This window comes from Cryobacterium sp. MDB1-18-1, from assembly GCF_004402735.1.
In the GTDB taxonomy this organism is placed as follows: domain Bacteria; phylum Actinomycetota; class Actinomycetes; order Actinomycetales; family Microbacteriaceae; genus Cryobacterium; species Cryobacterium glucosi.
Genome location: NZ_SOFR01000053.1, coordinates 1 through 113,187, shown reverse-complemented (window position 1 = coordinate 113,187; position 113,187 = coordinate 1). Strand labels below are relative to the sequence as shown.

Annotated in this window: 113 protein-coding genes and 1 pseudogene (1 of these 114 only partly in view); 42 read left to right on the top strand and 72 right to left on the bottom strand. The window is 67.3% G+C overall.

Annotated features, from left to right (window positions below; genetic code table 11):
* From E3O50_RS13600 to E3O50_RS13585, 4 genes are all read right to left on the bottom strand, one after another.
* Window positions 1-794 carry the 5' portion of a YifB family Mg chelatase-like AAA ATPase gene (locus tag E3O50_RS13600; RefSeq protein WP_134560755.1) on the bottom strand. The gene continues 751 nt to the left of window position 1, outside the view, so 794 of the gene's 1,545 nt are visible here — the first part of the coding sequence; its start codon is at window positions 792-794; the stop codon falls past the left edge of the window.
* Window positions 795-835: 41 nt separating this feature from the next.
* Window positions 836-1,192 (bottom strand): YraN family protein, encoded by a 357-nt coding sequence (locus E3O50_RS13595; protein ID WP_134560756.1) that lies wholly within the window; start codon window positions 1,190-1,192, stop codon window positions 836-838.
* Between the two features lie 148 nt (window positions 1,193-1,340).
* A complete protein-coding gene (locus E3O50_RS13590) occupies window positions 1,341-2,033 on the bottom strand; it encodes an SGNH/GDSL hydrolase family protein (RefSeq protein ID WP_134560757.1) in 693 nt (230 codons plus the stop codon).
* 76 nt (window positions 2,034-2,109) lie between these two features.
* Window positions 2,110-3,234 (bottom strand): dipeptidase, encoded by a 1,125-nt coding sequence (locus tag E3O50_RS13585; RefSeq protein WP_134560758.1) that lies wholly within the window; start codon window positions 3,232-3,234, stop codon window positions 2,110-2,112.
* Between the two features lie 97 nt (window positions 3,235-3,331).
* Here E3O50_RS13585 and E3O50_RS13580 point away from each other — a divergent pair, with 97 nt between their 5' ends.
* Complete coding sequence (locus tag E3O50_RS13580; RefSeq protein WP_134447607.1) at window positions 3,332-3,772, top strand: nitroreductase family deazaflavin-dependent oxidoreductase; 441 nt, start codon at window positions 3,332-3,334, stop codon at window positions 3,770-3,772.
* A gap of 13 nt (window positions 3,773-3,785) precedes the next feature.
* On the opposite strand, the gene E3O50_RS13575 is transcribed toward E3O50_RS13580, so the two are convergent.
* The 10 genes from E3O50_RS13575 to rpsP form a co-directional block, all read right to left on the bottom strand.
* On the bottom strand, window positions 3,786-4,109 hold the full coding sequence (locus tag E3O50_RS13575) for a DUF2469 family protein (protein WP_134447605.1): 324 nt from the start codon (window positions 4,107-4,109) through the stop codon (window positions 3,786-3,788).
* A gap of 12 nt (window positions 4,110-4,121) precedes the next feature.
* A complete protein-coding gene (locus E3O50_RS13570; protein WP_134560759.1) occupies window positions 4,122-4,766 on the bottom strand; it encodes a ribonuclease HII in 645 nt (214 codons plus the stop codon).
* Complete coding sequence (gene lepB / locus E3O50_RS13565) at window positions 4,767-5,516, bottom strand: signal peptidase I (protein WP_134447601.1); 750 nt, start codon at window positions 5,514-5,516, stop codon at window positions 4,767-4,769.
* 86 nt (window positions 5,517-5,602) lie between these two features.
* The gene (rplS, locus tag E3O50_RS13560; protein WP_134447599.1) at window positions 5,603-5,947 is read right to left on the bottom strand and encodes a 50S ribosomal protein L19; all 345 of its coding nucleotides are present in this window, start codon (window positions 5,945-5,947) and stop codon (window positions 5,603-5,605) included.
* A 185-nt stretch (window positions 5,948-6,132) separates the two neighbouring features.
* On the bottom strand, window positions 6,133-6,648 hold the full coding sequence (locus E3O50_RS13555) for an MFS transporter (protein ID WP_134447597.1): 516 nt from the start codon (window positions 6,646-6,648) through the stop codon (window positions 6,133-6,135).
* Window positions 6,649-6,657: 9 nt separating this feature from the next.
* Window positions 6,658-7,434: a tRNA (guanosine(37)-N1)-methyltransferase TrmD gene (gene trmD / locus E3O50_RS13550; protein WP_134447595.1), complete on the bottom strand. Its 777-nt coding sequence runs from the start codon at window positions 7,432-7,434 to the stop codon at window positions 6,658-6,660.
* Between the two features lie 9 nt (window positions 7,435-7,443).
* Window positions 7,444-8,313 carry a formate/nitrite transporter family protein gene (locus E3O50_RS13545; protein WP_134447593.1) on the bottom strand — a complete coding sequence of 290 codons (870 nt, stop codon included), beginning with the start codon at window positions 8,311-8,313 and terminating at the stop codon, window positions 7,444-7,446.
* Between the two features lie 92 nt (window positions 8,314-8,405).
* Window positions 8,406-9,080 (bottom strand): ribosome maturation factor RimM, encoded by a 675-nt coding sequence (rimM, locus tag E3O50_RS13540; protein WP_241975527.1) that lies wholly within the window; start codon window positions 9,078-9,080, stop codon window positions 8,406-8,408.
* A 16-nt stretch (window positions 9,081-9,096) separates the two neighbouring features.
* The gene (locus E3O50_RS13535; protein WP_134447589.1) at window positions 9,097-9,333 is read right to left on the bottom strand and encodes an RNA-binding protein; all 237 of its coding nucleotides are present in this window, start codon (window positions 9,331-9,333) and stop codon (window positions 9,097-9,099) included.
* Between the two features lie 2 nt (window positions 9,334-9,335).
* The gene (rpsP, locus tag E3O50_RS13530) at window positions 9,336-9,755 is read right to left on the bottom strand and encodes a 30S ribosomal protein S16 (protein WP_134447587.1); all 420 of its coding nucleotides are present in this window, start codon (window positions 9,753-9,755) and stop codon (window positions 9,336-9,338) included.
* Between the two features lie 280 nt (window positions 9,756-10,035).
* Between rpsP and E3O50_RS13525 the strand changes: the two genes are divergently transcribed.
* A complete protein-coding gene (locus E3O50_RS13525) occupies window positions 10,036-11,175 on the top strand; it encodes a glutamate--cysteine ligase (protein ID WP_134447585.1) in 1,140 nt (379 codons plus the stop codon).
* Here the strand turns inward: E3O50_RS13525 and E3O50_RS13520 are convergent.
* The 4 genes from E3O50_RS13520 to ftsY form a co-directional block, all read right to left on the bottom strand.
* Window positions 11,172-11,963 (bottom strand): LLM class F420-dependent oxidoreductase, encoded by a 792-nt coding sequence (locus E3O50_RS13520; protein WP_134560760.1) that lies wholly within the window; start codon window positions 11,961-11,963, stop codon window positions 11,172-11,174. The genes E3O50_RS13525 and E3O50_RS13520 overlap by 4 nt on opposite strands.
* A gap of 94 nt (window positions 11,964-12,057) precedes the next feature.
* Complete coding sequence (ffh, locus tag E3O50_RS13515) at window positions 12,058-13,650, bottom strand: signal recognition particle protein (RefSeq protein WP_134560761.1); 1,593 nt, start codon at window positions 13,648-13,650, stop codon at window positions 12,058-12,060.
* Between the two features lie 40 nt (window positions 13,651-13,690).
* Window positions 13,691-14,194, bottom strand: coding sequence for a DUF2004 domain-containing protein (locus E3O50_RS13510; protein WP_134447581.1), 504 nt, complete (start codon window positions 14,192-14,194; stop codon window positions 13,691-13,693).
* Between the two features lie 7 nt (window positions 14,195-14,201).
* A complete protein-coding gene (gene ftsY, locus E3O50_RS13505) occupies window positions 14,202-15,077 on the bottom strand; it encodes a signal recognition particle-docking protein FtsY (RefSeq protein ID WP_134447580.1) in 876 nt (291 codons plus the stop codon).
* A gap of 146 nt (window positions 15,078-15,223) precedes the next feature.
* Between ftsY and E3O50_RS13500 the strand changes: the two genes are divergently transcribed.
* From E3O50_RS13500 to E3O50_RS13485, 4 genes are all read left to right on the top strand, one after another.
* The gene (locus E3O50_RS13500; RefSeq protein ID WP_166790987.1) at window positions 15,224-16,639 is read left to right on the top strand and encodes an FAD-binding oxidoreductase; all 1,416 of its coding nucleotides are present in this window, start codon (window positions 15,224-15,226) and stop codon (window positions 16,637-16,639) included.
* Window positions 16,640-16,747: 108 nt separating this feature from the next.
* Entirely contained in the window at window positions 16,748-17,515 is a 768-nt protein-coding gene (locus tag E3O50_RS13495) for a CbiX/SirB N-terminal domain-containing protein (RefSeq protein WP_241975528.1), read from the top strand.
* Window positions 17,516-17,604: 89 nt separating this feature from the next.
* On the top strand, window positions 17,605-18,186 hold the full coding sequence (locus E3O50_RS13490; RefSeq protein WP_134447575.1) for a helix-turn-helix domain-containing protein: 582 nt from the start codon (window positions 17,605-17,607) through the stop codon (window positions 18,184-18,186).
* Window positions 18,183-19,457 carry an MFS transporter gene (locus E3O50_RS13485; RefSeq protein WP_134560763.1) on the top strand — a complete coding sequence of 425 codons (1,275 nt, stop codon included), beginning with the start codon at window positions 18,183-18,185 and terminating at the stop codon, window positions 19,455-19,457. Before E3O50_RS13490 ends, E3O50_RS13485 begins: the two co-directional genes overlap by 4 nt.
* 68 nt (window positions 19,458-19,525) lie before the next feature.
* Here E3O50_RS13485 and E3O50_RS13480 read toward each other — a convergent pair whose 3' ends face one another.
* On the bottom strand, window positions 19,526-20,080 hold the full coding sequence (locus tag E3O50_RS13480) for a dihydrofolate reductase family protein (protein ID WP_134560764.1): 555 nt from the start codon (window positions 20,078-20,080) through the stop codon (window positions 19,526-19,528).
* A 248-nt stretch (window positions 20,081-20,328) separates the two neighbouring features.
* Between E3O50_RS13480 and E3O50_RS13475 the strand changes: the two genes are divergently transcribed.
* The 10 genes and pseudogenes from E3O50_RS13475 to E3O50_RS13435 all read left to right on the top strand — a co-directional run bounded on the left by E3O50_RS13475 (window position 20,329) and on the right by E3O50_RS13435 (window position 29,834).
* A complete protein-coding gene (locus E3O50_RS13475) occupies window positions 20,329-22,038 on the top strand; it encodes a nitrite/sulfite reductase (RefSeq protein ID WP_241975529.1) in 1,710 nt (569 codons plus the stop codon).
* The gene (locus tag E3O50_RS13470; protein ID WP_134560766.1) at window positions 22,035-22,790 is read left to right on the top strand and encodes a phosphoadenylyl-sulfate reductase; all 756 of its coding nucleotides are present in this window, start codon (window positions 22,035-22,037) and stop codon (window positions 22,788-22,790) included. Before E3O50_RS13475 ends, E3O50_RS13470 begins: the two co-directional genes overlap by 4 nt.
* Before the next feature lie 35 nt (window positions 22,791-22,825).
* Window positions 22,826-23,755 (top strand): sulfate adenylyltransferase subunit CysD, encoded by a 930-nt coding sequence (gene cysD, locus E3O50_RS13465; RefSeq protein WP_134448069.1) that lies wholly within the window; start codon window positions 22,826-22,828, stop codon window positions 23,753-23,755.
* The gene (locus E3O50_RS13460) at window positions 23,755-25,113 is read left to right on the top strand and encodes a GTP-binding protein (RefSeq protein ID WP_134560767.1); all 1,359 of its coding nucleotides are present in this window, start codon (window positions 23,755-23,757) and stop codon (window positions 25,111-25,113) included. Before cysD ends, E3O50_RS13460 begins: the two co-directional genes overlap by 1 nt.
* Before the next feature lie 119 nt (window positions 25,114-25,232).
* Window positions 25,233-25,961 (top strand): ABC transporter ATP-binding protein, encoded by a 729-nt coding sequence (locus E3O50_RS13455; protein ID WP_198413669.1) that lies wholly within the window; start codon window positions 25,233-25,235, stop codon window positions 25,959-25,961.
* The gene (locus tag E3O50_RS19700; RefSeq protein WP_134447563.1) at window positions 25,951-26,895 is read left to right on the top strand and encodes an ABC transporter permease; all 945 of its coding nucleotides are present in this window, start codon (window positions 25,951-25,953) and stop codon (window positions 26,893-26,895) included. Before E3O50_RS13455 ends, E3O50_RS19700 begins: the two co-directional genes overlap by 11 nt.
* 17 nt (window positions 26,896-26,912) lie before the next feature.
* A pseudogene (cobA, locus tag E3O50_RS19695) lies at window positions 26,913-27,698 on the top strand (uroporphyrinogen-III C-methyltransferase); the annotation flags it as partial.
* The gene (locus tag E3O50_RS13445) at window positions 27,695-29,098 is read left to right on the top strand and encodes an FAD-dependent oxidoreductase (protein WP_134560768.1); all 1,404 of its coding nucleotides are present in this window, start codon (window positions 27,695-27,697) and stop codon (window positions 29,096-29,098) included. The pseudogene cobA and the gene E3O50_RS13445, both read left to right, overlap by 4 nt.
* Complete coding sequence (gene fdxA / locus E3O50_RS13440; protein WP_134447557.1) at window positions 29,095-29,412, top strand: ferredoxin; 318 nt, start codon at window positions 29,095-29,097, stop codon at window positions 29,410-29,412. The genes E3O50_RS13445 and fdxA overlap by 4 nt, the downstream gene beginning before the upstream one ends.
* Window positions 29,413-29,444: 32 nt before the next feature.
* Entirely contained in the window at window positions 29,445-29,834 is a 390-nt protein-coding gene (locus E3O50_RS13435; RefSeq protein ID WP_134447555.1) for a four-helix bundle copper-binding protein, read from the top strand.
* A 43-nt stretch (window positions 29,835-29,877) separates the two neighbouring features.
* Here the strand turns inward: E3O50_RS13435 and smc are convergent, their stop codons facing one another.
* On the bottom strand, window positions 29,878-33,564 hold the full coding sequence (gene smc, locus E3O50_RS13430; protein WP_134560769.1) for a chromosome segregation protein SMC: 3,687 nt from the start codon (window positions 33,562-33,564) through the stop codon (window positions 29,878-29,880).
* A gap of 126 nt (window positions 33,565-33,690) precedes the next feature.
* On the opposite strand from smc, the gene E3O50_RS13425 reads away from it, so the two are divergent.
* The gene (locus E3O50_RS13425) at window positions 33,691-34,860 is read left to right on the top strand and encodes a GNAT family N-acetyltransferase (RefSeq protein WP_134560770.1); all 1,170 of its coding nucleotides are present in this window, start codon (window positions 33,691-33,693) and stop codon (window positions 34,858-34,860) included.
* A gap of 16 nt (window positions 34,861-34,876) precedes the next feature.
* Here E3O50_RS13425 and mutM read toward each other — a convergent pair whose 3' ends face one another.
* The 10 genes from mutM to E3O50_RS13375 form a co-directional block, all read right to left on the bottom strand.
* Window positions 34,877-35,782 carry a bifunctional DNA-formamidopyrimidine glycosylase/DNA-(apurinic or apyrimidinic site) lyase gene (gene mutM, locus E3O50_RS13420; RefSeq protein WP_134560771.1) on the bottom strand — a complete coding sequence of 302 codons (906 nt, stop codon included), beginning with the start codon at window positions 35,780-35,782 and terminating at the stop codon, window positions 34,877-34,879.
* A gap of 69 nt (window positions 35,783-35,851) precedes the next feature.
* The gene (rnc, locus tag E3O50_RS13415; RefSeq protein ID WP_134448065.1) at window positions 35,852-36,541 is read right to left on the bottom strand and encodes a ribonuclease III; all 690 of its coding nucleotides are present in this window, start codon (window positions 36,539-36,541) and stop codon (window positions 35,852-35,854) included.
* Between the two features lie 135 nt (window positions 36,542-36,676).
* A complete protein-coding gene (gene rpmF, locus E3O50_RS13410; RefSeq protein WP_134447547.1) occupies window positions 36,677-36,880 on the bottom strand; it encodes a 50S ribosomal protein L32 in 204 nt (67 codons plus the stop codon).
* Window positions 36,881-36,882: 2 nt separating this feature from the next.
* The gene (locus E3O50_RS13405; RefSeq protein ID WP_134447545.1) at window positions 36,883-37,458 is read right to left on the bottom strand and encodes a YceD family protein; all 576 of its coding nucleotides are present in this window, start codon (window positions 37,456-37,458) and stop codon (window positions 36,883-36,885) included.
* A gap of 11 nt (window positions 37,459-37,469) precedes the next feature.
* Complete coding sequence (locus tag E3O50_RS13400; protein WP_166790715.1) at window positions 37,470-39,869, bottom strand: DUF3488 and transglutaminase-like domain-containing protein; 2,400 nt, start codon at window positions 39,867-39,869, stop codon at window positions 37,470-37,472.
* Window positions 39,856-41,253 carry a DUF58 domain-containing protein gene (locus E3O50_RS13395; RefSeq protein ID WP_134564570.1) on the bottom strand — a complete coding sequence of 466 codons (1,398 nt, stop codon included), beginning with the start codon at window positions 41,251-41,253 and terminating at the stop codon, window positions 39,856-39,858. Before E3O50_RS13395 ends, E3O50_RS13400 begins: the two co-directional genes overlap by 14 nt.
* 98 nt (window positions 41,254-41,351) lie before the next feature.
* Window positions 41,352-42,311 carry an AAA family ATPase gene (locus tag E3O50_RS13390; RefSeq protein ID WP_241975540.1) on the bottom strand — a complete coding sequence of 320 codons (960 nt, stop codon included), beginning with the start codon at window positions 42,309-42,311 and terminating at the stop codon, window positions 41,352-41,354.
* A gap of 134 nt (window positions 42,312-42,445) precedes the next feature.
* Window positions 42,446-42,934 (bottom strand): pantetheine-phosphate adenylyltransferase, encoded by a 489-nt coding sequence (coaD, locus tag E3O50_RS13385; protein ID WP_134447540.1) that lies wholly within the window; start codon window positions 42,932-42,934, stop codon window positions 42,446-42,448.
* Between the two features lie 146 nt (window positions 42,935-43,080).
* A complete protein-coding gene (locus E3O50_RS13380; protein ID WP_241980942.1) occupies window positions 43,081-45,318 on the bottom strand; it encodes a cell wall-binding repeat-containing protein in 2,238 nt (745 codons plus the stop codon).
* A gap of 434 nt (window positions 45,319-45,752) precedes the next feature.
* Complete coding sequence (locus E3O50_RS13375) at window positions 45,753-47,993, bottom strand: ATP-dependent DNA helicase RecG (RefSeq protein WP_134560775.1); 2,241 nt, start codon at window positions 47,991-47,993, stop codon at window positions 45,753-45,755.
* A 55-nt stretch (window positions 47,994-48,048) separates the two neighbouring features.
* Here E3O50_RS13375 and rsmD point away from each other — a divergent pair, with 55 nt between their 5' ends.
* The gene (rsmD, locus tag E3O50_RS13370; protein ID WP_134447536.1) at window positions 48,049-48,627 is read left to right on the top strand and encodes a 16S rRNA (guanine(966)-N(2))-methyltransferase RsmD; all 579 of its coding nucleotides are present in this window, start codon (window positions 48,049-48,051) and stop codon (window positions 48,625-48,627) included.
* A gap of 15 nt (window positions 48,628-48,642) precedes the next feature.
* On the opposite strand, the gene thiL is transcribed toward rsmD, so the two are convergent.
* Window positions 48,643-49,635: a thiamine-phosphate kinase gene (gene thiL / locus E3O50_RS13365; RefSeq protein WP_241975542.1), complete on the bottom strand. Its 993-nt coding sequence runs from the start codon at window positions 49,633-49,635 to the stop codon at window positions 48,643-48,645.
* A 113-nt stretch (window positions 49,636-49,748) separates the two neighbouring features.
* Between thiL and E3O50_RS13360 the strand changes: the two genes are divergently transcribed.
* Window positions 49,749-50,261, top strand: a complete 513-nt coding sequence (locus E3O50_RS13360) for a DUF3515 family protein (protein WP_134447532.1) — start codon at window positions 49,749-49,751, stop codon at window positions 50,259-50,261.
* Window positions 50,262-50,281: 20 nt separating this feature from the next.
* Here E3O50_RS13360 and E3O50_RS13355 read toward each other — a convergent pair whose 3' ends face one another.
* From E3O50_RS13355 to E3O50_RS13320, 8 genes are all read right to left on the bottom strand, one after another.
* Window positions 50,282-51,412: a D-alanine--D-alanine ligase family protein gene (locus E3O50_RS13355; RefSeq protein WP_134447530.1), complete on the bottom strand. Its 1,131-nt coding sequence runs from the start codon at window positions 51,410-51,412 to the stop codon at window positions 50,282-50,284.
* A complete protein-coding gene (locus E3O50_RS13350) occupies window positions 51,315-52,454 on the bottom strand; it encodes an NAD(P)H-dependent glycerol-3-phosphate dehydrogenase (protein WP_241975530.1) in 1,140 nt (379 codons plus the stop codon). The genes E3O50_RS13355 and E3O50_RS13350 overlap by 98 nt, the downstream gene beginning before the upstream one ends.
* A complete protein-coding gene (locus E3O50_RS13345; protein WP_241975531.1) occupies window positions 52,444-53,184 on the bottom strand; it encodes a lysophospholipid acyltransferase family protein in 741 nt (246 codons plus the stop codon). Before E3O50_RS13345 ends, E3O50_RS13350 begins: the two co-directional genes overlap by 11 nt.
* A gap of 79 nt (window positions 53,185-53,263) precedes the next feature.
* Window positions 53,264-54,592 carry a UDP-N-acetylglucosamine 1-carboxyvinyltransferase gene (gene murA / locus E3O50_RS13340; RefSeq protein ID WP_134448059.1) on the bottom strand — a complete coding sequence of 443 codons (1,329 nt, stop codon included), beginning with the start codon at window positions 54,590-54,592 and terminating at the stop codon, window positions 53,264-53,266.
* A 104-nt stretch (window positions 54,593-54,696) separates the two neighbouring features.
* Entirely contained in the window at window positions 54,697-55,305 is a 609-nt protein-coding gene (gene leuD, locus E3O50_RS13335; protein ID WP_134560776.1) for a 3-isopropylmalate dehydratase small subunit, read from the bottom strand.
* A 2-nt stretch (window positions 55,306-55,307) separates the two neighbouring features.
* Window positions 55,308-56,801, bottom strand: a complete 1,494-nt coding sequence (gene leuC, locus E3O50_RS13330) for a 3-isopropylmalate dehydratase large subunit (RefSeq protein WP_134448057.1) — start codon at window positions 56,799-56,801, stop codon at window positions 55,308-55,310.
* A gap of 168 nt (window positions 56,802-56,969) precedes the next feature.
* Complete coding sequence (locus E3O50_RS13325; protein ID WP_241975532.1) at window positions 56,970-57,758, bottom strand: protein phosphatase 2C domain-containing protein; 789 nt, start codon at window positions 57,756-57,758, stop codon at window positions 56,970-56,972.
* Between the two features lie 126 nt (window positions 57,759-57,884).
* Window positions 57,885-58,910, bottom strand: a complete 1,026-nt coding sequence (locus E3O50_RS13320; RefSeq protein WP_134447524.1) for a TerC family protein — start codon at window positions 58,908-58,910, stop codon at window positions 57,885-57,887.
* Window positions 58,911-59,166: 256 nt separating this feature from the next.
* On the opposite strand from E3O50_RS13320, the gene E3O50_RS13315 reads away from it, so the two are divergent.
* Both E3O50_RS13315 and E3O50_RS13310 read left to right on the top strand, forming a co-directional pair.
* Complete coding sequence (locus E3O50_RS13315) at window positions 59,167-60,507, top strand: hypothetical protein (RefSeq protein ID WP_134447522.1); 1,341 nt, start codon at window positions 59,167-59,169, stop codon at window positions 60,505-60,507.
* Between the two features lie 126 nt (window positions 60,508-60,633).
* Window positions 60,634-61,806 (top strand): MFS transporter, encoded by a 1,173-nt coding sequence (locus E3O50_RS13310; protein WP_241975543.1) that lies wholly within the window; start codon window positions 60,634-60,636, stop codon window positions 61,804-61,806.
* A 41-nt stretch (window positions 61,807-61,847) separates the two neighbouring features.
* Here E3O50_RS13310 and E3O50_RS13305 read toward each other — a convergent pair whose 3' ends face one another.
* The gene (locus E3O50_RS13305; RefSeq protein WP_241975533.1) at window positions 61,848-64,337 is read right to left on the bottom strand and encodes a transglycosylase domain-containing protein; all 2,490 of its coding nucleotides are present in this window, start codon (window positions 64,335-64,337) and stop codon (window positions 61,848-61,850) included.
* Between the two features lie 209 nt (window positions 64,338-64,546).
* Here E3O50_RS13305 and E3O50_RS13300 point away from each other — a divergent pair, with 209 nt between their 5' ends.
* Entirely contained in the window at window positions 64,547-66,841 is a 2,295-nt protein-coding gene (locus tag E3O50_RS13300) for an EAL domain-containing protein (RefSeq protein ID WP_134560779.1), read from the top strand.
* A 13-nt stretch (window positions 66,842-66,854) separates the two neighbouring features.
* Here E3O50_RS13300 and E3O50_RS13295 read toward each other — a convergent pair whose 3' ends face one another.
* From E3O50_RS13295 to E3O50_RS13265, 7 genes are all read right to left on the bottom strand, one after another.
* On the bottom strand, window positions 66,855-67,760 hold the full coding sequence (locus E3O50_RS13295) for an amidohydrolase family protein (RefSeq protein ID WP_134447515.1): 906 nt from the start codon (window positions 67,758-67,760) through the stop codon (window positions 66,855-66,857).
* Window positions 67,753-68,697, bottom strand: a complete 945-nt coding sequence (locus E3O50_RS13290; protein WP_134447513.1) for an NAD(P)-dependent oxidoreductase — start codon at window positions 68,695-68,697, stop codon at window positions 67,753-67,755. The genes E3O50_RS13295 and E3O50_RS13290 overlap by 8 nt, the downstream gene beginning before the upstream one ends.
* Window positions 68,694-69,641, bottom strand: a complete 948-nt coding sequence (locus E3O50_RS13285; protein ID WP_166787309.1) for an NAD(P)-dependent oxidoreductase — start codon at window positions 69,639-69,641, stop codon at window positions 68,694-68,696. Before E3O50_RS13285 ends, E3O50_RS13290 begins: the two co-directional genes overlap by 4 nt.
* On the bottom strand, window positions 69,638-70,654 hold the full coding sequence (locus tag E3O50_RS13280) for an ABC transporter permease (protein WP_134447509.1): 1,017 nt from the start codon (window positions 70,652-70,654) through the stop codon (window positions 69,638-69,640). The genes E3O50_RS13285 and E3O50_RS13280 overlap by 4 nt, the downstream gene beginning before the upstream one ends.
* The gene (locus E3O50_RS13275; protein ID WP_134447508.1) at window positions 70,651-72,153 is read right to left on the bottom strand and encodes a sugar ABC transporter ATP-binding protein; all 1,503 of its coding nucleotides are present in this window, start codon (window positions 72,151-72,153) and stop codon (window positions 70,651-70,653) included. Before E3O50_RS13275 ends, E3O50_RS13280 begins: the two co-directional genes overlap by 4 nt.
* A gap of 36 nt (window positions 72,154-72,189) precedes the next feature.
* Window positions 72,190-73,251, bottom strand: a complete 1,062-nt coding sequence (locus tag E3O50_RS13270; RefSeq protein WP_134447506.1) for a substrate-binding domain-containing protein — start codon at window positions 73,249-73,251, stop codon at window positions 72,190-72,192.
* 107 nt (window positions 73,252-73,358) lie between these two features.
* Entirely contained in the window at window positions 73,359-74,696 is a 1,338-nt protein-coding gene (locus tag E3O50_RS13265) for a Gfo/Idh/MocA family oxidoreductase (protein ID WP_134560780.1), read from the bottom strand.
* A 191-nt stretch (window positions 74,697-74,887) separates the two neighbouring features.
* Here E3O50_RS13265 and E3O50_RS13260 point away from each other — a divergent pair, with 191 nt between their 5' ends.
* The 3 genes from E3O50_RS13260 to E3O50_RS13250 are packed head-to-tail and all read left to right on the top strand — an operon-like array spanning window position 74,888 to window position 76,765.
* Window positions 74,888-75,937 (top strand): LacI family DNA-binding transcriptional regulator, encoded by a 1,050-nt coding sequence (locus tag E3O50_RS13260; protein ID WP_134447502.1) that lies wholly within the window; start codon window positions 74,888-74,890, stop codon window positions 75,935-75,937.
* Window positions 75,930-76,247, top strand: a complete 318-nt coding sequence (locus E3O50_RS19400) for a putative quinol monooxygenase (RefSeq protein ID WP_134448053.1) — start codon at window positions 75,930-75,932, stop codon at window positions 76,245-76,247. The genes E3O50_RS13260 and E3O50_RS19400 overlap by 8 nt, the downstream gene beginning before the upstream one ends.
* Window positions 76,244-76,765, top strand: coding sequence for a gluconokinase (locus E3O50_RS13250; RefSeq protein ID WP_241975534.1), 522 nt, complete (start codon window positions 76,244-76,246; stop codon window positions 76,763-76,765). The genes E3O50_RS19400 and E3O50_RS13250 overlap by 4 nt, the downstream gene beginning before the upstream one ends.
* A 78-nt stretch (window positions 76,766-76,843) precedes the next feature.
* Here E3O50_RS13250 and E3O50_RS13245 read toward each other — a convergent pair whose 3' ends face one another.
* The 4 genes from E3O50_RS13245 to E3O50_RS13230 all read right to left on the bottom strand — a co-directional run bounded on the left by E3O50_RS13245 (window position 76,844) and on the right by E3O50_RS13230 (window position 80,778).
* Window positions 76,844-77,611, bottom strand: a complete 768-nt coding sequence (locus E3O50_RS13245) for a glycosyltransferase (protein WP_134560781.1) — start codon at window positions 77,609-77,611, stop codon at window positions 76,844-76,846.
* Complete coding sequence (locus E3O50_RS13240; protein WP_134447500.1) at window positions 77,608-79,032, bottom strand: bifunctional PIG-L family deacetylase/class I SAM-dependent methyltransferase; 1,425 nt, start codon at window positions 79,030-79,032, stop codon at window positions 77,608-77,610. The genes E3O50_RS13245 and E3O50_RS13240 overlap by 4 nt, the downstream gene beginning before the upstream one ends.
* Window positions 79,026-80,231: an acyl-CoA dehydrogenase gene (locus tag E3O50_RS13235; RefSeq protein WP_134542320.1), complete on the bottom strand. Its 1,206-nt coding sequence runs from the start codon at window positions 80,229-80,231 to the stop codon at window positions 79,026-79,028. Before E3O50_RS13235 ends, E3O50_RS13240 begins: the two co-directional genes overlap by 7 nt.
* A 73-nt stretch (window positions 80,232-80,304) precedes the next feature.
* The gene (locus E3O50_RS13230) at window positions 80,305-80,778 is read right to left on the bottom strand and encodes a MarR family transcriptional regulator (protein WP_134447496.1); all 474 of its coding nucleotides are present in this window, start codon (window positions 80,776-80,778) and stop codon (window positions 80,305-80,307) included.
* A 346-nt stretch (window positions 80,779-81,124) separates the two neighbouring features.
* Between E3O50_RS13230 and E3O50_RS13225 the strand changes: the two genes are divergently transcribed.
* Window positions 81,125-82,648: a chloride channel protein gene (locus E3O50_RS13225; RefSeq protein WP_241975535.1), complete on the top strand. Its 1,524-nt coding sequence runs from the start codon at window positions 81,125-81,127 to the stop codon at window positions 82,646-82,648.
* A gap of 72 nt (window positions 82,649-82,720) precedes the next feature.
* On the opposite strand, the gene E3O50_RS13220 is transcribed toward E3O50_RS13225, so the two are convergent.
* The 5 genes from E3O50_RS13220 to E3O50_RS13200 all read right to left on the bottom strand — a co-directional run bounded on the left by E3O50_RS13220 (window position 82,721) and on the right by E3O50_RS13200 (window position 87,955).
* A complete protein-coding gene (locus E3O50_RS13220) occupies window positions 82,721-83,614 on the bottom strand; it encodes a glycine betaine ABC transporter substrate-binding protein (RefSeq protein WP_134447492.1) in 894 nt (297 codons plus the stop codon).
* A gap of 180 nt (window positions 83,615-83,794) precedes the next feature.
* Window positions 83,795-84,742, bottom strand: a complete 948-nt coding sequence (locus tag E3O50_RS13215; RefSeq protein ID WP_134447490.1) for a proline/glycine betaine ABC transporter permease — start codon at window positions 84,740-84,742, stop codon at window positions 83,795-83,797.
* Window positions 84,739-86,010, bottom strand: a complete 1,272-nt coding sequence (locus E3O50_RS13210; RefSeq protein WP_134448049.1) for a glycine betaine/L-proline ABC transporter ATP-binding protein — start codon at window positions 86,008-86,010, stop codon at window positions 84,739-84,741. Before E3O50_RS13210 ends, E3O50_RS13215 begins: the two co-directional genes overlap by 4 nt.
* A gap of 591 nt (window positions 86,011-86,601) precedes the next feature.
* Entirely contained in the window at window positions 86,602-87,222 is a 621-nt protein-coding gene (locus tag E3O50_RS13205) for a class I SAM-dependent methyltransferase (protein ID WP_166787307.1), read from the bottom strand.
* A gap of 355 nt (window positions 87,223-87,577) precedes the next feature.
* Window positions 87,578-87,955 carry a metalloregulator ArsR/SmtB family transcription factor gene (locus E3O50_RS13200; RefSeq protein WP_134560783.1) on the bottom strand — a complete coding sequence of 126 codons (378 nt, stop codon included), beginning with the start codon at window positions 87,953-87,955 and terminating at the stop codon, window positions 87,578-87,580.
* 99 nt (window positions 87,956-88,054) lie between these two features.
* Between E3O50_RS13200 and E3O50_RS13195 the strand changes: the two genes are divergently transcribed.
* On the top strand, window positions 88,055-89,104 hold the full coding sequence (locus tag E3O50_RS13195; RefSeq protein WP_134447484.1) for a permease: 1,050 nt from the start codon (window positions 88,055-88,057) through the stop codon (window positions 89,102-89,104).
* Window positions 89,105-89,130: 26 nt separating this feature from the next.
* Window positions 89,131-89,373: a thioredoxin family protein gene (locus tag E3O50_RS13190; protein WP_134447483.1), complete on the top strand. Its 243-nt coding sequence runs from the start codon at window positions 89,131-89,133 to the stop codon at window positions 89,371-89,373.
* A gap of 27 nt (window positions 89,374-89,400) precedes the next feature.
* Here E3O50_RS13190 and E3O50_RS13185 read toward each other — a convergent pair whose 3' ends face one another.
* A complete protein-coding gene (locus E3O50_RS13185; RefSeq protein WP_166787306.1) occupies window positions 89,401-90,654 on the bottom strand; it encodes a chloride channel protein in 1,254 nt (417 codons plus the stop codon).
* 227 nt (window positions 90,655-90,881) lie between these two features.
* Here E3O50_RS13185 and lgt point away from each other — a divergent pair, with 227 nt between their 5' ends.
* Entirely contained in the window at window positions 90,882-91,838 is a 957-nt protein-coding gene (gene lgt / locus E3O50_RS13180; RefSeq protein ID WP_241975536.1) for a prolipoprotein diacylglyceryl transferase, read from the top strand.
* On the opposite strand, the gene E3O50_RS13175 is transcribed toward lgt, so the two are convergent.
* The 3 genes from E3O50_RS13175 to E3O50_RS13165 are packed head-to-tail and all read right to left on the bottom strand — an operon-like array spanning window position 91,767 to window position 93,207.
* Entirely contained in the window at window positions 91,767-92,168 is a 402-nt protein-coding gene (locus tag E3O50_RS13175; protein ID WP_166788258.1) for a DsrE family protein, read from the bottom strand. The two genes, lgt and E3O50_RS13175, sit on opposite strands and share 72 nt — an antisense overlap.
* A complete protein-coding gene (locus E3O50_RS13170) occupies window positions 92,165-92,677 on the bottom strand; it encodes a hypothetical protein (protein ID WP_134560784.1) in 513 nt (170 codons plus the stop codon). The genes E3O50_RS13175 and E3O50_RS13170 overlap by 4 nt, the downstream gene beginning before the upstream one ends.
* 11 nt (window positions 92,678-92,688) lie before the next feature.
* A complete protein-coding gene (locus tag E3O50_RS13165) occupies window positions 92,689-93,207 on the bottom strand; it encodes a hypothetical protein (RefSeq protein ID WP_174774662.1) in 519 nt (172 codons plus the stop codon).
* Between the two features lie 199 nt (window positions 93,208-93,406).
* Between E3O50_RS13165 and E3O50_RS13160 the strand changes: the two genes are divergently transcribed.
* The gene (locus E3O50_RS13160; RefSeq protein ID WP_134447475.1) at window positions 93,407-93,760 is read left to right on the top strand and encodes a metal-sensitive transcriptional regulator; all 354 of its coding nucleotides are present in this window, start codon (window positions 93,407-93,409) and stop codon (window positions 93,758-93,760) included.
* 21 nt (window positions 93,761-93,781) lie between these two features.
* Here the strand turns inward: E3O50_RS13160 and E3O50_RS13155 are convergent, their stop codons facing one another.
* From E3O50_RS13155 to E3O50_RS13140, 4 genes are all read right to left on the bottom strand, one after another.
* Window positions 93,782-94,546 carry a sulfite exporter TauE/SafE family protein gene (locus tag E3O50_RS13155; RefSeq protein WP_134447473.1) on the bottom strand — a complete coding sequence of 255 codons (765 nt, stop codon included), beginning with the start codon at window positions 94,544-94,546 and terminating at the stop codon, window positions 93,782-93,784.
* The gene (locus tag E3O50_RS13150) at window positions 94,543-94,680 is read right to left on the bottom strand and encodes a hypothetical protein (protein WP_174774663.1); all 138 of its coding nucleotides are present in this window, start codon (window positions 94,678-94,680) and stop codon (window positions 94,543-94,545) included. Before E3O50_RS13150 ends, E3O50_RS13155 begins: the two co-directional genes overlap by 4 nt.
* Window positions 94,680-95,141 (bottom strand): hypothetical protein, encoded by a 462-nt coding sequence (locus E3O50_RS13145; protein ID WP_134447471.1) that lies wholly within the window; start codon window positions 95,139-95,141, stop codon window positions 94,680-94,682. The genes E3O50_RS13150 and E3O50_RS13145 overlap by 1 nt, the downstream gene beginning before the upstream one ends.
* A gap of 71 nt (window positions 95,142-95,212) precedes the next feature.
* On the bottom strand, window positions 95,213-96,574 hold the full coding sequence (locus E3O50_RS13140; protein ID WP_134560785.1) for an MBL fold metallo-hydrolase: 1,362 nt from the start codon (window positions 96,572-96,574) through the stop codon (window positions 95,213-95,215).
* Between the two features lie 155 nt (window positions 96,575-96,729).
* Here E3O50_RS13140 and E3O50_RS13135 point away from each other — a divergent pair, with 155 nt between their 5' ends.
* The gene (locus tag E3O50_RS13135; protein ID WP_134560786.1) at window positions 96,730-97,098 is read left to right on the top strand and encodes a thioredoxin domain-containing protein; all 369 of its coding nucleotides are present in this window, start codon (window positions 96,730-96,732) and stop codon (window positions 97,096-97,098) included.
* 34 nt (window positions 97,099-97,132) lie between these two features.
* On the opposite strand, the gene E3O50_RS13130 is transcribed toward E3O50_RS13135, so the two are convergent.
* Entirely contained in the window at window positions 97,133-98,515 is a 1,383-nt protein-coding gene (locus tag E3O50_RS13130) for a HAMP domain-containing sensor histidine kinase (RefSeq protein ID WP_134447465.1), read from the bottom strand.
* Entirely contained in the window at window positions 98,512-99,201 is a 690-nt protein-coding gene (locus tag E3O50_RS13125; RefSeq protein ID WP_134447463.1) for a response regulator transcription factor, read from the bottom strand. Before E3O50_RS13125 ends, E3O50_RS13130 begins: the two co-directional genes overlap by 4 nt.
* 141 nt (window positions 99,202-99,342) lie before the next feature.
* On the opposite strand from E3O50_RS13125, the gene E3O50_RS13120 reads away from it, so the two are divergent.
* The 3 genes from E3O50_RS13120 to E3O50_RS19185 all read left to right on the top strand — a co-directional run bounded on the left by E3O50_RS13120 (window position 99,343) and on the right by E3O50_RS19185 (window position 101,870).
* Complete coding sequence (locus E3O50_RS13120; protein WP_134447461.1) at window positions 99,343-100,065, top strand: DUF2202 domain-containing protein; 723 nt, start codon at window positions 99,343-99,345, stop codon at window positions 100,063-100,065.
* Window positions 100,066-100,234: 169 nt separating this feature from the next.
* Window positions 100,235-101,698 carry an FAD/NAD(P)-binding oxidoreductase gene (locus E3O50_RS13115; RefSeq protein ID WP_134560787.1) on the top strand — a complete coding sequence of 488 codons (1,464 nt, stop codon included), beginning with the start codon at window positions 100,235-100,237 and terminating at the stop codon, window positions 101,696-101,698.
* Between the two features lie 28 nt (window positions 101,699-101,726).
* Window positions 101,727-101,870 (top strand): hypothetical protein, encoded by a 144-nt coding sequence (locus tag E3O50_RS19185; protein ID WP_166787303.1) that lies wholly within the window; start codon window positions 101,727-101,729, stop codon window positions 101,868-101,870.
* Window positions 101,871-101,926: 56 nt separating this feature from the next.
* Here E3O50_RS19185 and E3O50_RS13110 read toward each other — a convergent pair whose 3' ends face one another.
* The 4 genes from E3O50_RS13110 to E3O50_RS13095 form a co-directional block, all read right to left on the bottom strand.
* A complete protein-coding gene (locus tag E3O50_RS13110) occupies window positions 101,927-102,130 on the bottom strand; it encodes a hypothetical protein (RefSeq protein WP_134560788.1) in 204 nt (67 codons plus the stop codon).
* Between the two features lie 415 nt (window positions 102,131-102,545).
* Window positions 102,546-102,842, bottom strand: coding sequence for an SHOCT domain-containing protein (locus E3O50_RS13105; RefSeq protein ID WP_134447456.1), 297 nt, complete (start codon window positions 102,840-102,842; stop codon window positions 102,546-102,548).
* 58 nt (window positions 102,843-102,900) lie between these two features.
* Window positions 102,901-103,233, bottom strand: a complete 333-nt coding sequence (locus E3O50_RS19690; protein WP_241975538.1) for a sulfocyanin-like copper-binding protein — start codon at window positions 103,231-103,233, stop codon at window positions 102,901-102,903.
* 479 nt (window positions 103,234-103,712) lie between these two features.
* Entirely contained in the window at window positions 103,713-105,797 is a 2,085-nt protein-coding gene (locus E3O50_RS13095) for a copper-translocating P-type ATPase (protein WP_134560789.1), read from the bottom strand.
* An 850-nt stretch (window positions 105,798-106,647) separates the two neighbouring features.
* Between E3O50_RS13095 and E3O50_RS13090 the strand changes: the two genes are divergently transcribed.
* The 8 genes from E3O50_RS13090 to E3O50_RS13055 all read left to right on the top strand — a co-directional run bounded on the left by E3O50_RS13090 (window position 106,648) and on the right by E3O50_RS13055 (window position 111,501).
* A complete protein-coding gene (locus E3O50_RS13090) occupies window positions 106,648-107,241 on the top strand; it encodes a DUF305 domain-containing protein (protein ID WP_347233272.1) in 594 nt (197 codons plus the stop codon).
* 140 nt (window positions 107,242-107,381) lie between these two features.
* Entirely contained in the window at window positions 107,382-107,747 is a 366-nt protein-coding gene (locus E3O50_RS13085; RefSeq protein ID WP_134447452.1) for a BlaI/MecI/CopY family transcriptional regulator, read from the top strand.
* Window positions 107,744-108,817, top strand: coding sequence for a M56 family metallopeptidase (locus E3O50_RS13080; protein ID WP_134560790.1), 1,074 nt, complete (start codon window positions 107,744-107,746; stop codon window positions 108,815-108,817). The genes E3O50_RS13085 and E3O50_RS13080 overlap by 4 nt, the downstream gene beginning before the upstream one ends.
* Before the next feature lie 110 nt (window positions 108,818-108,927).
* The gene (locus tag E3O50_RS13075) at window positions 108,928-109,905 is read left to right on the top strand and encodes a cytochrome c biogenesis CcdA family protein (protein WP_134560791.1); all 978 of its coding nucleotides are present in this window, start codon (window positions 108,928-108,930) and stop codon (window positions 109,903-109,905) included.
* Window positions 109,902-110,573: a peroxiredoxin family protein gene (locus tag E3O50_RS13070; protein WP_134560792.1), complete on the top strand. Its 672-nt coding sequence runs from the start codon at window positions 109,902-109,904 to the stop codon at window positions 110,571-110,573. The genes E3O50_RS13075 and E3O50_RS13070 overlap by 4 nt, the downstream gene beginning before the upstream one ends.
* Complete coding sequence (locus E3O50_RS13065) at window positions 110,570-110,854, top strand: thioredoxin family protein (protein ID WP_134560793.1); 285 nt, start codon at window positions 110,570-110,572, stop codon at window positions 110,852-110,854. Before E3O50_RS13070 ends, E3O50_RS13065 begins: the two co-directional genes overlap by 4 nt.
* A gap of 1 nt (window position 110,855) precedes the next feature.
* Window positions 110,856-111,062 (top strand): hypothetical protein, encoded by a 207-nt coding sequence (locus E3O50_RS13060; RefSeq protein ID WP_134560794.1) that lies wholly within the window; start codon window positions 110,856-110,858, stop codon window positions 111,060-111,062.
* A 4-nt stretch (window positions 111,063-111,066) separates the two neighbouring features.
* Window positions 111,067-111,501 carry a DUF3105 domain-containing protein gene (locus E3O50_RS13055; RefSeq protein ID WP_166790718.1) on the top strand — a complete coding sequence of 145 codons (435 nt, stop codon included), beginning with the start codon at window positions 111,067-111,069 and terminating at the stop codon, window positions 111,499-111,501.
* 158 nt (window positions 111,502-111,659) lie between these two features.
* On the opposite strand, the gene E3O50_RS13050 is transcribed toward E3O50_RS13055, so the two are convergent.
* Together E3O50_RS13050 and E3O50_RS13045 are read right to left on the bottom strand one after the other, a co-directional pair.
* Complete coding sequence (locus E3O50_RS13050; protein WP_134447439.1) at window positions 111,660-112,373, bottom strand: GAF and ANTAR domain-containing protein; 714 nt, start codon at window positions 112,371-112,373, stop codon at window positions 111,660-111,662.
* Complete coding sequence (locus tag E3O50_RS13045; protein WP_134560796.1) at window positions 112,366-113,058, bottom strand: GAF and ANTAR domain-containing protein; 693 nt, start codon at window positions 113,056-113,058, stop codon at window positions 112,366-112,368. The genes E3O50_RS13050 and E3O50_RS13045 overlap by 8 nt, the downstream gene beginning before the upstream one ends.
* Window positions 113,059-113,187: the final 129 nt, after the last annotated feature.

Below are 113,187 nucleotides of genomic sequence, written 5' to 3'. Positions count from 1 at the left end.
CGCCCGGCGAGGGAGCGCAGCGAACTCGCCTCGAGGGAGGCGGCCGGGTCGAGGTCGGGCAGGAGTCCGGGCAGGCGGGCGGCGAGCATGGTCTTGCCGGAGCCTGGCGGGCCGAGCATGAAGAGATGGTGGCCGCCTGCTGCGGCGATCTGCAGGGCCAGGATGGCGTCCTCATTGCCGATGACGTCGGCAAGGTCCATCGAACCGGTTTCGACGACGTCGTTCCCGGCGGGTCCGGCTTCGGTGGGCCACTCGATGGTTTCGACCGGCACGGGCGTCAGCTCCGCCCCGTGCCAGATCGCCGCCTCGCGGAGGGAGGCGACCCCGATCACGGTGATGCCGGGCACGAGTTCCGCCTCCGCGGCGTTTCCGGCCGGAACCATGACGGTTCGGTGGCCGAGACGCGACGCCGCGATCACCGCCGGCAGCATGCCCGGGACTGGTCGAAGGCGCCCGTCGAGGGCGAGCTCGCCGATGTGCACGACCGAGCCGACCGAGCCGGCCGCGACCACCCCGTCCGCGGCGAGGCACGCGAGCGCGATCGCGAGGTCGAATCCCGAACCGTGCTTCGGGAGCGCCGCCGGCGACAGGTTGATCGTGAGCTTGTTGTGGGTCAGTGGGCAGCCGGAGTTCTTGGCCGCGGCCCTGACCCGCTCCGTCGCTTCGGAGAGCGCGGCGTCCGGCAGGCCGATCAGCACCATGCCGGGGAGCTGACCCGAGATGTCGGCCTCGACTTCGACGAGCGCGCCCGTCAGCCCGAGCAGGGCGACGGCGTGGGTACGGGCGAGACCCATCAGGCTGCGCCCATCAGACGGCACGCACTAGAACACGCTCACTAGAACACTCCGGGCAGGTGCTCGATCACCGGAACGGCGCCGGGGGCGAGGATCACCGCGATCGCGTCGATCCTGATTCGCTCCGGCCAGGCATCCGCCTGCTCGCACCACGCCGCCGCAAGCCGGCGGAGCCGGGCGAGCTTGACGACGGTGATCGCCTCGAACGGATGCCCGAAGCCGATCCCCGAGCGCGTCTTCACCTCTACGAAGGCGACTTCGCCGTCCTGCTCGACAATCAGGTCGATTTCGCCCTGCTCGCACCGCCAGTTGCGGGCGAGGAGCGTATACCCGGCGTCGGTGAGGAACCGCGCCGCGTGCTCCTCACCGAGCCTGCCCAGATCATCTTTGCGTGCCACGAGTGCCTCCCACGGACAGGATGCCGGGGGTGGGCGAGCATCCGCGGGGGCCATCGTCGACCGGTGGACAGCGGGCAGACGTCGACGCCTGGTGAGGAGAGTCGGGAATTCGCCTTCGGAAAGTCCGTACACCGTCGAGGGGCGACTCCTAGATGCCGAGGCTCCTGAGTGCCTCGTCCATGCGATCGGCGAGCACCCGATACCCCTCATCGTTCGGGTGCAGGCCGTCGCCGGCCTTCCATTCCGGGTGGCCGTCGAGCCAGTGCGAGGCGCCGGGAATGTAGACGGCGTCGATCGCCGCAGCGCCCGCGCTCACCCACTCGATGATCTGTTGAACCGAGCCGGGTCGATCGTCGGTGTACCAGAACGGCTCGACCACGATGACGCGTGCGACCGGCAGCGCTTCACTGATCCTGGTGAAGTCGGCCGTGATGGCGGAGCGGATGCGGTCGGCGCGAGCGGGCATCGAGAAGTTGTCGTTGAGACCCATCGTCACGATCACGATGTCGGGGCGGGCGGCGATGACCTGGTCGACGAGGTCCTCTGACACGTCTGCCCGGTGGTTCACGAAACCGAGACCGTTCACGCTCGGGTTCACCTCGGTCCAGCCGTGCTCGATGGAAAGGAGCGTCGACCACCGGTGTTCGGGGCTCGAAGCCCCTGTCCCGAGCGTGTACGAGTCCCCGTAGAACGCCACGACGGGACCGGTACCCGGAGACCCCGCAGGAGTCACCGGAATCGGTTCGGCCGGTACCGCACGTCCAACCGAACCGATCACGGCGACGAGTCCAACGACGACGGCCACGGACCCCACCCAGAGGGCCATGACGGTTCGGGTCATTCGTCGGGGTGCACTCACACCAGTCATTCGGAGCGGGATCCGTTCTGGTTTGCCCGGCAATGCGGGAAAGGACCGGTCACGACACCAGCAGCGGCGTGCCGTTCCCCGCTGCCGCGAACGCGGCATCCGTCGCCCGGAGCACGCGCAGTACGTTCGCCCCGGCGAGGGCGGCGAGCTCGACGGCGGTCCAGCCCCGCGCGGCGAGCTCGGTCAGGAGCGCCGGGTAGCCGTCGACGCCCTCGAGACCGACCGGGAATTCGTCTGTGCCGTCGAAGTCGCCGCCGAGCCCGATGTGCCGAATGCCCGCGACCCGGCGAGCGTGCTCGATGTGGGCGATGACCTCGTCGAGGGTCACCGTCGGCGCGGCGCTGTCCCTGGGCCCGTCGAACCAGGCGGCGAAGTCCGGGGAGAGGAACTGCGGCACGAAGGTGAGCATGAGCACGCCGTCGTTGTCGCGCAGGCGCTCGAGCACGTCGTCCGGTACGTTCCGCGGGTGGTCCGTGACGGCGGCGCACGAACTGTGGCTGAAGATCACCGGCGCCGTCGTCACGGAGAGCGCCGCGTGCGCGGTCGCCGGGGACACGTGGGACAGGTCGACGAGCATGCCGAGCCGGTTCATCTCCCGCACGTACTCGACGCCACGCGCGGACAGGCCGCCGTGCACGGGCTCGTCGGTGCCCGAGTCGGCCCAGGTCGTGTTGTGCACATGGGTGAGGGTGAGGTACCGCACGCCGAGCCGCGCGAACATCCGCAGCACGGCCGGGGAGTCGTTGAGGCTGTGCGCGCCCTCCGCGCCGAGGAGGGACGCGATCCGGCCGTGGGACCTGGCCGACTCGACGTCGGCGGCGCTGCGGGCGATCTGGAAGTCGTCCGGGTAGCGGGCGGCGAGGCGGTAGACCCAGTCGATCTGCTCGAGGGTGCCCTGAACGGCGTCGGCACCGAGGGATTCGTCGCTCACATAGACCGACCAGAACTGTGCGCCCACCCGGCCGGCCCGGAGGCGCTCGATGTCGGTGTCGGTCGTCAGTCCCCGTTCGAGTCCCTCGACCGAGTACGCGCGGTTCTCCCGGCATTCCCAGGCCCAGTCGTTGTGGCCGTCGACGAGGGGTGCGAGTTCGAGGGCGTGGTCGACGACCGCGCCAACAGGGTTCGTTGGGGCGGTCGTGGCGGCGTGGTTCTCGGCAGCGGATGCGGGGGGCATGGTCCAACGCTAGTGCCGGGGTTCCCCGCGCGGAACCCGGGTTCCCGCGTGCACCGGCACCGGCACCGGCACCGATGCAGGTTACTAGGCTGGACCCATGGGACTACGCGACAGGTTGGTCGACCTCGGCATGAAGACGATGAGCCTGATGCACCGGGCCGTGCTCAAGGCATCCGGTGGACGTTTGCTCGCCTCGTTCGGGCCGATCCCGGTGGTCGAACTGCACACGATCGGCCGCTCGACGGGCAAGCGCCGCACGACCATGCTCACGGCCCCGATCCACGACCGGAACCGCTTCGTGCTGATCGCCTCGAAGGGCGGAAGCGACCGGAACCCGCAGTGGTACCTCAACCTCGTTGCGAACCCCGACGTCGAACTCACCGTGCACGGCACGACGAAAAAGCTGAGGGCACGCACGGCAGAAGCAGCGGAGAAGGCGGAACTCTGGCCGCAGATCGTCGCCGCATACAAGGGGTACGAGGGCTACCAGCAGAAAACCAGCCGGGACATCCCCGTCGTGGTCTGCGAGCCCCGCTAGAACGACCAGCCGGCTACTCGTCGAGCGCGAGTTCCTTGGGCAGTTCGAATTCCTTCGAGGCGAGTTCCTCGACGTTGACGTCCTTGAACGTCAGCACGCGCACGGACTTCACGAAACGGTCCGACCGGTACACGTCCCAGACCCAGACGTCCTTCATGTTCAGTTCGAAGTAGAAGTCGTGCTCGGTGTCCCGGCGCACGAGTTCGACCTCATTGGCCAGATAGAAGCGCCGTTCCGTCTCGACGACGTACTGGAACTGCCCGACGACATCCCGATATTCGCGGTACAGGGCCAACTCGACCTCGCGGTCGTAGTCTTCGAACTCTTCTTCTTCCATGGTGAGACAATCCTACGCTGAGATGGTCAGCCACGATTTGCGATGGAGCCCTGTCGGTCCGAGGCGCCCGATCGCAGCCATGTGCTCCGCACTGCCGTAGCCCTTGTTGCCCGCCCACCCGTAGCCGGGCGTGACCGCATCCGCTGCGATCATCAGCCGGTCGCGGTGCACCTTCGCGATCACGGATGCCGCGGACACGGACGCACAGTTCTGGTCGGCCTTGATCCGGGTCAGCACGGAGAGGGGCGTCGCGAGGGCCTTGTTGAGGTAGTCGTCGTTGCCGTCGAGCAGCACGACGCTCCCCCGGACGTCCACGCCGGCGGCGAACAGTTCGGCGAGGGCCCGTTTGCCCGCGAGCCCGAGTGCGGCGATGATGCCGATCTCGTCCACCTCCTTCGCGGAGGCGAGTCCGACCGCGGAGTGCAGCACCCAGGCGACCGCGAGCGGTGCGAGGGCCTCACGGCGCCGCTCGCTGAGCATCTTCGAGTCGCGGAGACCGACCGGCATCGTGCCGTGCGTGGCGTCGATCGCGGCGACGCCGACCCCGACCGGTCCGGCGAGGGCACCACGTCCGACCTCGTCGCAGCCGATCACGCAGCTCGCGCCTTCGGCGAGCAGGCCGAGCTCGACCTCGAGGGTCGGATCGCAGACGGCCATCTACTTCGTCTCCGGGGAAACCCCTCGGAAGACTTCCGGGTAGTCGTCGAGCCAGGTCCAGCGCGACAGCGGCCAGCTGATCACGAGGGCGCGGCCGACGACGTTGTCGATCGGCACGAAGCCCTTGCCAGGGGTGTCCCCGTTGTACCGGGAGTCCTTGGAGTTGTACCGGTTGTCGCCCATCACCCAGAGCGAATTCTCCGGTACGACGACGTCGAAGTTGTCCTTGGATACGGCGCTCGCCCCGGCAGGGAGGTTCACATACGGCTCGGAGAGGGGCACGTCGTTGACGCTCAGCTGGCCGAGGGCGTTGCAGCAGCTGACGTGGTCCCCGGGCAGTCCGATGACGCGCTTGATCAGGTGGTCGTTGCTGTCCGGCGCGGAGAGGCCGACGACCGAAAGGAGCCAGTCAAGGCCGGCGGCGACGGGGTTCTGCTGCACGGCAGCCTGCGGGAGGAGCCAGCCGCCGGGATCGCGGAACACGACGACGTCACCGCGCTGGATGGGCATGAGCTTCGGTTCCAGCTCGTTCACGATGATGCGGTCGTTGACCAGGAGGGTGTTCTCCATCGACCCCGAGGGGATGTAGAACGACCGGACGAGGAAGGTCTTGATCAGGAACGAGATGAGCAGCGCCACCACAAAAATGATCAAGAGGTCGCGAAAGAAGATCGCAACGCCGCGCTTGCCGCGCTGTGGTGCTTCTGATGCCAGGCGATCCGATCGCGTGGGCAGAGAATTGTCTGTCATTAAACCGCCTGAGCTCCTGACCCAGTGTACGGGTCAGGAGCTCAGGGTGAAACGCAGCCGGGGCTGGGAATCGGGTGTGACGAGTCTTAGTCGCGCTTTTCCTTGATCTTGGCCTTCTTGCCACGCAGGTTGCGCAGGTAGTACAGCTTCGCGCGACGCACGTCTCCGCGGGTGACGACCTCAATGTGGTCGATAACCGGGGAGTGCACCGGGAAGGTACGCTCGACGCCGACCTGGAAGCTGACCTTGCGAACGCAGAACGTTTCGCGGACGCCTTCGCCGGAACGGCCGATGACGACACCCTGGAAGACCTGCACGCGCGAGCGTGCGCCTTCAACGATGTTGACGTGAACCTTGACGGTATCGCCGGCGCGGAACGCCGGGATGTCCTTCCGGAGTGATGGGGCATCCACCTGGTCGAGAATATGCATATTTGTTCGCTCTCTGTATCCGCCACAGGACGAAGACGGCTGAGGTCGCCCGCGCACACACGTGCTGGGCGACGACTGATGAGGTTAAGACCGTGCCGAACGGTGCAGCTCCCCTGTGGCAGAGGCATGCTACGGCACAATCGCTGATTATGTCACGATCCGCGCCTCCGGCAAAACCGGGCCGGCTAGGTGTCTTTCGGCTTCTCCCGCACGACGATGACCGACGGGTCCGGGGTGGGTTCGAAGCCGATGGGCGACGAATGCTCTCCCGCGGCCGGTTCGGTCGGGGCGCCACCTCTGGCGGTCTCGTCGATCAGCACGATCATCGCCTGCATCCGGCTCCTGGCACTCGCGAAGAGCTCCCAGATGGCGAACCAGAAGGCTGCGAGCCCGACGAGCACGACCAGGAACGGCAGCCAGCTCGCACCCGCCGTGAAGCCGGAGGCCACGATCAGGGCGTGCCACAGGGTGAGCACGCCGACGTCACGCCAGGACACCGCCCGCTCCAGCCGCACCTCGGTGCGGGCGAAGAAGAGCAGGGCGACGGCCAGCAGGCCGAGGCCGAGCACGATGCCGCCGAAGAAGCTGCCGAGCACGGCCCATCCGCTCGACTTGAAGAGGGACGCGCCGATCAGGAGCCACGCCGGAAGCACGAGCACGGCAAGGAATTGCCAGCGATAGAAGACCCTGCGTAGGAACACGAAGCCAGACTACTCGCGGACGCCTTCGGCTGGCTCTGCGTTCGCTGGAGGCAGAAGGTCGGGCCGGACCCGCATGGTGCGCTCGAGCTGCTGGTCGTGGCGCCACGTCGCGATGGCACCGTGGTTGCCGCTCAGGAGCACCGGGGGTACGTCGAGACCGCGCCAGCTGGACGGCTTGGTGTAGCTCGGGTATTCGAGGAGTCCGTCCTCGTGGGACTCCTCGACGAGGCTCTCCGGGTTGCCGACCATGCCGGGGATGAGCCGGCCGACGGCCTCGATCATGGCCATCACCGCGACCTCTCCCCCGTTGAGCACATAGTCGCCGAGGCTGACCAGCCTGACGCGCCCGCGGGAGGCGAAGTGGTCGAAGACGCGTTGGTCGATGCCTTCGTATCGCCCGCAGCCGAAGACGAGGTGCGGTTCCGCGGCCAGTTCGCGGGCCATCTTCTGGGTGAAGAGGTCGCCGGCCGGGGACGGGAAGATCAGGAGCGGCCCTGCGTCGTTCGCCGTGGCATCCGCTGCCGCGTCGCCGCCAGCTTCAGTGGGCGCGCCGGTGGTCTCGTCGAGGATCGCGTCGAGAGCCTCGCCCCAGGGTTCCGGCTTCATCACCATGCCGGCGCCGCCGCCGTACGGGGTGTCGTCGACGGTGTTGTGCCGGTCGTGGGTGTGGTCGCGCAGGTTGTGCACGAGCACCTCGATGAGTCCGGACTGCCTGGCCTTGCCGAGCAGGGAGACGTCGAGGACAGAGAAGAACTCCGGGAAGATGGTGAGGATATCGATGCGCACGAAGAAAGCCTAGGCGTGGACGGGAACGGACTCGTCCGCGGTTTCGGCGTCGGTCGCGGTCGTAGCGCTCGCTTCCAGGTGGGCGGCACGGTTGACCCGGGTGCGGTGCGAGAAGTACACCGGCAGGGCGGTGAAAAGGATCGCACCGAGCAGGTTGCCGACGAGAACGGGGATCTGGTTCCAGAGCAGCCACTGGCCGATGCTGATCGGGGCGCCGAGCATCATGCCGGCGGGGATGACGAACATGTTCACGATCGCGTGCTCGAGTCCGAGGCTGAAGAAGATCGTGACCGGAAGCCACATCGCGAGGATCTTTCCTGCGGTGGACTTCGACGTGTAGAACATGATCGTGCCGATCGCGACCATCCAGTTACAGAGCATCGCCTTGATGATCGCGACGACGATTCCGCCAGGGCCGACCGCTTCATACGGCAGAACCTTGTGCTCGGCTAGATGCACGATGGCCTGGACCATCGGGTCTGTGGTCACGGTGCCCATGTAGGTGATCGAGACGACGTAGAGGAAGCCGAAGAGCACGGCGCCGAACAGGTGGGCGGCGATGACGACACCGAAATTGGTGAGGCCCTTTTTAATGGTCGTTCGTCCCTCGAGGATCGCGAGCGGGATCAGCGCGAAGCTTCCCGTGACGAGCTCGAGTCCGAGCAGCAGGATAATGGCGAATCCGACCGGGAACAGCACGGCGCCCACGATGGGAAGCCCGGTCTGGGCGGCCGCGGTCAGGGACACCGCCGTTGCCGCGCCCAGGATCGCCCCGGACAGGGTTCCGCGGATGATCATCTGCTTAATGGTCAGGTTCGATTTAACGACACCCGAATGAATGATGTCATCGATGAGTTTGTCGGGCTGGACGTACGACACAGGCGGTTCTCCTTGCAAGGGCTGCCGCGTCGTGGGGAGTGGAGGAGCCAGCGGGCGCGGCGCGCCTTCCCCAGGGTTGATCCCGGTCGCGCCTATGCGCCGTTCTGGTCTGGTGTGTGCTCGGCGTCCGGCTCGGCACCGGCGTCGGGTTCGTGCGGTGCGCCATCCGCTTCGAGCGGGGCTTCGGGCTCGTCGTCCGGCTCCTCGGGGAGCTCTTCGAGCAGTCCGGGCGGAGGGGTGATCGTGACGATACCCGTCGCGATGTCGACGGAGGGAACGATTGCCTTCACGAAGGGCACCATGACGTCACCGGTCGCGGTCTTGACGATCAGGAGATCCTGGGCCGGAAGGTGTTCGAGACGGCCGATGGTACCGATCTGCACCCCGTCACGCACGACCTTGAGGCCGACGAGCTGGTGGTCGTACCAGGCGTCTTCTTCGTCGGATTCTTCGTCGTCGTCCTGGTCGATCCACAGGATGGCCTTGGCGAGTGCCTCAGCCGCTTCCCGGTCGGGGACATCCTTGAAGAAGCCGACGGCGTGCTGGTTGTACCAGCGGAGCTCGACGAGCTCGATCTTCTTACCGTGCCACGGGGACCCGGTGGGAACCTGAAGCGTGAACACGGCGCCCGGGACGAAACGTCGCCCCGGGTCATCCGTGAACAGTTCGAGCTTGATGGCGCCCTTGAGGCCATGGGCCTTGGTCAGGCGACCAACCCGCAGCTGGGCTCGGGGCGACTGGGCTCTGGGTACCAGAGTGTCGTTCACGAGGCTCACCGCCGGCTCAGAAATCGGTGTCGACGACGTCGACCCGCACGCGCTTGCCATCGGCCAGGGCAGCCACAAGGGTGCGCAGGGCCTTTGCGGTCCGTCCGGAACGACCGATGACGCGGCCGAGGTCCTCGGGGTTCACGCGAACCTCGAGCACCTCGCCACGCGGTGAGTTCTGGGCAGCAACGTGCACATCGTCCGGGTGGTCAACGATTCCCTTGACGAGGTGCTCAAGCGCGGGTGCGAGCAAAATTACGCCTTGTCCTCTTCTGTTGCGTCAGCGGCTTCGGCGACGGGCGCCTCTTCCTTGACAACGGGCTTCTCAGCCTTGGGCTTGAGAACCGGCTTCTTCTTCTCGTCGGCGACGAAAGCGACCTTGGCCTCTTTGATCTTGACGGTGCTGACGGCGTTCTTGTCACCCTTGAACTTGCCCCAGTCGCCGGTCAGCTTGAGGAGAGCCTCAACCTGCTCGGTGGGCAGGGCGCCAACGCCGAGCCAGTACAGTGCACGCTCGGACTTGATCTCGATGACCGAGGGCTCCTGCGTGGGGTGGTAGATGCCGATTTCTTCAATGACGCGACCGTCGCGCTTGGTGCGCGAGTCGGCCACAACGATGCGGTAGTACGGCGCACGAATCTTGCCCATGCGCTTCAGACGGATTTTGACAGCCACAATTCTCCTGTGTATTTGATTTTTGGCGAACTGAGGGCCGTGAGCGTGGGGGCACACTCGGCACAAGCTCAAGATGGTTTTTTCCTGCGTCAGAGTAGAGGGTCGGGCGCAGGAGAACTCGACTAATCATTCTGTCAGATGTCGGCCCCAATGTGATAATCGACCGGGCACCGGGTGTCCGCCGAAAGCGGATTCCGCGTTCGTGCGGGAGGCCGCCTGCAATCGGTGTCAGGATTGTGACCAGCACCCAGCCGGGTGCCACGCGACCAAAGGACCGCACGTGGGAATCGAATTCGCCCGATCAGCGCGATCGACGATCGGCATCGAATGGGAGATCGCGCTCGTCGACCGGTCGACCGGTGACCTCGTCTGCATCGCCGACGAGGTGCTCGATGCCCTGCGCGGCCCCGACGGGTCGCCGCACCCGCACATCACCGGAGAGCTGCTGCTCAACACCGTCGAGCTCGTCTCCGGTGTTCACACGACCGTGGCGGGCGCCGTTGCGGATGTCTACGGCCAGGTCGACGAGGTCAGGGCGATCACGGACCCACGGGGCGTCGACCTCATCTGCAGCGGCTCGCATCCGTTCGGCCAGTGGTTCGACCAGGAGGTCACGGACAAGGAGCGGTACCACAAGCTCATCGACCGCACCCAGTGGTGGGGCCGGAACATGATGATCTGGGGCATCCACGTGCACGTCGGCATCGAGGACCGCGACAAGGTCATCCCGATCCTGAACGGCCTGCTCGGCTATCTCCCGCACCTGCAGGCGCTCTCGGCGTCCAGTCCGTTCTGGGCGGGCGTCGAGACCGGTTATGCGTCGAATCGCGCGCAGATGTTCCAGCAGCTGCCGACGGCGGGGCTGCCCTGGATCCTCGAGGACTGGGCGAGCTGGGAACGGTATGTCGAGGACATGACCCGAACCGGGATCATCGACGACATGACCGAGGTGCGCTGGGACATCCGCCCCTCTGCCCGCTGGGGCACCATCGAGATTCGCGCCTGCGACGGCGTGTCGACGGCCACCGAACTCGGGGCGATCGCCGCGCTCATCCAGTGCCTCGTCGAGTGGATGTCCACCGAGCTCGACGCAGGACGCCCGGTCCCGAGCATGCAGCCGTGGTTCGTGCGCGAGAACAAGTGGCGTGCGTCGCGATATGGGCTCGATGCGGAGATCATCCTCGACTCGAGCGGCGCCGAACGACTCGTGACCGACGACGTGCGCCGGCTGATCGGCGTGCTCTCCCCCACCGCGGAACGCCTCGGTTGCCTCACCGAACTGCTGCAGCTGAACGGCATCCTGGATGCCGGCGCGAGCTACCAGCGCCAGCTGCGCGTCGCCGCGGCGAACGGCGGCAGCCTGCCCGCCGTCGTGGCCGCGCTCAGCGCGGAACTCCGCGGCGGCACCTTGCCCGTTTAGGCGGCGTTCTTGGCGTCGCGCCAGGCCAGCCAGTCGGTCAGTGGGGCGAGGTCATACGCCGGGCCGGAGAGCCCGATCGTGAACAGGCGGGCCCCGAGCGCATAGAGCTCGTCTGCCTCGTCGACCGTGCGGCCGCGCAGTTCCGTGGACACCTCGATCTCGGCCGGATCGCGCCCGACCGTCGCGCACCAGTCTGCGAGGACGCCGAGCTTGTGCTCGAGTACCTCGGGGCTCGAGAAGGAATGCCAGATGTCGGCGTGCTTGGCGACGATGCGCAGGGTCTTCTTCTCCCCACCTCCGCCGATCAGCACCGGGATCTTCCGGGTGGGCGGCGGGTTGAGCTTGCCCCAGCGCGCCTCGATGCGTGGGAGGTTCTCCGCGAGGGCGTCGAGCCGGCTGCCGACGGTGCCGAACTCGTAGCCGTACTCGTCGTAGTCGCGCTCGAACCAGCCGGAGCCGGTGCCGAAGATGAAGCGGCCGCCGCTGATGTGGTCGATCGTGCGGGCCATGTCGGCCTGCAGGTCGGGGTTGCGGTAGCTGTTGCAGTTGACGAGGGCGCCGATCTCGATCCGGGAGGTCTGCTCAGCCCACGCGGCGAGGATCGTCCAGGATTCGAAGTGCAGCCCGTCCGGGTCACCGGAAAGCGGGAAGAAGTGGTCCCAGTTGAAGGCGACATCGGTGCCGAGTGCTTCGACCTCTGCGACGGTGTCGCGGATCTTCGTGTACTCGGCGTGCTGGGGCGCCACCTGCGCGCCGGTGCGGACGGGACCGGGCTTCGTGAGTGTCATGCGCCCAGCCTAAACGCCCGAGGTATACCTGTCCGGTCGAGAGTTACCCGCTGAGCGGTCACTCTCGACCGGAAAGGTACACGGAGCGGTACGGTTAGCGGCCGAGCATCTTCTGCAGGGCGGCCATCTCCTCGTCGGTGGGACCGCCGGGCTTGCCGGCGACTGCCGGCTTGCGGCCGCCGAGGCCGAAACCGGTGCCGCCGCCGGTCGGTGCCTCAGCGCCGGCGCCCGCCGGCTTCTCACCGGACGCGATCGCGAGGTTCTCCGCGGCACGCTTGGCCGGGTTGCCCGACTTCGAGCCCTTCTTCTTCGCCTGCCGGGGCTTGCCGCGCCCACCGCCGAGGCCGGGCATCGGCCCCATGCCGGGGATGTTCGGCATTCCACCTCGGGCGACGGTCTTCATCATCTTCGCGGCCTGCTCGAAGCGCTGCACGAGCTGGTTCACCTCGGTCACGCTCGAGCCGGAGCCCCGCGCGATGCGCAGCCTGCGTGATCCGTTCAGGAGTTTCGGGGTGGTGCGCTCGGCCTTGGTCATCGACTGGATGATGGCCTCTGTGCGCACGATCTCGCGCTCGTCGAAATTCTCGAGCTGCTGCTTCATGGCCCCGGCGCCCGGGAGCATGCTCATCATCTTCTTGATCGAGCCCATGTTGCGCAGCTGCTGCATCTGGCCGAGGAAGTCGTCGAGGGTGAAGGTGTCGGTCTGGAACTTCTCGGCGAGCTTGCGCGCCTCGTCCTCGTCGAAGGCGCCCTGGGCCTGTTCGATCAGGGTGAGGATGTCACCGAGGTCGAGGATCCGGCTCGCCATCCGGTCGGGGTGGAAGGGCTCGAAGTCGTCGAGGCTCTCACCCGTCGACGCGAACATGATCGGGCGTCCCGTCATCGAGGCGACCGAGAGGGCTGCTCCACCGCGGGCGTCACCATCGAGCTTGGTCAGCACGACGCCGGTGAAGTCGACGCCGTCCTGGAACGCCTTCGCGGTCGCGACGGCGTCCTGGCCGATCATCGCGTCGATCACGAAGAGGACCTCGTCGGGGTCGATGGCCCGGCGGATGTCTGCGGCCTGCTTCATCATCTCGGCGTCGACGCCGAGGCGGCCGGCCGTGTCGACGATGACCACGTCGTGGAGCTTCTGCTGGGCGAACTTCACGCCGTCGCGGGCGACCGTGACGGGATTGCCGACGCCATTGCCCGGTTCTGGTGCGTACACGGGCACGCCGGCCTGCTGCCCCACGACCTGGAGCTGGGTGACGGCATTCGGACGCTGGAGGTCGGCGGCGACGAGGATCGGGGTGTGCCCGTCCTTGGCGAGCCACTTCGCCAGCTTGCCGGCGAGGGTCGTCTTGCCCGCGCCCTGAAGGCCGGCGAGCATGATGATGGTCGGCGGCTTCTTCGCGAACTCGAGGCGGCGCTGCTGGCCGCCGAGGATGCGGATGAGTTCCTCGTTGACGATCTGCACGACCTGCTGGGCCGGGTTGAGCGCCTTGCTGACCTCGTCGCCGAGGGCGCGCTCGCGCACCTGCGCGGTGAAGTCCTTGACGACGTCGAGGGCGACGTCGGCGTCGAGGAGGGCGCGACGGATCTCGCGCACGGTGCCGTCGACATCCGCCGCACTGAGCTTGCCCTTGGTGCGGAGATTCTTGAACGTCTCGGCCAGGCGATCTGAGAGGTTTCCAAAAGTAGCCATTGTGGTTCTACTTTAACCGGTGTTGCCCGGTCTCGAATCCTCAGCTGTCGAGCGAGATCACGATCGTGTCGCCGTGCACGTCGAGCGTCACGACGATCAGGGCGTCGGTCTCGGTGGGGCTGATCGAATAGTCGAGCACCGCGAAGTGCTCGTCGTTCTTGATGTGGTGCGGGTGGAAGCCGATCCGCTGCAGCTGGATGGAGCGGAGGAAGTCGATCTGCTTGTCGCCGGAGTCCCAGATGAGGGCGTCGTCGATGACCTCCTCATCGAGTTCCTCGAGGCACTGGTTGATGTAGAGCGCGGTGACGGACCCCTCGGCGCTGAGTTCGGCGACGAGCGATTCGCGGGCCTGCGAGTCGAGGTCTTCGAGGGAATTGATCATGAACGCCGCGATGTCGAGCGCCTCGACGGAAACCGAGGACTCATCGGGCGAGCTGAGGTCGATCTCGATGTCCTGGTCGCCCAGTTCCGCCGAATCCGACCAGTAGATCTCGCCTTCGTCGTCGCTGCCGAGGATTCCGAAGAAATCGTGTTCGATGGTCATGGTCGTCCTATCCGACGAGTTTTTGCGCGAAGACGTGCGGGGTGAATCCGGTGAGGTCGTTGATGCCCTCGCCCTGGCCGACGAGCTTGATCGGAATACCGGTCTTCTCCTGCACCGCGAGCACGAATCCGCCCTTGGCGGACCCGTCGAGCTTCGTGAGCACAAGCCCGGTGACCCCGGCGTGCTCGATGAACGCCTCGGCCTGGGCCAGCCCGTTCTGGCCGGTGGTCGCATCGAGCACGAGCAGCACCTCGGCGATCGGCGTCTGCTTCTCGATGACGCGACGGATCTTGGTCAGCTCGTCCATCAGGCCGCCCTTGGTCTGCAGGCGGCCGGCTGTGTCGATGATCACGATCTCGGTGCCGGTCGCGATCGCGCGCTCCACGGTCTGAAAGGCGACGGATGCCGGGTCCTGGCCCTGGGCCTGCGGCTTCACGATCTCGGCGCCCGCGCGTTCGGCCCAGGTGGCGAGCTGCTCGACAGCGGCGGCCCGGAACGTGTCCGCAGCCCCGATCAGCACGCTGCGGTCATAGACGCGCAGGAACTTGGCGAACTTGCCGATCGTGGTGGTCTTCCCGACGCCGTTCACGCCGACGACGAGCACGACGGCGGGGCGCGCGCTGAGGTTGAGGGTCGAGTCGAGCCGGGAGAGGCGTTCCTCGAGGCCTTCGCGCAGCATCCGCTGCAGGTCGGCCGGGTCTGTCGTGTGGTACCTGGCGACCTTGGCGCGCAGGTCAGCGACGATGTCCTCGGTGATCTGGGGGCCGAAGTCGGCCTGGATGAGTGCGTCCTCGAGGTCGTCCCAGGTGTCGGCGTCGATCGTCTTCTTCGCGAACATGCCGCGCAATGCGCCGGAGAGTGACCACGGGGTGCGTTCTGCCATGTCTCTACCCTAAGCGCGGGACCCTGCCTCCGGGCGCGAGCGTGCCATCGACACCGGGTCGGCCGCGGTTTCAGTCGCGGGGTTGGCTGCGAGGCGGGATAGGCCGAGACTCGGCCGTGTACGCGTTTCCGACTCGTTGTGGAGGAATGATGACACCTGAATCTCCGTCCGACCGCGCGCTCACCGACCTCGCGGAGGCCATGGACGGCAGGCTCGTCCGTGCATACGACGATGACTGGGACAGTGCCCGCGCCCCCTGGAACCTCGCGATCGACCAACGGCCGGTCGCCGTCGCGTACCCGGCCGGGCCGGAGGACCTGCGGCGGATCCTCGCCGCCGCCCGCGCCGACGGGCACCGGGTGGTGGTGCAGCCGCGCGGACACGGCCCGAGCGGCGACCTCGCCGGATGCATCCTCGCCCGCACGAGCGCGTTCGACGAGATCGTGATCGATCAGAAACGACGCGTGGCCAGGGTCGGCTCCGGCGTGTCCTGGGGTGCCCTGCTGAGCCGCCTCGATGGTTCCGGGCTCGTGGCGCTCGCCGGGTCCAATCCCGATGTGAGCGTCGCAGGTCACGTCCTCGGGGGCGGTCACTCCTGGTTCAGCCGCTGGCGCGGGATCGCGGCCCGCAGCATCCGTGCGGTCGAACTCGTCGATGCAGGCGGTGAGCCGCGCCGGGTCACCGCGGACAGCGATCCGGAACTGCTGTGGGCGCTGCGCGGCGGCGGCGGGCTGTTCGGCATCGTCACCACGCTCGAGATCGACCTGTATTCGGCTCCCGACCTCTTCGGCGGAACGATCGTCTTCCCCGCATCCGCCGCAGGGACCGTCTTCGGTAGCGTTGCGGCGATCATGGCGGATGCCCCGCCCGAGTTGAGTATCTTCTTCGGCCTGACCAATCTGCCCGACATCGAACAGGTGCCCGCGCCGCTCCGCGGCCAGACGATCGCGAGCGCCGAGGTGGTCTTCGTCGGAACCGCTGAGGACGCCGCGCCCCTCCTCGCACCGCTGCTCGCAGGCGCACCGGTGCTCGCCGACGAGACCCGGCCGTTCACGATCGGGCACCTCGCCGAGGTCGCGGCCGAACCGACCGAACCGGCCGCCACAATCGAGTGGACGGCCGCGATCACGTCCTTCGCCGGTGGAGACGAAGCGGGCCTCGGCGCCCTCGCGCGGGCCTTCCAGGAGGCCACTCCTGCGGGCCTGACCGTTCTCGGCCTGCGTGCCCTCGGCGGTGCCATTGCCGAGCAGGGGGCGGATGCGGCGGCGGTCGCCGGCCGTCTCGACGCACGTTTCCTGGCCTTCGCCGGTTCGTTCCTCAAGGAACAGCGGCCCGCCGACCCGGAGGCCGTGTTCGGTCCGCTCCGCCGGGCGCTCGAGGGGAGCACCCTCGGCCTGACCCTCCCGACCTTCCTCACCGCCGGCCAGGATCTGACCTTCAGTTTCCCTCCTGAATCGCTCGAGCGCCTCGCGAACGTCAAGCGCAGGCTCGATCCCGGCGGGATCTTCGTCGGCAACCGGCCCCTCGGGCCCGGGGCCGCCGCGACCACGGACACGGACTGACGAGCACGGGCACGGACTGACGAGCACGACCGGGCGGGACAGGGAAGCAGCGAACCGAACCGGGCAACCGGTCGCCACGCGAACGGCCTGCGCGTGCAGAATAGAGGGGTGACGGCCTCAACTACTCCCGCCCTCGTCGGCATCGCCCATGGCACCTCGTCCGCGGCCGGGCAGGCGGCCGTCGCCGGGCTCATGGCTGCCGTGACCCTGGCGGAACCCGAGCTCCTCACCGCCCTCGGCTATGTCGACGTCCAGCAGCCTGACGCACCCTCGACGCTGGCGACGCTCCCGGCCGGTGTGCCGGCCGTCGTGGTCCCGTTGCTGCTGTCCGCCGGATACCACGTCTACGTCGATCTCACCGATGCCGTGACCGGCGAAACCGAGGCCTCCGCGCGTTCGGTCATCCTGACCGAGGCGCTCGGACCCGACGACCGCCTCATCGAGCTCCTCCGCGAACGACTCGACGAGGTCGCACTCCACGCCGACGACTCGCTCGTGCTCGCGGTCGCGGGCTCGAGCGACGCCCGCGCAGTCGCCGCGTGCCGCGTCGTCGCCGAGCGGCTGTCCCTCGCCGCCGGACGCCATGTCGCCCTCGGTTTCCTGTCCGCCGCGCGCCCACGCCTCGCGTGCGCCATCACGATCGAGCGGATCCTGCGGCCCGGCCGTCGGGTCGTGGTGAGCAGTTATCTGCTGGCCCCTGGCTTCTTCCAACGGCTGGTCGAGAAGGCAGGAGCGGATGCCGTCACGGCGCCCCTGCTCCTCCCCACCGAGCTGGCGAGCCCGCTTCTCGTCGCCGTCGTCACCGACCGCTATCGCACCGCACTCACCGCCGCCTCCGCCTCCGCCTCCGCCTCCGCCTCCGCCTCCGCCGACTGACCGTCTGCACCTCAGGGCACGACTCCCCGTCCCCAACAAATAACACAACAGTTATTGCGCAATAGTTGTTGTGGAGATAGCGTGGCGGCATGTCTCCTGAAACCGGTGGTACCGCACACCTCACGAGCGCAGCATCCATGCGCGTCCTGGCTCACCCGACCCGGCTGCGTCTGCTCGGCCTCCTGCGCGAGCTCGGCCCCCAGACCGCCGCCCTGCTCGGCGACATCGTCGACGAGGCCCCGGGCACTGTGAGCTACCACCTGGCCAAACTCGCGTCCATCGGTTTGATCCAGGAGGCCGCGGACGTTGGCACCGATCGCCGCGAACGCTGGTGGCGGTCGAGCCACGCGCTCACATCCTGGGAGCCGGCGGACCTGCTCGGCGACCCCGCGGCACTGGCAGCATCGACCGCTCTCCAGCGCGCGATCGTGCAGATCTACGCCGCCAACTTCACGCACTACCTCGACAACGTGCCCGCTCTTCCCGTGGACTGGGTGCGTGCAGCCCCCAGTTCCGACCGAGGGCTGCGCCTCACGGTCGCCGAGCTCGCGGAGCTGCGGAAGGATCTCGAGGTCATCACCGAGAAGTTCCTGGCACTCAGCGCCGCCCACACCGAAGCGGACGGCTCCGAGCGGGTCAGCCTGGTGTACCAGGCCTACCGAACCCCGTGACGAAGACCGTCGCGACCACCCGCGCGCTGCGGTCTCTCACCGCACTGCTCGCGGCGCACGTCGTGTCTCAGACCGGGAACGTCGTCACTCTCTTTGCGGTTCCGTTCTATGTGCTCGCGACGGGCGGAACGGGGATCGAGGTCGGCACCGCGGCATTCTTCGCGACGGCGCCGGTCATCATCGGCGGCCCCCTCGGCGGGGTCGTCGTCGACCGGATCGGCTACCGGCGCGCCAGCATCCTCGCCGACCTGATCAGCGGGGTGACCGTTCTCGCCATCCCCGTCCTCGCGCTCACGATCGGACTCCCGTTCTGGGGCCTGCTCGCCCTGGTCTTCCTGAGCGGCCTCCTCGACACCCCCGGCCAGACCGCGCGGCGGGTCCTGCTGCCCGCGTTCTCTGCCGAGGCGCACGTCCGTCTCGAACGCTCCGTCGGGTTCCTCGACGGAGCCGAACGCCTCGCCCGCCTCCTCGGCGCCCCGCTCGGCGGCATCCTGATCGCCGGCATCGGCCCCCTGAACGCCCTCTTCGTCAACGCGGGCACCTTCGCGCTCTCGGCGATCATCACCTGGCTGTTCGTCGCGCGTCCCCTCACCGGCGAGCGGATGCCCGCCGCGGCCGAGCTCCCGGCAAACGATGGCTACTGGTCGGCACTCGCTGGGGGTTTCCGGTTCGTAACGCGCGATCCGCTCCTGCGTGCGGTCGTGCTCCTGATTCTCGTCACCAACGTGTTCGACGCCGCCCGCGGCTCCTCCCTGCTTCCGCTCTACGCCCACGATTCGCTGGGCGGCGCCGCGGCATTCGGGGTACTCGTGGCCGTGATGGGCGGAGGCGCGCTGCTCGGAACCGTCGTCTTCGGGTTCTTCGCGCACCGGCTGCCGCGACGGGTCACGTTCTCGGTTTGCTTCGCCCTCGCCGGAGGTCCGTCTCTCTTCGCGTTCGCGGCCGGACTCCCCTTCCCGTGGCTGATCGCGGCGACAGCCCTCTCCGGCGTCGCCGCGGGTGCCATCAACCCGATTCTCGGCACGGTCGAGTTGGAACGAGTGCCCGAGGGCATGCGCGCACGGGTGTTCGGGCTGATCAACGCCGGGGCCTGGGCCGGCGTACCTGCAGGGGCCCTGCTCGGCGGAATCGGCGCCGACACCGTCGGTCTGCAGGCCTCCTTCTTCATCATCGGCGTGCTCTATGTGGTCGTCACCCTCCTGCCGCTCGGCATCCCGGTCTTCCGGGAGATGGAACCGCGCCCGTTTTCGCAGCACGCGCCCGCCGCTTAGGGTGCGGCCTGCGAAGACAGACGCGGCGGTCGGCGGCACGGAACAGTGGCGGCGCCGGCGAGACGCGGCTAACGGCGCACGCGATAGGTGAGGATCGCGAACTGGCCCTGGGCCGTCGCACTCACGAGCTCGAGGCGGTCGGACTCCACCCTCCTGGGCAGCAGCGGTGCCCCACCGGGCAGGGCGACCGGCGCCACCGAGAGCATGATCGTGTCGAGGGCGTCGGCATCGAGGAACTGGCCGGCCAGGTCGCCCCCACCGACCACCCACACGTCTTTCTCCCCCGCAGCGGCGAGAATCGCCGGCAGTGCCGCAGCGACGTTCCCGCGCACAAAACGCACGTCTGCCCCGTCCGGCGTTGGCAGGTCGCGCGAGGTGAAGACGAACGTGGGACGGTCGCCGTAGAACTCCCGCCACTTGTGCGGATTGGCGAGCAGCTCCTCCTCACGCAGCACCCACTCGTATGTCGTGGAGCCCTCCACGACAACGCCGATGCCGGCGAGAAAGAGGTCCTGGTCTTCGAGTCCCGCCGTGTCGACGGCGAAGAGCCAGCTCAGCGAATTCGACTCGTCCGCGATGAAGCCGGTAAACGAGGTCGCCGTGTTGTAGATCACCTGGGTCATGGGGCGAGACTATGCCCACCCTCCGACAGCGGACAGGGACCAGAACAGGACAGGGGCCGTTACGGCAACGACCGACACTATAGAAGCGGATGCCGCCCGACGCATCCGTGTGACGCTCTGCTACGGTGCATGACTGGTCGTTACGACGCACACGAGTGATTCCACCTCATTCTCGATAGATTCTTTCAACGCACCCCGGCTCACGCTGCTCTATGGCTCGCGCTGTGCCGGCGCCGAAGGAGGATCCCGTGTCACCGAACCAGACCGAAGCGGCCACGCCGGCCAGGCCCCACCGCCAGGCCGGCCGTCCCAACGGCCAGTGGAAGGTGGACGGAACCGCCCCCCTCAACGGCAACGAAGCCTGGAAGCAGGAGGACGGCGGCCTGAGCGTCCGCGAGCGAGTCGAGAACATCTACTCGAAGCAGGGTTTCGATTCGATCGAGGGGACCGACCTGCACGGCCGGATGCGCTGGTGGGGCCTCTACACGCAGCGGAAGCCCGGTATCGACGGCGGCAAGACCGCGACCCTCGAGCCGCACGAGCTCGAAGACAAGTACTTCATGTTGCGGGTGCGCATCGACGGCGGCCAGCTCACGACCACCCAGCTCCGGGTCATCGGCGAGATCTCCCATGAATTCGGCCGCGACTCCGCCGACCTCACCGACCGGCAGAACATCCAGCTGCACTGGATCCGGATCGAGGACGTCCCCGAGATCTGGACCCGCCTCGAAGCGGTCGGGCTGCAGACCACGGAGGCCTGCGGCGACGTACCCCGCGTCATCCTCGGCTCCCCCGTCGCCGGCATCGCCGCGGACGAACTGATCGACCCGAGCGGGCTGATCACCGACATCACCGCACGCTACATCGGCGACGAGAGCCTCGCGAACCTGCCGCGGAAGTTCAAGACGGCCATCACCGGAAGTCCCAGCCAGGACGTCGTGCACGAGATCAACGACATCTCCTACGTCGCGGTCGAGCACCCCGAACTCGGCGTCGGCTTCGATCTCTGGGTCGGCGGCGGCCTTTCCACCGCCCCACGCCTCGCCGAACGGCTCGGCGTCTTCATCACTCCCGACCGGGTCGCCGAGGTCTGGCACGGCGTCGCGAGCCTGTTCCGCGATTACGGCTACCGGCGCCTGCGCAACAAAGCCCGCCTCAAGTTCCTGCTCGCCGACTGGGGACCCGAGAAGTTCCGGCAGATCCTCGAAGACGAGTTCCTCGATTCATCGCTGCCCGACGGCCCGGCCGCCCCGCCGCCCACCCGCGCAGGCGACCACGTCGGCGTGCACAAGCAGACCGACGGCCGCTACTACATCGGTGTCACCCCGTTCGTCGGCCGCGTCTCCGGCCCGACCCTGCTCAGCCTCGCCGACCTGCTCGAGGCGAACGGCTCGACCCGGTTGCGCACGACCCCGCACCAGAAGCTCGTGCTCCTCGACATCCCGGAGGAGAACGTCGAATCCCTGATCGTGGCCCTCGACGAGATCGGCCTCGCCGCGCGCCCGAGCCTGTTCCGCCGGTCGACGATCGCCTGCACGGGCATCGAGTATTGCAAGCTCGCGATCGTCGAGACCAAGAAGTCTGCGACGGATGCCGTGCTCGAGCTCGAGAAGCGGCTCGCGTCCATCGACGTCCCCCAGCCGATCAGCCTGCACGTCAACGGCTGCCCGAACTCCTGCGCCCGTATCCAGACGGCGGACATCGGGCTCAAGGGCCAGCTCCTCCCCGACGGGAACGGCGGTCAGGTCCCCGGCTTCCAGGTGCACCTCGGCGGCGGCCTCGCCTCGCAGGACCGCGACGAGGCCGGTCTCGGCCGAACCGTCCGCGGCCTCAAGGTGACCGCTGACGACATCGCCGACTACGTCGAACGCATTGTGCTCCGCTTCCTCGCCGACCGCGGCGAGACAGAGACCTTTGCCGTCTGGGCGCACCGAGCCGACGAGGAGGCCCTGCAATGAGCGACACCACAACCGGAACCGGACCCACGACCGTCACCACGACGACCGTCGCTCCCCGGCGGAGCGCCGAGGAACTCAAGGCGCTCGCCGCCCGCGGAGCCGCTGAGCTCGGCGAGGCCGGCTACGCCGAGGTCGTCGCCTGGGTCGCGGCGAACTTCCCCGTCGCCCACGTCGCCGTCGCGTGCTCGATGGCCGACGCCGTCCTCCCGCACGTCGTCGCCGCGCAGCTGCCCGGCGTGGACGTGCTCTTCCTCGACACCGGGTACCACTTCGCCGAGACCTACGAGACCCGCGACACCGTCGCCCGGCTTCTCCCGGTGCGGATCGTCGACGTGCTCCCCGCGAAGACCGTCCCGGAACAGGACGCCGAGCACGGCGCGGAACTCTTCAGCCGCGACCCGAACCTCTGCTGCGCGATGCGCAAGGTCGAACCCCTGCAGCGCTCGCTCACGGGCTACGAACTCTGGTTCACCGGCGTGCGACGCGACGAGGCACCGACCCGGGCGAACACCCCGCTCGTGACCTGGGACGAGCGCAACGGCCTCGTCAAGGTCAACCCGCTCGCGGCGTGGAGCTTCGACGACATCCTCGACTACGCCTCCTACCACCAGGTTCCGGTGAACCCGCTGCTCGAGCAGGGGTACCCCTCCATCGGCTGCGCGCCGTGCACGAAGCCCGTCGCCGCTGGCGACGATCCCCGATCCGGACGCTGGGCGAACCTGGCCAAGACAGAATGCGGGCTCCACGAGTGAACGCCGTCACGACAGCCACGACCACCACGACCGCCATGACATCCGCGCCGCCCGTGCAGGCGGCCGGGAGCCACCGGCTTTCCCAGCTCGACGTGCTCGAGAGCGAGGCGATCCACATCATCCGTGAGGTCGTCGCAGAATTCGAACGTCCCGTCCTGCTGTTCTCCGGCGGCAAGGACTCCGTCGTCGTGCTGCACCTCGCCGCGAAGGCCTTCTGGCCCGGCAAGGTGCCGTTCGGGCTGTTGCACGTGGACACCGGCCACAACTTCCCAGAGGTCCTCGCGTTCCGGGACGCGACGGTCGCGCGCCTCGGCCTCCGCCTCACCGTCGCGAAGGTCCAGGACTACATCGACGACGGCCGCCTGCAGGAGCGCGCCGACGGCACCCGCAACCCGCTTCAGACGCTCCCGCTCCTCGACGGGATCGCCGCAGGCCGCCACGACGCGGTCTTCGGCGGCGCCCGCCGCGACGAGGACAAGGCCCGCGCGAAGGAGCGCATCCTCTCGCTCCGCGACGAATTCGGCCAGTGGGATCCCCGCAACCAGCGCCCCGAACTCTGGAACCTCTACAACGGCCGTCACACGGTCGGCCAGCACGTGCGCGCGTTCCCGATCAGCAACTGGACGGAGTACAACGTCTGGCGCTACATCGAACGCGAGGGCATCGAACTGCCGCCGCTGTACTACGCCCACGAGCGCGAGGTCTTCCGCCGCGACGGCATGTGGCGGGCGATCGGCCCCGTCTCAGAGCCGCGCCCGGGCGAAGCAGTCGAGACCCGCACCGTCCGCTACCGCACGGTCGGCGACATGAGCTGCACCGGCGCCGTCGAATCGGACGCCGCATCCGTCGCCGCCGTCGTGCGCGAGGTCGCCCTCTCCACCATCACCGAACGCGGCGCGACGCGCGCCGACGACCGCATCTCCGAAGCGGCCATGGAAGACCGCAAGAAGGACGGGTACTTCTGATGACTCAGGCACTCCTCAGCCCGGCGGATGCCGGCACCCACGACGGCGCAGACGCCCCGGGAACCCTGTTCCGGTTCGCGACCGCCGGCTCCGTCGACGACGGCAAGTCGACCCTCGTCGGGCGTCTCCTGCACGACTCGAAGGCGATCCTCGCCGACCAGCTCGAGTCCGTCACCCGAACGTCCACGGAGCGCGGCTTCGGCGGCGACGGCGGCGGCATCGACTTCGCGCTGCTCACCGACGGCCTCCGCGCCGAACGCGAGCAGGGCATCACGATCGACGTCGCGTACCGCTACTTCGCGACAGCGCGCCGCTCCTTCATCCTCGCCGACTGCCCCGGGCACGTGCAGTACACCCGCAACATGGTCACCGGCGCTACGACGGCCGACGCCGTGATCATGCTCATCGACGCGCGCAAGGGCGTGCTCGAGCAGACCAGGCGGCACCTCTCCGTGGTGTCCCTGCTGCGCGTGCCGCATGTGATCATCGCGGTCAACAAGATCGACCTCCTCGACTACGACGAGTCCGCGTTCGCAGCGGTCGCAGCATCGGTGCGCGCCGTCACGGCCGATCTCGGCCTCGGTGCCGTGCACGTGCTGCCCGTCTCTGCGCTCGTCGGAGACAACGTCGTCGACCGTTCGCCACGGACCCCCTGGTACGACGGGCCGAGCCTGCTCGAACTGCTCGAGAGCCTCCCGGTCGTCGACGAGGTCGAGACCGCGATCGAGGCGTTCCGGCTGCCCGTTCAGCTCGTGCTCCGGCCCCAGGGCGCCGTCGCCGTCGCACCGGAGGATGCCGACTCCTTCCGCGACTACCGGGCGTACGCCGGGCAGGTCGCTTCGGGCACCGTCCGGGTCGGCGACAGCGTGAGCGTCGCCCCGGGCGGGGCGACGACCGTCGTGACCGGCATCGACTTCGCCGGCATCGAACTCACCGAGGCGTTCGCACCGATGTCGATCGCCGTGCGTCTCGCCGACGACCTCGACATCGCCCGCGGTGCGGTCATCGGCGCAGCGGGCACCCTGCCCGAATCGACCAGGGAACTCACCGCCGCGTTGTTCTGGCTGGACCCGCGGGCACTCAGGCCTGGCGACCGCACCCTGGTCAAGTTCGGCACGAACACCGTCCAGGCCCTCGTTGCCGCTGTCACCGGGCGCCTCAACCTCGACACGCTCGAACTCGAACCGGCCGGCAGCCTCGAGGTCAACGACATCGGCGAGGTCGGCCTGCGCCTCGCGGCTCCGCTGCCGATCGAGACCTTCACCGAGAACCGCCGTTCCGGCGCGTTCCTCGTGATCAACGCGCAGGACGGTGCCACCCTCGCCGCAGGGATCGTCACCGGCTCTGGAGCACGGTGAGCGCCGTGTCCGTGACAGAGCGCGACCGCACCGACGGTTCAGGGAACCGGCCGCAGGGCATCAGCGTCAGCACAAACACCGCGCCTGCCGCGGTCGTCGCAGCGGACGTCGAGACCGCGATCCGGGTCGAGGGACTGTCCAAGCGGTTCGGCAAGGCCGGACCCGTGGTGCTCGACAACATCAACCTCACGATCAAGCCGGGCGAATTCGTCTGCCTGCTCGGCGCATCCGGGTGCGGCAAGTCGACCCTGCTCAACATCATCGCCGGCCTCGAACACCCGTCGGACGGCACCGTCACGGTCGCGAGCGGGAAGAGCGCCGTCATGTTCCAGGAGTCGGCCCTGTTCCCCTGGCTGACCGCGAGCCGCAACGTGGAACTCGCCCTCAAGCTGCGCGGGGTCCCGCGCGGCCGGCGTCGCGGCGAGGCACTCGAGCTCCTCGACCTGGTCAACCTCGCGGATGCCGCGAACAAGCGCCCGCACGAGCTCTCCGGGGGCATGCGGCAGCGTGTCGCCCTCGCCAGGTCACTCGCGCAGGACCGCAAGGTGCTGCTGATGGACGAGCCCTTCGCCGCCCTCGACGCGATCACCCGCGATCTGCTCCACGAGGAACTCGAACGGGTCTGGCATGAAACCGGCCGCACGATCGTGTTCGTCACGCACAACGTGCGCGAGGCCGCACGGCTCGGGCAGCGGGTGCTGCTGATGTCGAGCCGTCCAGGCCGGATCAGGAACGAGTGGCGCATCGAGGACAACGGTCCGCGCCGGATCGAATCCCCGGAGGTTTCCCGCCTCTCCATCGAGATCACCAACCACCTCCGAGAGGAGATCCGTCGTAATGCCGCCTGAGACCCGTTCCGAGACCATCACCCCCGGCTCCCTGGAGCCCGACGCCGCGTCCGGCTCCTCGGTGAGCACCCGGGCGGACTTCCGTACGCTCGAAGCCGGGCTCGACGCCCTGCAGACGTCCCCCCTCGTCGAGAAGGGCCCGTGGCGCCGGTTCGCCGACGGCGTCCTGCCGCCGGTCGTGCTCCTGCTCGCCCTCATCGCGGCGTGGCAGTTCTATATCGTGATCGCCAAGCCGCGCCCCGACCTCACTCCCGGTCCGCTCGACGTGCTCACCTCGATCACCGACCTCTGGTCGACCGGTCACCTGCAGACGGCCGTGGTCACGAGCCTCTCCCGCGGCGGGATCGGGTTCCTGATCGCCGTCGCGATCGGAACCCCGCTCGGCCTTCTCCTTGCGGAGTGGCGGCTGCTCCGCCGCGCGCTCGGACCGCTGCTCTCCGGGCTGCAGGTGCTTCCTTCCGTCGCCTGGGTGCCCGCTGCGATCCTCTGGTTCGGCCTGAGCGATGCGACCGTGTACTTCGTCGTGCTGATGGGCGCCGTCCCCTCGATCGCCAACGGGCTGGTCGCCGGCGTCGACCAGATCCCGCCGCAGCTGCGCCGCGTGGGCACCGTGCTCGGCGCGAACCGCTTCGAGATGGCCACCCTCGTCGTGCTGCCCGCCGCGATGCCCGGCTACCTCGCGGGCCTCAAGCAGGGCTGGGCCTTCTCCTGGCGGTCCCTGATGGCAGCGGAGATCATCGCCGTCGGCGGCTCGATCGGTTTCGGCCTCGGTTCGATGCTGCAGCAGAGCCGCGAGCTCGCCGACCTGCCCGGGGTGCTCGCGACGATCCTGGTGATCCTGTTCGTCGGCATCCTCGTCGAGCTAGTGCTCTTCGCCCCGGCAGAACGCCGGTTGCTCCGCCGCCGCGGCCTCTACCTGACGGCCGGCCGGTGAGCCCCGACACCGTGCGCCCCGGCACCGTGCACCTGGTCGGTGGCGGACCCGGCGATCCCGGCCTGATCACCGTGCTCGGCCGCCGGCTGCTCGACGAAGCGGATGTCGTCATCGCCGACCGGCTCGGCCCGCGCTCCCTGCTCGGCGAGCTCGATCCCGGCGTTCTCGTGATCGACGTCGGCAAGCTGCCCGGCCACCACCCTGTGCCCCAGGACGAGATCAACGCACTCCTCGTCGAGCACGCCCGTGCCGGCCGCCGGGTCGTGCGCCTCAAGGGCGGCGACCCGTACGTGCTCGGTCGCGGCGGCGAGGAAGCAGCGTACTGCCGCAGCAACGGTATCCCCGTCGAGGTCATCCCCGGCGTCACGAGCGCCATCTCGGTGCCTGCTGCGGCCGGCATCCCGGTCACCCATCGCGGGGTGGCGAACGGGTTCACCGTCGTGACGGGCCACGAGCTGCTTCCGTCCCTGCCAGGGGGCAGCGACCACACCGTCCTTCTCCTGATGGGCATCTCCGGCCTCGCCGCCTCCGCGGCGATGCTCGCGGACGGACCCCGCGGCGGAGACTGCCCGGTCGCCATCATCGAGGACGGCTACGGCTCGAACCAGCGGGTCACCTTCGGAAGTCTCGCAACCATCGCCGGACTCGCCGCCGAACGCGGCGTCCGCTCCCCCGCCGTCGTCGTGGTGGGGGACGTCGTCACCCTGAGCCCGCTCCACCCCCGGTACAGCAACCAGCTCGCGTCCGACGAACCCCGTTCCGGCCGGCTCATCCCAGAACCATCCCGAAAGGCTTTTTCATGACCCCCCATACTCTCCGCGTCGCCATCATCGGCGCCGGTCCCGCGGGAATCTACGCCGGCAACATCCTCGGCAAGGCCGTGCGCGACGCCGGCGGCACGATCGGCATCGACCTCTTCGACACCCTCCCCGCTCCATACGGCCTGATTCGATACGGCGTCGCCCCCGACCACCCGCGGATCAAGGGCATCGTCACAAGCCTGCACGAGATGCTCGATGCCGGCACCATCCGGTTCCTCGGCAACGTCGGCTACGGGACCGATCTGAGCCTGGACGACCTGCGGGCCCTCTACCACGCAGTCATCTTCGCGACCGGGGCGATCCGCGACGCGAAGCTGCCGATCCCCGGCACCGAGCTGCCCGGCTGCTTCGGGGCCGCCGACTTCGTCTCCTGGTTCGACGGACACCCGGACGCCCCGCGCGACTGGCCGCTCGACGCCCACCAGGTCGCCGTGATCGGCAACGGCAACGTCGCCCTCGACGTCGCCAGGATGCTCGCAAAGCATGCGGACGACCTGCTGCCCACCGACATCCCCGAGAACGTCTATTCCGGCCTGGCCGCCTCGGCAGTCACCGACGTGCACATCTTCGGTCGACGCGGGCCTGCCCAGGTGAAGTTCACCCCGATCGAGCTCCGGGAGCTCGGCGCGGTGCCGGACGTCGACGTGATCGTCTACGAGGAGGACTTCCCGAGGGACGAGGCCTCCGAGCAGTTCCTCGCCGCGTCCAACAACCAGGTCAAGGTGATGAGCCGCACCCTGAACGGATGGCTCACGAAGGAACCGAGCGGGGCCTCGCGCCGCCTGCACCTGCATTTCCTGCATTCTCCCCTCGAGGTCTACGGCACCGAGAGTGTCGAAGGCATGCGCTTCGAGCGCACCGCGCCCGATCCCGCCAACCCCGGCGGTGTCACCGGGACAGGTGAGATCCTCGACTACCCGCTCCAGGCGGTCTACCGCGCCGTCGGTTACCGCGGCAGCCCCCTCGCCGAGGTGCCTTTCGACGAGACGCGCGGCGTGATCCCGAACGACGGCGGTCGGGTCCTCGACCCGGCCGCGCGGCCCATTCCCGGCCTGTACGCCACCGGCTGGATCAAGCGTGGCCCCGTCGGCCTGATCGGCCACACCAAGAGCGACGCGCTCGAGACCGTCACGCGGCTCGTCGAAGACCTCGGCAACGGCCTCCTGCCGGAGCCGGTCGAAGACGACGCGGACGCGATCCTGGCCGTGCTCTCCGCCCGCGGCATCCGCTTCACCGAATGGGACGGCTGGCTCGTGCTCGATGCCCACGAACGTGCCCTCGGAGCCGCGGACGGCTCGGCGGCCGATCGTGAGCGGGTCAAGGTCGTTCCGCGGGACGAGCAGGTCGACATCAGCCGGTCCGTGGAACTCGTCGCCTCGTGACGTACGTCATCGCGCTGCCGTGCGTGGATGTCAAGGACCGCGCCTGCGTCGACGAGTGCCCGGTCGACTGCATCTATGAAGGCGAACGGTCCCTGTACATTCACCCCGACGAATGTGTCGACTGCGGTGCCTGCGAGCCGGTCTGCCCGGTCGAGGCGGTCTACTACGAAGACGACCTTCCGGAGCAGTGGAGCGAGTACTACCGCGCGAACGTGGACTTCTTCGAGGAGATCGGGTCGCCGGGAGGCGCGGCCAAGACCGGTGTGCTGACGTTCGACCACCCGCTGATCGCGGCGCTGCCCCCGCAGGCCTGACCGGGCGCCACCGACCGGGCTACAGTGGTGGCATGTTCGGTGGCGGGTTCGGTGGGAGCGAGTTCAACGCGCTCTCGGCACGGACCGCGGCGTGCGTCGCCGCCTGCGACGCGCTCATCGCCGCGAGCGAGGACTGCGCTGACGCCTGCCTGGCCCAGTCCGGCGACGGCGATGTCACCGCGTGCTTCCTCGCCGACCTCGACTGCATCGAAATCTGCACCACGACGAGCCGGGTGCTGTCCTGGCACACCCGGACAGACGGGACGACCGCCGCCTCCATGCTCGACACCTGCATGGAGGCGTGCCGCTCCTCGTCCATCGCCTGCGAGCGGATGCTGCAGCACCGGCCGGACTGGACGAGCTGCGCCCCCGAGTGCCGTAGGGTCACCGACGCCTGTGCGGAGGTACTGGCCCTGCTGTGACGCGGCCGTGACGCGGGGGCCACTGTCCCGGCCTGTCCGCGGTTCAGGACGCCTGTTCCTCCTGGCGCACGATCCGCTGGCCGACGACCGCCGATACCCCGTCCTGGCGCATCGAGACACCGTAGAGGGCGTCGGCGATTTCCATCGTGCGTTTCTGATGCGTGATGATGATGAGCTGGCTGGCCTCGCGGAGGTCCTGGAAGATCGTGAGCAGCCGGCCGAGGTTGGCGTCGTCGAGGGCAGCCTCGACCTCGTCCATGATGTAGAACGGGCTCGGGCGGGCCTTGAAGATCGCGATCAGCAGCGCGACTGCGGCGAGGGAACGCTCCCCGCCGGACAGCAGTGAGAGCCGCTCGATCTTCTTTCCTGCCGGCTTGACGCTGATCTCGATGCCGGTGGTGAGCAGGTCGTCGGGATCGGTCAGGCGGATGCTGCCAGACCCGCCGGGGAACAGGACGGGGAAGACCTCGGCGAAGGCCAGGCGGGTGTCCTCGAAGGCGCTTGCGAAGATGGCGCCCATCGTGACGTCGAGGTCGTCGATGATCGTCAGCAGGTCGGCCCGGGTGTTGGTCAGGTCGGTGAGCTGCTCGGTGAGGAATTTGTGCCGCTGCTCGAGCGCGGCGAATTCCTCGAGCGCGAGCGGGTTGATCCTGCCGAGTTGGGCGAACCGGCGCTCGGCGGAGGCGTGGCGGCGCTGCTGCTGCTCGCGGTCGTAGGCCACCGGCTCGCCATCCGGGTCGTCGTCGGGCGGCACCGGCTGGTCCGGACCGTATTCCGCAACGAGGATATCTTCGACGAGGCCCAGTTCGCTGCCGGCGCGTTCGAGGAGGCCGGAGAGGTGCAGCTTCTTCTCGTAGATCTGCAGTTCGAGGCCGTGCACGCTCTCGGTCACGGCCTGCAGTCGGCTGCGGAGGGCACCGTCCTCGCGGCGCAGGGCCGCGAGTTCCTCATTCTGACTCAGGCGCTCGGCCTCGGCGGTGGCGAGGCGGAGGCGTGCCTCGCTGACGGAGACGTCGACCGCGGCGAGCACGGCGGGGAGCGCTTCGGCGACGCGGGTCGCGGCATCCACCTGGCGACGGCGGATGACCGCACGCCGGGCGGCGGCCTCGGCTGCGGCCTGGTCGCGCTCGAACTGCCTCGCGAGGCCTGCGGCGCGGGCCTCACCCGAGCGCACGCGCTCGCGCGCGGTCTCGACGCGGAGCCGCGCCTCGACCTCGTGTTCGCGCGCGGCTTCGAGTTCGGCGTGGAGCGCGTCACGAACCGAAACGTCGAGGATCGGGCGGGGGCGGGACAGCAGGGTGACGAGACCGGCCTTGGTGCGCTCGGCCTCTGCTTCCGCACCGGCGACGGCCTGTTCGGCGACAAGGACGCCGGCGGAGATGCGCTCGAGCTCCGCCGTTGCGGCCTCGAGCCGCACCGTTGCCCGGTTCGTCTTCTCTGCCTGGGCCGCGAGGCGGGCGTCGAAGGCGCGAAGCGCGGCGAGCGCCGCGACGGACTGGTCCTTGCCGAGGCGGAGCAGGCTGCGCTGCTCAGCGAGGTCGCCGCTGACCTGCTCGATGCGGGATCGGACTTCGCCAAGACGGTCTGCCGCGGTCTCGCGGTCCGCGACGAGTTCGAGCTTGCTGCGCCGGGCCCCGGATCCGCCGCGGAGCACGAACTCGCTCAGCACGTCGCCGGCCCGGGTGATGATCGTCAGCGGAATGCTCGCCGCGCGGGGGCCGGTGGCAGCCGTCCCCGGGGTGGAATGGCCGGACGTGAGCAGGTCTGCCGCGGCCAGGGCGGAGTCGAGGTCTTCGGCGATGACGGTGTTCTCGAGGAGTCCGAGGACACCGGCAGGGGCATCGAGGACCGAGGCGGCCCAGACCAGGCCTGCCCGTTCGGCGAGGCTCGGGCGTGCGTGCGCGCCCGACGCGCGCAAATCGGGGGTTCCGCCGGCAGCATCAGCTGGGGCGCCGTCAGCGTCGGGAGTCGCTGGCGTGGCGAGGATGAGCTCGACCCGGCCGAGGTCGTCCGCCCTGACCCGGTCGAGTGCGGCGAAGCCGGCTGCGCTGTCATCCGCGAGCACGGCATCGGCGAGGGAGCCGAGCGCGGCGGCGATCGCCGCCTCGTAACCGGGATGCACCCGCACGTGTTCTGCGACGAGCCCGCGGATGCCGTCCAGCCGGGCGCCGAGGAGGGCTGAGGATCCGTCCTTCTGGTCGAGGGCCAGGGACAGGGCGCTCGCGCGCGCGGCGAGGGCGTCACGTTCGCGTTCGAGGAGGTGGAGTTCTTCGCGGAGGCGTTCGACTTCGCCCTCCGCGGCGGACACGACGGCCTGGGCCGCCTCGTAGTCTTCGGACAGCCGGGTGTTCCCGTCGGCCGCGCCGGTGTCGCCCGGATCGCCGTTCACCGCGCCGGTCCCTGCGTTCTCCGCGTTCGCCTGCTCGGTCTCCGCTTCCAGGGTGGCGAGGAGGGCCTCTGCTTCCTGCACGCGTCCGGCCGCGGCATTCCGGGTGTTCTGTTGGCGGAGCACGTCGCTGCGGACAGAGGCGAGGCGGGAGGCGGCGGTTTCGGCCTGGCCGCGCAGCTTGGACGCTTCGAGGTCGTGGCGGGAGATGAGCGCGGTCTGTGCGGCGATGTCCTCGTCGACGGCGTCGAGATCGCGGCGCGCGGTCGACGTGGCCGCCCGCGCGGCGGCCCAGGCGGACTCGGCGACGGCGATGCGTTCGGTGAGCCGCACGATCTCCGCCGCGGCGTCCGTGAGCATCGCCGGGGTCACACTCGGGCCGGCGTCGACCGATTCGGACTGGGAACCGAGAAGGGCGAGGCGCTGGTTCGCGAGCGTGTACAGCCCGCGGAGGCGTTCCTGCACGGATTCGAGGCCGAAGCTCGTGCGCCGGGCGGCGTCGACGGCGTCGCCGATCTGGGCCTCCTCGAGGCGGTGCAGGCGCAACTGCTTCTGGTCGAGCTGTTCCTGGAGCACGATGCGTTCGGAGTGCCGTTCGCTCTCGCTGCGGCCGTGGGCGTCGAGGGTCCTGCGCAGGCCGACGACGTCGTCGGCGAGCAGGCGGGCGCGGGCATCACGCACGACGGCGGCGATGGTCTGGGCCTCGCGGGCGATCTCGGCCTGGCGCCCGAGCGGCTTGAGCTGGCGGCGGATCTCCCCGGCGAGGTCGCTCAGCCGGGTCAGGTTGGCCTGCATCGCGTCGAGCTTGCGCAGGGTCTTCTCCTTGCGGCGGCGGTGCTTGAGGATTCCGGCGGCCTCCTCGATGAAACCGCGCCGGTCCTCTGGGCTTGCGCGCAGGACCGCGTCAAGCTGGCCCTGGCCGACGATCACGTGCATCTCCCGCCCGAGGCCGGAGTCGCTCAGGAGCTCCTGCACGTCGAGCAGCCGGCAGCCCTGGCCGTTGATCGCGTACTCGCTTCCGCCGTTGCGGAACAGGGTGCGCGAGATGGTGACCTCGGTGTAGTCGATCGGCAACGCGCCATCCGTGTTGTCGATCGTGAGCGTCACCTCGGCGCGGCCGAGCGGGCCCTTCGTCGAGGTGCCCGCGAAGATGACGTCTTCCATCTTGCCGCCGCGGAGCGTCTTGACGCCCTGCTCCCCCATCACCCAGGCGAGAGCGTCGACGACGTTGGACTTGCCGGAGCCGTTCGGGCCGACGACGCAGGTGACGCCGGGCTCGAAAGCGAAGGTCGTGGGCTGCGCGAACGATTTGAACCCCTTGAGGGTGAGGCTCTTCAAGTACACCGTTGCGCCCTTCCCGTGAGTAGATATCGGCTCTCCCACGGTACCGGACGCAGCCTCCCGGGCCCGGGAGGCGCGGCGCTGCCCGCGGGGGTTTCGGCAGTGCCGACCGGACGCTACTCTGCCTGCATGGACGACCTCGTGCCCAGGATCGAGGAGCTCTCGATCCCGGAGGAGCCGGGTGCCGAGGGCTGGGACGACTTCGTCGCCGCCGCCGAGGTGCACAACACGGTCGAAGCGGATGCCTACGGGACCCACGAGCTGTCCGTGACGGCGGAGGAGGCACTCCCGGAGTGGCTCGACCAGGATTGGGAGCCGAGGAGGCTGTTCGTGGTGCGGGCCGCGGACGGTTCAGCTCCTGCCGGCGGGAGCGACGAGGCTGCGGCTGACGCCCCGGCGGACGACCCCGCCGCGGCCGACGTGATCCACGTCGTCGCGCGCGGTGTGTGTGAGTTTCAGGGCCCCGGCTCGGAGACTGCGTGGCTTCGCGCCGATGTCCTGCCGGGATACCGCAACCGCGGCATCGGTACCGCCCTGTTCGCGTTGCTCGAGTCGGTCGCCGAGGCCGACGGGTGCGTGAATCAGATCGTCTACGCGGCCTCGCCGGACTCACCGGGCGAACGCCTGGTCGCCCCGACCGGTTTCGGCTCACTGCCGTTGCGGAACCCCGAGGTGCGCTTCCTGCTCCGGCGCGGCTACCGTCTCGAGCAGGTCGAGCGAGGCAACCGCCTCGCACTTCCCTACGACCGCGAGCGGCTGGACCGGCTGCTGCGCGCGGCAGAGAAGCGCGCGGGAAAGGAATACGAGATTATTCAGTGGGACGGCTTCACGCCGATCCGGTGGCAGCCGGACATGGCGATGCTCTACGAAAGAATGAGCACGGATGCTCCCACCGCCGGCCTCGAGGAACCCGCAGAGTCCTGGCCCCTCGATCGGTTCCTCGACAGGCAGGCCCGGCTCGCGGACGGACCACGGACCGTCTACACCACAGCCGTCGTGCACCGCCCGTCCCGCGCACTGGTCGGGTTCACCGAACTCTCCGTTCCCGCTGAGACCGACAGGCCGGTCAACCAGGAGGACACCCTCGTGGTGCGGGAACATCGCGGGCACCGGCTCGGCCTGCTGCTCAAGGCCTGGAACCTGGAGAGCATCCTCCGGAACGAGCCAGGACATCCGTCGGTGATCACCTTCAACGCGGAGGAGAACCGGCACATGCTCGACATCAACGAGGAGCTCGGCTTCCTGCCGATCGGCTACGAGGGCGCCTGGCGGCGGCGCACGCCCCTTACGGACGCGTGAACCCTGGTTGACTCGGTCAGTGGAGGCGCTGGCAGACCGGGCAGAGGTGCGAGGACCTGTTCATGAACTGCTCGCGCACGAGGAGGGTTCCGCACCGCGGGCACGCGGTGCCCTGCCTGCCGTAGACGGCGAGGCTGTGCGAGAAGTAACCGGACTGGCCGTTGACGTTCACATACTGCGCATCGAAGCTCGTGCCGCCCTCGGCGAGGGCGCGCATCAGCACCGTGCGCACGGCGTCGAGCAACCGGATGCCTTCGGTGCGTGACAGGGACGACGCCGGCTGCTCGTAGTGCAGTCCGGCCGAGAACAGGGCTTCGTCGGCGTAGATGTTCCCGATGCCGCTGACCCAGGTCTGGTCGAGCAGCACCCGCTTGATCCCTGAGCCGCGCCGGGCCAGGGCGGCGAGGGCGGCATCCGTTCCGAAGTCGGGGTCGATGAGGTCGCGGGCGATGTGGGCGACCTGGTCGGGGATCAGCCCGCTCCACGCACCCGTGCCCGCCCCGGCATACCCTCCTGGCAGTCCGTCGCCGGTGGGCTGCATCCGGTCTATCGCCATGCTGCCGAAGATCCGCTGGTCGGCGAAGTTGAGCCACAGTTCCCCGTGGTCGGGGTGTTCGAGGTGCAGGCGGATGCGCAACTGACGGTCTGCCTCCGAGCCCGGTTCCCGGAGCAGGACCTGGCCGCTCATGCCGAGGTGGATCACGAGGGCGCGTCCGGTGTCGATCGGCAGCCAGAGGAATTTGCCGCGGCGGACGGCGCCGAGCAGGCGATGCCCCTCGAGCTGCGGGGCGAACGGGCCGGTCAGGGGGTCGTGCCTGCGGAGGGAGCGTGGCTCGAAAACCTCAACGGCGGTGACGCGAGCACCGGTCACGGCGGGTTCGACGCCCGCGCGCACCACCTCAACCTCAGGAAGTTCTGGCAAGGAAGCGTCCAGACGATGGTGGCGGTGCCGTCGGATGCGCGGGAATGAGTCGAGCGGACATCGGCCAGGTCAGCGCGGGACGAGCCGGTTCCACGCCTCGAGGGCGGCGGCCATCTCGGCGTGCTTCTTGCTGGTGCCTTCTCCCGTTGCGACGACGATGCCGACGGTCACGGTCGCGATGAACACCTTGGAGTGGTCGGGGCCGCTCTCGGCGATCGCATAGACGGGTACGCCGGCGTCGAGCCGGGCCGCCGCTTCCTGCAGGCTCGTCTTCGGATCCATCGAGACTCCGAAGTGACCAGGGTCGTTGAGCATCGGCGCGATCAGCCGCAGCACGAAAGCCGTGGCGGCGTCCGGACCCGTGTCGAGGTAGACGGCACCGATGAGCGCCTCGACGGTGTCGGCGAGGATCGATGACTTGTCACGACCACCCGTGAGGATCTCGCCCCGCCCGAGCCGAACGTAGGCGCCGAGGCCGAGGCCCCTGGCGATTTCAGCGAGGGCGACACTCGAGACCAGGCTGGCCCGGCGCTTGGCCAGGTCGCCCTCGTCGAGCAGCGGATACGTGCGGTAGAGCATGACCGTGACGGCCTGGCCCAGGATCGAGTCGCCGAGGAATTCCAGGCGCTCGTTCGTGGGCACTCCGCCGTTCTCGTACGCGAAGGACCGATGGGTGAGCGCCAGCCGAAGCAGGCTCTCGTCGATCTGCACGCCGAGCGCGGACACGAGGGCCGAGGGGTCGGCTTCCGCGCCGGTCATCGGGTGACCGGCTGCGGCGTGCCCGGTCATACGGCGACCGCCCCGACGGTACCGCGACGCGACGAGCGGATGTTCCGGGTCAGAAGACGCGGCATCCGTCGGAGGAGCGGTACCTGGGGCGTGTACATCGCCGAATTAAATGTCGGCGACCTTGCGGCCCTTGTATTCCATGAACATCGCGGTTCCGGCGGTGTCGGTGACGACCTTGGCGCGGTGCGGGAGGCTGTAGACGACCTTGCCGTTTTCCATGGTCTTGACCAGGGTGGGGGCTTCGGCCTTCCAGCAGGAACGACGTGAGCGGGTGTTGGAGCGTGATTGCTTGCGCTTCGGGACTGCCATGACTACTTCTCTTCTCTTCTATCCGTTTCAGCGCGGATGTCTTCATCCGTGCCGATGCTTTCGGAAGCCTGGAAATTCACAAGCGCTGCCCACCGGGGATCGCGCATCTGTTCTGGTTCGAATTCAGGGGAAACGGCAAGCCGCTGCCCGGTCTCGGGGTCGAGACCCGGGCAATCCTGCCGGCAGACCGGCTGGAAAGGCAGTGACAGAACCACTGCATCCCTGATGAGCGGTTCAAGATCCACATGGTCCTCGACAACCGCACACTCATAAGCTTCATCAAGAGAGTACGCGAAAACCTCGTGAAACTCGACTCGGACAGGCAAGTCGATGTCAATCAGGCATCTTCCGCACTCGCCGGACGCGATTCCGGAGATCTGCGCGGACACCAGAAGGCTCTCGTGCAGGGTTTCGAGGCGGATGTTGACGTCGAGCGTCGACCCGGCCTTGACGGCAACGAGTCCCTCGCCGAGGTCGTCGGGAACGATGAGGTCGATGTGGCGCTCACGCATGGTGCCGGGGCGGTTGATGAGGTCACGCACGTCGACCTTGTACGGGGTCTTCTGAAACTTGGTCACGGGGGGAGATTCTACGCGTCCGTGACGGGTGCGCGCCCCCGTTCGCCGAGGAAGAGCCACAGGGACGCGGGAAGGAGGCGCGCACGCCAGCGCACAGCCGTGCTCGCACCCATGCTGATCCTCGTCGAGACCGTGTCGAGGTCGCCGAGGAGCGCCGGTTGCGGCGCCCCGGCGACCGGGCGGCCGTACCGGTGTCGCTCGGCCGCGGCCAGCAACCGGGCAAGTGCTGCACCGGCTGCCGCCCCACCGGTGCCCGTGAGGCCGGGCAGGGCGCCGATCCGCGCCGCGAATTCCCGGGGCGTCTCCGTGGCGCGCACGCTGACCCCGAAGTCGACGGCCGTGTCGACGAGCTCCCGCCAGGCATCGGCGCCCCCTGCCGTGCCCCTGGCGAGGTCCCTGCGCCGTCGTCTGCTCCGAAGCAGGCGGATGCCACCCGGAGCGGCGAGTACGACGACGAGCGCTCCGAGGATGAGCGCAACGCGTCCGGGCGTGCCTGCATCGTTCCCGGGCGTCTTCGCGGCTCCGCTTCCCGTCGACAGGGCCTGGCCGGGGTCGTCGAACGGGCGCGGCGCGGACGACGGCGCACCGGCCACCGTGCCGCCGAGTGGGGTGGACTGACCGGCCGGCTGGGTGTAGCTCGGAACGGTCCCGCGCCCGGGGGTGGGTTCGAACGGCAACCAGCCGATGCCGGTGAAGTACAGCTCCGGCCACGAGTGCAGGTCATGGGCGTCGACGTTGAAACGGTCCCTGCCCTCGATGAAGTCCGAGGAGCGGGAACCGGGCAGATAGCCGATCGCGATGCGCGCCGGGATGCCGAGCGACCGGGCCATCACCGCCATCGCGGAGGCGAAATGCACGCAGTAACCGCGCTTGACCTCGAGGAAGGTACCGACAACGTCGACCCCGCCGCCGTCATAGCCGTCCTCGACCGGTGCGGTGGTGTCGTAGGTGAATTCGCTCCCCCGCAGGTACTCCTGCAGGGCGACGGCAGCGTCATACGGGGTCGTCGTTCCCGATGTCACCGCGCGCGCGGTCTGTTCGATGATCAGGGGGCTGCTCCGGGGCAGGCGAAGGCTCGACTCGACGCTGACCGGGTAGCGGCCCGTCGCCGCGCGAAGCTGCTCGGGAGTGGGCTCGAGGGCGAGCGAGGTGACGGTGTATTCCTGGCCCCGGGTGCTGCTGTTCGTGCTCGCAATCGTCCCGGTGGGCCCGTTCCAGTACCAGTCGCCGACGAGCCCGGATACCTTCGTGGCCGCGCCAGGGGTGGGCAGCCAGGCCGAGGCGACCCCGTCGATGACGACCTGGGTGGACTCCTCCGTCGTGGCGACCTGGGCGGAGAGCCCCGGCGGCCGGTCGATTGCGTCGACGGTGTTCCCGGTGTTGGTCGGCTCGAGGCGGGCGGTCCAGCTCGGCCCGACGAACCGGTCCAGGGTGAGCAGCTTGAGGTAGGGCGGCTGAGCGGCACTCGTCCGGTAGTGCAGCGCGGCGCCGGCCTGCGAACTCCGGAGATCCTGCCCGAGGTTGACCATGGCGCTCACGCCGTCGCCGAAGAGCAGCGGTCCGGTGGCCCGGCCGCCGACGCGCCCGTCGCCGGGCAGGTTGGGAACCGCGATGCTGAGCACGAGCGCTGTGATGATGCCGAGCCCGCCGATCAGGAAGGCCCCGGTGACGGACCAGCTCCGCCCGGCAGGCCCACGAGAGCCGGCGATCCCGATGCCCTCGCCCGTTCCCGCTGTGACCCCGCCGCGCCGGCCGAGGACGTCGATCCGCAGCAGCAGCAGGAATGCCGCGGCCGTGAGCACGAGGGTCAGTTTCTCCGCACCGTTGTCGAGGATGAGGCCGGGGACGCCGACAGGCACCAGTACGGGCAGCCCAGCGAGCGCCGGCGCCCGCAGGGTGATCGCGAGGGCGTCCATCAGCACGGCGATCACACCGGCCCCGATGCAGAGCAGGAACAGGATGCCGGTCACGGGATCGGCCGGGGTGCCCTGGGACTGCACCGAGGCGATCCCCGATTCGACGAGGGTACGGAACCGGTCGATCGTATCGCCGGTCGGCACGAGCCAGAGCAGCCCTGTTCCGCCGCCGAAGAGCAGGGTGACGCTCCCGACGATCACGCCGGCACCGGCGAGTGGGACGACCCAGGGCCTGGGGCCGAGCGAGCGGATGCCCGCGGAGACGACGAAGACGGCTCCCGCTTCGACCGCCATCAGCCACCACCAGCCGGTGCCCTGCAGGAGAGGACCCAGCGCGGTCATCCCGACGAGCAGGAGCAGCGCGAGCGCACCGGTCACGGGCCAGCGGGAGCCGGAGGAGCGCTTCCCTATTCTCCGGCCACCAGGCGTTTCCGGTGACGGCGACGGCCTGGCCGTCATCGTCTGCTCTGGCAGGATCCGTTCACGCAGGCTCATGCAGCGCCCCTCTCCCGCCGACGGAGTCGAGCCATGCCTCGGGCAGTGCGATAGCCGAACGCACCGGTATGCACCGCCAGCCGGCCTCCCTGAGCCGCTCAGAGGCATCCGTCGGCACAGGTTCGAGTACGAATGCAATCGCCGGCCGGGCACTTGCCGCGAGCGCGGCGAGAACGGCGAGGTCGAGGGCTGCCCCGGCGCCGAGTACAGCGAAGGTCGGAAGCGCCCCGCGGGGGACGCGTGAGCGCGGGGGCGCGAGGGGCCCATTGGGTTCGCCGGTGCCGACGTCCCTGGCTTCAGCAGGGACCTGGAGGATGCCCGCGAGGTCCTCGAGCAGGTGCGAAATGCCGCCTGATCCGCGATAGGAGACCGGATCTCCCGACCCGGCCGTACCTCCCGCACCGTTCCCGGCCACGGGAGAGCCGCCGAGCCCGGTCGCGCCGAGCGGGGCGGCATCGGTTGCGGCCGTGGCACCGTTCGAGGCACGGCCGAGCCGGGCAGTTCCGAGTTGGGCAGGGCCGAGCTCGACGACATCGACCCGGTAACCGGCTGCGAGCAGGTGCGTGCATACGGATGCCGCCACTTCCACCCCGAGCTCGAACGCACTCGCTCGCCGCGCCCGGTCGACCTCGCGAGCGCCCGATTCGGCGGGCGCGAGCGTGTCGAGCACGAACCGCACCCCTGAGTCGCTCCGGTGTTCCTCCTGCCGCACCATGATCTCGCCGTGGCGTGCGGTGGCCGGCCAATTCACCCGGCGCAGCGAATCCCCTGGCCGGTACTCGCGAGCGATCAGCTCGTCCGAATTCTGGTTGAGCAGTCGCTGCCGTTCGAGGGCTTCTCCCCCACCGAGCATGCTCGCGTGCCCCCGGCCGGGAAGGGGCGTCACCCGGGGAGTCACGACCAGTTCATGCCGGCCGCCGACCGCCCAGCGCGCCATCACCAGTCCGAACGGGTCGGACCGGGCGAGCACGACCGGCCCGTACTCGTACCGTCCCCGCGCGTGCGGTGCGAGCGGGAACTCGAGGCGCACGGTCCGGGCTGCCGCGTCAGGGCCCTCGCCGAAACCGTCCCAGCCGCCGCTGCGGCCCCACGCGCCGCCGAGCCCGGAGAGCGGCGGCAACGGGAGATCCCTGGGCATCGGTGTCGTTCCCATCGGGCCGGTCTCGCGCCAGCGCACCCCGGAAAGCGGCTGCACCCCGACGTTCTCGACGGTGAGCAGCTCAGTCGTCTGCCCGCCCGCGGAGACGAGGTTGGGGCGGAAGTCACGGCCGACGCGCACCCGGACGGGTCGGAGGGCCACCGACAGCCCGGCGACGATCGGCACCGAGACCAGCAGGAGGGCGATGAACAGCAGGTCCCGCCGGTTCTCCGAGAATGACACCACCGTCAGCACCGCTCCCCCGCTGAGGAAGGCGCCACCCCGGAGGGTGAGCCGGGGAAACCGAACCGGCCGCGAGGGAGGTCGCCGCGCAGACATGGCGGCTACGGGCGACCGGAGGCGCCGAGCGGCACCGGGGTCGCCGCGAGGATCCGGCGCACGATGTCCTCGAGCAGCGGGCTCGAGTCCTGATGCTGGTGCCCGAGCACCCGGCTGCTCGCCACCAGCCGGTGGCCGAGGACGGCGACGGCAAGCGCATCGATGTCGTCGGGGAGCACGAAGTCACGGCCCTGCAGAGCGGATTGCGCCTTGGCGGCACGGATGAGCTGCAGGGTTGCCCGCGGGCTCGCACCGAGGCGGAGGTCCTTGTCCGAACGGGTGGCCCGCACGATGTCGACGGCGTACTGCTTGACGGCGCTGGAGGCGAAGACACCGCGGGCCGCCGTCATCATGGCCCGCAACTGGGCGCCGGTGACGACGGCGTCGATTCCGGCGAGCGGGCTCGAGGTGTCTCGGGAGTCGAGCATCGCGAGCTCGGAGGTCGTGTCGGGGTAGCCCATCGAGATCCGGGCCATGAAACGGTCCCGCTGGGCCTCGGGGAGGGCGTATGTGCCCTCCATCTCGATCGGATTCTGGGTCGCGACGACCGTGAACGGGAGCGGAAGGAGGTAGGTCGCTCCGTCGACGGTGACCTGGCGTTCCTCCATGCACTCGAGGAGGGCCGACTGGGTCTTCGGGCTCGCCCGGTTGATCTCGTCGCCGATCACGATGTTCGCGAAGATGGCCCCCGGCTTGAACTCGAACCTGCGGTCGACCTGGTTGAAGACGCTCACGCCCGTGACGTCGGAAGGGAGCAGGTCCGGTGTGAACTGGATGCGGCTGACCGAGCAGTCGACTGAGCGGGCGAGGGCCTTGGCCAGCATGGTCTTGCCGACGCCGGGCACGTCCTCGATGAGGAGGTGGCCCTCGGCGAGGAGCACGGTCAGGGCCGTGACGACGGCGGGGTGCTTGCCTGCGATGACCGTTTCGACGTTGCGGACGATGGCCCGGCCGGCCTCGGCCACGAGGTCGAGGTCGAGGTCTGCGTCGGGCGGGGGGTCCGCCCCCGGCGCGGCCGCCGGTACCGGTCGGATGCCCGGGGCGCGCTGCGTCGGGACGCCCGCGGGGACATCCGTTGTCGCGCCGGCGGGCGGGGCGGTCACACGGGTGCCTTTTGCAGGTACTGCGCGACGACGCGGGGCACGTATGGCGAGATGTCGCCGCCGAGCGCGGCGACCTGTCGCACGAGGGAGCTGGACACGTGGGCATTCGCAGGGTCAGGCAGCATGAAGATGGTCTCGACGCCCGCGAGGTTGCGGTTCACGATCGCCATCGGTGTCTCGTATGCGACGTCGACCTGGGAACGGATGCCCTTGATGAGCACGCTTGCCCCGACCTCGAGGCAGTAGTCGACGAGCAGTCCCATGCTCCAGGACGCGACGATGATGGTGTCCGGGAGGCCGGCGTCTGCGATCGCCCGCTGCAGAAGGGAGACGCGCTGGCTGATCGGCAGGAGGGCCGTCTTGTCGGGGTTGTGCACGACGAGCACGTGCACTTCATCGAAGAGGCCCGCCGCCCGTTCGATCACGTCGAGGTGACCCAGCGTGACGGGGTCGAATGAACCAGGGACAACGGCGATCCTGCGCATACGCAATACCCTAACGCGCGAGCACGTCTCGCGCCTCCCCGGGCGGCACACTCTCGGCATTCGCCCTGCTGGGAGGCCAAATTCGCCGGCCAGCGATCGCGCGCGAAAGGCCAGGCGGAGTCTCCCGCCTGGCCTTCGTGCGCGATCTAGCCGACCAGGGCCAGCGACTGGGCCATGACCGCGTCGGACACCGCGAGGTTTCCGCCGAGAATCACGATCCGGCCCGGCTTCAACCGGGCGAGCTCCGCCGCGATGACGGCGGGAATGCCGTTGGGCTGGACGAGGAGCACCGGTCCCTGGTTCACGCCGGCGGCACCTGCACCGGACAATGCATCCTGGTAAGTCTCGCCCGTGGCCAGATAGACCACCGGCACACCCGGTGTCGGGAACGTCCCAGCGGAGATCGCGGCCGACGTGCCATAGGCATCCTGACCCCACAACCGCGTCGTCGGCGCGATCCCGGAGAGGCTCGCGAAGACACCATCCGAGACAGCCAGATTGCCGCCGAGCACCACGATCCTGGCCGGCTTCAACCGGGCAAGCTCTGCCGCGATGACACCCGGGATCCCATTGGGCTGGACGAGCAGCACCGGACCCTTGTTCACCCCGGCAGCACCGGCACCGGACAATGCATCCTGGTACGTCTCACCCGTCGCAACGTACGCGACAGGCACACCCGGCGTCGGGAACGTCCCAGCGGAGATCGCGGCCGACGTGCCATAGGCATCCTGACCCCACAACCGCGTGGCCGTCGCCGCGGCGGGCGCAGCCACTGCGGCGCTCGCGACGCTCGTCGCGGAAACCGCGGGAAGGCCGGTGGCCGTGCCGGTGACCGTCACGGTGACGGTCTTCCCCTGGTCGGCGAGGACGGGTGTATACGTCACGGCTGTTGCACCGGGAACGGCGACCCCTCCAACCGACCACTGGTAGGTGAAAACGATCGGAACCGGGGTCCAGGCTCCGGGAACGGCGGTGAGGACCTGTCGGACCGCGGCAACACCTGTGATGGTCGGGACGGCCGGCGTCACGAGGGTCGCAGGGGCCCCGACGGTGTCGTACAGGGCGTAGTCGTCAGTCACGAGCGTGCCGTTGCTGATCAGGTTGAGTCCGAAGCTGATCCCGGTGACGCCGGCAGGCACGACCGGCGTCGTCCAGGCCACCTGGGTGTACGCGGTCGCCGCGTTGTACAACGGGCCAGAGGTCTGGTAGATCCAGCCACCGTCCGCGTTGCGATAGTAGAGGTCGAATTGGGTGGGCACGGTCGATTTGTACCAGGCTCTCAGGGAATAGGTGTGACCGGGGGTCGCCGTCGGTGCACAGGTTCCGAGGTCCTGCATCAGGGCGAGTTTCGCATCGCCGCTGGTCAGGCCCGTCACCACGAGCTGTTCTGCTTTCGTACCGGTATGCGCTTCTGCGGCTGTGGTGAGCGTCGTGAATGTCGCGGTGCTCACTCCAAACCCGCCCTGCTGCCAGCACTCCGGCGGCAGCGTGGTTCCGGCCGGCGGCACCACCGTGCTCGCCGTCTCGAGGCTGGGGTTCAGCACGCCGTTCTCACCGGCGGCCGGAGCTGCCCGGAAGCTGTTCGTGGACGCCACCAGAGGCTTCCCCGTTCCGCCGAGGACCTCGTGAACGGTTTTGACGATCGTGTTGGTGGTTGAAAGGGGGGATGTGGGCGTGCGGACCTTGAGCCAGTCGACGAACTGCTGGAAGAGCGTTGGCGTGATGGTCAGGTTCAGCGGGTCGCACACCCCCGGTGCGGTGTCGCAGACGTGGTGGAAGGTCAGCTGGACCCAGCCTCCGCCGTGGGTCTCGGCATCCGTCACGGTCTTCTGCAGGGTGGCGAGGGTCCAGGTCGAGTCGACTTCCTCGGGAGCCCGGGTCTGGAACGCGTCGGCCGGCGGAATCGTCTCGGCGAACACACCGGTCGTGCCGCCGACGTCGCCGAGCATGCGTCCGCTGTTGAAGCCGCACGCACTCACGGCCGCCGCGACTGCGGGGCTCACGGTCGCGAACGGGTAGGCGAAGTCCGTCGTGGTCTTGAATCCCCAGTCGTCGAGGGTATTCCGGCCCTGGCAGATCTGCTTGGTGACCTCGGCGGCGGGCAGGGTCGTCAGGTCGGGGTGGCTCACGGTGTGGCCCCCGATCTCGTGCCCGCTTGCTGCCATCGCGGTCAGTTGCGGGACGGTCAGATAGTTGGATGCGCCGATCCAGCCGGTCGTGATGAAGAAGGTTCCCTTAAGTCCCGCCGCGTCGAGGATCGAAACGGCCGCACTCTGGTCGGCGTCGCCGTCGTCGAACGTGAGGCTCACGACGGTCACCGGGTCGGTGGTCGCGGCCTGGGACGGGAGGGCCGTCCCCAGAACGGAACCGAGGGACAGCAGCATCACGGACGCTGTTCCGAAGGCGCGCCACCTGGGCCGCCGCCGGAGGGGACTACGCAAGGTCACTCGCAGCGAGTCGCTTGTGTAAGCGGGTTCGGACTGGGACATGTCAACTTCCGTTCGGGCGTCGGGAATCGAATGGTGGGCGAGTGCGTGGGCCGGGTGTGTTCCAGCGCTGTGTGGTCGACGATTCCCGGTGGACGGCACCCGGGTCGATGAAGCTCTTCACCGAGCCCGGATAGACTCCCAAATCGTCCCCGATCGCGCTGGTGCGCAACCCGGGGGAAGGACCTGTTTGATTGTTGAGGCACCGTAGCACCGCGCTCGCGGGACGGGATAGGCCGGGAATCACCCCCACTTCGCGGGTCGCCGGGTGCCCGAAACGACCCAGACCGGTGGCGATGGCGTCGGCCAGGTCTCATTCGGCGGCGCGGAGTTCAGCCCTTGGTGAGCGAGGCCCGTTCCGCGTCGTCGAGTCGCCGGCGCACCGCATCGCGCAGGGCAGGCACGCTCGCGAACTCGGGGTCATCCGCCGCGAGCTCCTGTGCGTGGGTGCGCGCCTCGAGGATGAGTTCGCCGTCGGTCGCGACCCGGAGCAGCCGCAGCGAGGAACGCCCGCCGGACTGCGTGCTGCCGAGCACATCGCCTTCCCTGCGCAGCTCGAGGTCGATCTCGGCGAGCTCGAAACCGTCGAGGGTTGCGGCGACGGCCTCGACCCTCGACCGGGCGAGAGAGTCGACTTCCGCACGGGTGACGAGCAGGCAGAGCCCCGGCACCCCGCCGCGGCCGACCCTCCCGCGCAACTGGTGGAGCTGCGAGACGCCGAACCTGTCGGCGTCGAGCACCACCATCACCGAAGCGTTCGGCACGTCGACGCCGACCTCGATCACCGTGGTGGCCACGAGCACATCGATCTGGCCCGCGGCGAAGGCGAGCATGGTCTGGTCCTTCTGGTCCGCGGTCATCCGGCCGTGCAGCGGTTCGATCCTGGCCGCTGCGAGCTCCGGCCGGGAGCGCAACCTCTCGAGCACGACCTCGACGGATTCCGGGGGCACGGCCGGCGCGGCGTCGGCGGCGCCCTTCTCTGTCGCCGGCTGTTCGAATTCCTCGCCCTCCTCAAGTTCCTTCGGCGCGATCGCAGGGCACACGACGAAACCCTGCCGGCCGAGGGCGAGCTCCTCGGCCAGCCTGGTCCAGACGCGCGAGAAGGTCTGCGGCTTTTCGGCGAGCGCCACAACATAGGTCTGGATGCCCTGCCTGCCTGCCGGGAGCATCGCGATCGTCGACACGTCGAGGTCGCCGAAGACCGTCATGGCCACCGTGCGCGGGATCGGTGTCGCCGTCAGCACGAGGAGGTGTGGTGGCACAGCACCCTTGAGGCGGAGTGCCTCCCGCTGATCGACGCCGAAGCGGTGCTGTTCGTCGATGACCACGAGTCCGAGGTCGAAGAACGACACCGATTCGGCCAGGAGGGCGTGCGTGCCGATCACGATCCTGGCCTGGCCGGAGACCGCTCGCAGCAACGCCTTGCGTCGAAGGGCGACGGGCAGTTTGCCGGTCAGCAGCACGGGCACAAGTTCTGCGGCCAGGTCGGGGCCGAGGATCTGCACGATCGACCGCAGATGCTGGGCCGCGAGCACCTCCGTCGGCGCAAGCAGGGCGGCCTGCCCCCCGGTGTCGGCGACGGCGAGCATCGCCCGCAGCGCGACGAGCGTCTTGCCTGAACCGACCTCGCCCTGCAGGAGCCGGTTCATCGGTGCGGTGTCGGCGAGGTCCCTCGCGATCTCGGCGCCGACGGTCAGCTGGTCGCCGGTGAGGGTGAACGGAAGGCGGGCGTCGAAGCGTTCGAGGTACCCGCCGGGGACGGGCACCCGTGCGGTCGACTTCGTCGCCCTGGCGGCGTTTCGCTGCTGCACGAGCGCGCTCTGCAGCACGAATGCCTCGGTGAACCGAAGGGTGTCGCGGGCCCTGATCCAGTCGGCGTCGACGGCGGGTTGGTGGATGAGCTCGAGGGCCTTCCGGTGCGGCAGCAGGCCGCGTTCGGAGCGGAGCGCAGGCGGGAGCGGGTCCTCGACGGGGCCGAGGTGCTTGAGTATCTTTCCGACGATCGTCTGGAAGTCCCAGCTCGCGACCGCGGCGGTCGCCGGGTAGACCGGGACGGGCTCGACGAGCCAGGCCTCGCCTTCCGTGGGAATCTCGTGTTCCTGTTCCTCGTCGCTCCCGGCGACGAAGAGCTTGTAGTGCGGATGCGCCAGCTGCAGCTGGTTCTTGAACGAGGTGACCTTGCCGGTGAACATGCCGCGGGTGCCCGGTGCGAGCAGCTTCTCGCGCCAGGCCTGGTTGAAGAACGTGAGGGTGAGGATGCCGCGGCCGTCGGAGATCTTGACGGTCGTGATCGAGCCCTTGCGGGTCTTCATGTCGTGGGTGGAGATCGAACGCACCTCGGCGAAGATCGTGACCTGTTCGTCGAGCGGCAGTTCGCTGATCGCGCTGAGCTCTCCGCGCCTGGCGTAGCGGCGAGGGTAATGACTGAGCAGGTCGCCGACGGTGCGCATGTCGAACGCCTTGGCGAGCGATTTCGCTTCGGCGGCCGTTATCGTTCCGTGTGCCGTGAGCGGGGTATCCAGGGTCAGGGCGCCGGTGAGCTTCTCGCCGTCCGCCGCGGTCGCATCCGTCATCCTTCGATCGTAGGCGCGGCCGCCGACACTGCGGTCCGGCTAGGCTCGAACGGACATGACGCGCATCATCTCCGGGTTCGCCGGTTCCCTGCCCCTCGCTGTTCCCAAGTCGGGCACACGCCCCACGAGCGACCGGGTGCGCGAGGCGATCTTCTCCGCCCTCGACGCCCGTGACATCATCCGGGGCGCCCGGGTGCTCGACCTCTACGCGGGCTCCGGTTCCCTCGGGCTCGAGGCCGCGAGCAGGGGTGCCCGCATCGTGACCCTTGTCGAGAACAGCTACGGGGCCGCTCAGATGTGCCGGAAGAACACCGACGCGGTGCTCAAGGCCGCCCCGAAGAAGGACGCCCCGTCGATCCGCGTCTCCGCGCAGGCCGTGCAGTCATTCCTCGCGGCGACGGGCGACGGGTTCGAACTCGTCTTCCTCGACCCGCCGTATGAGCTCTCCGACGTCGAACTCGGGCACAACCTGCTCGCCCTGACCCCCCTGCTCGACCCGGACGCCCTCGTCGTCGTCGAGCGCAGCTCCCGCTCCCCCGAGCCGTCCTGGGGTCCTGGCCTCGCTTCCGAGCGCCGCAAGGACTACGGCGACACGACCGTCTGGTACGCCGCCCCGGTGCTCGCCGGCCCATAGCCGCCGCAGGCGCGGTCAGCCGAGGGCGCCGTCCCAGCCGCGGTACGGGTCCCAGCCGCCCTGCTCGTGTGTGCGGCCGTCGACGAGGACCGTGCCCGCGGCATCCGTCGCCGTGCCGATCACACGGAAGCCCTCCGGCAGCACGGCGCCGGCAGGGAAGGTCGCGAGCAGGCCGTGGTCCTCGCCGCCGCCGAGCGCGAGCCCGACGCTGTCGCCGAGGGAGTCCGCCGCGAAGTCGATTCCGACCCCGCTCGCCTTGGCCAGGCGCCCGGCATCGATGAAGAGGCCGTCGGAGAGGTCCATCATTGCGGTCGCCCCCGCGAGGGACGCGGCAGGGCCGCGGTCGATCGGCGGTGTCGGGGCGAGCTGGGCGCCCACCTCGACCGGGTAGCGCTCCCGGACGGCCGCGGCGAGCGCGGCATCCGGAACACCGTTCGTGTCGACTCCGTGCCGGAAGAGCAGTGCGAGGCCGGCCCCTGCCTCACCGAGCCCCCCGGCGAGGGCCACGACGTCGCCTGCACGCGCTCCGGAGCGCAGAACCGGTTCCCGTCCCTCCAGGTCTCCGAAGGCCGTCACGGCCAGCGTGAGGGCGTCAGAGGCGGACAGGTCGCCGCCGACGACGCCACACCCCGGCGCGAGCGCAGCGCAGCAGTCCCGGAGCCCGTCGGCGATGCCCTCGATCACGGAGATGGGGGTCGACGGCGGGGCCGCGATCGCGACGACGAGCGCCGTCGGGCGCGCGCCCATGGCCGCGACGTCGGACAGGTTGGTGGCCGCGGCCTTCCAGCCGAGGTCGTGCGGGGTCGACCAGGCCATCCGGAAGTCCGGCCCCTGGATCATCATGTCGGTCGTGACGACGTATCGCCCGTCGGGGGCGCGGAGCACGGCGGCATCGTCGCCGGGGCCGAGCAGCTGAGTCGCAGCATCCGGCAGCCGCGGGAAGATGCGGGCGAGCACCTCGCCCTCGCTGAGCTCGGCGAGGGTCTCGGTCGCCGGTCCGGCGTTCATCGCAGCGGCACCGGTGTCTCGCACAGCCCGCGATTCCGACGCAGCCGCCGGGGATGCGTTCGCGGCAGGGGTTCTCGCAGCAGTGGTCATCTTCAAACGGTAGCCTGAATGGAATGTCTCTCCGCTCCCGTACCCGCCGCAGTCTCGCCACGTCGACGCTCGCCCTGGCCGGCGTCGTGCTCCTGAGCGGATGCACGGCGAGCGTCGCCCTCGAACCCGCGGCGGACGCAGTGAACCCCGGTTGTGCAGACGTCGTCGTTCACCTGCCGACGCTCGTCGCCGACCAGGCCGAACGCGAAACGAACGCCCAGGCGACGGGTGCGTGGGGCAGCCCGGCCGCCGTGCTGCTGCACTGCGGCGTCGCGGTGCCTGCCCCCACGACGCTGCCGTGCCTCAACGTCAACGGCATCGACTGGATCGAAGACGACTCCGCCGCTCCGCTCTACCGGTACACGACCTACGGCCGCACCCCGGCGAGTGAGGTCGTCATCGACTCTGGCAAGGTCAGCGGCTCGACGGTGCTCGTCGACCTGGCCGCCGTGATGGCGGTCATCCCCGCGACGGCCAAGTGCCTCGGGGCCGCCGACGTGACCCTGCCGACCGACGGCGGAACCCTCGCGCCCTGAACGACGCCTGCCGCCCCTGATCAGGCAGGAAGCGGGTCCCGCGCCGGGACGCCGCGGCGGGCGAGCGCGACTGAGATCAATTCGTCGATGAGCGCGGGATAGGTGTAGCCGCTCTGAAGCCAGCACGTCGGGAACATCGAGATCGGCGTGAAGCCGGGCATGGTATTGATCTCGTTGATGACCCAGCCGGTGTCAGTCAGGAAGAAGTCGACCCGCGCCAGCCCGGCGCCGTCGATGGCGTCGAACGCCCGGATCGCCATCCGCTGCATCTCGGCGAGCTCGGCCGGGGTCAGGGCCGCAGGGCACACCAGTTCGATGCCCGCTGCCCCCAGGTACTTGGCGTCGAAGTCGTAGAAGTCACGCCCGGTGACGAGTACTTCTCCGGCGACGGATGCCCGCGACGGCTCCCCCGGACGGCCCTGCAGCACGGCCACCTCGAGTTCGCGGCCCACGAGGCCCGCCTCGATCAGGACCTTGTCGTCCTCCGCGAGGGCGGTCTCCATGGCACGGACCAGCTCGGCGGGGTCTGTGACCCGGCTCACGCCGACGCTCGACCCGGCGCGGGCCGGCTTGACGAAGGCGGGCAGCCCGAGTTCGGCGAGGGCCGCGTAGGCCATTCCCGGCGCTTCGGCCCAGTCGGCCGCAGTGATCGTGCGCCACGGTGCGACCGGAAGGGAGGCCTGCTGAAAAACGGTCTTGGTGAAGTGCTTGTCCATCCCGAGCGCCGAGGCGAGCACGCCGGATCCGACGAACGGCAGGCCGAGGAGTTCGAGGAGACCCTGGATGGTGCCGTCCTCACCGTACGGGCCGTGCAGGATCGGGAAGACGAGGTCGACGCTGCCGAGCACGCGGGCTGCGGCGCCGGGGGCGTCGACGACACGGAGCGTGCGGTCGAGGGACGATTCCGGCCAGTGCACCCGGCTGCCGTTGTCGGTGACGACGGGAAGCTCCGCTGCCGAGGATCCGAGCGCGAAGTGCGCCGGGTCATCCGCTTCGAGCACGAACGCGCCGTCGCGGGTGATCCCGATCGGGATCACGTCGTAACGCGACCGGTCAATTGCCGCCAGGACTCCGCCGGCCGTGGCGCAGCTGATCGAGTGTTCGCTTGACCGACCCCCAAAGAGCAGCGCTACCGTGAGCTTGTCCGTCATCAATTGTCCTTTCGCCCTGCGGTTCCGCCGAATCCGTGGTGAGGTGAGGGGCGATGTCCCGCGGTTTCAGCGTACCGGCCAGCACCTGCCGCACCTGTTCGACGATGGGCATGTCGACACCCTTGGCCCTGGCGAGATCGAGGATCGGTCCGACGGAGGCGAGGCCTTCCGTGGTCTGCTGCATCTGCTTGACGACATCCGCGATGCTGTAGCCCTGGCCGAGGAGCCGCCCGGCCGTGTTGTTGCGGGAGAGCGGGGACTGGCAGGTGGCGATGAGGTCGCCGAGGCCGGCGAGGCCGGCGAGGGTCTCCGGCTGGGCGCCGTATGCGACGGCGAAGTCGGTCATCTCGACGAGGCCGCGGGTGATGATCGAGGCCTTGGTGTTCTCGCCGTAGCCGACACCGTCGACGATGCCGATCGCGACGGCGATGAGGTTCTTCAGCACGCCGCCGAATTCGGTGCCGATCACGTCGGTGTTGACGTAGGAGCGGAAGTAGCTGTTGGTCGCGAGGATCGCGACGGCCTGGGCGGTCTCGAGGCTCGTCGAGGACACCACGGCGGCCGTCGGCTGCTCCCTGGCGATTTCGAGGGCGAGGTTGGGTCCGGAGATCGCGGCGATGTGGTGCGGGTCGACGGGCAGCATCTCTTCGATGATCTGGCTCATCCGCTGGCCGGAGCCGCGTTCGACGCCCTTCATGAGCGACACCAGGATGGCGTCGGGCTCGAGGAACGGTTCCATCAGGACGAGGTTCTCCCGCAGCGACTGGCTCGGGACCGAGATGAAGACCTGCTCGGCTCCTGCGAGGGCCTGGTCGAGGTGCGGGGTCGCGCGGAGGCCGATCGGGAGGTTGATGCCGGGAAGGTAGTCGCTGTTCCTCCGGCCCTCCGTGATCTCGCGGGCCAGTTCCGGCCGGCGGGCCCAGAGCACGACGTCGGCGCCGCCGTCGCTCAGGATCTTGGCGAAGGTCGTCCCCCAGCTTCCCGCTCCGAGCACGGCGACGCGCGTACCGACAGGGACACCCTGCCGTTGTTTAGCCTTCAAAACGGCCGGTCTCCTTCTGGTCGTGCTCGGAGGGGTTCCAGCGTTTCGCCGGGGCCTTCTCGCCGCGGAGGTCCTCGAGGAGCCCGGTGATGGCATCCATCAGGATGGCCGTGGCCTCGTTCAGGGTCGCCGTGTCGAGGCTGCGTCCCTTGAACTCGTCGAAGGACAGCGGATCGCCGATTTTCACGTGGATGGTCTTGCGGGGAAACGGGCTGATCCGTTTCGAATACCGCGGCATCAGGTCCTGGGTGCCCCAGTGGGCGATCGGCACGATCGGGATGCCCTGCTCGAGTGCGATCCGCACGGCACCGGTCTTCCCGCGCATCGGCCAGAGCTCGGGGTCGCGGGTGAGCGAACCCTCGGGGTACACGATGACCATCTGGCCGCGCTCGACGAGCCGCCTGGCGGCCTTGACCGGTTCGTTGCCACGCGCGACCCCGCCCCGTTCGACGGGGATCTGGCCGGACTTGCGCAGCAGCCAGCCGAGTACGGGGATCTTGAAGACGGATGCCTTCGCCATGAACCGGGGAGCACGCCCGAGCTTCCACGCGAGTGCGCCGACGACGATCGGGTCGATTTCACTGAAGTGATTCGGCGACAGCACGAACGCCCCGGTCTGCGGGAACTTCCGGACGTCGGTCACCCGGTACCGCACCGCAAGGTTGACCGCAGGGAGCACGATCGTCGCGAGGATCCAGAACACCGACGGCTGTGTGGTTTCCTTGCGCACCCTCACCGGTTTCGCGGACGGATCGGGTTCGACGGACGGTTCGGATGACGGACTTGCTCCATTGACTGGCACAGGGCCATTATCCTTCGAGATCGAAGTCCGCCCCCAACAGCCGCAGCTTCGTGATGAAGTTTTCGTAGCCACGGCTGATGATTCCCACGTTGCTGACCGTCGAGGTGCCCTCGGCGGTGAGCGCCGCGATCAGGTGGCTGAAGCCGCCGCGCAGGTCGGGAACCTCGATGTCGGCGCCGTGCAGCTTCGTCGGCCCCGCGATGACGGCGGAGTGGTTGAAGTTGCGCTGTCCGAAGCGGCACGGGTGGCCGCCGAGGCATTCGCGGTGGATCTGGATCGTCGCGCCCATCTCGACGAGGGCGTCGACGAAGCCGAAGCGTTGTTCGTAGACGGTTTCGTGCACGATCGACACGCCGTGGGCGTGGGTGAGGGCGATCACGAGCGGCTGCTGCCAGTCGGTCATGAAGCCGGGGTGCACATCCGTTTCGATGACGACGGGCTTGAGGTCGCCGCCCGGGTGATAGAAGCGGATGCCGTCGTCGTGGATCTCGAAGGCGCCTCCGACCTTACGGAACACGTTGAGGAAGGTCAGCATCTCGGACTGGCGTGCGCCGCCGACGAAGATGTCACCGTCGGTCGCGAGCGCGGCTGCCGCCCAGCTCGCGGCCTCGTTCCGGTCGAAGAGCGCCCGGTGGTTGAAGCCCTCGAGTCGTTCGACGCCCTCGATGCGGATGACCCGGTCGGTGTCGACCGTGATGATCGCACCCATCTTCTGCAGGATGTTGATCAGGTCCATGATCTCGGGCTCGATCGCCGCGCCCTTGAGCTCGGTGATGCCCTCGGCGCGTACGGCGGTGAGCAGGACCTGCTCCGTCGCCCCGACGCTCGGGTACGGGAGGGAGACCTTGGCCCCGTGCAGGCCGTTCGGGGCCGACATGCGGATGCCGTTGGGCTGCTTGTCGACGACGGCGCCGAACTTGCGCAGCACCTCGAGGTGGTAGTCGATCGGCCGGTCGCCGATGCGGCAGCCGCCGAGGTCGGGGATGAACGCCTCGCCGAGGCGGTGCAGCAGCGGTCCGCAGAACAGGATCGGGATGCGGGAGGACCCCGCGTGCGCGTCGATCGCGGCGAAGTGCGCGCTCTCGACGTCGACGGGGTCGAGCAGGAGTTCTCCGGGCTCTGGCCCGTCGGTCACCTTGACGCCGTGCACCGCGAGCAGCTCGCGCACGATGCGCACGTCGCTGATGTTGGGCACGTTCTTCAGGATGCTCGGGCTCTCGCCGAGCAGGGAGGCGACCATGGCCTTGGTGACCAGGTTCTTCGCGCCCTTGAGTTCGATCCGGCCGATCAGCGGGATGCCGCCGCGAATCGTGATCTTGTCGCCTTTCAGCCCCACAGCGGCCCCCCAGCTCTGTGCGTTCTCACGGTTTTGTTCGTCTTCGAGGAGCTGCGCCTTCACGGCTGCGTCTTCACGATTCTGGGCGATCTCGCTGATGGTACTCACAAATTTACCTGCCTTGCGGGGAGAGTACGGGGCCGCCACGGCTCCCGATGGGATTCGAATTCTGCGATCCGCGCTTCATCACGCAGGGTCAGGCCAATGTCGTCGAGGCCTTCGAGCAGGCGCCAACGGGTGTAGTCGTCGACCTGGAATGGCACTGTGAAATCGCCGACGCGTGCTGTACGCGCAACCAGATCGACGGTGAGTTCTATTCCCGGGTCGGCCTCGATGATGCTCCAGAGCTTCTGGGCATCGTCCTCGGTGATCTGCGCGGCAAGGAGGCCCTGTTTGCCGGCATTGCCGCGGAAGATATCGCCGAACCGGGGGCAGAGCACCACGTCGAAGCCGTAGTCGCGCAGCGCCCAGACGGCGTGTTCGCGAGACGATCCCGTGCCAAAGTCCGCGCCGGCGACGAGAATGCGCGCGCCCGCGTACTCCGGCCGGTTCAGCACGAATTCGGGGTCCGTTCGCCAGGCGGCGAAGAGCGCGTCCTCGAAACCGGTCTTGGTGACGCGTTTGAGGTAGACGGCGGGGATGATCTGGTCCGTGTCGACGTTGGAGCGGCGCAGCGGCAGGGCGATGCCCGTGACGGTTGTGAACTTGTCCATGGTCAGAGTGCTCCATCCAGTGCCGGTGCCGCAGCAGGGGCCAGTTCGGCCGGGATCGCGTCGGCGGGGACGAGGCCGTCCGCGACGAGGTCCCACGGGCTCGACAGCGTGCCGCGGATGGCGGTGGCCGCCGCGACGAGCGGGGAGACCAGGTGGGTGCGGCCGCCCTTGCCCTGGCGGCCCTCGAAGTTGCGGTTGCTCGTCGAGGCGCAGCGTTCGCCGGGGGCCAGCTGGTCCGGGTTCATGCCGAGGCACATCGAGCAGCCCGCGAATCGCCATTCGGCACCGAAATCGGTGAAGACCTTGTCGAGGCCTTCCGCCTCCGCTTCGATGCGAACCCGGGCGGACCCGGGGACCACCAGCATCCGCACGCCGGGGGCGAGCGTCTGCCCGCGCACGATGTCGGCGGCGGCACGCAGGTCTTCGACGCGGCTGTTGGTGCACGAGCCGAGGAACACGGTGTCGACCCGGATGTCCTTCATACGAGTGCCGGCCGCGAGGTCCATGTATTCGAGGGCGCGCTCGGCGGCGGCGCGCTCGTTGGCGTCGGCGACGTCGGCCGGGTCAGGCACGGTCTCGCTCAGCGAGACGCCCTGGCCGGGGTTGGTGCCCCAGGTCACGAAGGGCTCGAGGGTGTCGGCGTCGAGAACGACCTCCGCGTCGAACACGGCGCCCTCATCGGTCGCGAGGGTCTCCCAGTACGCGACCGCGTCGTCCCAGTCCTGACCGGCCGGCGCGTGGGCGCGACCCTTCAGGTAGGCGTACGTCGTCGCATCCGGTGCGACCATGCCCGCGCGGGCGCCCGCCTCGATCGACATGTTGCAGATGGTCATGCGGCCCTCCATCGAGAGGGCGCGGATGGCGCTGCCGCGGTATTCGAGCACGTAGCCCTGTCCGCCGCCGGTGCCGATCTTCGCGATCACGGCGAGGATGACGTCCTTGGCGGTGACGCCGGGGCGCAGGGCGCCTTCGACGGTGATGGCCATGGTCTTGAACGGCTGCAGGGGCAGGGTCTGGGTGGCCATGACGTGTTCGACCTCGCTCGTGCCGATGCCGAGGGCCATCGCCCCGAAGGCGCCGTGCGTGGAGGTGTGCGAGTCGCCGCAGACGACGGTGATGCCCGGTTGGGTGAGCCCGAGCTGGGGTCCGACGACGTGCACGATGCCCTGCTCGATGTCACCGAGCGAGTGCAGCCGCACGCCGAATTCCTCGCAATTGCGGCGGAGCGTCTCGATCTGGGTGCGGCTCGTCAGGTCCTTGATCGGCCGGTCGATGGCGAGCGTCGGAGTGTTGTGATCCTCGGTCGCGATCGTCAGGTCCGGTCGGCGCAGCGGCCGGCCGGCGAGGCGCAGCCCATCGAAAGCTTGCGGGCTCGTGACCTCGTGCACGAGGTGCAGGTCGATGTAGATGAGATCCGGGGTTCCGTCGGAACCCTTGCTGACCAGGTGTTTGTCCCAGACCTTCTCGGCCAGGGTCCGCGGGCGTTCGCCGGACATCGATGCTTTAGTCATGTGTGTGCGTCTTCCTCAAGATTTGATGGCAGCCAACGACAGTCTCCGCGACGAGGGAGGCCTCAGAATTGGGACTCGTCGCGGCAGATAAGAAGGAGTCGACCGAACAGCACCCGGACAGGCTAACACTTCGCGCCGAGTCTTCGCCGAAGGTCACGACGGTGACACGACCGATTCGACGAAGACGACCGTGACATTGTCGTGCCCGCCGCGCGCGAGCGCCTCGTCGACGAGGGCGTCCACAACGGCCTGCTGGCCGTTGGCCTGCTGCTCGGCGAGGAGCCTCGAGATGTCGTCAGGCTCGAGCTCCTTGGTGAGGCCGTCGGAACAGATCAGGAAGGCACGGTGACCGGATGCCGGCACGAGCCAGACGTCAGCGTCGACGAACTCATCGGTTCCGATCGCCCTCGTGATGATGTTCCGTTCGGGGTGCAGTTCGGCGGACCGAGGCGTGATCAGTCCCGCGTCGACGAGTTCCTGCACCGCGGAGTGGTCGACGGACAGCTGGGCGAGGTGAACCCCGTCCCACGTGTAGATGCGGGAGTCGCCCACGTTGAAGGCCATCCAGTGCAGGCCGATGTCCGCACCGGCATCGACGAAGGCAACCCCGGCCAGCGTCGTGCCGCTCACCGCGGTTCCGAAGTCCTCCGCGCCGCTCAGGTCGCGTACCGCGTCGTTGGACGAGTGGATGGCGTCGAGGATGCGCTCGGGGGTTGAAGGACGGCCAGCCTCGATGTGTTCTTCGAAGACTCTCAGGACGGTCTGGCTCGCCTCGTCGCCGTGGGCGTGCCCGCCCATCCCGTCGGCCACGAGAAAGACCGGAGAGTGCGCCATGAAGCTGTCCTCATTGAGCTGCCGGACCTGGCCGACCTCGCTGCGCGCGCCGACGGTGAACGAGACCGTCACCGTTGGGAGGGTCATCGTGTCTGCGCTCTGGACCAAGCCGGTACTCCCTCGTGCTGCGGCGCGTGTTCCGAGCCGACCCGATCGCGCCTCGACGAGGCGTCAGAGACCCACGGTACCAATTCGGGGGAACTTTTCGCGCCGCCAGGACACGTCGCGCCCGCGCTATTCCTTCGTGGTGAGCGACAGTTCCTCGCCGAGACTGTGGCCGCGGGCGCGGGCGTCCCGGTTCGCCTTGATCAGGCTCGCGACCGTGGCGACGGCCATCGAGACCACGATCACGCCGAGCGACGTCCAGGTGTCGATCTCCGGCGCCCAGCCCACACCATGGCCGCCGTTGATGAACGCGACCTCATTGGTGTGGAGCGCGTGCGAGACGAGCTTGACTCCGATGAAGAACAGGATGAAGGCGATGCCGTACTTGAGGTACACGAGCCGTTCGAGCAGGCCGCCGAGCAGGAAGTAGAGCTGCCGGAGTCCCATCAGGGCGAAGACGTTGGCCGTGAACACGATGAACGGGCTCGTCGTGATCCCGAAGATGGCGGGGATCGAGTCGAGGGCGAACACGAGGTCCGTCGTGCCGATTGCGATGAAGACGATCAGCATCGGGGTGAAGACCCGGCGTCCCTTGACGGTGGTGCGGATCTTCGAACCGTCGAAGGTCGGGGAGATCCGCAGGCGGCGACGGATCATCTTCACGAACGCGTTGTCGGCCTCGTTCGCGTCCGGTTCCTTGGCGACGGCCTGATGCACGGCCGTATAGAGAAGGAAAGCGCCGAAGATGTAGAAGATCCAACTGAAGTTCTCGATGAGGGACGCCCCGAGAAGGATGAAGATCAGGCGCAGGACGAGCGCGATGATGATGCCCACCATCAGTACTTCCTGCTGGTATTTCCGCGGCACGGAGAATCTCGCCATGATGATGACGAAGACGAAGAGATTGTCGATGCTGAGGCTGTACTCGGTGAGCCAGCCGGCGAGGAACTGACCGGCGTGTTCGGCATCGGCCAGGAGCAGCATCGCAAGCGCGAACAGCAGGGCGAGCACGACGTAGAAGACGACCCACAGGCTGGCCTCGCGCATCGAGGGCACGTGCGGGCGCTTGTACACGATCAGCAGGTCGCCGACCAGGACCAGGGTCAGGATGACCAGGGAGCCGATTTCGAACCAGAGGGGAAGGGCGAGATCCACGGAGGGGCCTTTCGAGGAGAGGGAGGGCAGGCAGAGAACCTGAAAGTCTCTCCCGCGACAAAAGATGCCGCCGATCCGACCGGAACCCCTGCACCGCGGTCCGTGTTGACGATCAGATCACTAAACCCAGTGGGCTTTGAGGGATACTCCCCTTCACGGGGGTAAGCCTAGCGGATTTCCGTGCCGAATCCGACGGACCGCGCCATAATGTGCCTGCGCCGGAGAGTGGCGCGCACTCTCGAGAGGCACGGACCCGATGGCGCAGATCGAAACCCCCGAGCAGCAAATCGAACGACTTTCGGCCCAGGTCGCGCACTTGCAGGCCCGGCTGCAGCCCGCACCGCCGAGCACTCCCGGCGTGTCTGAACCCACCAAGGCATCGCTCCGGCTGCGCGCATTCTTTGCCGCGCTCCTGATCGCCGTCGGCGTCATTCTCGCCCCGGTCGCCGTCGTCGCCGCGTGGACCAAAACCGAGGTCACCGACACCGGCCGATTCGTGGCCACCCTGTCGCCTCTTGCGGATGACCCGGCATTCCAGGCGTTCCTCGTTGACCAGATCTCCACGGTGATCGACGACCAGGTCGACTTCGAGAGCATCGCAACGGACCTGTTCGACGGAATCGCCCAGCTCAACCTGCCGCCGAGGGCCCAGACAGCCCTCGGCCTGCTCAAGCAGCCGGCCATCGAGGGTGCGCGGTCGCTGGTCCGCACGGCGACACAGCGGCTGATCGCTTCGGACGCCTTCGCGAACATCTGGGAGCAGACCCTGCGGGTCAGTCATTCCCAGGTCATCGCGGCGCTTCAGGGCGATACGGGCGGGCCGCTCACCATCGGAACCCAGGGTGAGGTCGGCATCCAGCTGGCGCCGCTCATCGCCGCGGTGAAGAGCGCCCTTGTCGCCCAGGGCTTCGCTCTCGCCGATCGGATCCCGGAGATCAACCGCACCATCCAGGTCGCCCAGTCCGACTCCCTTGTCCAGGCACGGGTCGCCTACCAGCTCCTCGACGTCCTGGGGTTCGTGCTGCCGTGGGTGAGCCTGGTCCTCCTGGCGGCCGGTGTCGTCGTGGCCAGGCGGAAGGCACGGGCGCTGATCTGGGCGGGTCTCCTGCTCGCGCTCTCGATGGCCGTGCTGGCGACGGGAATCTCCGTCGGGCGCATCCTCTTCGCAGGCTCCGTCTCGCCGCAGTACCTGCCCCGGGATGCCGCACTCGCCACCTACGACGCGATCGTGCCGTTCATCAGCGCGACGGCGCTGGCTGTGGGGACCGCAGGCGTGACCGTCGCCGTGGTGGCGTACCTGGCCGGGCCCTTCCGCGGCGCGATCGTGGTCCGCCGGCTGACCGTGGACTCTGCCAGGAGCATCCGCTCGTCGGCGGAACGTCGAGGAGGAACCACGGGACCGTTCGGGGTCTGGCTGTACTCCGTGCGGCGATACGCGCGGGTCGTCGTTGCGCTTGTGGCCGGGGCCGTCGTGCTGTTCGTCCGCCCGCTGTCGCCGGGCGTGATCATCGGCACCGCCGTCACCGCCCTCGTCGCGATCCTGCTGATCGAGCTCCTCCAGCGCCCGCCAGCGGATGGCGTTGCCGCAAGCCTGTAGCCTTCGACCGTGAACGTTGAGAGCACGGATGAGACCACGGGCGAGACCACCGCGGAGACCTCAGGTCCGGGCGGCTCCTCCCCTGCCTCGGTCTCGCGGCCGCCGGTAGCGGCCCGCCGTGCCCGCATAGCGGTCGGCGTGCTCTTCTTCACCAACGGTGCGATCTTTGCGAACCTGTTGCCGCGCTATCCCCAGATCAAGGCCGACCTCGGCCTCACGAACGCGGAATTCGGCTTCGCGGTCGCCGCATACCCGCTCGGCGCGCTCATCGCCGGGTTGACGGCCGGGATGCTCGTGCGCCGGTTCCGCTCCTCCCGGGTGGCGATCGTCGCCACGGTGTTCACCGCGGTCGGCATCCTGCTTGCCGGGGTGGCCCCGGCCTGGCTTCCGCTCGCGGCCGGATTGTTCCTGGCCGGCGCGATGGACTCGATCACCGACGTCGCCCAGAACTCACACGCGCTGAGGGTGCAGCGACTGTACAAACGCTCCATCCTCAACTCGTTCCACGCTGTCTGGAGCATCGGTGCGGTATCCGGCGGCGCACTCGGGTCCCTCGCCGCCGGGCTCGGCATTCCCCTGGCCGTGCACCTCACGCTCTCCGCCGTGCTGTTCAGCCTCCTGGCCGCGCTGTCGTACCGCATGCTCCTGTCCGGCCCCGAACCGGACGAGACGCGTGCCGCCAATGTTTCGGCCGGCGTGCAGACGCGCACCGGACGAGCGGTGGGCGTGTTGGCGAAATACGCGGTGCTCCTCGCCCTCGTGCTCATCGCGGCGTCCGGGGCCATCGTCGAGGACGCCGGCAGCTCCTGGTCGGCCATTTACCTCTCCGTCGACCTCGGCGCATCAGCCTTCGTCGCGGGCCTCGGCTTCATCGCGCTCCAGGGCATGCAGTTCATCGGGCGGATGCTCGGCGATCGGCTCGTCGACCGGTTCGGCCAGCGCGCGGTCGCGAGAACGGGCGGCGTGATCGTCTGTGTCGGCATGGGAAGCGCCCTCCTGGTCCCGTCGGTCCTGGGCACCGTGGTCGGATTCGGCCTCGCAGGACTCGGGGTCGCGACCCTGATCCCGGCGGCCATGCATGCGGCGGACGAGCTTCCTGGCTTCCGCCCTGGCTCCGGGCTGACGATCCTCGCCTGGCTTCTCAGGGTCGGTTTCCTCGTCTCGCCGCCCGTGGTCGGCGCGATCGCCGACGCGTCCTCGCTCCGGCTCGGCCTGCTCGTCGTGCCTGTGGCCGGTGTGCTCACCCTGCTGTTCGCCGGGGTCCTGTCCGGCCGGGAGCCTCGCGGGCCCAGCAGCTGATCTTCTCCTCGCGCCGAAGTGAGCGCAGACAGTGCGCCGGCTCAGCCTCCCGCGGCGGCCAGCCGGCCGACGACGATCGTGACGGCATCCCCAGGTCTGGCGGCGCTGCCGGCCGGTGGCGACGTCGTGACGACCGTGCCGACGAGAGCGGGGTCTTTCACATCGGTTTCGTTCTTCACCACGGTGAAGTTCGACAGGGCGGCGCGGGCTTCGACTTCACGTTTGCCCGAGACGTCCGGTACGACGACGAGCGCGGCGTTGCTCGTGCGCACCGTCACGGCAGCGCCGCGGGCCGCGCTTGCTCCCCCACCGGGCTCGGTGTTCGCGACAACGCCGGCAGGCAGCTCGGAGTCGATGGTTCCGCCATTCACGAAGAGGAAGCCTGCGGATTCCAGGGTCGACTGCGCCTGGCTGAGGCTCTTGCCGCGGAGGTCAGGAATGGACACCTGGGCGGCGTTGATCACCGCGCCGGAGGCCGCGGGAAAGGCAACGCCGGGATACTTCGCATTCGCGACGCTCATCACGTCCGGCCACATCCGATGCCGTGCCGTCGCGGCCTGCTGGCCGTTGAAGGAGGTGGTGCGCTGATCCCTGTCACCCGTGACGCTCATCACGCCGGCGACGGTGGCGACGGTCGTGCTCGCCCCGCTCATCCAGGTGTCCTTGTTGCCGTCTGTGGTCCCGGTCTTGCCGATCATCGGCGACTTCGGACTGGTCGCCTTGAACGAGGCGGATCCGGTTCCGCTCGCCATGACCTGCTGCATCGCGGTCGTCATGCCGGCGGCGACGTTCGGATCGACCGACTGGTGGCACGCCGACTGCGGAACGGCAAGCGCCGTTCCGTCGGAGCCGGTGATGTGGTCGATCACGATCGGGCTGCAGGTGGTGCCCTTGTTGGCGATGCCGGCGAAGGCGACCGCCATGCTCAGGGGCGCGACCTCGTTGGTGCCGAGCACCGCTGAGGCACCCTGCTCGAGCGGGGCGCCGTCGGCGCGCGTGACGTCGAAGGCCTCGGCGGTCTTGCGGATGCCGCACAGGTCGAGTTTCTTGGCCATGCCGATGAAGCCGGTGTTGATGGACCCGATCGTCGACTGCAGGGCGCTGTAGTTGGCGCCGGATTCGTTCGAGTCGTTCTTGGGGTTGTAGCCGGGGAAGCTCACGGTGCCGCCGGTCGCGCAGCTGTCGCGGAAGGTGCCCCAGTTGGCCTTGCGCCGGGAGTCGACCCGCTCGTTGAGCGAGTGGCCCTCGGTCAGCCACTCGGCGAGGGTGAACACCTTGTACGTCGATCCGGGCTGGAACCCGTGGGAACCGCCCTGGTCGACGTTGGTGTTGTAGTTGATCCCGGTCAGGTTCGACCCGGTGATCGGCACATCCGGGTCCTGGCTGTAGTCCTTGTTCTGCGTCATGGCGAGAACCTTGCCGGTGCCGACTCCGACGCTGACGATCACGCCACCGACGTCCCAGCCGGGGTAGGTGTCAGGAACGTTGGCCTTCATCGTGGCCTCGGCGGCCTGCTGCATGTCGAGGTCGAGGGTCGTGTAGACGTTGAACCCGCCGCGGCGGAAGTTGGCCATCCGGGTGGTGTCGTCGGCTCCGAAGGTCGGGTCGTTCTGCAGGGTATTCACGACGAGGTCGCAGAAGAAGGCACTGCCGCCGGCGGTCTGGCAGCCGGTCGAGGGCACGTGGATGCTGGGCTCGATGGCCGTGGCGATCGCGGCATCGTGGTCGGCCTGGTTGATCTTGCCGTACTTGAGCATCTGGTCGAGGATGTAGTCGCGGCGGTCCTTGTTCGCGGCGTAGCCGTTCGCGGCGCCGTTGGTCTCGCTGTCGGGCTGGTCGAGCTGGAACTTGACCGGGTTGTTCACGATCGCGACGAGGCTCGCGGCCTGCGGGAGCGTCAGCGTCGCCGCCGTCGAACCGAAGTAGTACTCCGCGGCGGACTCGATGCCGTAGACGGTGCCGCCGAAGCCGGTGATGTTCAGGTACTGGCGGAGGATGTCGTCCTTCGCGTACTTCTTCTCCACGCCGATCGCGAGGCGCATCTCCTTGAGCTTGCGATCAGGAGTCTTGGCGATCGCGGCGTCATAACAGTCCGACTTCTTCTGCGTATCCGTGAGCACTTCGCACTTCTGCACGAGCACGTTCTTCACGTACTGCTGGGTGATCGAAGACCCACCGCGAACATCACCGGTGGCGACAGTCGTGACGATCCCGGTCACTGTGCCCTGCAGGTCGATGCCGCCGTGGTCGTAGAACCGGGGGTCTTCACCGGAGGTCGCGGCGTCCTTGACGAACTGGTTGATCGCATCCGAGGCGACCTCGACACGGTTCTGGTCGTAGAACGAGGCCATGAGGTAGGGGGCGCCGGTGCTCGTGGTCGCGTAGATGTTGCTCTTCTGCGAGAGCTGGTCGATCTTCAGGTAATCGGGCAGGTTCTCGAAAACAGTGATCGCGTTTGTCGCAGCAAGGCCGGAGAGGCCCAGGGCGGGAGTAACCGCGGCCGCCACGAGAACACCGGCAACGACACTCATCCCGACAAAACCCAGCAATCCGCCGACCGCTTCAAAATTCCGCCTGGTATTTGGTTTTCCGTACACGTATCCCCCAATTTTATGCCCGGCCATGCGGCAAATTCGCTGCCGCACTGGCTCCCCCGGGACCAATCTATCCCGAAGATGCCGCACGCCGGGGTTCATTTCGAAGGCGACCGACGCAGCTAGGTTTATCGAGAGGGAGATCTATGCCAGCCGATACCAGCACGGAGCGCGTCAGCGCGTCTCGAGGGACGAGCCGATTCGGCCGATGGCCGAACTGGACCCTCGGGCTGATTGTGGCTGCCTTCGCTGTCGCCACGATCTTCGGTACCGCAGGCGACGTGAGTTCGCTCGTACTCGGATTCTTCGCGTTGTGGATTCCCGTCGTCGTGTGCTGGATTGCGATCGGCCGGACACGGTCCCGGCGCAGGGACCTGCACCTGATGACCGCCGCCGTGACGGTCCTGGCGGCCGGAGACACGTTCTTCGCACTGGCGACGACCGGAGGCGAATCCCTGCCGCGTCCGTCCTGGGCGGATGTCGGCTTCCTCGGCTTCTACCCGCTCATGTTCGCGGCACTCGTCGTTCTCGCGAGGCGCACAATCCGGGGTCTCGCGTCTCCGATCGTCCTGGACAGCGCCGTCGGGTCTCTCGGTGCGGCCGCCCTGTTGGCCGTGCTGCTCGATCCGATCCTCAAGGCGGCCCTCGCGACCCCGGGATCGTTCGCCACGACCGTCGCATTTGCGTATCCGCTCGGAGATGTCCTGCTGGTAGCCTTCTTCGTCGGGATTGCAGCCTCCCACGGCACCTCCATCGGCCCGGGCTGGACCCTCCTTGTTCTCGGTCTCGCTGTCTTCACGGCCGCCGACATCATCAGCGTGTCCCTGCACCTGAACGGCCTCTACGTCATCGGCAGCCCCCTCGACATCGGCTGGCCACTGAGCCTCGCCCTGATCGCGTCTTCGGTCGACAGGGAGGCCCGCCTCGGCTCGCACCCTCGCCAGTCGACGTGGGCGATCCCCGAACAGACGGTTCCCGCGATCGCCACGGCCGCGGGTCTCCTGGTCCTGATCATGGGAACCCAGCTGAAGATCTCTCCGCTCGCCGTCGTCCTGGCGGCCCTGACCCTCACCGTGGCGGCACTGCCCCTGATCTTTCGCCAGCGCATCCGTATTGCGGATGCGCATCGCCAGGCGCGGACCGATGAGCTCACGGGGCTGCCCAACCGCCGCGCCCTCTACGCCGATGTGCCCGCCCGGCTGGCCGCGAATCCGCACCGGACGAGCGCGCTCCTCCTTCTCGACCTCGACAAGTTCAAGGAGGTCAACGACAGTCTCGGTCACGATGTCGGTGACCTGCTCCTGTTCCAGGTCGCCGGCCGGATTTCCGGTCAGCTGCGCACCGAGGATCTCTTCGCGCGCGTAGGCGGCGACGAGTTCGTGATCTTTCTCGACGGTTCGGATTCGGTCAGGGCGGAAGCGGTGGCCTGGAAGCTGCGCGCGACCCTGGCCCAGCCGTTCATCCTCGCGGGCATCTCGGTTCAGGCCAGCGCCAGTATCGGGATCGCCGGGTACCCCGACCAGGGCGAGGACCTGACCATGCTGCTCCGCAAGGCGGACATGGCGATGTACACGGCGAAGGCGACCCACAGCGGCCACCACGTCTACCGGGGCACCGACGACAATCACGGGGAGGATCGGCTGCACCTGCTCGAGGAGTTGCGCTTCGCGCTCGTCGATGACCAGCTGGTGCTGCACTACCAGCCCAAGATCGACCTCAAAACCGGGGACGTCTGCGGGGTCGAGGCCCTGGTCCGCTGGAACCACCCGACGAGGGGTTTGTTGCAACCCGACGATTTCCTCGATCTCGTCGAGGAGTCAGGGCTGATGCATGCGATGACCGAGATCGTGCTGCGTGAGGCCCTTGACCAGGCCGCAACCTGGTCTGGCCAGGGCCGGACGCTGACGATGGCGGTCAACATGTCCCCGAGTTCCCTGATCGACACGGTGCTGCCCGAACGGATCAGCGCGATGCTGTCGTCGCGTGGCCTGTCCCCCACAGTGCTGGTCCTGGAGATCACCGAAGATTTCCTCCTCTCCGACCGGGAACGCGCGCGCAGCATCCTCACCCGGTTGCAGGCGACGGGAATTCGGATCTCCATCGATGACTTCGGGACCGGGTACAGCTCCCTGGCGTACCTGCGTGACCTGCCGATCGACGAGCTCAAACTCGACAAGTCCTTCATCATCCCGATGAAGGACGATCCTCGCGCAACGGCCCTCGTCGTCTCAACCATCGACATGGCACACAGCCTCGGCCTGCGCATGGTGGCCGAGGGCGTGGAGGACGCTACGGCATACTCGGAGCTCATCGGCTTCGGCTGCGATGTCGCTCAGGGGTTTCTGATGTCCCACCCTGTGCCTGCGGCCGAGCTGGAAGACTGGTTCGCCGCGAGAGCGTTGGCGGCGGACCATGCGGCCACGGCGAACTGGCCGAGTTGAACTGAAGCACCGCTCACGGCTGCCGCACGGCGATGTCATAGGAATGAAGAGCGGTTTCAGCGAAGAGTTGTCGTCGTTCGACGGGGCTGAAATCGACCGTCAATCTGTCGAACGCACCATACAGGTCACCGAAAGTCGAGTAGAGACTATCGACCGGAAAGTTGCTGCCGAACATGCAGCGGGCCGGACCAAACAGGTCGATGGTTTCGAGAACGAATGGACGCAGGGAATCCTGCGTCCAGGTGTGGTCGTTGGTACCCAGCGCCGAGATTTTGGCCACTATATTCGGCTGCTGGCTCACTGCCCGCATACCGTCCCGCCATTCTCTCCACGAATCCGCGTCGCGGCCGATCGGCATGCCGGCGTGGTCGAGGATGATGCGGGTCTCCGGAAACCGTGCGGCGAGTTTCGCCGCCTGGTTCAGCTGCGAGGGAAACACCTGCAGATCGAAGGACAGACCTAGGGCGTTGAGCCGAGCGAAGTTACCCAGCCAGACCGGGTCGCTGATGATGTCCGACCTGCTCGTGTGCGAGTAATACGGATCCGGGTGCCAATTGAGAATGTCGCGAATTCCGCGCACGACCGGGTAGTCGCCGAGCCTCTCAAGGTGCGCGGGGGTATCCGCCCCGAGCAGGGAAACGTGCGCAACGTGAACGCTCGGCAGAGTGCGCTCGTCGTGCACCGCCTGGATCCACTGTGTTTCGGCGAGCGCGTCCGCTGCGCCGTTCTCAATGTGCACGGACGCGATGAGTCGCAGGTTTCCGACATCGTGCAGGTAATCGTCCAGGAGATAGTGGCGCCGGATCGGCCGGTCGTCGCCGTGATAACGGTTTGAGTCTTCCACTCCGGCGAGCCACGGGTACGGCCGGCTGAGATCGGTCAGGTGGTGATGGGCATCGACGATCTCCAGGTCAGGCATCAGCTGCCGCCTCCGAGAGCGTTCCGCGACGGGCTGCCGCGGACGATGCCCGTTCGAGCGTGCTGTAGAGGCCGGTATGGTCGAGCTCGCCCTCGCCCTCCGCCACCATCCGCTCGAAGAGTTCAGTGACGAGAGCGGTCGTCGGAAGAGTCACCGCCCGGTTCGCAGCGCTTTCGGCGATGAAGTGCAGGTCTTTGAGCTGGTTCGTCGCGCTTCCTCCGGAGGAGAAGTCGGCGGTGACCCAGTTGGCCCCTTTCTGTGCAACGAGCTCCGTTCGCGCGAGACCGCCCTGGAACAGTTCCTGAAGCACGCCGACGTCGAGTCCGCCCGCGCGCGCGAGGAGGAAGGATTCGGACAGGGCTGCGATGGTGCCGGCCACGACGATTTGATTGCAGGCCTTGGCGAGCGAACCCGCCCCGCTCGGACCGAGATAGCGCACCGTACGCCCGAGGTGAGCGAAGACCGGTTCCAGGGCGCGTGCGGTCGCCTCGTCACCACCGACCATGATGCTCAATTGCGCGTGCGCGGCACCGACGACACCACCGCTCAAGGGCGCGTCGATCACGGTCACACCGTGCCGTTCCAGCATGTCGCCGGCGAAGTCAGCAATGGCGACCGGGGAAACCGTGCCGTGGATGACCAGGACCGGGCTCTCGATGCCCTGCTCGGCCCAGCCGGCCAGCAGCCCCTCCGGCCCGGGCAGGAGTGATTGCACCTGCCAAAGGTCGGGGAGCACGGTCAGGGTGATTTCCCGGGCAGCGGCCCTGGGGCTGGTCGCGATGTTCGCGTACCAGGCACGCAACTCTTCGGCCCTGGCCGCCGTACGATTCCACACGGTGATCGGGCCCCAGCTGGCGAGGAGGTTCTTCGCCATCGGGGTACCCATCGGCCCGAGGCCGAGCAATGCCAGCGGCGTTCGGCGGGTGATCGGGTTCATGATTCCTTCCTGGTTCCTGCGATGTCGATCAGTTCCGAGGGTGCGACGTCGTCGAGCAGGGTAAGGGCCTCGAAACCGAGTTCCTCTCGCGCGCGACTCAGGTCCAGGCCGACCGCACGCCCGGTTGATCCGCCGAACGGGACCGTCGGCAGGAATGCCGCGACGGCTGCGGCAGTCGTCCCCCGCAGGTACGTCAGGGGGGCCGCCACGAGAATGCCGGGGGCAGGCGGTGTCTCCCTGATGAGGGCCGCTGCGACGGACCTGGCCGCATCGTGGTCGTGCAGGTAACTCCAGCCCTCGGCCGCCTGCCTCCGCGCATCCGCCGCCATCGCCGCGCGGAGGTGCTGTCCGAAGGTGCGCCCTCCCTCTGCCGTGATATCGCGCACGAGGGGGAACCGTAGTCCGGTGACGGAAGTCCCCCAGCGCCGGGCGACCATCCTGGCGACGTCTTCGTTGGCGAGCTTCGACAGCGAATACCAGTCGGTGATGTCGGCCGGGAGATCTTCGTCGTAGGGGATCCGCGCGGGCAGGGTCCCCCGGGTGCCGAGCGGGATCCCATTCGCGTTGATACTGGACGCGTACACGATCTTCGCCACGCCCGCCCGCGCTGCCGCCGACATCACGACGAAGGACCCGATCGTGTTCACCCGATAGGTTTCGACATGGTCGGTGAAGCCCAGGCCCGGGATTCCGCCCAGGTGAATGACCGCATCCATGCCGGCCACCGCGCGGTCCACAGCCTCCGGATCACAGATGTCACCGGCCAGGAACCTCACGGCGACATCGGGAAAGGCAGCGAGCAGGGTCGCGTGGGTGCCGGGAAGGTCGAGCACAGTCACCTCGGCACCCAGTTCTGCCAGATGGGCGACGGTCGGCCGCCCGATGAGGCCCGCACCCCCCGTGACGAGAACGCGGGCCCCACCGATCCGGCTGAGAGCACTCACGCAGCGCCGTCCTGGGGAGCCTTGGCCTTTCTGAAGCGACCGAGAAGCGGCCAGCCCCTGCCGCCCTGGTCGAGGGAAACGGCGATGATGACCACAAGGCCCGTCACGATCTGCTCGTAGAAGCTCGGCACGTTAAGCAGCACCAGACCGTTCGTGAGCGCCCCGAGGATCAGGGCGCCGACGAGGGTACCGGCGATGCGACCTTCACCGCCCATCAAGTTGGCACCGCCGATAACGGCGGCGGCGATTGCGGTGAGCAGATACGAGCTGCCCGCCTCGGATTGCGCCGCGTTGATCCTCGCCACGACGACCAGGCCGGCCAGGGCCGCGAGCCCGCCGGAAAGCGCATAGACAGCGACCTTGACCCGGCTGACCCGCACGCCCGACAGCCACGCCGTTTCCTCGCTGCCGCCGGTGGCTATCACGTTCTGACCGAAGACCGTCTTGCGCAGCAGCAGCCACGAGCCGATTCCGACGAGCGCGACCAGGATCACGACGACCGGAATACCCACAATATAGCTGTTGAGCATGAGCACGAACGACTGGGGAACGTTGTAGACGGGCTTGCCGTTGGTGACCACGTAGGCACAACCCTGGAACACGCTCATCGTGCCGAGGGTCGCGATGAACGGCGGAAGTTTGAGCCGCGTGATCAGCAGGCCGTTGGCACCGCCGCAGACGATGCCGAGCACGAGCCCCGCCAGGAGGGCGAAGATCGGCGGCACGTTGCCGTTGACCATGAAGTTCGCGGAGACGATGCCGACGAAGCTGGCGATCGAGCCCACGGAGAGGTCGATTCCTCCGGTGATGATCACGAAGGTGAGGCCGAGCCCGATGATCGCGTTCACGCTGGCCGAGACCGCGACATCGCGGAGATTTCCCAGAGTGAGGAAGTTCGGGTTCAGCAGGCCCAGCACCAGGAACAGCACCGCCGCGGCAATGTAGATCCCGAGGGCCTGGAAGTTGATCCGTTGCCGGACGACGGTGGTCGTCCCAGTATCGAGCTTGGTCATTCTGTTCCTTTCGCCACGCCCATAGCGCTGGCCACGAGGCTGTGTTCGTTGATGTCGCTGCCTGAGTGCTCCGACGAGAACCGTCCCTGGCGCATCACGAGCACGCGGTCGCTCAGAGAGATGATTTCGGGCAGGTCCGAGGAGACCACGATGATCGCGTGCCCCTGTTCCGCGAGCTTGTCGATGAGTTCGTAGATCTCGACCTTGCCGCCGACGTCGACTCCCTTGGTGGGCTCGTCGAAGAGGAAGACGCGTGCGTCGCGCCACATCCACTTCGCAATGACGAGTTTCTGCTGGTTGCCACCGGAGAACTGGCGCGCGTTGAGCCGCACGTTCGCGGGACGCAGGGACAGCTGCTGCCCCATCAGCTGGGCGACCTGGATCTTCCCGGTATCGGTGGTGAACGGGCCGAATGCATTGAACTGCTTGTCAGCCGTGAGGGCGACGTTCTCGAAGGCCGGGCTGTGCAGCACCAGGCCCTGCTGTTTTCGGTCCTCTGGGATGAAAGCGATGCCCGCGTCGCGACTGTCCCTGGGGGAACGGATCTTCACCGTCTTCCCGTCGATCGTGACAGTGCCGTGCGTGTCGTTGTCAGCCCGGATGATCGCCCGCAGGAACTCGGTACGACCGGAGCCGACAAGTCCGGCGATTCCGACCACCTCGCCCCGGCGCACAGAGATGTCCTCTGGGCCAACGCCGAACGGATGCCGGACACCGGTCGCCCGGAAGAACTCCGGCGCGTTCGGTCGGACCGGGTGCCTCCGCACGAATGCGAGCAACTCACGGCCGACCATGCGGCGCACAATCTCCTGCGACGACGTGTTCTCGATGCGGTCGTTGAAGGCTGCCCGCCCGTCGCGCAGGACGACGATGGAGTCGGACACGCTCATGACCTCGGGCATCTTGTGAGAAACATAGATGACGCCAACGCCACGCCCGTGGGCGATCTTCCGGACCTGGTCCAGAACGGCCTCGACGTTGTGCTCGAGCATGCTCGTCGTCGGTTCATCGAGGGCCACGATCTTCGCGCCGAAGGAGAACGCCCTGGCGATGGTGAGGGCGTGCCTTTGGGCCGGACTGAGACGCGAGACCGGAGTGCGGGCATCCATCGGGAACCCCATCTCAGCCACGTCCAGCAGCGCTTGTTCGATCTGCGGAGCGCTCACTTTGCGCTGCACCCTCGTCCGGCCGAGAACCAGGTTCTGCGCGACTGTGAGCTGGGGAACCACGGCAGGTTCCTGGTGGGCGATGTTGATGCCCTCATCGAGTGCCCGGCGGGGAGTGAATTCGCCCCGCCGGACACCGTCGATGCTGATCGACCCGTGATCCGGCGCCAGGGATCCGCCGAGAATGGCCAGGAGTGTGCTCTTCCCCGCTCCGTTTTCTCCGGCGAGCGTCATGATCTCGCCACGGTCCAGGGTGAAGCTCACCCCGTCGAGCGCTCGCACGCCCGGAAAAGACTTGACGATTTCGTGGACCTCAAGCAATTGCGTCGTCACGGTTCAACCTTTCTTGCTGTCTGAATCGGAAACGGGTTACGGCATACCGGTCGGGTACTTGGCCACGTTGTCCGCGTCGATCACGAATGCGGGAACGTCGACCCAGCCGGGGACCGTCTTGCCGGCCAGGAGCCAGAGCGCCGCGTCGACGCCCGAAGCGCCTTCCGTGGTCGGCTGCTCGCTGACCGTAGCCGTGAAGTTACCGGCCTGAATCTCCTTCTTCGCCTGCGGGATTCCGTCAGTGCCGACCAGGATGACCTTGCCGGTCAGACCCTTGGCCGCGATCGCTGCCGCGACCCCGAGCGCCATTCCGTCGTTCTGGGAGTAGAACGCCTTGATGTCAGGATTTGCCGTGAGCATCGCGGTGGCGATTTCCTGGGCCTTGGTCTGGTCCCACTTCGCAGTCTGCGACGCCACCAGGGTCAGGTTCGAGTGCTTGGCAAGCCCTGCCTTGAAACCCTCACCACGGTTGAGAGCGTTCGACGATCCTGGATCGCCTTCGATCATCGCGACATTGCCGCCGTCTGGAAGCTTCGCGGCAATGTAGTCAGCGGCGGTGGTCCCAATCGTCGTCGCATCCGGCCCGACGTAGACGACACCGGGGATGGTGCCCTTGGCATCGTTGAGGATGATGGAGGGCACGCCGTCGGCGAGGGCCGCCGTGAAGACTGTGTCGAGCGCGGTCGCAGAGATCGGCGACGCGAGCAGGGCGGTGCAGCCCTGGTTCGCGGCGCTCTTGGCCTTGTCCAACTGCTCGGTGATCGATGATTCATCGGTGACGTCGAACGTTTGGTACGCGACGCCCAGTTTCTTGGCTTCCGCTTCGAAGCCGTCGCGCTCGAAGCCCCAGAATTCGTTGGAGAGGGTTCGGGTGATGTAGCAGAGCTTGGCTCCTTGGGGCACGACGGGAGCGCCGAGCGTCTTCTGGAGGTCGGCGATCGGCGTCTTGGCCGAGGCGTCAACGAGTGCGGTGATATCGGATCCGCCGCCGGAGGTGGATGGTGTGCCGACCTCGGCGGTCGCCGTGCAGCCGGCCAGGAGGCCGATCAGGGCGACCCCGGCGACGGTTCCGCTCATGATGCGAGTTCGATGTGTCATTACAGGCCTTTCTTCATTGGAAGGTTTGTCAACAGCGTGGTGCTGTTTTTGTGCATGCCGGACAGCGCTGCCACACCCGGTGCGGATGCGGCAGCCCGGCGGTGCGTTCAGGGGGCGAGCAGTGCTTCTGTCTCGCGGCGGACTTCGAGCGCCTCGGCGAGCGAGTCGTCGATGATGATGTCATCCCAGCTCAGGATCTGACCCTTGACGACGTCGTTACGCAACTCGACATGGTGGGCGAGCGCCACCGGCAGGGCCTTCGATGCGACGGAGTGTCGAGCCGACACCAACTTGCCCCACACTGTGTAGCCGCCCTCGCCGTCGAGGAACTCGCCGGCCTTGAGATCTTTCTTGGCGGTCGCCACGACGTCGCCGTAGAAGCCGATGGGGCTTCCCGTCGCAACGCCAAGGAGGGCAGCGTTGGCAATGGAGACGTTGAGCTCGAGGCCGACGTAGTGATACGGACGATACAGTGCGGCGTACTGCTTGGTCGGGTCGGGGTGCCACGGGTATTCATCGAAGCAGCGGGACGCGTAGTCATTGGTCGCCTTGACCACGACGAAGACGCCTTCCTGGGTGTTGTGCGGGATGGGACTGCCATCGCGCCGCACGCTCGACATGACATCGACGGAACCCTCGTGGGCGAGTGCGCCGCCCACGCTGCTCGGACGGCAGATCGTCGCGATTTCCTCCACATCGCCCGGAGTGAAGGTGAGGCCGGCATCTGACGGCACGAGTGCCGCGGCGTTGGCGACCGCCGCCATTTCAATGGCGGCCTTGGTTCCGTCCCGGAAGGACGTGTGCATGTAGGGATTCAGCTGGCCGGAATCGGTCAGCTCCTTCGGGAACTCCCAGTTCTCCCAGACGTTGTCGGGGTTCATGTCGTGATAATGCTCGAGGTATTTGGCGCCCTTGCCTGCGCACACAACATCGAATCCGCTTGTCCGTGCCCAGTCGACGAGGTCCATGATCAGGGCAGGCTGGTCGCCGAAAGCCATCGAGTACACGACGCCTGCGGCCTCGGCCCGTCGGGCCAGAGCGGGGCCTGCGAGGGCATCCGCTTCGACGGTCACCATGATGATGTGCTTACCGGTTTCGATGGCGCGGAGTGCGTGGTGGGTACCCACGATCGGGTTGCCGGTCGCCTCGACGATCACGTCGATGTCTGAGGTGAACAGCTCTTCGGCAGCGCTGATGATCGTTGTGCTGCGCGTGGCGAGCGCCGAAGTGATGTCGGGGGCCAGCTGATCTTCTGGCCAGCCCACGAGGGCGAATGCACCCTGGGCCCTGGCGACGTTTATGTCGGCAATGGCGACGACGTGGATGCCGGGGATATTGCGGGCCTGGGCGAGGTACATCGTTCCGTAGCGCCCAGCGCCGATGAGCCCGACCCGGATAGGGCGACCATCGCGCTCGCGATCCTCGAGGAGTTTGTACAGATTCACGTATAGGCCTCTCTGGCTTGGAATGCCGCCGGAGAAGAGTCCTCCTACGAGGACTGTCTGCAACTCCGTCGTTGCGGATCAAGAATTTCCGGCCCTTGTGGTACCGGTACCACTTTTTTACCAGTCGGCTGTATGCTGTGTCAACACCCGTTTTCCATTCAGAGATCGCATCGTTATGTGAAGGAAGCTCAATGGCGAAGTCCCCGACGATCCGCGATGTCGCAGGTGCGGCTGACGTCTCGATATCCGTCGTCTCCCGCGTGCTCAATGACACCGGTCCGGTCGCTCCCGGCACCAGGGCACGCGTCGTCGACGCCATCGAACGACTCAGGTATCGCCCTCGTGCCGCCGCGCGCGAGCTCAGCCAGGGCCAGGCCCTCACCATTGGCCTCGTGCTCGCCGACCTCACCAACCCATTCTTCGCTCGTCTCGCGGATCGGATTGTGTGGGAGGCCCGCGCCCGGGGCGCGCAGGTCGTTCTGATGACGACCCAGGAGGACCCGCATCTCGAGGCCGAGTCCCTCGACACCCTTCTCGACCGTTCCGTGGGCGGCGTGATCGCCACGCCGACGGGAGGGAATGTGGACGCATGGGAACGGCTCCGTGCCGTCGGGGTCAACGTCGTCTTCGTCGACCGCACGGTCGCGGAACTGGCCGACACCGATGTCGTGAGCATCGAGAACGCCAATTCAGCCGAGACGGCGACTGCCCATCTGGTCAGCCTCGGTCACACCCGTATCGCCCTGATCTCTGGACCGTCCAGCACGTCGACCGGACGCTCCCGTACCGGCGGCTATCAACGGGCTCTCGACCTCGCGGGGATCGCCCGCGACCCTGAACTCGTTCGGGCGGTGCCGTTCCGGGGCGACGCGGGCGGTGATGCCGTCGCAGGTCTCCTCGCCCTCGAGAATCCACCGACCGCGCTCGTCGTCGCCAACACCGCCCAGGTGCAGAGCTGCATGCGCCGGCTCGCCCAGCTCTCGGTGTCGATCCCCGACGACCTCTCGGTGATCGTCTTCGACGACGGCCCCTGGACGGAACTGGTCAGCCCGCCACTGAGCATCATCCGCCAACCCATCGACATGCTCGCCCTGCACTCGGTCGAGCTCGTTCTCGGCCGAATGCAGAACAGACTGCCCAGTGGAGGGCGCGCCATTAATGTCCGAGCCGAGTTCGTCCAGCGTTCCAGCTGCACGCCTCCGAAGAAATACCCACAGAGGACAAGTGATCGAATTGCCTGAACCCGTCGTCGTAACCGCCTATTTCACCCCAGCCGCGGGACAGCACGCGGCGCTCACTCACGCGCTCTCCGTGGCCATCGCCGAGGTGCACACCGAACCAGGCTGTGAGCTCTACGCCATCCACGACGCACCGGACGGTCGAATCGTCATGATCGAGAAATGGTCATCGGCCGAGCTACTCGACGACCACGGCACGAGCCCGGCAACCGCCCGACTCGTCGCATCCGTCGAAGGCCTACTAAGTGCTCCCACCGAGGTCACCCGGCTTGTCCCGATTCCGGCCGGCACACTGAGCCAGGGCGCACTGTGACCAGCGCCGCTCCTGCGCACCGGATCGTCGTCATGGGCGTCTCCGGTGTGGGGAAGTCCACAGTCGGGGCCGCCCTCGCCGACCGGCTCGGACTTCCGTTCGTCGACGCTGACGACCTGCACCCGGCAGCCAACAAGAACCTGATGTCACAAGGCATCCCACTCACCGACGAGGACCGCTGGCCGTGGCTGGCGCTCGTCGGCGCAGCACTCGCCCAGGCGCCGGCCGGCATGGTGATTGCCTGTTCCGCTTTGAAGCGCGCCTATCGCGATCTGATTCGTTCCACGTGCCCGGATACACGGTTCGTCCTTCTCGACGCCGATCGAGACCTTGTGGCTTCCCGGCTGAAAGCCCGTGCCGGCCATTTCATGCCGCCCACGCTCCTCGACTCGCAACTGGCAATTCTCGAACCGCTCGCTTCCGACGAGCCCGGGTGCACGGTCCCTGCCGCCCTTGCGCGCATCGAGGTCGTTGACCGCGCCGCTTCAACCTTGTTGGACTCTGCCTGCCAATTGTGATCCCAGCCGGATTCGGACCCGAGACAGGTCGGTTCCCGCCTCCGCTGTCCTCGGCCGCGTGCCCGTTCACCGGTTCGCTCACGGGAGGGCGCCGGCGTCGTCGACCTGCAGAACACCCGTCTCCATGATGACGGGGAGGCGAGCGGTCTGAGCGCGCAGGTAGCCGGCGAAACCCCCGGGCGTGCGTCCGACGAGTCGCCCACTCGTACGAACCGGGATGCGTGCCGTGCGGATCTCGCACACCCGCAGCCTCCGCAGTGCAGCGACGAGTGCAATGTCCTCGTCGGCGTCGATACCGGGGAATTCCCCGGCAGCGAGGTACCGGTCTGCCCGCACACCGAGATTGGCCCCGTGCACGTGCGGATGTCCCTCGACGAGCCACTGCTCTGCCGCCCAGCGAGCGCGCATTTCGCCGTCGAGGCACTCGTCCGGCTCGACGGTGCCGAGAACCAGATGCACATCGTTCCTGGCGAAGGCAAGCTGGCTCGCGAGCCAGTTCTCCGGGACGGCTGAATCGGCATCCGTCGACGCGATCCAGGTACGACCCGTGAAGTCCGCAGGGGTCTTCAGGACGCCGCGGACGCCCGCACGCCGTGCCGCACCGACGCCTCCCGTGTCACTGCGGACCAGATGCACGCCCGGAAAACCCGCGGCAATGGTCTCGGTCCCGTCCGTACAGCGGTCGAGCACGATCACGACCGACACGATCGGCGGCGCCGGATCGAGGGTCGCGACCACGGGCTCGATCGCGGCCCCCACCGCGGCGAGGCACCGAGGAAGCAGTTCCTCCTCGTTGTGCGCGGGGATGACGATGACCAGGTGGTCGATTTCACCGGGCCCGATCATGGGACGAGTCCCTCGTGCTGGGCCACGGATCGTGCCGGCTCGGGCTGCCACACCTCAAGCAGGAAGTCACTTTCGCGATGCTCGACGGTTCGCACGAGGCCGGGCACCGTCGCGAGCATGTCGTGAACCCGGTCGCCGCTGAGCGGATACTCGGGAACCGGATGCCTCCAATGGCAGGCGAGGAGGACTCCGCCGGGGGCGAGGCTGTCCCGGCAGCGCTGGAAGAACCGTTCCAGGTCTGCGGTCGCCAGGTAGTAGCCGACTTCGGATACGACGATGAGGTCGAAGACTCCGGAGGGCCATTCACCGGGCAGGGTCATCCGTGCGAAGCGGACGCCGGGGCGCCCGGCGAGCCGTTCGCGGGCAATCGAGAGCGGTTGCTCCGCGATATCGACGGCCATCACGGTGTCGCACCGGGCGGCGAGGTCGGCCGTGAATACTCCGATCGAGCAGCCGAGCTCCAGGGCGGCACCGAATCGTTCGCGCGGCAGCGCAGCGAGGGTCAGCGCGCGTTTCCGACGTTCGTACCAACGCGTCTCGAAGCCCCACGGGTCTCGCGCCTCCCGGTAAAACTCGTCGAAGAAAGATCTCGCCAGGCTCGCTGTCCCGCTCGCATCCGGGGACGGTGCCTCCGCTGCGGTGCCGTCGACGAAGATCTCGAAGCCCCTTGCGAAATGGGCGGCCATCGCCGGCGGCACGACGGCCTCGTCTCCGGGTTCGTCGGACAACGCCAGCACCTGGCTGCGGTGCAGCGCGAGCGCCTGCAGCTTCCGCGCGTGGTCCTCGGGAGAGAGATCGAACCTGCGGATCAGGCCCAGCGGCCATTCCCCGTCCGGTGTCGACCAGTGCCAGGCCCAGATCGGGTACTCGAGCAGGCGGGCGCCCGACCATGCCGCTCCGGCCGCTGCCACGTCGCCGGCGAGCGCGTGGTCGGGATGCCCGTCGGCCCGCCACGGTGCGACAATCCAGGTGCCCGCGGCTGAGCCTTCCGTGATCTTCTCCGCGCCGGAAGACGGCGGCCCGAGCACGGATGCCAGCGCCCGCGCCGCCGCCTCCCTGTTCCTCTCGAGGTCGCCGTCCGGCAGTCCGGCGAAGTGCAGGCGAGCGGATGGCGCCAGGTGCGCCACCGCATCCGTCACCTCTGTCCTGCGCACACGTGAAAGGCGACCCTGGCTATGCGTCGGGGATTCCGGATGGGACGCTTCACCGTCGCTGAGGACAAGGACATCGACCGGGATCCCGCGTCGCGTCGCACCGGAGAGGAGCCCGCCGGCACCGAGGGTCTCGTCGTCGGGATGCGCCGCGACGATGATCAGCCGGGCGAGGTCGTCGAGGTCAAGCCGCGCCGCAGCCGTGATCCAGGGAGCGCCGGCCCAGGCCTGCTCGGCGGTGCCGAGGTCCCGATGGCTGAAGATCACCACGGTGAGACTCCGCGAGCACCATCGAGCAGCAGAGCTCCAAGCCTGGCCTCGTCGCGTTCAGCGTGATGCTGTCGAATGTACAACTGCAGATCGGCGACACGCTGGGCGTGGCGCGCGTCGAAGGCCAGGGGTTCCGGCCCCAGGGCATGCCCGGCCCGCTCGATCACCTGCTCTGCGGTGCGCGCGACGATCCCCCGCACGCGCGCCGCACGCACGGCCCCGAGTGTGCCGGTCGCGGTCCCGTCGTCGATCGCGCTCGCAGCGGCCGCGAGTGCCTGCCCCGATGCCGTCAGGAGCATGTCAATCGCGCCAAGATGAGCAAGACTGACCTGATCCGGCGTGCGCTCCCCGGCCTCCCGGTAGACGCGTCTGGCGACGCCGACGGCCCCGCCCCACCAGCAGGCTGCGACACCGATCCCTCCCCACGCGAAGCCCGGTCGGTCGAGGTACCAGCCGTCTGCGCCGACCGGCACTGCCGGAACGCCGCGAAAGTCGACCGGACCACTCGGAAGCGATGCGAGTCCCCTGGCCACCCAGGAGCCGTCCGACACCGTGATTCCCGGCACGCGGAGGTCGACGGCGAACAAGCGACGCGTGGTCTCCGAGGTGTGCGCGGTGACGAGCGCGTGGCTGAGGGCGCCGGCGAGCGAGCACCACGGCTTGACACCGTCGAGCCGCCAGCCGGACTCGGTCTGGCGCGCCTCGAGGCGCGTGCCGCGTCCTTCCGCCGCGAACACACCCCACGTCCGACCGTTCCCGGATTCGACGTGGATTCCACTGCCGGACTCAGCGGCCTGTTCCAGGATCGAGAGCGCATCCAGGTGCGCCTCCACGACGCGGGCAGCGGTCAGGTCTGCCGCCGCGACCGTGGCCAGCGTGTCGAAGAGCCGTTCGGTTCGCCCGGAACCCGGTCCCGCCCCGTCAAGCCGAACGCCGAGCGCGATCGCCAGTCGCAGGGCCTCCTGGGTGTTGCCGTTCACCTGGAACGCATGGTCGGCCACCGCGCGCAGGTCTTTGTCGCCCGCGTCCAGCGTCGACCTGGCCAGCCGAACCGGCTCGCTCGTGTTCGCAGCGTTCGACTCGCTCACCACGTGACACCGAACCCGGCCGAGGCCATACTTGTCCCCCATCTCACAACTGTTCATCGTGCGGAACGGCTGGTCGGCTCCCCAGTCGCTCGCTCGTGTCGGCAGCACCATATCAGGAACCGAGGAAACAAAAGAGTCCCAGACGGGGAGAACTTGACACCGATCTGTCTTGAGTTGGAAGCGTTCAGAGCCCCAGGGTCAGCAGATCCGCGGCCTGGGGCTCCCCTGCCGCATCCGCGAATGCTTGCAGTGCGTGTTGAAGCACGGTCCGTCGATCCGGCGTCATTCTCGACAGGATGGTGGAGATATCCGACCGGCGTCGTCCGGTGGCGTCGTCTACGAGTCGCCTGCCACTCTCGGTGAGTTCGAGGAGGACCTCGCGCCGGCTGTCGGGGCTGGCCGCCCGCTCCACCCAGCCTCCGGCGACCATGCGATCGACGAAGCGGCTGAATGTCGATGGGATGACTCCCATTCGCTCCGCCACAGCGCCCATCCGGGTTGGGCCGGTCGAACTGAGCAAGACCAGGACCCGGAACTGCGGCAGGGAAACGACGTCCAGCGTTGCCACAACCGAGCGGGCAACGACGCCGAGCAAGGCACGGGAGGCGGCAAGGGTCGCGTCGGCCGCTCGTGCGTCGGCTTCAGTGAGGACGTCCATCGGTCAAACCCCGTTCCAGGCAAGTGATACCGTGATTATTGCACACATGCAACAATTGTCTAATTGCACATTACGGAGCCTGATGGCACAGCCCACTCTGAGCCTGCGGGGACGAATGAGATCCCTCTTGTTGGAGCCCTTGCACACGTGGTTCAACCGGATCCTCACCGGCTCCGGACGACTCATTTTCATGTCTGTCGTGGTTGGCGCAGGTGTCGGTTTCGGCGCAGTTGCGTTCCGTTGGCTGGTGGCCACCGCGACTCTGATTTTCACGGGAACGGTCGATTACTCAGCCTCCGTCGGCCATCCGGCAAATCCCTGGGTTCCGTGGTTGGGGGGCGCATTCGTGATCGTCGCTCCGGCCATTGGCGGTCTCCTCTACGGCCCCTTGGTGAACAAGTTCGCACCGGAAGCCCGGGGGCATGGCGTTCCAGAGGTCATGTACGCCATCACCAAACGGGGCGGCCGGATTCCCGGCAAGGTTGCGATCGTCAAGTCGCTCGCTTCGGCCATCACAATCGGTTCCGGTGGGTCGGTGGGTCGCGAGGGCCCTATCGTCCAAATCGGGTCAGCACTCGGTTCCACACTTGGCCGGGCAGTCCGGCTGCCCGAATCCCAGCTCAGAACCCTCGTCGCGTGCGGCGCCGCAGGCGCGATCGCAGCCACGTTCAATGCTCCGATCGCCGGAATCTTTTTCGCCCTCGAACTGCTGCTCAGGGATTTCGCCGCCCGTTCCTTCGGCGTGGTCGTCCTTGCCTCAGTGACCGCATCGATCGTCGGCCGCTCGATCCTCGGCGATCACCCCTTCCTCAGCCTGCCGACGTTCACCATCGTCAACCCGTCTGAGTTCACGCTCTTCGCCGTGCTTGGACTCGCGGCAGGCCTGACCGGAGTCGGGTTCACGAAGGTCCTGTACGCCGTGGAAGACCTCTGCGACTGGGCCTGGCGGGGCAAACCGGAGTGGTTGCGGCCGGTCGCCGGCGGCCTCGTGCTCGGCCTGGTGCTCTTTGCCTTGCCCCAGATGTACGGGGTCGGTTACCCGGTCCTGGAGAAGGGCGTCCAGGGCGGCTATGCCCTGGGCTTCGTTGCGCTGTTGCTCGTCGGCAAGGTCGTTGCGACGAGCCTGACCATCGGCATCGGCGGCTCCGGAGGAGTGTTCGCACCGTCACTCTTCATCGGAGCGATGCTCGGTGCCGCATTCGGCGACGTCGCCGGCATGGTGTTCCCCGTGTTCGCCGGGCAAACCGGAACGTTTGCCCTGGTCGGCATGGGCGCGGTCTTCGCCGGGGCAACGCGGGCCCCGATCACGGCAGCCATCATCCTGTTCGAACTGACCGGGGAATACTCGATCATCCTTCCCTTGCTGCTCGCGATCGTGATCGCGACGGGCGTGTCCCGGCTTCTCAGCAGGGACACGATCTACACCCTCAAACTTCGTCGCCGCGGCGTGAGCGTCGACGGTGGTCCCGGTGGCATCCTGCTGCATTCCACGCTCGTGCGTGAGGTCATGACGGATGCTCCCGATGCGGTGAGTTCCCGGCTCACGCCCGCCGCAGGAGCGCGGATACTCATCGATTCAGGCAAACGCGCCCTGCCGGTTCTTCATAGCGACGGAACGTTCATCGGAATCGTGACCGTCGCTGCCATATCCGACTCCCTGGGCAACGATGACGACAGTAGCGCGATCACCCTCAGTGCCCTGATCGAGACGCCCACTTCCGCGAGCCCCGATGACACGCTGGACAGTGTGCTGGATCGGGTGCTTGCGGCCAGCGAGAGCGATGGCCTGCCCGTCGTCGATTCGTCCGGAATGCTCCGCGGCTGGCTCACGCTCAATGCCGTTCTCCGAACTGTCACGGCCAGGCCCTGAGACGGCAGGCTTCCGCACCCGAACGCACGAACGGCCCGTGCCGGAGCACGGGCCGTTCGTCACAACAGTGGCTTACTTGGTGAGCGAGTCCACGTAGCCCTGATTGTCCGCGATCCACTTCGCAACGATGGGGCCGTAGTCCTGGCCGTCGTAGTCGACGAACATCGCGGTCTCGAGCGAGTACAGCTGATCGAGGTCCATCTTGTACCCGGACAGCCACTTGGTGGCCTGCGGGAAGTCAGTGCCGAAGTCCTTCTTGCCGTAGGCGTGGATGGTCTCCGTGGCCCCCAGGGTGCCTTCGGGGTCTTCGAGGTTCTTCAGGTCGAAGGAGCCATACGCCCAGTGCGGCTCCCAGAGGGTCACGGCGATGTTCTCGCCGGTCTTCGCGGCCGCCGTGAGCTCGGTGAGCATCGCGGCGGTCGACGAGGTCTGGTAGTCCATGTTCTCGAGTCCGTAGGTCGGAATCGTCTTGTTCGTGACGGCCTCGGTCAGGCCGGCCCCCGGTTCGATTCCCACGATCTTGTTGCCGAACAGGTCGGCGTTGGCGGCCAGTTCCGCGATCGAGTTGATCGGTGCATCCGCGTTCACGGCGATGGTGTTCTTCGCCTCGGTGTTCCAGGCCGCGAGTTCGGTGATCTTGTCACCGTATTGCTTGAGGTACGTGGCGTGGGTGTTCGGAAGCCAGACGTCGAGGTTCACGTCGTAGTCGCCGGTGGACAGCCCCGCGTAGACCGCGGCGACGTCGGCGTACTCGAGTTCGACGTTGTAGCCCTGCTTGTCCAGAATGGCCTTCCAGAGCTCGGACGCCGCGACACCCTCGTCCCAACCGTTGAACACGGCGATCGTGAGGTCTTTGTTGTCGGAGTTGCCGTTGCCGACGGTCTGCGCGGGTGTTGCTGCACAGCCCGTGAAAGCGAGAAGCCCGACGGCTCCGAGGGCGATGATGCTGAGGGAACGGTTCTTCATGTGTCTTCCTGTCTTGTCACCTGCTGTGGGTGACCGGGGTTGACGGATGCGCCGGGCGGCCGAGGCGGCCGGGTGCGACACGGAGACAGGTGTCTCCGTGAGTATTGGGGGTGCCGGTCAGGACGAACTCGACCGGCTGGAATCGCGGAGTGCCGTGTGAGGTACCCCGCCAGTTGCAGGTCAGACTCCGGCGGGCTGCGGCGTCTTCACGTCTGCGACGGGCGCGCTGATCGGGCTCTCGGCCGCCACTGCGGCGGCCTGCCGACGGTGCTTGCGCCCGGCAAGGAGACGACCGATCGGTGTGATTCCCGTGCCGAGCGATGCGGTCATCCGGTCGAGGAAGATCGCCAGGATCACGACCGCCAGTCCGGCTTCGAATCCCAGCGACACGTCGATGCGGCTGAGACTCGCCACGACCTGCTGGCCGAGACCGCCGGCGCCGACCATTCCCGCGATGACGACCATCGACAGGGAAAGCATGATGACCTGATTGATTCCGGCCATGACGGTCGGCATCGCCAACGGGAGCTGGATCTGGCGCAGGATTCTCGCCGGGGACGCACCGAATGCCTCGCCCGCCTCGACGACCTCGTGATCAACGCTGCGGATGCCGAGCTCGGTCAGGCGGACGCCCGGTGCCATCGCGAAAATGATCGTCGCCACGATACCGGGCACGACTCCCACCCGGAAGAGGATCAGCGCGGGAATCAGGTAGACGAACGCGGGCATGGTCTGCATGAAGTCGAGAATCGGCCGGATGATCTTGGAGGCCAGGGCGGACTTGGCGGCCAGGATCCCCAGGGGGATGCTCACCAGGATGGCGAGGACGCTCGCCACGAGGACCAGGGCGAGCGAGTCCATCGCGTTCTGCCACTGGTCGACACCCACGATGACGATGAGGCCGATGACGGCGCCCACGGCGAATTTCCAGCCACGGACCATCAGGCCCAGTGCAGCGGCCACGAGGATGATCACCCAGAACGGCGGTGAGGCAAGGACGAGGTCGACGAACTCGTAGGCGCCGTTGAAAATGGTGCGCACGAAATCGAAGAGAAAGCTGAAATTGTCGGTGACGAAGGCGATGAAGTCGTCGGCCCAGCTGCCGAGCGGGATGCGGAAGTCGTTCACAGCTGTGCTCCTTCCAGCGCGGTCTCGCGCAGGGTTTCGGTGATCACGCGGAGCGAGATGGTCGATGGCGGTTCGGTGACCGGCACCTCCCCCGTCGCGGTGGTGACGTTACCGAGAGCGGCAAGCAGGGTGACTCGCGGGATGACACCGAGCAGACGGTTTCGCGCATCGACGACGGCGATCGGCAAGTCGCTCTCCACCGCCAGCTCGACGAGGTCGACCAGGGCGGTATCCGCTGAAACGGCCGTTGCTTCCTTGATGATGGGGCGAAGGTCCGGGTGGCTGGCCTTGACCTGCTTGAGCACATCGCGGTCACGTACGACCCCGACGAAGCCGAGGTCACGCCCGACCACGAACGTGGCGGAGGTCTGCAGGTCGCGCATCGTACGCAGGGCGGCACGCGGGCCGGACGTCACGGTGACCATGGATCGCACCGGCTCCATCACGCTCCCGGCCGTGAGCACCCGGGCCCGGTCGACGTCCTGAACGAACTGGGCGACGTAGTCGTTGGCCGGGTCGGTGAGGATGTCTTCCGGGGTGCCGATCTGCACGATGCGACCGTCGCGCATGACCGCGATCCGGTCCCCCAGGAACATCGCCTCGTTGAGGTCGTGGGTGATGAAGATGATGGTCTTGCCGAGTTCGGCCTGCAGCTCGATGAGCTGTTCCTGCATCTCGCGGCGGATCAGCGGGTCGAGTGCCGAGAACGCCTCGTCCATCAGGAGAACGTCGGTATCGGCGGCGAGCGCCCGACCGAGGCCGACCCTCTGCTGCATCCCGCCGGACAACTCGGACGGCATGCTGTCGGCCCAGCCGTCCAGGCCCACCAGGCGGATGATGGTGCGGGCCTTCGCGAGGCGCTCCGCGCGAGGCATGCCCTGGACCTCGAGGCCGTACGCCACATTGTCGATCACGCTGCGGTGGGGTAGCAGGGCGAAGTGCTGGAAGACCATGGACACGCTCCGGCGACGCACATCGCGCAGCTTGGCGGCCGGGAGTCCGGTAATCCGGGTGTCACCGACGGTCACTGTCCCGGAGGTCGCCTCGAGCAGGCCGTTGAGCATGCGAATCAGAGTGGACTTGCCCGAACCGGACAGTCCCATCACCACGAAGATCTCGCCGCGCCGGACCTCGAAAGAGGCATCGATCACGGCGGCTGTTCCGAGGTGCGCGAGGTCTTCACGACTCGCGCCGCCCTCGAGTTTCTTGACGATGTCATGCGGTCGGCGGCCGAATGCCTTATACAGGTGGTCCGCCTTGACGGCGATTTCGGGAGCTGGGGATGTCGAGGCTGTGTGCTCCGCCGAGGCGGCGAATTCCTGTGCGTGTTCGGCAACGATCTGGGTCACGGATTCTCCGGAGCGCGACGACGAAACCGGCTTCACAGCCGGCACGTCGGGGGCTAGCTGTATCGGGCGGGTAGGCCGAGACCGGCCCTGACGCCACTAAGTGGCGTGAGCTGGAGCGACCATGGGGCCACATCCGTCTGGCCTCACCATACGACCGCGGCTCTTCCAGTCTTGCTGGGGGCTGCGCGCTCGCGTCCTGATGAGGTTCGTAAGAACATTCACAGCCTAACACCATGAAGGTCTCAGGCCCGTGCCGAGGATCTGCGTGGACGCTGGCGACGCCACTTAATCAAGAAAGCCCGGTTCCCTTGATTTCGAGGGAACCGGGTAATTGTGGCCTCAACGGGATTCGAACCCGCATGACGATCTTGCCGTCGGCTCCTCACGGCGGCGATCAGGAACTGTGCTGGACGGCGCGACCGGTCGGGAAGCGGTCGCGATGCTGGCCCAGGCTCAGGACGAAAAGCTCTTCCGAAAAGCGGGCCCTCGGAGGGTAATTGCCCTCTCGCCTCAGCAGATGGCGACGAGGACCGTGTCGAGGGCGACTCCACTCGTTTCAGCCGGGGACTCGGGGTCGGTGGCCAGGTCGCGGCTGACGGTCTCGCAGCGCAGGATCCGCTCTGGTCCGACGATCGAAGATAGGAGCTCGGGCGTATAGAGAATGTCGGGATTGCCAGGGCCAGGGCCGCCTGCGTCGATGTTGCCTCGGTCGTGACCAAGGACAAGGAGGTGCCCGCCCGGAGCGAGCCAGCCAATCGCCCTGGCCAATACGATTCGAAACAGTTCCTCCGGCAGGTGCAGGTACATCACTGTTACCAGGTCAAAGCGTTCTTCGGTTTGCCAGGTCGTGGCATCTGCGACCAGCCAGTCCACATCGACGCCGGCCGCCCGCGCGTGCTCCCGGGCCTGGCCAATTGCCTCGGCGGAGAAGTCGAGCCCGGTAACGTTCCAGCCGCGGCTGGCCAGCCAGATCGCGTTACGCCCGTCACCTGAGGCCATGTCGAGGGCGAGCCCCGGGGTCCAGGGCGAAACAATGTCCTGCACGAGCTTTGCTGGTACGGCCGACCAGAGCCTGGCGTGGTCGCCGTCCCGTGCCTGCCGGTAACGACTATCCCACTCGTTCGCGTCCACTGTGAGGTCCCTTCGATCAATCCGGCATCCGGCGTGGCGATTGTCGCACGGTTCGCTGTCGGGAACCGAGCGAGCGTCAAGGGTTGGAGAAGCATCCACTAGTGCGGCCAGCCCGGAAACGGGATCCTCGTCCGAGCGGCCTGCTCGAAAGCCCTACCGGTCGTGAACGCTTGCGAAGAGGCCGCCTATTGGACGACGACCAGTTATGGGATGGGGCGAACGCTGGTGCGGCGATTCTCAACGGCACCTACCGCTTATGCGCTCGCGACACAGATAGAGTTGGCGCCCCTGAGCACCTAGGAGCCGATAGAACGGGCACCGCAGGCGTTCACGTGAGGATTGCGCTCGGGTCGGCTCAGACTACCTGGGTCAGTGCGCGGGTAGCCGTGTCGAGCGTGCGCGCGATGGCGTGAATGGCCTCTGGAACGACGCGGTAGTGCACTCTCATCCCGTGTCGTTCCTTGGTGAGGATGCCGCTGGTTTCGAGTTTCTTGAGGTGGTGACTGACCGTTGGCTCAGAAAGCTTGACAACGGGGGCCAGGTCGCACGTACACGCTTCCTGGTCCGGCTGGGCCAGAAGGTAGGCCAGGAGCTGCAGGCGGGTGGGATCAGCCAGAGCCTTGAGGCGGACCGCGAGTGCCATCGCATCGTCCAAGGCCAGCGTGGCGCTAGCGCCCAGGGGATCGCAACAGATCGGCGAGGCGTCCTCCAGGAGGGGAAGGGTCTTGGGCATGGGTCCATCATCCCACCTTCTTGACATATATCAAAGAGGTGGCACACTAATGATTAGACGCACGTCGAATACGTATGCGTTCCTAGTCAAGGAGTCCTCGTGAACATCGCCGAACGGATACCGACCACGACCCGCGGCCGGGTCGGCGTCCTGATTGCGGGGATCGGCGTGTGGGCGCTGGCCTACTGGGCCAACGAGTGGCTCTGGAACGTCATCCTCTACGATGCGTTCGGCCTCGACCCGAAAAACCAGATCACCGAGACCATCCACTTCTTCCTCTACGACTCGCTGAAGATCCTGCTCCTGCTGGTCATCATCATCTTCGCCTCCACCGTGCTCCGCTCCTTCATGAGCGTGGAGCGCACGCGGGCCTTCCTCGGCGGCAAACGCGAGGGCGTCGGGAACCTCCTCGCGGCGGCCCTGGGCGTCATCACCCCGTTCTGCTCCTGCAGCGCCGTACCCGCCTTCATAGGCTTCGTCGCCGCGGGCGTGCCGATCGGCGTCACGATGAGCTTCCTGATCGCGAGCCCCCTCGTCAACGAGATCGCCATCGGCCTGCTCTTGACCCTTTTCGGGTGGCAGATCACCGCCCTCTACGTAGTCTCCGGTCTGACCATCGCAGTCGTGTCCGGTTACATCCTGGGTCGCCTGCACGTCGAACGCTGGGTCGAACCCTTCGTCTTCGAAGTAAAGCTCGGCGGCCAGACCATTGACCCCTCCCTCGGCCTGACCTTTGGGCAGCGGATGCAGATGGGTGTCGAAGAGGTCAGGAGCCTGATCGCGAAGATCTGGGTCTACCTCCTCGTCGGTATCGGTCTCGGCGCCCTGATCCACGGCTGGGCGCCGACCGACTTCTTCGCCACCTACGCCGGCCCTGGCAACCCCTTCGGCGTGCTGATCGCCGTTCTCATCGGCATCCCGCTCTACTCCAACGCCGCCGGGGTAATGCCCTTGGTCGCAGCCCTCTACGACAAGGGCCTGCCGATGGGCACCCTGCTCGCGTTCATGATGGCCGTCGTCGCACTGTCCCTGCCAGAGATGATCCTGCTCCGCCGGGTGCTCAAGCCCCAGCTCCTCGCGATCTTCATCACGACCACCGGCCTCGGTATCGTCGCCGTCGGCTACCTCTTCAACGCCATCCTGGCTTGATCACCGCACCCGAAAGGAATCCCCTCATGAACATCAAGATCCTCGGCCCCGGCTGCCGCAATTGCGTCAACCTCACCAAGGCTGCCACCACCGCCGTCGCCGAACTCGGCCTCGAGGCCAGCATCGAAAAAGTCGAGGACTACACCGCGATCCTCGGATATGGCGTGATGAGCACCCCTGCCCTCGTCATCAACGAGAAAGTCGTCGTCTCCGGCCGTGTACCGACCCTCGCCGAAGTGCGTACACTCCTGACTGCCGCGAGCCACTGACCGGACTCCATCGGCACATGATCCGCGCTAGTCGATGCCGAGGAACCGTCTCCGCCCGAGGAGGTATTCCACGACGACACCACCCGCAACCGCAAGCGTCATGGGGATCAGCAGTGCCGGTCCCTGCCCGGTGAATTCGAGCACCAGGACCAGAGCCGTCAGGGGTGCGCGCATGGCAGCGGCGAGGAATGCGGCCGCGCCGACCAGGGCGAAGGCCGCCACCGGAGTACCGGGCCACAACGTGCCCCAGAGCCCTCCGGTCACGATGCCGAACGCGGCACCGATCGCGAGCGAGGGCGTCAGAGTTCCTCCGGCGGCACCGCTGCCGATCGTGGCGATCGTGGCTCCTACCTTGGCAACGAGGAGCACCGCCACCAGCCCGATCGGCACGACGGCGTCGAACGCGGTCTGGCCGAGTGAACGTCCGTTGCCGAGAATTTCTGGAAGCAGGAGCGACAGTAGTCCAATGGCCGAGAACACCAGCGGCATGACGACCAGAATCAGCCAGCCCTGCGGACGCCGTTTCTCGGCCCCGGCGGCCAGTCGCACGAAACCGACCGCAGCGAACCCGATCACGGGTCCGGCAAGAAGAGACCAGACCAGGAGCGATGGGGTCTGAGTGAACTGCGGCACGGAATACAGCGGGGTCGTGGGCACAACGATTTGCGCGACCAGTGTCGCGATCGCGGACGTGGCGAGGGCCGGCAGGACCGTGGCTAGAGTCAGCTCGGCGAGCAGGATCTCGACGGTGAAGAGCGCACCCCCGAGCGGCACGTTATAGACCGCGGCGAGCCCTGCCCCGGCGCCGCACGCGACCAGAACACGACGTTCGCGGGCAGTGACGCCTGCCTTCTCGCTGAGCCAGCCCGCCGCCAGTGCGCCCAGCTCGCGGGGGGCCATCTCGCGGCCGATCGACGCGCCCAACCCGACGATCACGATCTGCAAGGCCGAGTTCACCAGGGTCGCGAGCACGGGCATCCGCTCGCCGGCAACGCTTCGGTCCACCGGGACGATGGGTCGCCCCCAGCGACGCACGGCCCACCAGCCGACGGCACCGATCACGCCCGCAACGCACAAGGCGATCACGCGTGTCTGCGGTGCGGACCTGGCCAGCCCGTCGAGATAGGTGCCTTCGGAGTAGCCGTAGGCGAGGTGTTGAATCGCTCGAAGGAGGACGCTCACCGCGAGCCCGCCCAAACCTGCCCCGACACCGACGAGCGCCGTGACCACGACGATTCGGGCGACCCACGACGGAGTAACCGAATTCGGGACGGGCCTCACGTTTCGATCGTAGCGTTCGGGGATCGCTCCATTGGGTGCACCGCTCCCTCACGGGTCGCCCCTCTATGAGAACCTTCCCAGCATCCGCCTATGCGGCCGCACTGGTGCGGGGCACCCAGCGGACCCGAATAAGCTTTGGGCGGTTCGAGACATCGGACCCCTCCGGAACCTCTGGGAGACCTTCGTCCGCCAGCTGCGCCGAGACCGACGATCGAAAGGTGAACACGGTGCTTCACACCAGCATTCCGAGCCCATCCATCAGTTATTTCGATCTGGGACCCCTGCGTGTTCACTTCTATGCGCTCTGCATCCTGACCGGCATCGTCATCGCCGTCTGGTTGTCCTCGGCGCGGTTGACGGCTCGTGGCGGCAAGCCGGGCATGGTGATGGACATCGCCATGTGGACGGTCCCGATCGGAATCGTCGGCGGTCGCCTGTACCACGTCGTCACTCATCCGACCGATTATTTCTTCCCCGGCGCGGATCTCTGGAAAGTGCTGTTCGTCTGGGAAGGCGGACTCGCGATCTTCGGTTCGATCCTCTTCGGCAGCATCGGAGCCTATATCGGCTGCCGTCGGGCCGGCATCAGATTCTTCTCGTTCGCTGACGCCCTCGCCCCCGGCCTGCTCCTCGCGCAGGCGTTCGGCCGCTTCGGGAACTACTTCAACCACGAGCTCTATGGTGGCCCGACGACCCTCCCCTGGGGACTCGAGATCGAGTCGACGAACGCGGCCTTCCCCACGGGGCTGCCGGCCGGGACGCTCTTCCAGCCGCTCTTCCTCTACGAAATGATCTGGAACGCGATCGGTGTCGTGCTGATCATCTTCGTGCTCGAGCGCCGGTTCAACCTCCGCTGGGGCAAGACCCTCGGCTTCTACCTGCTCTGGTACGGCGCCGGACGGGCGTTCCTCGAGTCGCTCCGCCTGGACCCGACCGAGTATTTCCTCTTCGACCTCAAGATCAACGTGGACATCGCGCTCCTCGCCGCCATCGCCGGGATCGTCCTCATCATCGTCCAAACCCGGCGCCACCCCGGACCGGAACTGTCGATCTACCGGAATCCGGAGGAGCCCCCGGCCGACGGCCTGACCGCGACGGATGCCCCGTCCGACTCACACGCGGATGTAAGCCCAGCCCTCGAACTGCCGAGCGGTCAGATGGGCGACAGCCGCAGGGACGACTGACACACTCGGAAGCAAATCAGCGGCGTCCAGCCCGACGGACCGCATGCTGTTCTGGCAGGACAGCACCCGCACGGGCGTTGCAGCGAGCTCGGTCAGGGCGTTTTCCAGGTCCGATCGCGCGCGCAGGAACAACACGACCGACCCCTGGACCACGATCTCGATCGTGAGCGTCGGGAGTTGGGCGCTGGCATTGAGCGCGGATCGGATGCCGGCCTGGATCAGTGTCGCATCGGCGCCGCTGACGTGCAGGAGGAGCCCGGCACCGGTCACTGCTTGACCGCGCCCGCCACCGTCAGGCTCCGTGTCGTAGGCAGTCCCGACCTCCGTCACGGACGGCCGCCGACTCTCGGGAACAACGGGCGGCACGTCGTGCATACTTCGCCGTCTTCGGTGCCGTCGATGCCGCCTGACGTACCTGACCGACGCTGGCTACGCGTTGCCTTGTATTCGCTATTCAGCCGTGCCAGCAATGCCCACACCAACAACGCGATCGCCGCGACGCCGACGACAGGACGAATGCCCGGCTCGAGCAGAGGCACTGCAGTGCGCAGATCGGTCGACAGATAGAGCGAGATCAGGCCGAGCGCCGGCCAGCGAAGATCACACAGGGTGGCATCCGCACCGATCGGTGCATCGACGTAGCTGGCCACGACCAGACCGATCAGGCAAGCACCCCCTACCGTGACCGCATCCGCCCACCAGGGACCGGGGAACACCAGGGACCCGCCAACGATCGCGACGGTTCCGGATGCGAGCGTCAGTCCGGTCAGGGCCATCGCGGCGACGGTAACGATGATCAGCCGACGACATGTCGGCCAGGACCGCAGTTCACGAATCATGCCCGGAATTCTCATCTGGTCAATGCCTCCCGGCTCGGTACAACGATGGGACTCGGCGCAGCAGACGCCAAAGTGCATGAGCTCTCCCGAGTGAGGCGGGCATGCAACGCCCAGCCCAGCAGAAGGATGGATGCCCCGGCCAGGTACGGCTGCACCGGCTCGAAGAACTGCAGCGCTCCGCTTGCACCGAGGGCGAGGAGAACGATCTTGTTGCATACGGGGCAACCGACCGCGAAGAAGGTGATCATCCATCCGGCCATACCGAGTCGTCCCTCTGCGCGACGGGGCGCTGCACCCTCCGGGTACGCGACGTATGTGGCGGACACGAGCCCGGCGAGTATCGCGCTCGCGGCGAGCACCGGCCAGGACCAGGACGTCGGGGCGACTGCGCGTGCGAAGAACGGCGTGTCGATCAAGTCGGTCGGAATCGCGATGACCAGGTAGGTGCCGACCGCAGCAGCGAGCGCGATCCACCAGCGGCGGGCCGGCCATCGCCGGAGGGATGCGCCCGCATTCAGGATGGAATCCACCAGCCGTCTCGCCATCCCTCGCGCTGAGTCGACGCCGACAGTTCGTCCGTTCTGCATAGCTGGCCTCATCACACATAGGAAGGGATATCCGCGAAAGCGGATATACCCATAGGGGTATTTTTATACGGTACGGGGTATTCTTTTGAGGGTCAACCTCACCCGAGCACATGGACACCTCGCGCCAGCACAGGAGCACCGAATGGCATCATCCCCAGAATCTGCGCCAAACCTGCAGATCCCTTCAGCGTCTCGCCGCGACGAACCGGTCGCCGCCTCCCCCGCACCGACCACATCCGACGACCTACGCAAGACCGTCAACAGGCTCAAACGCGCCCAAGGGCAGTTGGCCGCCGTCATTGCCGCTGTTGAGTCAGGCGCGGATTGCCGAACGGTTGTCACGCAGCTCGCAGCGGTATCCAGCGCGATCGACCGTGCTGGGTTCACGATCATCTCAACGGCGATGAAAGAATGCCTCAGCGAAACAAACGCCGACTCGGCAAGGACGCCGCTCCGGGTGGAAGAACTCGAGAAGCTCTTCCTGGCGTTGTCCTAGGCACGTGCGGCTGACGTACGTTCAGCCGATCAGTGCCGTGATCGCTACATAGGCCGCGACACCGAGAACCAGGACAGCGAACCCCCGCTTGAGGACAGTGTCGGACAGGCCTCGTCCGAGCCGGCCCGCTACCAGGGATGAGCCCATGGCAGACGCGGCGAACGCGCCAGTGACCGCCCAGTCGATCTGGACCTCGTCGAGGTGCGCTGCAAATCCGGCGACGGAATTAATGACGATGATGACCAGCGAGGTGCCCACCGTCACGCCCATCGGCAGGCCGAGGACCAGCGTGAGTGCCGGCACGATGAGGAAACCCCCGCCGACGCCGAGCAGTCCGGTGAGAAATCCGACCACGGCACCGGCGGCAAGAGCCCTGGGCAGGCAACTGCGCCAGTTGACACGTCCACCGGGAAGAGCACAGGGGCCACCGGCCGACCGGGTTGGGAGGAACATTCTCACACCGGCGACCACCATGATCACCGAGAAGGCGCCGAGAAGCACACGCTGGTCGAGCATCCGGTTGACCGTCGTGCCCAGGTAGGCGGTGGCCACTCCGGCCACGCCGATGATGAAGGCGAGGCGCCAATGCACGCCGCGGCGAAGCCGTGGGAGCACGGCAACGGCGGAGGCTGCTCCGACTACGATCAGGGAGCTCGGAATGGCCTCGGCGAGGGGCAGGCCTACACCGTAGACAAGGGCGGGGACCGCGAGTATCGACCCGCCCCCGCCGACCAGGCCTAGCAGCGCCCCGACGATCACGCCCAGGACGAGGGCAGTGACGATCACGGAAGCTGGGGCATAACCAGTGGGATGTGCTGTGCGCCGGAGATCATCCCGTCAACCAGTTCATCGCTTTCTCGAACGTCGATGATCCGGACCTCGCCATGTCGGGTGAATACCTGCTGGGGAGCGAGTTCCATTAAGGGCGCCTTTCTAGTGAGGTGTCGGTGCGGTATCTCGACCACAAAACCGCGGAGAGCAGGACGAGCGTGAAGCCGCCGACCAGGATTGGGCCCACGGCGTCGGGGCCGATGGTCGCAATGAGGTCAAGAGTTCCCCAGCCGATGCCGAGATCGGTGAAGAGGGATAGCAGGCCCATTCCCCCAACGAAGAATGCGACGAATACGGATACCCCGGTCACGATGAGGTTGTAATACACCTTCCGAAGCGGGTCCGTGGACGCCCACTGGTAGACACGATTCATCAGGATTCCGTCGGCGCTGTCGGACAACGCCATTCCGGCCATGAAAATGACGGGGAGAGCCAATGCCGCGTACCACGGCAGGTCGGTCTGAGCACCCCGGCGACGACGAGCAGGCTGATTGGCGCAGCCGTATCCAACCCCAACCCGAAAAGCACTCCGATTGGGAACATCTTCCAGGGAGTATCGACGAGCCTGGAAGGCTTCGCCTCTCGGCCGAGTGTCCTGCCGTTCGGAGCACGGTCACGGTGCTAGACCGCCTTCTCAGCCATCGGCATACCGGCCGATTCGACATCGGCGAAGGAGGCGTTCACGTGCACGACGTCCCGGCCCGCACGCTGAAGCAGACTCGCGGCAACGCCGGCACGGTAACCCGACCCGCAGTGCACCCAGATGGTGCCCGCTGGGATCTCGTCCATCCGGGAAAGGATCTCGTGCAGTGGCACGTTGACCGCGCCGATCAGGTGCCCGTCGGCGAACTCGTCGGTGCGTCGCGCGTCCAGAAGCACGTCGCCTGCGGCGTGGTCGCGCGCGAGTTCCGCCCAGCCGACGCGGGGGTAAGAAGCAACCGGGGCATCCGGGGCGAGCGCGCGCGGCTCGGTGCCGATGGCTGCATCCGGGGAATCGATGCCGATCCGCGACAGGTCACGGATTGCGTCTTCGACGTCGGCGTGTGTGCCGACGAGAGTGAGTTTCTCGTCCCAGGGCAGAACCCAACCGAGATAGGTCGTGAAGTTGGAACCATTGCCATACTCGAAGCTCACGGCCCCCTGCAGGTGGCCACTGGAGAACGCGACGCGATTACGCAGGTCGACGACCCATTCACCGTCGGCGAGCCTGCGGGTGAGCTCTGCGGCATCCAGAGACTCGGGCACCTCGAGGTCAGCCGGACCGGGACCCTGCATATTGGCCGGTGCCATGTGCGCGTAATACGACGGGTACGCGGTGAGGTTGGCGATCAACGTAGCGACGAAGTGCTCCTCATCGGCGTCGGTCAGGGCGTGGTTGGTCGTGATCTGCTCGCCGATGGTGGATGAGCCGGCTCCGGTGGCGGGGCCGCTGGAGCAGAACGAGCCGAACCCGTGTGTCGGGAAGAGCGCCGCGTCGTGCTGGGCTTCGTGCACGAGCTTGCGCACGGACGCGTACTGGTCATGGGTGAGTCCGACGGTGTCGATGGCGGCAACCAGGTCGGTACGTCCGACGGAACCGTACAACAGGCTTCCACCGGAGAAGACGGCTTCAGTAGTGCCATCGCTGACGATGTAGGAAACGTGGGTGTGCGTATGTCCCGGGGTGGCGACGACGGTGACCCTGAAGGCGCCGATCTGGACAATCTGGCCGTCCGTGACCGGTTCTCGTTCAAACGAAACGGGGTCGGCCGCGTTGACCAGGTACTCGGCGCCGTGCGCCTGGGCAAGATCGTACCCACCGGTCACGTAGTCATTGTGCAGATGGGTCTCGGCAACGTGGGTGATCGTGACCCCCGCTTCGAGGGCAGCGGCCTCCACTCGGTCGGTGTCGCGTTGCGGGTCGATGACAAGCGCCACGACGCCGTCATGCACCAGGTAGCTGCGATCCCCCAGTTGCGGGGTTTCGATGACGATGACGTCCATGGTCCGTGGTCCTCCAAGTCTCGATGCGGGTCGGTTCTATCGCATCATAATACCCCCGGGGGTATTTTTTCGCAAGAGAGGGAACGTCCGGGCGCAGACATGTCGAGCGCACGGCTCTCTTGCGGGAAATACCCTAGGGGGTATATTGTCGGACCATGGCTACCACTGACATCACCGAAATGACTTTCGACGAGACCATCACCGACGACAGCATCGTGCTGGTGGACTTCTGGGCCGGCTGGTGCGGCCCGTGCCGCATGTTCGCGCCAACCTTCGCGGCCGCGTCGGAGAAGCACCCCGAGATCATCTTCGCGAAGGTCGACACTGAGGCAGAACAGGGCCTGGCTGCCGCGGCCGGCATCCGCTCCATTCCCACCCTGATGGCATTCCGGGACAAGATCCTCGTGTTCTCCCAGCCCGGAGCGCTCAACGCCTCATCCCTCGGCGAGGTGATCGCCGGAGTGCAGGCTTTGGACATGGATGCCGTGCGCGCGAGCATCTCCGCGCGGCGAACGACGGCCTGACCTGCCAACGGCGCATGGTTCGACCTCGCCGGCCCTAGCCCGTGGCGGGCAGCCGGATAGTGATCCTGGTTCCCTCACCCGGTGCGGACGACGCCTGGATGGTCCCGCCGTGGCTGCTGACGATTTCGCGCGCGACAGCGAGCCCGATGCCCGAACCGGCGACCTGTTCCGCCGCACGGCCCCGCCACAAGCGGTCGAAGATGTGTGGGAGTTCTTCCGGCGGGATGCCCGGCCCGGTATCGGCGACCGAGAGCACCGCCTGACCGTGGTCGACGGAGATCGTGACGGTCACGCTGTCACCCGGCCGGCAATATCGGGCTGCATTGGCGAGGAGATTGCCGATGGCCTGGTGCAGGCGGTCGGCATCCGCCCGCACGAATGCGGGTCCCCCGGGCTCGAGTGTCAGGGTGAGCTCGGCAGCGCGCAGTTGGGGTTCCCGGAGGGCGCATTCGTTCCGGGCGACCTGCGCCAGGTCGACGGATGCGAGGTGCAGGGAGAGTCCAGCGGTTTCCACCGCCGACAATTCGGCCAGATCGGCCACCACCCGGCCCAGGCGCAGCGACTGGTCGTGCAGGCCGGCGAGGCCCTCCGGCGTGGGCTGCACGAGTCCGTCGCGCAACTCCTCCAGTCCGGCCTGCAACGCCGCCAGCGGGGTTCTCAGTTCGTGGGCCACATCGGCCGTGAGGTTGCGCCGGTCGCGATCGGACCGAACCACGGCATCCGCCATGCCGTTGAAGGCGACGGCCAGCTCGCCGAGCTCCCCCGGGCCGGGACCCGTGGCACGGGAGTTCCGATCGCCGGCCGTGAACGACCGGGCGGCCCCCGTGATCGCCTGGATGGGCCTAACGAGGAGCCGCGTGACCAGGAAGCTCGCGCCGAGTGCCATGACAAGTGCCACGATGGCGGCCACGGCGATCCAGGGCCAGGCCACGTCGACCACCTGCGTCGCAACCATGGCGCCGAAGTTCATTCGAACGGTGCCGACCTGGCTACCCTCGCTCACGATCTGCGCCGACACCACCGTCTGGCCCATCCCGGAGCCCTGCCCCATTCCCTGGCCCATACCCTGGCCCATTCCCTGATTGTTGGCATTTCCGCCGTTGTCAGCACTGGATTGAAGGGTGGTACCGTTCACGTCGAGAATGGCGAGTCGGGCCGATGCCGCCTCGCCGATCGCGAAGGCGCGGCCCAGATCGGCCTGTTCCCAACCACCACCAGAACGGTAGGCGTCGGCAGCCGCCGCCGCGGCTGCCGCAACAACCCGTTCACGGTCGGCCTGCTGCGAAACCTGCACTCCGCGATCCACACCCACCAGGGCCGCGCCGGTGAGCACGGCCACCGACGAGACCGCGACCAGGATAAACGCGAGCAGGAACCGACGTCCGAGTGGGCCGAGCCCTAGACCACGGGTCGTCATGACGCATCGTCCCGCCGGAGAGCAAGCCGGTAACCGACGCCGAGAACCGTCTCCAAAACTTCCGCTCCCGAGGCCCCGAGCTTGCGCCGGAGGTTCTTGATGTGGGAGTCGATGGTGCGCTCGTAGCCGGCATACTCGTAGCCGCGCACCCGGTTGACCAGCTCGTAACGCGAGTAAGCCCGCCCGGGCGCGGCCGCGACCGCTGCCAGGAGCCCCCATTCGGTAGGGGTCAGATCGAGGAGGGCTCCGTCCAGCCACGCTTTGTGCGAGGCCTCATCGATGCGGAGCCGCCCGTTGCCGTAGGCGACAGGGCCGGCCTCCCCGGGCAGTCCGCTGTATCGGTGGAGCACGGCCTGCACCCGAAGCACCACCTCGGCGGGACTGAACGGCTTGGTCACGTAGTCATCGGCGCCCAGCTCGAGGCCGTGAATCCGGTCGTCCGTGCTACTGCGGGCCGTCAGCACGATCACGGGAAGGTTCTGCATTCCGTGGGCCTCGCGGAGGATCTCGGTGCCATCGATGTCGGGAAGGCCGAGGTCGAGGAGTACGAGGTCTGCCGAGTCGAGCAGACGCAGCGCCTCCGCTCCCGACGCGGTCGTCAGCACCGAGAATCCAGCCCGTTCCAGATACCGACGGAGCACGTCCCGGATGTCACGTTCGTCCTCGACGACCAGCACTGTTGGCATGACTTCACCCTATCCGCCGCCCCCGTTCGCGGTGCCGGCGCCTTCAGTTCTCCACGCGATCTCCACACACCCGGCAGACCCCCTGCACCGCGGGGAGGGAGTTTGTAGGTAGCAACAACCCACAATCTGAAGGAGCACATCATGCGCAAGGGAATCATCATCACCACGGCGATCGCCAGCGGAGTCGTCATCACCGCCCTCATCGCCACACCGAGCATCGCCGCCATGAACCGCGGCGGGGATCCGCAGGGTACCGGACCAACAGCATCCAGCAGCCAGCCATACGCCCAGACTGAGCACATGAACCGCATGGGCGACGGCATGGGCTCCGCCTCCGAGATGGGCGCAGGCATGGGCGCAGGAAACCGTGCCGGCATGCAGGGCGACGCCAGCAAGGGTGTGGGCATGGCCGCCGGCCTCGCCGACGTGGCAAGCGGCACGATGACCGATGAGCAGAAGGCCAGCCTCACTGCGATGGCGGCCGAGGAGAAGGTCGCCCATGACCTGTATGTCGCCTTCGCCGAGAAGTACGACGCGGCGGTCTTCAGCCGGATCGCCCGGTCTGAGACGATGCACCTGGATGCCGTTCGCACTCTTCTGGAGCGCTACAGCATCACCGACCCGACCATCGGCCTCGAGGTCGGTATGTTCCCGACCGACGCCAGCCAGAAGCTCTACGACACCCTGCTTGCCCAGGGCTCGGCGAGCCTGGACGCGGCCAGGGAAACGGCCCGCACGGTCGAGACGACCGACATCGCCGACCTGACGGCGGCTTCGGCCGGAGTCACCGCTCCCGACGTTCTGGCCGTTTACGAGCACCTGCTCACCGCCTCGCAGCACCACCTGTCCGCCTTCGGTGGCTGACACGAACAGACGGTGGAGGGGCGTCCACAGACCGTGGGCACCCCTCTTCCCTTCCTGCGATGAACCGACAGCGCGAAAGCAATACCCCATCAGGTATAAGCGATACCCCCTTAGGTATAGGAGTATGGTTCAGAACAACAGCATCGAGGCTGGGATTGAGAGGTCTGACATGGCACGAGTCGTCATTCTGGGAGCCGGGGTTTCCGGCCACACCGCTGCGCTGTTCCTCAAGCGGAGACTGGGCAGGAAGCACGAGGTGGTCGTGGTGTCACCGAACTCGAACTGGAACTGGATCCCCTCGAACATCTGGGTCGGCGTCGGCAAGATGCGCCCCGACAAGGTGGTGTTCCCGCTCGCGCCGATCTACCGGCGGAAGAGAATCGTCTTCCGCCAGGCCCGGGCCGTCGCACTGCGACCGGACGGGGATGCCGACAGTCCCCGCGGAGCCGTGGATGTGGTGTACACGGACCCGAAGCGGGCCGGCCAGACCGAACGCATCCGTTACGACTACCTCATCAATGCGACGGGCCCCCGCCTGAACTTCGAGGCGACCCCGGGCCTCGGCCCGGACGCCGGTCACACCGTGTCGGTCTGCACGCCCAGCCACGCCGTCGAGGCGGCCAAACGCCTGACTGCGGTCATCGAAACGTTGAAGACCGGTCGCCGGCAAGTCCTGGTGATCGGAGTGGGCCACGGGACCTGCACCTGCGAGGGCGCGGCGTTCGAGTATGCCTTCAATGTCGAACATGAGCTCCGCGCGGCAGGGGTCCGGGAACGCGCAGAGGTCATCTACCTGACCAACGAGCATGAGCTGGGCGATTTCGGCGTCGGCGGAATGACCTTCAGCCAGGGCGACCGCAGGATCACGAGCGAGGCCTGGATGGAGTCGCTCTTCCGCGAACGGGCGATGAAGGCGATCACCCAGGCCGCGGTCACCGAGATCGAACCCGGCCTCATCCACTACCGGCAGATCGACGGTACGGAGAACACCCAGCCGTTCGATTTCGCCATGCTTCTCCCACCGTTCCGTGGCGTGGGCCTTGAGGCCTTCGACAGGGATGGATCCGACATCACGGGTTCGATCTTCGCTCCCAGCGGGTTCATGCGGGTAGACGCGAACTACGAAGCCAAACCATTCGACCAGTGGACGGCGCAAGACTGGCCCAAGACATACCAGAACCCGCTGCACCGCAACGTGTTCGACATCGGGATCGCGTTTGCCCCGCCGCACGCGATTTCCCGCCCCTATGCGACCCCCGACGGCGTACTGGTCGCACCCGCCCCGCCACGAACAGGCATGCCCTCAGGCTCCATGGGCAAGGCCGTGGCAATGACCATTTCCGACATGGTCCTGAACGGCTCCCCCGAGCCGACCCACACGGCGTCGATGGGCGATATGGCGGCCGCCTGCATCGCCTCGACGGGAACGGGAATGCTCACCGGCACCGCGGCGGCCATGTCGATGTCGCCCATCGTGCCGGACTACTCCCGGCACCCGAACACGGCCGGCCGAGATCCAAAGGAGACAACCGGAGACATCGGGCTCGCCGCCCACTGGGTAAAACGGATGCTGCACACCCTGTTCATCTACAAGGCCAAGGCCTACCCGCTTTGGTACCTCATCCCCGAATAACCTGCTTGACCGACCAAGGGAGATCAGCGTGGACGACGCACAGGCACGAATCGATGCAGCGCCGCTGCCCGGGACGGGCGAATTGCGACGACGAAGCAACCCCGTCCTGCAGTTCATCCGCTTCCTCGGCCTGAACTGGACGATGTACCGACTCGCCAAACATCACGACTGACTGTCACCAGATGCGCGGGTCGCGTCGGCGGGGCAACCGCGCCTTCCGTGCGGTAGCTAGGGATACTCGGCGAGCAGGCGCTCTACCGCGTCGACCCCGCCGGCAAGGTAGTCCGCCCACGCCCAACCGGTGCGACCCGGCGCACCGGACTGGGTGGCCCATCGATCGCGGATGTCGCGAAGCGCCTCGTGGGTATCCTCGTCGGGAGAATCCGAAAGGAGACGGATTGCCCGACGCACCTCGGCAAGGGCCGCAGCCATTCCTTCGAAATACTTCAGGCTCTGCAAGCGGTCAGCGCCGCGCGAAAGAGTGCAGAGCGACTGGCCACCGGAGACGGCAACCAGTCGCTGATGTGTCTCGCTCTGAAGCCTGAGTGCGGAGGCGATGAGTGCCTCCCTGCTCGTCAACACTCGTTCGAAACCCCTCGCGAAGACGGGACAGTGCTGGTTAGTTGCAGGTGCAGCGTTGGGCGGGCGGAACATCGGCCATCACGCTGGCCACATGCTCGCCGCATCCAGCCCAGGTGATCTTGTTGCAACGGTCGCAGCGGACGGGACTACACATGGGTTTCTCCTTCATTGATGAAACGGAAGTACCAGTATACCCCGGGGGGGTATCAGATTGCATCAATGATTTGTCAGATGACGAACGGTCCCTAAGATTCCTGATCCTTGTCTAGCGCTTTCCATCGCCGCCGTCGGCACCGGACGATGGAATGCCAAGCACTTTCAGCTGTTCTCGATATTGATCGGCGCTCAGATCGCCGGCTGCGAAGCGCTCGTCCAGAATCTGGCGAGCCTTGCTCGGCTGCACGGCCCCTTCATCGCGCGACGTTGCCGCCCGCTGATCGTGGTGCTGTACCGAACCGCCAAAGGATCGGACCGCCCAAATGGCCAACAGCACGATGCCGACGACGACCAACAACCCGAAGGGCCATCCCCACGCCATGTAAGACCCGTTTCCCCACATCATATTTTTCTCCCTTGCTCTGTTCTGTTTCGATAGCTCAAGAATTCGCGTGTTCGTCGAGTCAGGACACGATCAGCTCCTGGTGCATCCCCGCGGCATAGTGGCCTGGCAGGTTGCAGACGATCTCGTATCGTCCCGGCGCCAGGTTGAGCGTCACCCAGCCGGCGCTCCCGGGAGCGATTCCGGAGCCTTCACCGGCGTTGCACGTTGCGGAGGCCTCGCCGAGACTCGCGGTCTCGTCGACTTTGTTTTCGCTGGAGGTCGGCCTGCTGCCCGCGACCTGCGAATCCGTCAGCGGAAGGATGACCAGTTCGTGGCGGATGCTGCCCTCATTAGTGGCCAGGAAGGAAACGACTCCTGAGCCGACACGGGATCGATCGATGCTGAGACTCATGGTCCCGCGTGGCATCGTTCGATTCCCCGTACTCTTACCCGTCATCCCGTTGTCAGCGCCCATCCTCGAGTTGTTGCCCATCATGGGTCCGCCCATGCTCCGCAGCGACACATTCACAATGGATCCCGCTAGTGGCGGCTGCACGCACGACGATCCGGCCGAGTTACCAAAGACTGGCGCGCTCCCGTTCGTGGCGGTGACGACACCGACGGACAGCCCAGTCAGACCGACGATTGTCGCGACAGCTCCAGCGATCGCCGTTACGACGAGTGCGTTCATGCGCATTTTGCTTCTCCTCTGACGATTTCGTTGAGGGTGTCCACTCTGCGCGCCCCGTATGCAGGACCGTTGGCGAGCGTGTGGAGACTGTATGGAGGATTGACTCGGGGGCTTACTTGCTGGAAGGCGAGCGTTGGGATGTTGTCCGGCTATCCGGCCTCATGGTTGGAGCCAAGTCCTGGTGATGGGATGGTTCATCCTCAGGGATTCCCTGCAGGCCGCGGCAGGCGTAGGCGCTTGAGCATCAGCGCGTTGAAGGCGACGATCACGCTGGAGCCGGACATCGAGATCGCCGCGATCTCGGGGCTGAGCCGGATTCCGAATGCGGGGAAGAAGACGCCAGCCGCGATCGGCAGGGCGATGGCGTTGTATCCGATCGCCCAGCCGAGGTTCTGCCGCATCTTCCGAACGGTTCCCTTCCCGATCCGCAGCGCGACGGGGACGTCCAACGGATCGGACCGCATCAACACGACATCCGCCGTCTCAATGGCGACGTCGGTGCCGGCACCGATCGCGATCCCCAGGTCGGCCTGCGCCAGCGCCGGGGCGTCATTGACTCCGTCGCCAACCATGGCAACGCGTTTGCCGGCGGCCTGAAGTTCGGTGATCTTCGCGGACTTGTCTTCGGGCAACACCTCGGCAATCACGGTATCGATCCCGAGCTGGGAGGCGATGCGTGCGGCGGTGGCTTCGTTGTCTCCGGTGAGCATGACGACCTGGATCCCGGCGTCATGCAGGGCGGCGACGGCTGCCGCAGCGGTCGGGCCCACGGCATCCGCCAGCGCAACGACGCCGGTCGCCTTGCCGTCCACGGCCAGCAGGACCGCGGTGCGTCCTGTTGACGCCAGCGCATCTCGTTGGTCCTTGACTGGTTCGATATCAACGCCTTGCGCGGTCATCAGCTTGCGGTTGCCGACAAGCACGCGGCGCCCGCTCACGGTCGCCCCGGCCCCGTGACCGGGTACGTTCTCGAAGTCGATGGCGTCGCTCACGGTCACACCCCGTCCCGCAGCGTAGCTGACCACCGCAGCGGCGAGCGGATGCTCCGACTCGCGCTCCACGGCGGCAGCGAGTGCCAGCAGGTCGTCTTCGTCGATTCCGATCGCGACGAAGTCGGTCACTTCCGGCTTGCCCTGGGTGAGGGTGCCGGTCTTGTCCATCACCACGGTGTCGATCCGTGCGGCCGTTTCCAGCGCGGTCGCAGTCTTGAACAAGACGCCGCGCCTGGCGCCAAGTCCGGTCCCGACCATGATCGCCGTCGGGGTCGCCAGCCCGAGCGCGTCCGGGCACGTGATGACGACCACGGTGATCGCGAACAGCATGGCCGTGGGACCGGTTGCGCCCGAGATCAGCCAGACAAGGAGGGTGGCGATTCCGCCGATCAGGGCGACCAGCACGAGCCAGAACGCCGCCCGGTCGGCCAGGCGCTGGCCGGGAGCCTTGGAATTCTGGGCCTCCTGCACGAGCGCGACGATCTGGGCGAGTGCGGTGTCCGCGCCCACCTTCGTCGCCCGGACCCGGAGGGTGCCCGTGGTGTTCACGGTGGCGCCGATCACCGTGGAGCCGGCCGTCTTGGCCACGGGAAGACTCTCCCCGGTGACCATGGATTCATCGATATCGGAATCACCGGACTCGACAACGCCGTCGGTGGGGACCTTGGATCCCGGGCGCACGAGCATCAGGTCGCCCGGAACAATGTCCGCGGTGGGAATTTCAACGGGTTCGCCCTCGCGGATCACGAAGGCCTGCGCGGGGGCCAGCTCGAGCAGGGTGCGGACGGCGTCATTGGCGCCGCCCCGTGCCCGCATTTCGACCCAGTGCCCCAGCAGTACAAAACTGGCCAGGACAGTGGCGGCCTCGTAGAAGACGTCGCCGCCGCCGGTCAGGGTGACCACGACGCTGTAGAGCCAGCCCGATCCGACGCCGACGGCCACAAGCACCATCATGTCGAGCGTTCTCGCCCGCAGCGCCCGGTAGGCGCCGTCGAAGAAGATCCATGCGGAGTAGAAGATCACCGGAAGTGAAAGGATCAGCGCTGCTATGTCGTCACGGAGCCCGAACGGTGCCTGAAAAGTGAACCCAATGACCTCCCGGCCGATCGGCGATAAAAGCGTGATCGGAACGGACAGGATCGCGGCCACCAGGAACCGGTTGCGCATATCCCGGATCATGCTGCTCATCGTCATGGTGCCATGGCCGCCGCCGTGCCCCATGCCGTCTTGCCTCGTCGTGGTCGTGGCTGCCGCATGCGCATGCATGATCCTGGTCTCGGCCGATGGGCTCATATGAACGATTCTCTCGAGGAAATTGCTGGTGCTCGACACCGTGTCTCTCGGTGCCTACATCATCAGCCTATACCCCCCATAGGTATGAGACCCTTGGTGACATCTGGCTGTCTCTTCGTGGAATCAGGTGGGCCCTCTCAGACCGCGCGGAGCATCCGTTGACTACAGTGTGAGCATTGCCGCCTCCGGACGGCACGGGAAGGAAGGGGACGCCATGGTGGAAGCTCAGCCGTGCAGGCGCGCGTTCACAGCCGCCGCGCAACTGCGCCTTTCGCTCCTCGGAATCCTCTCGGTTGCGGCCATCGTTTTCGGATTGGTAGCGATGCATGCAGGGATGGCGGCAGAATCCGAAGCCTCACCGCATTCCCACGCTATGTCTGACGCACATTCGAACATGTCAGTCCTCAGCGCAGGGGGGTCGGACTTCGAACTACCGTCCGCCTCGATTTCCATGGCATCTGCATCTGGAACGTCGCACCTGCCGTCGACTTGTCTCGGCATGTGTGCCACCGATTGCCTCATGACAGGGTCCGCGTGTGCCGCCGGACTCATCGCGCACTCCCCCAATCCTGCAGCCCAGCACGCAATTGCCCTCGTTGCCGACCGCTCCTCCGTGCGCGCAGCACCCACTTTCCCGCTTCGCCTCCCTCCACAACGACCGCCCTCGCTGACGGCCCTGTCGATTGGCCGCGTCTGATCAACAACCGGCTGTGAGCCTCCACCTGGTGCGGCGGACTCTCCCCATTCCAGCAATTTCCGTGTCTCGCTGCATCCGCGAGCACGCTCGCCGTCTCCGGATCTTCTTCCGCAGACGACAATCACGACCCTTGTTTGACAGATTGGACTCCCCTTGATTTCCCTACGCATTCCCCTCCTGACCGCCACCGCGCTAGCCGCAGCCATCGCCCTGTCCGCCTGTTCGGCCGGTGCCACCACGGCCGGCGGCGCCAGTGCATCCGCATCCTCCGCCCCCGCCGCATCGACAGCGGTGTTCAACGATGCCGACGTCTCGTTCGCCATGCCGATGGTCGACCACCACCAGCAGGCGATCACCATGGCCCAGACCATGCTCGACAAGACCGGGGTCGATCCACGCGTCACCGCTCTCGCCGAGCAGATCAAGGCGGCCCAGGGGCCGGAGATCACGATGATGAGCTCCTGGGTCACAGCCTGGGGTGCGACCGCCACCAACATGCCCGGAATGGACATGAGTTCAGGTTCCATGACCGATGGGGACATGGCCGCGCTCGACGCTGCGACCGGCCCGGCCTCGGACAAGCTGTTCCTCCAGCAGATGATCCAGCACCACCAGGGCGCGATCGACATGGCCGACGTCGAGCTCGAGGACGGGCAGAACCCGGAAGCACAGGCATTGGCCACGAAGATCATTGCCGACCAGACGGCGCAGATCAGACAAATGCAGGACATCCTGGCCACCATGTAGCCGACCCCCTGACAGGCCGCGGAGCGTTCATGGCACTCCGCGGCCCCTGGCCGCCTAATCAACTTAGGTGACTACGATTGACGTGAACTCCCATTTCCGGTCGGTTCGCGAGGGACACCAATTTTCGAAAGGGCTCGACGATGGCAAAGTTCGGTGATCTGGAAAACGCGATCATGAACGAGGTCTGGCAGGCCGAGAACCCGCTCCTGGTGCGGGAAATCCTCGACAGGCTCGATCGCGGGCTCGCCTACAACACCGTGCAGACGGTCACCGAGATCCTCAATCGCAAGGGCTGGCTCAGCAAGGAACGGGACGGCCGCGCATTCCGCTATGGTCCCGCGGCCACCCGGGACGATTATGTGTCCGGACTCATCCGCGAGGCGCTGTCCTTCGCCGACGATCGGGCGGCAGCACTCGTGGGCTTCGTCGACGAAATGCCCGACGACGAAGCAGCCGAACTCCGCCGTTTGCTTTCCGCCGCGCAGGACAACGAGCCGGAGTCATGACTGTCGCAATCATCCTGACCGTGTACGCGATAGCGCTCTCCCTTGCCGCCCCCCGGCTCCTGTTGCGCGCGAACTGGGTCGATCGCGCGCCTCGGCTCGCTATCGCGTCCTGGCAGGCCCTGACGGTCGCGGTCGTGGGCTCGCTGGCCCTCGCCGGCCTGTCCTTCGCGATTCCCATCGCCGGCCTGGGCGGACAGGGCATCATCGACGACCTCCAGGCTTGTGCAATGGCGCTGCAACAGCAGTATTCGACGCCGGCCGGTGCCGCCGTCGGTATTGGTGGGGCGCTGCTGGCCGGCGCCGTCATCACTCGCTGCTTCTGGGGCCTGGCATCAACGGGCGCCCGGATGTCACGGGAGCGCAATGCACATCGTCGAGTTCTGGACATGGTTGGTCGCCCGGATTTCGATCGCGATATCGTCATCCTCGATTCCACGGAAGCGGCGGTTTACTGCATGCCGGGAATCCACCGGCGCACTGTAGCCACCACGGCCGCGCTTCACGCTTTGACGGACGAGGAGCTCATCGCGGTTTTGGCCCATGAGCGCGCACACCTCACTGAACGGCATGACCTCGCCCTGGCATTCTCCGTGGCACTGTCGCAGGCCTTTCACGGGCTCCCGCCTTTCCGGCTGGCTGCGCGGGAGACGGCTCGCCTGGTTGAACTTCGTGCCGACGATGTCGCTGCCGCACGAACTCACCGGCTCACGGTCGCGGCGGCGCTCCTGGCCGTCGTAGCCGTGCCGCCGCATGCAGTGCCGGCCGTCGCACTCGGAGCCACTGGAACCGGGGCTGCGGCCCGCGTCCGCCGACTCCTCCCTCCACGCCAGTCTGTGGGTCGCGTCCCCGCGTGCGTTGCAGCGGCCGCGATCGCGCTGCTGCTGGTCGCGCCCGGACTCGCCCTCGGCTGGCCGGCCGTGACGAGCGCGGACCACGCGTTGTGCCCCGCCGAGCCGGAAACCAGCCTGTCGGCGTCCCTTTCTTCTTCCGGCAGCGCGCCTGCGCCTGCGCCCGCCGCGCATGCCCCGTGTGCCGTCGACAGCATGGACGAGGGTCGCTTCTCCAGCTGACTTTCAGCTTCGGCACGCCAGCTAGACAACTGCATCACCATCACCTAATCTCCTTAGGAGGATAGGTGAATGTCCGCGCAGGACGCGGCCCGAGTGAAGGCGACGAATATATGGAAAATCTACTGTTCGGCGGCACTCTGCTCGCCGCCTTCCTGGGCGGCCTGGTTGCCCTGCTCGCGCCCTGTTGCGTGTCGGTGATGTTGCCCGCCTACTTGGCGTCGGGCATGCGTCGGCGTTCCGGCATCGTGGGAGCGACCTTGGTCTTCGCTGCCGGGGTCGCGACCATCATCGTGCCGATCGGTTTGGGAGCAACGGCCCTGATCGGCCTGATCTCCGGCCAGCACGCGATCGTCTTCACGATCGCCGCCACGGCAATGCTGATCGGAGGAATCGCAATGCTGTTCGGCTGGAAGCTGCAGCTTCCGATGCTCGCCCGCCGCGTTCCCGCCGGTCACGGCCTTGCCTCGGTCTACGGACTCGGAGTGTTCTCCGGCGCGGCCAGCTCATGCTGCGCTCCGGTACTGATCGGCGTAGCGGTCCTCTCCGGCGCAACGGCTTCGTTCCCCGCCGCCCTGGCCGTTGGCCTCACGTATGTGGCCGGAATGGTCGCCCCCCTCGCCGTCCTGGCGCTGGTCTGGGACCGCAGGGACTGGGGCTCAAGCAAGTGGCTTCAGGGACGCCAGATCACCCTGCACCTGGGCCGGTACCGCCGCCGCCTCGCCGTCGGCAGTGCCGCCTCCGCCGTCCTACTCATCGTGATGGCCATCCTCACCTATATCCAGGCCGCCGTCGGACCCGGCATGACCTCAGGCGGCTGGCTCGCCCAGTTCGGCGCCGACCTCCAACACAGTGTCTCCGTCGCGACCAAGGCCCTCGCCTGGCTTCCCGGCTGGGCCGTGGCGATCGTGCTGGTTGCCTCCGGCGGCTATTTCGTGTGGCGCGCCACCCGCCACGCCGAGCCGAAGCCCCCGGAACCAACCCGGGCAACACCCGACGGGCCGGCTCAGTCCGCCGACTCTGAATCCAGCTGCTGCAGTGATGCAGCCCTCGAAACCCCCGCACACACAGGACAGGACACCACCAAATGAGTTCCGCCCATCAAGACACGCAACAAGCACCGAGCATCCGGTCCCGCCGCCCCGGCTGGTTCGGCTGGATCACCGGGCTGCTGATCGCCGGCATCGTCCTCGCCGGGCTATACGGCGTCTTCGCCAGCGCCAACGCCCCGAAGACGGCAGCCGCCGGTACGACGACGCAGTCGTCGTACGACGTCGGAACCCCCGGCATCGGTCAGGTCGCACCAGGCTTCACGCTCGCCGACAACTCCGGCGGCCAGGTGTCCCTGGCCGACTACTCCGGCAAGAATGTGCTGCTCTTCTTTCAGGAAGGCCTGGCCTGCGAACCATGCTGGACGCAGATCACCAGCCTGGAAACGGACGCCGCGAAGCTCCAGGCCGCGGGAATCGACGCCGTCGTGTCCATCACAACCGACCCGGCCCAGCAAATCGCTCGGAAAACCACCGACATGGGCCTGAAAACCCCGGTCCTGTCCGACCCCGACCTGGTCACTTCGAAAAAGTACCACGCCAACGAATTCGGCATGATGGGCACCAGCACCGATGGCCACAGCTTCATCCTCGTGGGTCCCGACGGCACCATCACATGGCGCGCCGACTACGGCGGGGCTCCGAAGTACACCATGTTCGTGCCCGTCGACCAGCTTCTCCTCGACCTGAAGACCGATACGACGTCATGATCACCCTGACCCTGCTCACTCAAGGCGACTGCCCCTCCTGTATCGCGGGAAAGAGAGTACTTGCCGAATTGTCCGCCGAATTCGCCCTCCAGATCGACGAGGTCGACGTGAACAGCGACACCGGCCGCGCGATCGCCCGTGAGCAGCGCCTGGCCTTCACCCCCGGGCTTGTCGCCGACGGCCGGCTGATCGCGCACGGGCGTCTGTCGACCCGCGCCCTCCGGCGGAAATTCACCACCATGGTCAAAACCACCCAATCAACCCAACCAGAAGGATCCTGACATGCAGCAATTCCTGTACATCCTCCCCGCCCTGATCTGCCCCGTCGGCATGGGCCTGATGATGTGGTTCATGATGCGCGGACGCGGCCGCGGCAAAACAGCCGACGGTCCCGAAGAACAGGAACTCGCCCGCCTGCGCGCCGAAGTCGCCGCCCTCCGTCCACACGCCACGGCATTCGATGAACGGCGCGGCACCGACGTCCGTTGACGGCGTGCAGACCTTTCCGAACCAGACATCCGAGCACGTCACCGGGACCGTGAAATACGACGCGCTGCCACCGGTGGGCGGAGACCACTCCGTCACTCTCCTGAACTGTGGCGTGTATTCCGAGAACGTCCCCAATGAGAATGCGGTGCACTCTCTCGAGCACGGCGCCGTCTGGGTCGCCTACGACGCGTCAACGGTGACGGGTGATCAACTCGCAGCGCTGCGCAAGGTGATCCCCTCCACATACGCGATCCTCTCTCCGTTCTCCGGTCTCCCGTCGTCGATCGTCGCATCGGCATGGGGCGCGCAGCTCGACATCAGCGACCCTTCCGACCCCCGGCTCGCGGCATTCATTGCCCAGTACCGCGGGGCCACAACCGCTCCGGAACCGGGTTCGCCCTGCACCGTCGGCCTTGACGGTCCCGGCAAAGTGTCCTGACCCAACGCGATCCGGATCCCGCTCGATTGTCTTCCGAGCGACACGCATCGGGTTCGGCTCGCCAACCAGGAGCACAGCATCGCCTGGACCCCTTCAGGCGATATGCGTCCGGCCCCTCACCGCGCGCGAGCCACCGAGGCGAACTCGGGCCGGAGGCCTCAGATCACAAGGGTCTGGTCAACGAGACCTTGGGCCACTCTCGACAACAGCAAGCGGTTGGTTCGGGCGTACGTCCGCAGCAGGATGAACGCTTCCTCCATGGAGATGCCGCGAGAGTGCGCAAGCACGCCTTTGGCCTGTTCGATCACCACTCGGGACGTCAGTGCGTTGGTGAGCTGTTCGCGAACGGACATGCTTTCCCGAAGCGTGCGTTCCTGCAGGATTCCAATCGTGGCCACGTCGGCTAGCGCCTGTGCGGCTCGAACGTCCCGGGGCGGCAAGGCTCCGGGAACGCTGGACAGCAGGTTGAGTGCACCGATCGTGGTCTCGCGCAACCGCAGTGGTATGGCGAAGACGGCAGCGAATCCCTGTTCCCGGGCGCTGTCCCGAAAACGTTGCCACTCGGGAGGGCTGTCCTCAACGTCCGGCAGCGATACGACAGAGCCTGTCGTGAAGGATTCCACGCAGGGGCCCGCACGGGCACTCAATTGCATGACTTCGACGAGCCTGCTCGCCTCACTGGTCGAGGCGATCACCTCCAACTCGCCGTCGGCATCCGCCAGGAGGATGCCCGCCGCCGAGATGTCGAAGAGATCCGCGCAACTCTCGACCAGCGTCTGCAGAAGATCGACCACGTCATAGTCGGCCACGAGGGTGTCGGCGAGGGTCGCGAACGTGTCGATCAAGCGATCCTCGCGGGTGCTGTCAATCATGAGACCCTTCGATCTGCTTTTCGTTCACGGCAAAGCTCAATCGACGGTCGATGATCTCGGCTGAAATGTCGAGCATGGATCGTCCGGCGGCGAACGCATGTCCCTGGATCACGAGGAAGGCATCCGTGGCGGGAATGCCCAGCTGCGCCAGGACCATGCCCGTGGCCTGATGGATCTCCCGACGAGAGAATGCCCGCCGGGTGGCCGTGTCGGCCTCACCCACGAGGTCACTTTCGGACAGCCGGAGAGCTCGAGAGAGAACCATCCGGCTCACCACGGTTGCGAGGATCTCGATGTGCCGGATGTCTTGCTCACCGAGGCGAAACGGGTGGTTCGTGTACAGGTCGATCGCCCCGATGCGCAGCGGGCCCAGCATCAATGGAAAAGCAAAGAGCGCACCGAAATCTTCGGCGATGATTGCTTCCGAAAAGGCCGGCCACACGTGGTTGGGCCGTTCACGGATGTCCGGCTCCAGGACTGGCGCCGCAGTCTCCAGCGCGTCCCAGCACGGGCCCTCACCAAGATCGAATTGCAGCTCGTCGAGCCGGAACGATTGCGCGTCGCTCGCGGAAATTGTTTCAGCGGCGAGAATGTGGCCGAACGTGGAGATGGACAGCCCGTCGACAGGCAACAGAGCCAGAAGGGGCTCATACAGGCGCGATTCGTCACCCGTCAGAGCGTTCAACGAGTCCTCCGTCGCGGCTAGTCGGTCAGGCTGTCAAGGGCCATGAAGAACTGCCCACTGGCGGCCACGGAAAATGCCCGCTGATGGCCATGAAAACTGCCCACTCATGGCCAACAGATCTGCCCACCA

Coding starts and splice junctions, on each gene's coding strand:
- E3O50_RS13590 (WP_134560757.1), bottom strand. CDS start 2,033: ATGACCCGAACCGTCATGGCCCTCTGGGTGGGGTCCGTGGCCGTCGTC.
- E3O50_RS13135 (WP_134560786.1), top strand. CDS start 96,730: ATGGCTACCACTGACATCACCGAAATGACTTTCGACGAGACCATCACC.
- E3O50_RS13235 (WP_134542320.1), bottom strand. CDS start 80,231: ATGGTGCTGCCGACACGAGCGAGCGACTGGGGAGCCGACCAGCCGTTC.
- E3O50_RS13170 (WP_134560784.1), bottom strand. CDS start 92,677: ATGATTCGTGAACTGCGGTCCTGGCCGACATGTCGTCGGCTGATCATC.
- E3O50_RS13305 (WP_241975533.1), bottom strand. CDS start 64,337: ATGAGTGTCGTTGCCGGTGTTCTCGTGGCGGCCGCGGTTACTCCCGCC.
- E3O50_RS13480 (WP_134560764.1), bottom strand. CDS start 20,080: ATGACCCAGGTGATCTACAACACGGCGACCTCGTTTACCGGCTTCATC.
- lepB (WP_134447601.1), bottom strand. CDS start 5,516: ATGACAGACAATTCTCTGCCCACGCGATCGGATCGCCTGGCATCAGAA.
- leuD (WP_134560776.1), bottom strand. CDS start 55,305: ATGGACAAGTTCACAACCGTCACGGGCATCGCCCTGCCGCTGCGCCGC.
- E3O50_RS13120 (WP_134447461.1), top strand. CDS start 99,343: ATGCGCAAGGGAATCATCATCACCACGGCGATCGCCAGCGGAGTCGTC.
- E3O50_RS13050 (WP_134447439.1), bottom strand. CDS start 112,373: ATGATTGACAGCACCCGCGAGGATCGCTTGATCGACACGTTCGCGACC.
- E3O50_RS13510 (WP_134447581.1), bottom strand. CDS start 14,194: ATGACCATCGAACACGATTTCTTCGGAATCCTCGGCAGCGACGACGAA.
- rsmD (WP_134447536.1), top strand. CDS start 48,049: ATGACGCGCATCATCTCCGGGTTCGCCGGTTCCCTGCCCCTCGCTGTT.
- E3O50_RS13360 (WP_134447532.1), top strand. CDS start 49,749: ATGTCTCTCCGCTCCCGTACCCGCCGCAGTCTCGCCACGTCGACGCTC.
- E3O50_RS13580 (WP_134447607.1), top strand. CDS start 3,332: ATGGGACTACGCGACAGGTTGGTCGACCTCGGCATGAAGACGATGAGC.
- E3O50_RS13280 (WP_134447509.1), bottom strand. CDS start 70,654: ATGACCAAGCTCGATACTGGGACGACCACCGTCGTCCGGCAACGGATC.
- E3O50_RS13315 (WP_134447522.1), top strand. CDS start 59,167: ATGGCGCAGATCGAAACCCCCGAGCAGCAAATCGAACGACTTTCGGCC.
- E3O50_RS13110 (WP_134560788.1), bottom strand. CDS start 102,130: ATGGCTGCGGCCCTTGCCGAGGTGCGTCGGGCAATCCGTCTCCTTTCG.
- E3O50_RS13425 (WP_134560770.1), top strand. CDS start 33,691: ATGGACGACCTCGTGCCCAGGATCGAGGAGCTCTCGATCCCGGAGGAG.
- E3O50_RS13490 (WP_134447575.1), top strand. CDS start 17,605: ATGTCTCCTGAAACCGGTGGTACCGCACACCTCACGAGCGCAGCATCC.
- E3O50_RS13070 (WP_134560792.1), top strand. CDS start 109,902: ATGAGTTCCGCCCATCAAGACACGCAACAAGCACCGAGCATCCGGTCC.
- E3O50_RS13470 (WP_134560766.1), top strand. CDS start 22,035: ATGAGCGACACCACAACCGGAACCGGACCCACGACCGTCACCACGACG.
- E3O50_RS13290 (WP_134447513.1), bottom strand. CDS start 68,697: ATGAACCCGATCACCCGCCGAACGCCGCTGGCATTGCTCGGCCTCGGG.
- E3O50_RS13300 (WP_134560779.1), top strand. CDS start 64,547: ATGCCAGCCGATACCAGCACGGAGCGCGTCAGCGCGTCTCGAGGGACG.
- ffh (WP_134560761.1), bottom strand. CDS start 13,650: ATGGCTACTTTTGGAAACCTCTCAGATCGCCTGGCCGAGACGTTCAAG.
- E3O50_RS13105 (WP_134447456.1), bottom strand. CDS start 102,842: ATGATGTGGGGAAACGGGTCTTACATGGCGTGGGGATGGCCCTTCGGG.
- E3O50_RS13130 (WP_134447465.1), bottom strand. CDS start 98,515: ATGACGACCCGTGGTCTAGGGCTCGGCCCACTCGGACGTCGGTTCCTG.
- E3O50_RS13355 (WP_134447530.1), bottom strand. CDS start 51,412: ATGACGGACAAGCTCACGGTAGCGCTGCTCTTTGGGGGTCGGTCAAGC.
- coaD (WP_134447540.1), bottom strand. CDS start 42,934: ATGCGCAGGATCGCCGTTGTCCCTGGTTCATTCGACCCCGTCACGCTG.
- E3O50_RS19700 (WP_134447563.1), top strand. CDS start 25,951: ATGCCGCCTGAGACCCGTTCCGAGACCATCACCCCCGGCTCCCTGGAG.
- E3O50_RS13075 (WP_134560791.1), top strand. CDS start 108,928: ATGGAAAATCTACTGTTCGGCGGCACTCTGCTCGCCGCCTTCCTGGGC.
- rplS (WP_134447599.1), bottom strand. CDS start 5,947: ATGCATATTCTCGACCAGGTGGATGCCCCATCACTCCGGAAGGACATC.
- E3O50_RS13095 (WP_134560789.1), bottom strand. CDS start 105,797: ATGAGCCCATCGGCCGAGACCAGGATCATGCATGCGCATGCGGCAGCC.
- E3O50_RS13125 (WP_134447463.1), bottom strand. CDS start 99,201: ATGCCAACAGTGCTGGTCGTCGAGGACGAACGTGACATCCGGGACGTG.
- cysD (WP_134448069.1), top strand. CDS start 22,826: ATGACATCCGCGCCGCCCGTGCAGGCGGCCGGGAGCCACCGGCTTTCC.
- E3O50_RS13085 (WP_134447452.1), top strand. CDS start 107,382: ATGGCAAAGTTCGGTGATCTGGAAAACGCGATCATGAACGAGGTCTGG.
- E3O50_RS13500 (WP_166790987.1), top strand. CDS start 15,224: ATGATGACACCTGAATCTCCGTCCGACCGCGCGCTCACCGACCTCGCG.
- rnc (WP_134448065.1), bottom strand. CDS start 36,541: ATGACCGGCGCGGAAGCCGACCCCTCGGCCCTCGTGTCCGCGCTCGGC.
- E3O50_RS13200 (WP_134560783.1), bottom strand. CDS start 87,955: ATGCCCAAGACCCTTCCCCTCCTGGAGGACGCCTCGCCGATCTGTTGC.
- E3O50_RS13065 (WP_134560793.1), top strand. CDS start 110,570: ATGATCACCCTGACCCTGCTCACTCAAGGCGACTGCCCCTCCTGTATC.
- E3O50_RS13270 (WP_134447506.1), bottom strand. CDS start 73,251: ATGACACATCGAACTCGCATCATGAGCGGAACCGTCGCCGGGGTCGCC.
- E3O50_RS13380 (WP_241980942.1), bottom strand. CDS start 45,318: ATGCTGCTGTCCCTCGGTTCCGTTCTGGGGACGGCCCTCCCGTCCCAG.
- E3O50_RS13230 (WP_134447496.1), bottom strand. CDS start 80,778: ATGGACGTCCTCACTGAAGCCGACGCACGAGCGGCCGACGCGACCCTT.
- E3O50_RS13160 (WP_134447475.1), top strand. CDS start 93,407: ATGGCATCATCCCCAGAATCTGCGCCAAACCTGCAGATCCCTTCAGCG.
- E3O50_RS13460 (WP_134560767.1), top strand. CDS start 23,755: ATGACTCAGGCACTCCTCAGCCCGGCGGATGCCGGCACCCACGACGGC.
- E3O50_RS13435 (WP_134447555.1), top strand. CDS start 29,445: ATGTTCGGTGGCGGGTTCGGTGGGAGCGAGTTCAACGCGCTCTCGGCA.
- E3O50_RS13575 (WP_134447605.1), bottom strand. CDS start 4,109: ATGGAAGAAGAAGAGTTCGAAGACTACGACCGCGAGGTCGAGTTGGCC.
- E3O50_RS19690 (WP_241975538.1), bottom strand. CDS start 103,233: ATGAGTCTCAGCATCGATCGATCCCGTGTCGGCTCAGGAGTCGTTTCC.
- E3O50_RS13445 (WP_134560768.1), top strand. CDS start 27,695: ATGACCCCCCATACTCTCCGCGTCGCCATCATCGGCGCCGGTCCCGCG.
- E3O50_RS13080 (WP_134560790.1), top strand. CDS start 107,744: ATGACTGTCGCAATCATCCTGACCGTGTACGCGATAGCGCTCTCCCTT.
- E3O50_RS13060 (WP_134560794.1), top strand. CDS start 110,856: ATGCAGCAATTCCTGTACATCCTCCCCGCCCTGATCTGCCCCGTCGGC.
- E3O50_RS13400 (WP_166790715.1), bottom strand. CDS start 39,869: ATGAGCCTGCGTGAACGGATCCTGCCAGAGCAGACGATGACGGCCAGG.
- E3O50_RS13585 (WP_134560758.1), bottom strand. CDS start 3,234: ATGCCCCCCGCATCCGCTGCCGAGAACCACGCCGCCACGACCGCCCCA.
- E3O50_RS13260 (WP_134447502.1), top strand. CDS start 74,888: ATGGCGAAGTCCCCGACGATCCGCGATGTCGCAGGTGCGGCTGACGTC.
- rpmF (WP_134447547.1), bottom strand. CDS start 36,880: ATGGCAGTCCCGAAGCGCAAGCAATCACGCTCCAACACCCGCTCACGT.
- E3O50_RS13115 (WP_134560787.1), top strand. CDS start 100,235: ATGGCACGAGTCGTCATTCTGGGAGCCGGGGTTTCCGGCCACACCGCT.
- E3O50_RS13140 (WP_134560785.1), bottom strand. CDS start 96,574: ATGGACGTCATCGTCATCGAAACCCCGCAACTGGGGGATCGCAGCTAC.
- E3O50_RS13150 (WP_174774663.1), bottom strand. CDS start 94,680: ATGGAACTCGCTCCCCAGCAGGTATTCACCCGACATGGCGAGGTCCGG.
- E3O50_RS13570 (WP_134560759.1), bottom strand. CDS start 4,766: ATGGCCGTCTGCGATCCGACCCTCGAGGTCGAGCTCGGCCTGCTCGCC.
- E3O50_RS13520 (WP_134560760.1), bottom strand. CDS start 11,963: ATGACACTCACGAAGCCCGGTCCCGTCCGCACCGGCGCGCAGGTGGCG.
- E3O50_RS13220 (WP_134447492.1), bottom strand. CDS start 83,614: ATGAAGAACCGTTCCCTCAGCATCATCGCCCTCGGAGCCGTCGGGCTT.
- E3O50_RS13245 (WP_134560781.1), bottom strand. CDS start 77,611: ATGATCGGGCCCGGTGAAATCGACCACCTGGTCATCGTCATCCCCGCG.
- E3O50_RS13295 (WP_134447515.1), bottom strand. CDS start 67,760: ATGCCTGACCTGGAGATCGTCGATGCCCATCACCACCTGACCGATCTC.
- E3O50_RS13375 (WP_134560775.1), bottom strand. CDS start 47,993: ATGACGGATGCGACCGCGGCGGACGGCGAGAAGCTCACCGGCGCCCTG.
- E3O50_RS13190 (WP_134447483.1), top strand. CDS start 89,131: ATGAACATCAAGATCCTCGGCCCCGGCTGCCGCAATTGCGTCAACCTC.
- leuC (WP_134448057.1), bottom strand. CDS start 56,801: ATGTCCGGCGAACGCCCGCGGACCCTGGCCGAGAAGGTCTGGGACAAA.
- thiL (WP_241975542.1), bottom strand. CDS start 49,635: ATGAACGCCGGACCGGCGACCGAGACCCTCGCCGAGCTCAGCGAGGGC.
- ftsY (WP_134447580.1), bottom strand. CDS start 15,077: ATGGCAGAACGCACCCCGTGGTCACTCTCCGGCGCATTGCGCGGCATG.